This window comes from Streptomyces hazeniae (assembly GCF_031845485.1).
Taxonomy (GTDB): Bacteria; Actinomycetota; Actinomycetes; order Streptomycetales; family Streptomycetaceae; genus Streptomyces; species Streptomyces hazeniae.
In genome coordinates, this window is the sequence record NZ_JAVREQ010000001.1 from 332,523 (window position 1) to 447,865 (window position 115,343).

Annotated in this window: 77 protein-coding genes, 3 tRNA genes and 1 pseudogene (1 of these 81 only partly in view); 19 read left to right on the forward strand and 62 right to left on the reverse strand. The window is 74.1% G+C overall.

From position 1 onward, the window contains the following. The 7 genes and pseudogenes from RM572_RS01755 to RM572_RS01785 form a co-directional block, all read right to left on the reverse strand. A pseudogene (locus tag RM572_RS01755) lies at positions 1–832 on the reverse strand (ComEC/Rec2 family competence protein); its annotated part reaches 1,670 nt to the left of the window's first position; the annotation flags it as partial. Next, complete coding sequence (locus tag RM572_RS01760; protein WP_311671471.1) at positions 829–2,121, reverse strand: ComEA family DNA-binding protein; 1,293 nt, start codon at positions 2,119–2,121, stop codon at positions 829–831. The gene RM572_RS01760 and the pseudogene RM572_RS01755, both read right to left, overlap by 4 nt. A 113-nt stretch (positions 2,122–2,234) precedes the next feature. After that, positions 2,235–3,179, reverse strand: coding sequence for a GNAT family N-acetyltransferase (locus RM572_RS01765; protein WP_311671472.1), 945 nt, complete (start codon positions 3,177–3,179; stop codon positions 2,235–2,237). Positions 3,180–3,266: 87 nt separating this feature from the next. After that, entirely contained in the window at positions 3,267–4,118 is an 852-nt protein-coding gene (locus RM572_RS01770) for a DegV family protein (RefSeq protein WP_311671473.1), read from the reverse strand. Between the two features lie 80 nt (positions 4,119–4,198). After that, positions 4,199–4,981 carry a cation:proton antiporter gene (locus tag RM572_RS01775; RefSeq protein ID WP_311671474.1) on the reverse strand — a complete coding sequence of 261 codons (783 nt, stop codon included), beginning with the start codon at positions 4,979–4,981 and terminating at the stop codon, positions 4,199–4,201. A 187-nt stretch (positions 4,982–5,168) separates the two neighbouring features. Further along, positions 5,169–8,081 carry a leucine--tRNA ligase gene (locus RM572_RS01780; RefSeq protein WP_311671475.1) on the reverse strand — a complete coding sequence of 971 codons (2,913 nt, stop codon included), beginning with the start codon at positions 8,079–8,081 and terminating at the stop codon, positions 5,169–5,171. 323 nt (positions 8,082–8,404) lie between these two features. Further along, positions 8,405–8,477 (reverse strand) — tRNA-Ala (locus tag RM572_RS01785). 158 nt (positions 8,478–8,635) lie between these two features. Here RM572_RS01785 and RM572_RS01790 point away from each other — a divergent pair. Continuing rightward, a complete protein-coding gene (locus tag RM572_RS01790) occupies positions 8,636–9,997 on the forward strand; it encodes a glycosyltransferase 87 family protein (protein WP_311671476.1) in 1,362 nt (453 codons plus the stop codon). Here RM572_RS01790 and RM572_RS01795 read toward each other — a convergent pair. From RM572_RS01795 to RM572_RS01825, 7 genes are all read right to left on the reverse strand, one after another. Then, on the reverse strand, positions 9,976–10,149 hold the full coding sequence (locus RM572_RS01795) for a hypothetical protein (RefSeq protein WP_247597743.1): 174 nt from the start codon (positions 10,147–10,149) through the stop codon (positions 9,976–9,978). The two genes, RM572_RS01790 and RM572_RS01795, sit on opposite strands and share 22 nt — an antisense overlap. A 309-nt stretch (positions 10,150–10,458) precedes the next feature. Then, positions 10,459–10,531: transfer RNA gene (locus RM572_RS01800), tRNA-Ala, on the reverse strand. An 80-nt stretch (positions 10,532–10,611) separates the two neighbouring features. Further along, positions 10,612–11,226, reverse strand: coding sequence for a histidine phosphatase family protein (locus tag RM572_RS01805; RefSeq protein WP_311671813.1), 615 nt, complete (start codon positions 11,224–11,226; stop codon positions 10,612–10,614). 74 nt (positions 11,227–11,300) lie between these two features. Further along, positions 11,301–11,714 carry a ribosome silencing factor gene (rsfS, locus tag RM572_RS01810; protein ID WP_311671477.1) on the reverse strand — a complete coding sequence of 138 codons (414 nt, stop codon included), beginning with the start codon at positions 11,712–11,714 and terminating at the stop codon, positions 11,301–11,303. Positions 11,715–11,850: 136 nt separating this feature from the next. Further along, entirely contained in the window at positions 11,851–13,713 is a 1,863-nt protein-coding gene (locus RM572_RS01815; protein WP_311671478.1) for a LytR C-terminal domain-containing protein, read from the reverse strand. Continuing rightward, on the reverse strand, positions 13,710–14,345 hold the full coding sequence (nadD, locus tag RM572_RS01820; RefSeq protein ID WP_027763718.1) for a nicotinate-nucleotide adenylyltransferase: 636 nt from the start codon (positions 14,343–14,345) through the stop codon (positions 13,710–13,712). Before nadD ends, RM572_RS01815 begins: the two co-directional genes overlap by 4 nt. A 137-nt stretch (positions 14,346–14,482) precedes the next feature. Continuing rightward, positions 14,483–14,659, reverse strand: coding sequence for a hypothetical protein (locus RM572_RS01825; protein ID WP_037789969.1), 177 nt, complete (start codon positions 14,657–14,659; stop codon positions 14,483–14,485). 237 nt (positions 14,660–14,896) lie between these two features. Between RM572_RS01825 and RM572_RS01830 the strand changes: the two genes are divergently transcribed. Then, the gene (locus tag RM572_RS01830; RefSeq protein WP_311671479.1) at positions 14,897–15,973 is read left to right on the forward strand and encodes a M48 family metallopeptidase; all 1,077 of its coding nucleotides are present in this window, start codon (positions 14,897–14,899) and stop codon (positions 15,971–15,973) included. A 43-nt stretch (positions 15,974–16,016) separates the two neighbouring features. Here RM572_RS01830 and RM572_RS01835 read toward each other — a convergent pair whose 3' ends face one another. The 5 genes from RM572_RS01835 to proB form a co-directional block, all read right to left on the reverse strand. Then, positions 16,017–17,111 (reverse strand): SCO2583 family membrane protein, encoded by a 1,095-nt coding sequence (locus RM572_RS01835; protein WP_311671480.1) that lies wholly within the window; start codon positions 17,109–17,111, stop codon positions 16,017–16,019. 128 nt (positions 17,112–17,239) lie between these two features. After that, the gene (locus tag RM572_RS01840; RefSeq protein WP_311671481.1) at positions 17,240–17,854 is read right to left on the reverse strand and encodes an SCO2584 family spore wall biosynthesis protein; all 615 of its coding nucleotides are present in this window, start codon (positions 17,852–17,854) and stop codon (positions 17,240–17,242) included. Positions 17,855–17,945: 91 nt separating this feature from the next. Then, complete coding sequence (locus RM572_RS01845) at positions 17,946–19,238, reverse strand: glutamate-5-semialdehyde dehydrogenase (RefSeq protein ID WP_311671482.1); 1,293 nt, start codon at positions 19,236–19,238, stop codon at positions 17,946–17,948. A 97-nt stretch (positions 19,239–19,335) separates the two neighbouring features. Continuing rightward, complete coding sequence (locus tag RM572_RS01850; RefSeq protein WP_394813509.1) at positions 19,336–19,851, reverse strand: hypothetical protein; 516 nt, start codon at positions 19,849–19,851, stop codon at positions 19,336–19,338. A 127-nt stretch (positions 19,852–19,978) separates the two neighbouring features. Continuing rightward, entirely contained in the window at positions 19,979–21,106 is a 1,128-nt protein-coding gene (gene proB / locus RM572_RS01855) for a glutamate 5-kinase (RefSeq protein ID WP_027763714.1), read from the reverse strand. A 306-nt stretch (positions 21,107–21,412) separates the two neighbouring features. On the opposite strand from proB, the gene RM572_RS01860 reads away from it, so the two are divergent. Further along, complete coding sequence (locus tag RM572_RS01860) at positions 21,413–23,644, forward strand: hypothetical protein (RefSeq protein WP_311671483.1); 2,232 nt, start codon at positions 21,413–21,415, stop codon at positions 23,642–23,644. Between the two features lie 12 nt (positions 23,645–23,656). Here RM572_RS01860 and selB read toward each other — a convergent pair whose 3' ends face one another. Further along, on the reverse strand, positions 23,657–25,546 hold the full coding sequence (selB, locus tag RM572_RS01865; RefSeq protein ID WP_394813490.1) for a selenocysteine-specific translation elongation factor: 1,890 nt from the start codon (positions 25,544–25,546) through the stop codon (positions 23,657–23,659). Positions 25,547–25,548: 2 nt separating this feature from the next. Then, positions 25,549–26,892 (reverse strand): L-seryl-tRNA(Sec) selenium transferase, encoded by a 1,344-nt coding sequence (gene selA, locus RM572_RS01870; protein ID WP_311671485.1) that lies wholly within the window; start codon positions 26,890–26,892, stop codon positions 25,549–25,551. 173 nt (positions 26,893–27,065) lie between these two features. Here selA and htpG point away from each other — a divergent pair, with 173 nt between their 5' ends. Then, positions 27,066–29,006, forward strand: coding sequence for a molecular chaperone HtpG (gene htpG / locus RM572_RS01875; protein ID WP_311671486.1), 1,941 nt, complete (start codon positions 27,066–27,068; stop codon positions 29,004–29,006). Positions 29,007–29,548: 542 nt separating this feature from the next. Then, positions 29,549–30,364 (forward strand): SGNH/GDSL hydrolase family protein, encoded by an 816-nt coding sequence (locus RM572_RS01880; RefSeq protein WP_311671487.1) that lies wholly within the window; start codon positions 29,549–29,551, stop codon positions 30,362–30,364. A gap of 102 nt (positions 30,365–30,466) precedes the next feature. Here the strand turns inward: RM572_RS01880 and RM572_RS01885 are convergent, their stop codons facing one another. The 6 genes from RM572_RS01885 to RM572_RS01910 form a co-directional block, all read right to left on the reverse strand. Further along, on the reverse strand, positions 30,467–32,377 hold the full coding sequence (locus tag RM572_RS01885) for an ABC transporter ATP-binding protein (protein WP_311671488.1): 1,911 nt from the start codon (positions 32,375–32,377) through the stop codon (positions 30,467–30,469). A gap of 38 nt (positions 32,378–32,415) precedes the next feature. Further along, positions 32,416–33,600 (reverse strand): glycosyltransferase, encoded by a 1,185-nt coding sequence (locus RM572_RS01890; RefSeq protein ID WP_311671489.1) that lies wholly within the window; start codon positions 33,598–33,600, stop codon positions 32,416–32,418. Further along, complete coding sequence (locus RM572_RS01895) at positions 33,597–34,409, reverse strand: alpha/beta fold hydrolase (protein ID WP_311671490.1); 813 nt, start codon at positions 34,407–34,409, stop codon at positions 33,597–33,599. Before RM572_RS01895 ends, RM572_RS01890 begins: the two co-directional genes overlap by 4 nt. Positions 34,410–34,412: 3 nt before the next feature. Then, entirely contained in the window at positions 34,413–34,664 is a 252-nt protein-coding gene (locus RM572_RS01900) for a phosphopantetheine-binding protein (protein WP_136185482.1), read from the reverse strand. 85 nt (positions 34,665–34,749) lie between these two features. Further along, on the reverse strand, positions 34,750–39,417 hold the full coding sequence (locus RM572_RS01905; RefSeq protein WP_394813491.1) for a type I polyketide synthase: 4,668 nt from the start codon (positions 39,415–39,417) through the stop codon (positions 34,750–34,752). Continuing rightward, positions 39,411–46,559, reverse strand: a complete 7,149-nt coding sequence (locus RM572_RS01910) for an SDR family NAD(P)-dependent oxidoreductase (RefSeq protein ID WP_311671492.1) — start codon at positions 46,557–46,559, stop codon at positions 39,411–39,413. The genes RM572_RS01905 and RM572_RS01910 overlap by 7 nt, the downstream gene beginning before the upstream one ends. Before the next feature lie 406 nt (positions 46,560–46,965). On the opposite strand from RM572_RS01910, the gene RM572_RS01915 reads away from it, so the two are divergent. Further along, positions 46,966–47,259, forward strand: a complete 294-nt coding sequence (locus RM572_RS01915; RefSeq protein ID WP_311671493.1) for a DUF1905 domain-containing protein — start codon at positions 46,966–46,968, stop codon at positions 47,257–47,259. Positions 47,260–47,306: 47 nt separating this feature from the next. On the opposite strand, the gene RM572_RS01920 is transcribed toward RM572_RS01915, so the two are convergent. From RM572_RS01920 to RM572_RS02015, 20 genes are all read right to left on the reverse strand, one after another. Then, entirely contained in the window at positions 47,307–48,518 is a 1,212-nt protein-coding gene (locus RM572_RS01920) for a cation:proton antiporter (RefSeq protein ID WP_311671494.1), read from the reverse strand. 168 nt (positions 48,519–48,686) lie between these two features. Next, complete coding sequence (locus tag RM572_RS01925) at positions 48,687–58,172, reverse strand: non-ribosomal peptide synthetase (protein ID WP_311671495.1); 9,486 nt, start codon at positions 58,170–58,172, stop codon at positions 48,687–48,689. Beyond that, a complete protein-coding gene (locus tag RM572_RS01930) occupies positions 58,169–65,308 on the reverse strand; it encodes a non-ribosomal peptide synthetase (protein WP_311671496.1) in 7,140 nt (2,379 codons plus the stop codon). Before RM572_RS01930 ends, RM572_RS01925 begins: the two co-directional genes overlap by 4 nt. After that, positions 65,301–66,149, reverse strand: a complete 849-nt coding sequence (locus tag RM572_RS01935; protein ID WP_394813510.1) for a 3-hydroxyacyl-CoA dehydrogenase family protein — start codon at positions 66,147–66,149, stop codon at positions 65,301–65,303. Before RM572_RS01935 ends, RM572_RS01930 begins: the two co-directional genes overlap by 8 nt. Positions 66,150–66,242: 93 nt before the next feature. After that, on the reverse strand, positions 66,243–71,891 hold the full coding sequence (locus tag RM572_RS01940; RefSeq protein ID WP_311671498.1) for a condensation domain-containing protein: 5,649 nt from the start codon (positions 71,889–71,891) through the stop codon (positions 66,243–66,245). Between the two features lie 49 nt (positions 71,892–71,940). Further along, positions 71,941–73,884 carry a non-ribosomal peptide synthetase gene (locus tag RM572_RS01945; protein ID WP_311671499.1) on the reverse strand — a complete coding sequence of 648 codons (1,944 nt, stop codon included), beginning with the start codon at positions 73,882–73,884 and terminating at the stop codon, positions 71,941–71,943. Positions 73,885–73,898: 14 nt separating this feature from the next. Next, positions 73,899–74,987, reverse strand: a complete 1,089-nt coding sequence (locus RM572_RS01950; protein ID WP_311671500.1) for an HAD-IIIC family phosphatase — start codon at positions 74,985–74,987, stop codon at positions 73,899–73,901. Further along, positions 74,984–76,168, reverse strand: a complete 1,185-nt coding sequence (locus tag RM572_RS01955; RefSeq protein WP_311671501.1) for an acyl-CoA dehydrogenase family protein — start codon at positions 76,166–76,168, stop codon at positions 74,984–74,986. Before RM572_RS01955 ends, RM572_RS01950 begins: the two co-directional genes overlap by 4 nt. Further along, the gene (locus RM572_RS01960) at positions 76,165–76,422 is read right to left on the reverse strand and encodes an acyl carrier protein (RefSeq protein WP_136184184.1); all 258 of its coding nucleotides are present in this window, start codon (positions 76,420–76,422) and stop codon (positions 76,165–76,167) included. Before RM572_RS01960 ends, RM572_RS01955 begins: the two co-directional genes overlap by 4 nt. Continuing rightward, positions 76,419–77,399, reverse strand: a complete 981-nt coding sequence (locus tag RM572_RS01965) for a 3-oxoacyl-ACP synthase (RefSeq protein ID WP_394813511.1) — start codon at positions 77,397–77,399, stop codon at positions 76,419–76,421. Before RM572_RS01965 ends, RM572_RS01960 begins: the two co-directional genes overlap by 4 nt. A 166-nt stretch (positions 77,400–77,565) precedes the next feature. Next, complete coding sequence (locus RM572_RS01970; protein WP_136184183.1) at positions 77,566–77,784, reverse strand: MbtH family protein; 219 nt, start codon at positions 77,782–77,784, stop codon at positions 77,566–77,568. Positions 77,785–77,830: 46 nt separating this feature from the next. Further along, complete coding sequence (locus RM572_RS01975; RefSeq protein ID WP_311671503.1) at positions 77,831–78,652, reverse strand: nuclear transport factor 2 family protein; 822 nt, start codon at positions 78,650–78,652, stop codon at positions 77,831–77,833. Next, the gene (locus RM572_RS01980) at positions 78,649–80,130 is read right to left on the reverse strand and encodes a phytoene desaturase family protein (RefSeq protein ID WP_311671504.1); all 1,482 of its coding nucleotides are present in this window, start codon (positions 80,128–80,130) and stop codon (positions 78,649–78,651) included. The genes RM572_RS01975 and RM572_RS01980 overlap by 4 nt, the downstream gene beginning before the upstream one ends. Next, a complete protein-coding gene (locus tag RM572_RS01985; protein ID WP_311671505.1) occupies positions 80,127–81,851 on the reverse strand; it encodes an ABC transporter ATP-binding protein in 1,725 nt (574 codons plus the stop codon). The genes RM572_RS01980 and RM572_RS01985 overlap by 4 nt, the downstream gene beginning before the upstream one ends. Then, entirely contained in the window at positions 81,848–82,606 is a 759-nt protein-coding gene (locus RM572_RS01990) for a class I SAM-dependent methyltransferase (RefSeq protein ID WP_311671506.1), read from the reverse strand. The genes RM572_RS01985 and RM572_RS01990 overlap by 4 nt, the downstream gene beginning before the upstream one ends. A gap of 67 nt (positions 82,607–82,673) precedes the next feature. Beyond that, a complete protein-coding gene (locus tag RM572_RS01995) occupies positions 82,674–83,255 on the reverse strand; it encodes a hypothetical protein (RefSeq protein ID WP_311671507.1) in 582 nt (193 codons plus the stop codon). Continuing rightward, positions 83,252–84,934, reverse strand: coding sequence for an alpha/beta fold hydrolase (locus RM572_RS02000; RefSeq protein ID WP_311671508.1), 1,683 nt, complete (start codon positions 84,932–84,934; stop codon positions 83,252–83,254). The genes RM572_RS01995 and RM572_RS02000 overlap by 4 nt, the downstream gene beginning before the upstream one ends. Before the next feature lie 403 nt (positions 84,935–85,337). Further along, a complete protein-coding gene (locus RM572_RS02005; protein ID WP_027763603.1) occupies positions 85,338–85,529 on the reverse strand; it encodes a hypothetical protein in 192 nt (63 codons plus the stop codon). 71 nt (positions 85,530–85,600) lie between these two features. Beyond that, positions 85,601–85,795, reverse strand: coding sequence for a hypothetical protein (locus tag RM572_RS02010; RefSeq protein ID WP_027763604.1), 195 nt, complete (start codon positions 85,793–85,795; stop codon positions 85,601–85,603). 103 nt (positions 85,796–85,898) lie between these two features. Continuing rightward, on the reverse strand, positions 85,899–86,201 hold the full coding sequence (locus tag RM572_RS02015) for a hypothetical protein (protein WP_311671509.1): 303 nt from the start codon (positions 86,199–86,201) through the stop codon (positions 85,899–85,901). An 87-nt stretch (positions 86,202–86,288) separates the two neighbouring features. Here RM572_RS02015 and RM572_RS02020 point away from each other — a divergent pair, with 87 nt between their 5' ends. From RM572_RS02020 to RM572_RS02035, 4 genes are all read left to right on the forward strand, one after another. Further along, positions 86,289–87,872, forward strand: coding sequence for a hypothetical protein (locus RM572_RS02020; protein WP_311671510.1), 1,584 nt, complete (start codon positions 86,289–86,291; stop codon positions 87,870–87,872). Positions 87,873–87,968: 96 nt separating this feature from the next. Continuing rightward, entirely contained in the window at positions 87,969–88,907 is a 939-nt protein-coding gene (locus tag RM572_RS02025; protein WP_311671511.1) for an ABC transporter ATP-binding protein, read from the forward strand. 315 nt (positions 88,908–89,222) lie between these two features. Continuing rightward, a complete protein-coding gene (locus tag RM572_RS02030) occupies positions 89,223–90,026 on the forward strand; it encodes an ABC transporter permease (RefSeq protein WP_311671512.1) in 804 nt (267 codons plus the stop codon). Between the two features lie 45 nt (positions 90,027–90,071). Beyond that, on the forward strand, positions 90,072–91,367 hold the full coding sequence (locus RM572_RS02035; RefSeq protein ID WP_311671513.1) for a sensor histidine kinase: 1,296 nt from the start codon (positions 90,072–90,074) through the stop codon (positions 91,365–91,367). A 162-nt stretch (positions 91,368–91,529) separates the two neighbouring features. Here the strand turns inward: RM572_RS02035 and RM572_RS02040 are convergent, their stop codons facing one another. The 3 genes from RM572_RS02040 to RM572_RS02050 form a co-directional block, all read right to left on the reverse strand. Further along, positions 91,530–92,030 (reverse strand): NUDIX hydrolase, encoded by a 501-nt coding sequence (locus tag RM572_RS02040; protein WP_311671514.1) that lies wholly within the window; start codon positions 92,028–92,030, stop codon positions 91,530–91,532. Between the two features lie 99 nt (positions 92,031–92,129). Continuing rightward, a complete protein-coding gene (locus RM572_RS02045) occupies positions 92,130–92,792 on the reverse strand; it encodes a potassium channel family protein (protein ID WP_311671515.1) in 663 nt (220 codons plus the stop codon). Continuing rightward, the gene (locus tag RM572_RS02050) at positions 92,785–94,152 is read right to left on the reverse strand and encodes a TrkH family potassium uptake protein (protein WP_311671516.1); all 1,368 of its coding nucleotides are present in this window, start codon (positions 94,150–94,152) and stop codon (positions 92,785–92,787) included. The genes RM572_RS02045 and RM572_RS02050 overlap by 8 nt, the downstream gene beginning before the upstream one ends. 549 nt (positions 94,153–94,701) lie before the next feature. Between RM572_RS02050 and RM572_RS02055 the strand changes: the two genes are divergently transcribed. Further along, positions 94,702–94,890, forward strand: coding sequence for a hypothetical protein (locus RM572_RS02055; RefSeq protein WP_311671517.1), 189 nt, complete (start codon positions 94,702–94,704; stop codon positions 94,888–94,890). A gap of 1,963 nt (positions 94,891–96,853) precedes the next feature. Here the strand turns inward: RM572_RS02055 and RM572_RS02060 are convergent. The 6 genes from RM572_RS02060 to RM572_RS02085 all read right to left on the reverse strand — a co-directional run bounded on the left by RM572_RS02060 (position 96,854) and on the right by RM572_RS02085 (position 100,406). Continuing rightward, the gene (locus RM572_RS02060; RefSeq protein WP_311671518.1) at positions 96,854–97,453 is read right to left on the reverse strand and encodes a class I SAM-dependent methyltransferase; all 600 of its coding nucleotides are present in this window, start codon (positions 97,451–97,453) and stop codon (positions 96,854–96,856) included. 25 nt (positions 97,454–97,478) lie between these two features. Next, complete coding sequence (locus RM572_RS02065; protein WP_311671519.1) at positions 97,479–97,802, reverse strand: DUF6415 family natural product biosynthesis protein; 324 nt, start codon at positions 97,800–97,802, stop codon at positions 97,479–97,481. Continuing rightward, entirely contained in the window at positions 97,799–98,002 is a 204-nt protein-coding gene (locus RM572_RS02070) for a hypothetical protein (protein WP_311671520.1), read from the reverse strand. The genes RM572_RS02065 and RM572_RS02070 overlap by 4 nt, the downstream gene beginning before the upstream one ends. Before the next feature lie 86 nt (positions 98,003–98,088). Beyond that, complete coding sequence (locus RM572_RS02075) at positions 98,089–98,973, reverse strand: hypothetical protein (protein WP_311671521.1); 885 nt, start codon at positions 98,971–98,973, stop codon at positions 98,089–98,091. Between the two features lie 173 nt (positions 98,974–99,146). Continuing rightward, entirely contained in the window at positions 99,147–99,785 is a 639-nt protein-coding gene (locus RM572_RS02080) for an HAD family hydrolase (protein WP_311671522.1), read from the reverse strand. Positions 99,786–100,310: 525 nt separating this feature from the next. After that, positions 100,311–100,406 (reverse strand) — tRNA-Sec (locus RM572_RS02085). 90 nt (positions 100,407–100,496) lie between these two features. Between RM572_RS02085 and selD the strand changes: the two genes are divergently transcribed. From selD to RM572_RS02120, 7 genes are all read left to right on the forward strand, one after another. Further along, positions 100,497–101,495: a selenide, water dikinase SelD gene (gene selD / locus RM572_RS02090; RefSeq protein WP_311671523.1), complete on the forward strand. Its 999-nt coding sequence runs from the start codon at positions 100,497–100,499 to the stop codon at positions 101,493–101,495. A 197-nt stretch (positions 101,496–101,692) separates the two neighbouring features. Then, the gene (locus tag RM572_RS02095) at positions 101,693–102,394 is read left to right on the forward strand and encodes a hypothetical protein (protein ID WP_311671524.1); all 702 of its coding nucleotides are present in this window, start codon (positions 101,693–101,695) and stop codon (positions 102,392–102,394) included. A 13-nt stretch (positions 102,395–102,407) separates the two neighbouring features. Further along, on the forward strand, positions 102,408–103,025 hold the full coding sequence (locus RM572_RS02100; protein WP_311671525.1) for a MauE/DoxX family redox-associated membrane protein: 618 nt from the start codon (positions 102,408–102,410) through the stop codon (positions 103,023–103,025). Further along, positions 103,022–103,579, forward strand: coding sequence for a hypothetical protein (locus RM572_RS02105; RefSeq protein WP_311671815.1), 558 nt, complete (start codon positions 103,022–103,024; stop codon positions 103,577–103,579). The genes RM572_RS02100 and RM572_RS02105 overlap by 4 nt, the downstream gene beginning before the upstream one ends. After that, positions 103,576–104,514 carry a peptidoglycan-binding domain-containing protein gene (locus tag RM572_RS02110; protein WP_311671526.1) on the forward strand — a complete coding sequence of 313 codons (939 nt, stop codon included), beginning with the start codon at positions 103,576–103,578 and terminating at the stop codon, positions 104,512–104,514. The genes RM572_RS02105 and RM572_RS02110 overlap by 4 nt, the downstream gene beginning before the upstream one ends. Further along, positions 104,515–104,697 (forward strand): hypothetical protein, encoded by a 183-nt coding sequence (locus RM572_RS02115; RefSeq protein WP_027763621.1) that lies wholly within the window; start codon positions 104,515–104,517, stop codon positions 104,695–104,697. 102 nt (positions 104,698–104,799) lie between these two features. Beyond that, positions 104,800–105,282 carry a hypothetical protein gene (locus RM572_RS02120; RefSeq protein ID WP_311671527.1) on the forward strand — a complete coding sequence of 161 codons (483 nt, stop codon included), beginning with the start codon at positions 104,800–104,802 and terminating at the stop codon, positions 105,280–105,282. 98 nt (positions 105,283–105,380) lie between these two features. Here the strand turns inward: RM572_RS02120 and RM572_RS02125 are convergent, their stop codons facing one another. Continuing rightward, positions 105,381–106,430: a penicillin-insensitive murein endopeptidase gene (locus tag RM572_RS02125; protein WP_311671528.1), complete on the reverse strand. Its 1,050-nt coding sequence runs from the start codon at positions 106,428–106,430 to the stop codon at positions 105,381–105,383. A gap of 291 nt (positions 106,431–106,721) precedes the next feature. On the opposite strand from RM572_RS02125, the gene RM572_RS02130 reads away from it, so the two are divergent. Further along, the gene (locus tag RM572_RS02130; protein ID WP_311671529.1) at positions 106,722–107,468 is read left to right on the forward strand and encodes a M15 family metallopeptidase; all 747 of its coding nucleotides are present in this window, start codon (positions 106,722–106,724) and stop codon (positions 107,466–107,468) included. 45 nt (positions 107,469–107,513) lie between these two features. Here the strand turns inward: RM572_RS02130 and obgE are convergent, their stop codons facing one another. From obgE to RM572_RS02155, 5 genes are all read right to left on the reverse strand, one after another. Then, the gene (gene obgE, locus RM572_RS02135; RefSeq protein WP_311671530.1) at positions 107,514–108,953 is read right to left on the reverse strand and encodes a GTPase ObgE; all 1,440 of its coding nucleotides are present in this window, start codon (positions 108,951–108,953) and stop codon (positions 107,514–107,516) included. 185 nt (positions 108,954–109,138) lie between these two features. Continuing rightward, the gene (gene rpmA, locus RM572_RS02140; protein WP_027763625.1) at positions 109,139–109,396 is read right to left on the reverse strand and encodes a 50S ribosomal protein L27; all 258 of its coding nucleotides are present in this window, start codon (positions 109,394–109,396) and stop codon (positions 109,139–109,141) included. Positions 109,397–109,410: 14 nt separating this feature from the next. Further along, on the reverse strand, positions 109,411–109,734 hold the full coding sequence (gene rplU, locus RM572_RS02145) for a 50S ribosomal protein L21 (RefSeq protein ID WP_027763626.1): 324 nt from the start codon (positions 109,732–109,734) through the stop codon (positions 109,411–109,413). Positions 109,735–109,996: 262 nt separating this feature from the next. Continuing rightward, positions 109,997–114,187 (reverse strand): Rne/Rng family ribonuclease, encoded by a 4,191-nt coding sequence (locus tag RM572_RS02150; protein ID WP_311671531.1) that lies wholly within the window; start codon positions 114,185–114,187, stop codon positions 109,997–109,999. Between the two features lie 251 nt (positions 114,188–114,438). Beyond that, positions 114,439–115,221 carry a TIGR03936 family radical SAM-associated protein gene (locus RM572_RS02155; protein WP_311671816.1) on the reverse strand — a complete coding sequence of 261 codons (783 nt, stop codon included), beginning with the start codon at positions 115,219–115,221 and terminating at the stop codon, positions 114,439–114,441. Positions 115,222–115,343 lie beyond the last annotated feature (122 nt).

Here is a 115,343-nt window from a genome sequence, read left to right on the forward strand (position 1 = left end):
CGCCGACGACGAGGCCGGGAAGCAGCGCCCGGGGGTCGGGGGCGAGACGGTCCGTGGCGCGGCGGAGACCGGCGCGCAGGTCGCCTGCGAAGCGTTGCAGGGCGGTCGGCGGCCGTACGACGGTGGGTGGTTCGGCGCCTCCCGTGCGGAGGACGGCCGCGATGTCCCGCCCGCCCGCCGAGGCGCGCGGCGGGGCCAGACGCACCTCGGCGCGGAGGCCGGTGGAGGGCAGCAGCCGGCGCCAGCCGGAGGCGGTGCCGTCGTCGCCGTCGACCAGCAGGAGCGCCGGGGTCCGCACGGCGACGGGGTCGGGCGCCGCGGGGGCCGACACCCGGGTGACGTCGACCGGCACGACGAGGACGCCGGGGACGCGCCGGGTGCCGTGGACCCGGGCGTCCGTGCGGTGCGGGTCTCCGGTCACCGTCAACTCGACGGTGGCGTGGGAGTAGTCGGCCGCCAGCTCGGGGAGGGGGCCGCGGCGGGCGTCCGCGGCGTGGAGCGTGGCGGAGGCGGCCCCGGCCGCCGCGCAGACCAGGGTGAGGGCGAGGGCGAGCCGGTTGCCGTGACGCAGGTGCCGGTGCGGGGTGGCCGGGCGGCGGCGCGGACGGAGGAGGACGGTGGCGAGGAGTCCGCAGAGGGCGGCGGCGCCGAGCGCGGTCGCCGTGCCGGGGAGTGCCGGGGCGAGGGCGGCCGCCGCCCATGCGGCGAGGGCGGGTGGCAGGAGCCGGAGGTCGGGTGGGCCCTCCTGGCGGGGGTCTGCGGCACCCAGCGGGTTGCGGGACGCCCGGTGCGCGGGACTGCGAGCGGTACCGGCGGCGGTTCCCCGCGTCACGGCCCGACCCGGGGTCGGAGGTCCGCGAAGCGGGCGGGGCCGATGCCGTCCACCTCGCGGAGCTGGTCGATCGAGGTGAAACCCCCGTGCTCGGTCCGGTAGTCGACGATGTGGCCGGCCAGCACGGGGCCGACCCCGGGCAGCGTCTCCAGTTGTTCGGTGGTGGCGGAGCTCAGGCTGATGCGGGCGGGTGTCGCGCCTGCGCCCGGGGGCACACCGGCCGCGGGAGCGGGCACCGGCCCGCCGACGGCGCGGGCGGCGGGCTCGCCGACCAGGATCTGCTCGCCGTCGACCAGCCGCCGCGCCTGGTTGAGCCCGCCGAGCTGCTTCGGGTCGGTGCCCGGCCGGACTCCCCCGGCCGCTTTCAGGGCGTCCGCGACGCGCGATCCTCGCGGCAGCCGGTGGACCCCGGGCTCCCGGACGTCACCCACGACGTCCACGACGACCGGACCGCCGACGCCGGAGGAGGCCCCGTCCGGTGAGGCGGACGGCGGCGGCAACGGCTCGGCCGCGGCGGCGGCTCGCGGTGCGGCGACGGTCTGGGGACGGCCGGAAAGGAAGTGGTGGACGGCGAAGCCGAGGGCGACGAGGAGCACGAGCCCCAGTGCGGCGAGCGTCTTGGGCTCGACGGCGCAGCGGAGTTGCACCCACAGCGGGAGACGTTCGAGGAGCGCCTCCCGCAACCGCCCCGCGAACGACGGAGATACCGCTGCCGGGACCTCCGGGTCGTCGGCTCCGGAACGGTCGGGCGCGGCACGCCGGGTCGGCGGGTCCGCGTCCGTGGTGTGCGGACCGGCCTCCGGGGTGTGCGGACCGGCGTCCGTGGTGTGCGGACCGGCCTCCGGGGCGCGTTGACCGGCGTCCGGGGCGACGGGTGGAGCGGCGTCGGGCCGGGCAGGCGGTTCCGGGGCACGGCCGCGCTCCCGGGCGGCGGCCACGGCCGCACGGGCGACGGCGATCGCGACGGGCCGGGGCAACGGGGGCGCGAGAGCGGCAGCCCCGTTACCGGGAGGTGTGGAGGTGGCGGTGGTCGCCCGGCGGACGACGCGGGCGCCCCGGCATGCCCGGGAGCGCGCGGGCCACGGCGGTGGCGGGGCGTCGTCCGGGGGTTTCCTCGGCGAGGGCACCTCGGGCAGCGACCTGCCGCCGATCGGCGACAGCAGGGTGTCCGCGCGGCGGCGGACGGACAGGTCGGTGGGGTGCGGTGGTCCGGAGCGGCCGCCGGCACGCGAGCGGTGCCGGCCCCCTCGCCCCGGACCGCGGCTGTCGTGGCGGCTTCGAGTCGTCATGCCACAGGACGCTAGAAGGCGCGGGACGTTCGCGACGGATACGGCCGATTCCGGTGGACGACACCCAAGTTGTGGACAACTTCGTCACCCCAGCGGGGGCGTCCCGCCAGGGGTTACGTTGCTCTGAGGCTCTTTCGGTAGACCGTGGACTGGTGGCGCACCTGCATCCCCATGCGCAGGTACGGCGTGAGCGCGCCGGTCTCGGAGTGCGTCCCGAGGGTGCAGGTCCGTCGACCGTGCCGGTGGAAGGCTCGAAACGCGTGCCGCAGCAGGAGGCGGGCGATCCCTCGGCCTCGGTGATCACGGCGTACGGCGACCTGCTCGATGTAGCCGTCGCCCGTGTCCGTCAGGTCCAATGAGACGACAGCACCCACCAGTTGGTCTCCCGCGAAGGCGAGCGCCGACATGGCAGGAGCGAACGAGGGTCGTTCGACGGTGTGCTGGACCCACTCCTGGTAGGGCATCCGCCGCTGCTGCCATTCGTCGAAAGCGTCCTGGATGAGTTCGTACGCCGCACGCTGGTCGCCGGAGGGGAAGGGTCGGACGCTGACGCCCTCGGGAGGTTCTGGGACCGCAGGCTCATCCGGCATGTCGAACGCGAGGAGCCACTCCGTCACCATCCGTTGATATCCGCGGGAGCGCAGCAGCGCGACAGCCTCCGCATCGTCGTCGGGCACGGTCTGGACGATGTAGTCGCTGCCTGCTTGGACGGCCCGGGCATCGGCCCAGTCCAACAACGCAGCTCCGAGACCGCGTCCGCGGTGCCGGGGGTGCACGTCCACCGCTGAGCGCCGGTTCACCCACGCACGGGCGACCAGTGCTCCTGACGGGTCATGGACGACACGGGTGTCCAGCTCCGGGACGAGGCCCGGCCGTGCGAGCTCGGCGGCGACGAGCCCGGGGTCGCACTGCACCCGGCCCTGGATTTCCCGCTCACACGCCCCCACCAGGTGACAGAGGGCATCGACGTCCTCGGCAGTTGAGGGGCGAGCGCGGTACCCATGCGGCAGCGCCGACGCGAGGTCGAGCGTCGAGGGGCCGTCGGGGGCGGGGCTCATCACGGCTCACGGCCCCCTGAAGCTCTCGACGTCGCCCCGCCGCCGGGTGCAGCGCACGTGGGGCGGCGGGTCCGGGAACAGATCATCTCAGCGGCGGGAGAGTACGACGCCGAGGAGGCCGGGGCCGGTGTGGGCGCCGATCACCGCGCCCACCTCGCTGACGTGCAGGTCGGTCAGGCCCGGGACACGCTCGCGGAGCCGCTGGGCGAGCTGGTCCGCGCGCTCGGGAGCCGCCAGGTGGTGGACGGCCATGTCGACCTGGGCGTCCCCCGAGTGCTCGACGGCGATCTCCTCGAGCCGGGCGATGGCCCGGGACGCGGTGCGCACCTTCTCCAGCATGCCGATGCGGCCGTCCGCCAGCTCCAGCAGCGGCTTGACGGCCAGCGCGGACCCGAACAGCGCCTGCGCGGCGCCGATGCGGCCGCCGCGCCGCAGGTAGTCGAGCGTGTCGACGTAGAAGTACGCCGCCGTCCCCTCGGCGCGTTTCCCGGCCGCCGCCGCCGCGTCGTCCGGTGTCCCGCCCGCCTCGGCGGTCTCGGCCGCGGCCAGGGCGCAGAAGCCCAGCGCCATCGCGACCATGCCGGTGTCGACCACGCGCACCGGCACCGGCGCGTCCCGGGCGGCCAGCACGGCCGCGTCGTAGGTGCCCGACACCTCCGCGGACAGGTGCAGCGACACGATGCCGTCCAGCCCGGGCTGGGATTCGGCGAGGGCGCGGTAGGTGGCGGCGAAGGTTTCCGGGCTGGGCCGGGAGGTGGTGACCGGCCGGTGCTTGCGCAGGGCCTCCGCGAGGGCCGGCGCGGAGATCTCCGTGCCCTCCTCCAGCGCCTCCCCGTCGAGGACGACCGTCAGCGGTACCGCGGTGATGTGGTGCTTCTCCAGCAGCTCCGGGGGCAGGTACGCCGTGGAGTCGGTGACGACAGCGACATGACGGGCCATGCCGGGGAGGCTAGCGCCGGCGCGGGCCGACGTGTGGCACCGGCCCGGTGGTTCGCCCTCCCGCGTACTCACGCCGTCGCTCACCGCGGGTTCTGCGGGCCGTCCCGGTCGACGCCGGGAAGCGTCTGTGCGTCCGACCAGTGCTGCTCGGGCGCGGACTTCTCGGCGTGCTGCGGCTCCGGCCAGTGCGGCTTCTGCGGGGAGTTCTGCTCCTGGGAGTCCGGCTTCTCCAGGCGCGCCGGCTCCGGGGCGGCGGGGGGACCGTGCACTTCGGCGGGCTGCACCCCGGCATCCACGGCTCCGCCCAGGGGCAGGGGTGCGTCACGGAAGCCGCGAAGCGCCCCGGACTCGATCTCGATCTGCTCGCGGAGCGCGTCGAGGCCGTCGTCGTCGTACTGGCGGGCACGGTCCTGGGCAGCGAAGCGGAGCGAGTCGGCGGACTTCTTCAGCGCCGCCGCGCGCTCCCGCGCGTCCGGCAGCCGGGCGGCGATGCGCTCGCGGTCGGGTTCGCGCTCCATGAGAAGGCGCAGCTCGCCGTCGAGCCGCTGGGCGTGACCCTGGAGCTGGTCGAGCAGCGCGGCCGCCTCCCGGAGCGCCGGGTCGTCGGAGGCTCCCGAGGTCAGCGCGGCGCGGGTGCTGTCGAGCGACGTGCGCAGCTCCAGCCGGAGCCGGGCGGCCTCACCGACCGGGCCCGGCTGGGCGGTGCGCGCCTTCAGCGTGGTGTCCTCGACGGTACGGCGGACCTGGGCGCTCGTACGCTCCACGCCGCGGCGGACGGCGCGGGCGGTCTTGAGGGTGACGATCACGCCGAGGGCGGTGAAGAGGACGAAGAGGACGACCAGGGCCCAGATGACGAACTCCACGCCTTGCTCCTTCGGGGTGCGCCGACGGTTGATGGGGGCCGGGTGTGGTGGTGCGGCTCCCCTTCAGCGTAAACGGGCGGGGTGCGGTAGGTGGTTCCTGACGGCGGACGGGACGGTGAGCGCGCCCCGCACCGCCCCCACCCCGTCCGGGACGACGGTGGGGGCGGGCGGCAGGCGCCGCGCCGGATCAGGCCGGGACGATGTTGACCAGCTTCGGGGCCCGGACGATGACCTTCCGGATGCCCGCACCGTCCAGCGCGGAGACGATCGCCGGTTCGGCCAGTGCCGCTGCCTCCAGGTCGGCTTCGGTGACGGAGGGCGAGACCTCCAGGCGGGCCTTGACCTTGCCCTTGACCTGGACGACGCAGGTCACCGTCTCGTCGACCACGTACGCCGGGTCGGCGACGGGGAAGTCCGCGTGGACGACGCTGCCCTCGTGGCCCAGCCGGTGCCACAGCTCCTCGGCGACGTGCGGTGCCAGCGGGGCGACCAGCAGCACCAGGTGCTCGGCGACCGACCGCGGCACCCGCGCCACCTTGGTGACGTGGTTGTTCAGCTCGGTGACCTTGGCGATGGCGGTGTTGAACCGCAGGTCGGACAGGTCCTGGCGGACTCCGTCGATCGCCTTGTGCAGGGCGCGCAGGGTGTCCTCGTCGGGCTCGTCGTCGGTGACGACGACCTCGCCCGTCGTCTCGTCCACGACGTTCCGCCACAGGCGCTGCAGCAGGCGGTACTGGCCGACGACGGCGCGGGTGTCCCACGGCCGGGAGACGTCCAGCGGGCCCATCGCCATCTCGTACAGGCGCAGCGTGTCGGCGCCGTACTCGGCGCAGATCTCGTCCGGGGTCACCGCGTTCTTCAGCGACTTGCCCATCTTGCCCAGCAGCCGGGAGACCTTCTCGCCCTGGTACCAGTAGGCCCCCTCCTGCTCCTCGACCTCGGCGGCAGGCACGGCGATGCCGCGCGCGTCGCGGTAGACGTAGGCCTGGATCATGCCCTGGTTGTACAGCTTGTGGAACGGCTCGGCGGACGAGACGTGGCCCAGGTCGAACAGCACCTTGGACCAGAAACGGGCGTACAGCAGGTGCAGCACGGCGTGTTCGGCGCCGCCCACGTACAGGTCGACGCCGCCGGTGGGCATGCCCTCGCGCGGGCCCATCCAGTACCGCTCGACGGCCGGGTCGACCAGCTTCTGGTCGTTGTGCGGGTCCAGGTAGCGCAGCTCGTACCAGCAGGAACCGGCCCAGTTGGGCATGGTGTTGGTCTCGCGCCGGTAGCGGCGCGGGCCGCGGCCGTCGCCCAGGTCCAGGGTGACGTGCACCCAGTCCTCGTTCCGGGACAGCGGGGTCTCCGGCACGGTGTCGGCGTCGTCCGCGTCGAAGGTGCGCGGCGCGTAGTCCTCGACCTCCGGCAGCTCCAGCGGCAGCATCGACTCGGGCAGCGCGTGCGCGATGCCGTCCTCGTCGTAGACGATCGGGAACGGCTCGCCCCAGTACCGCTGCCGGCTGAACAGCCAGTCGCGCAGTCGGTAGTTGACGGTGCCCTCGCCGATGCCCTGCTCGGCCAGCCACCCGGTGATCTTCGCCTTGGCCTCGGTCACGCCCAGACCGTCCAGGGCCACGCGCGGGCCGGAGGAGTTCACCAGCGCGGCGTCGTAGGAGACGAACGCGTCGTCCCAGGTCGCCGGGTCGGTGCCGCGCCCGTCGGTGGGCTCGACGACGCAGCGCATGGGCAGTTCGAAGGCCCGGGCGAAGGCGAAGTCCCGGCTGTCGTGGGCGGGGACGGCCATGATGGCGCCGGTGCCGTAGCCCATCAGCACGTAGTCGGCGATGAACACCGGCACGCGCTCACCGCTGACCGGGTTCGTCGCGAACGCGCCGGTGAAGACGCCGGTCTTGTCCTTCGCCTCGGCCTGCCGCTCCACGTCGGACTTGCCGGCGGCCTGCGCGCGGTAGGCCTCGACGGCCTCGGCTGGGGTGGCGTGGCCGCCGGTCCACGCCTCACGCGTGCCCTCGGGCCAGGCGTCCGGGACGACGGAGGCGGCGTGGCCCTCGCCCGACACCAGGTCGTGCTCGGGCGCCAGCACCATGTACGTCGCACCGAACAGCGTGTCCTGACGGGTGGTGAAGACGGTGATCGCCGCGTGTTCCTCGCCGTGCGCGGTGTCGACGGGGAAGTCGACGCGGGCGCCCTCGCTGCGGCCGATCCAGTTGCGCTGCTGCAGCTTGATGGCCTCCGGCCAGTCCAGGCCGTCCAGGTCGTCCAGCAGCCGCTCCGCGTAGGCGGTGATGCGCATGTTCCACTGGCGCAGCTTCGCCTTGAAGACGGGGAAGTTGCCGCGCTCGGAACGGCCCTCGGCGGTGACCTCCTCGTTGGCCAGCACGGTGCCCAGACCCGGGCACCAGTTGACCGGGGCGTCGGAGGCGTAGGCCAGCCGGTACGCGCCCAGCAGATCGGCGCGCCCGGCGGCGTCCAGTTCGGCCCAGGGCGCGCGTCCCTCGGGCGTGGGACGCCGGCCGGACGCGAACTCGTCGACCAGGTCGGCGATCGGGCGGGCCCGCTGCGCCTCCGTGTCGTACCAGGAGTTGAAGATCTGCAGGAAGATCCACTGCGTCCACTTGTAGTAGGACGGCTCGATGGTGGCGAACGACCGGCGCTGGTCGTGGCCCAGGCCCAGGCGGCGCAGCTGGGCCTTCATGTTGACGATGTTGGCTTCGGTGGAGACGCGCGGGTGGGTGCCGGTCTGCACGGCGTACTGCTCGGCGGGCAGCCCGAAGGCGTCGAAGCCCAGCGTGTGCAGGACGTTGTGGCCGGTCATCCGCTGGTAGCGGGCGAAGACGTCGGTGGCGATGTAGCCCAGCGGGTGGCCGACGTGCAGACCGGCACCCGACGGGTACGGGAACATGTCCATGATGAACTTCTCGGGCCGGGCGACGGTCTCCTCGTCGCCGCCCAGCGCGCCGCCACCGGGGTTGGGGGCCTCGTACGTCCCCTGCTTGTCCCAGAAGTCCTGCCAGCGTGCCTCGATGTCGGCGGCCAGCGCCGCCGTGTAGCGATGGGGAGCCGTGTTCTGTGCGGCTGCGGTCGTGGTCTCGCTCATCGTCCTCAAAGCTCCATCGGTCGTCTCTGCTCAGGAAACGAAAAATCCCCTCGCACAGGAGGGGACGCCGCGCCGATTCCGACCCTGCCGTTTCCACCACGGCCCTGGGGGTCGGGACTGATCAGCGCGGCCGGCTAAGCAGAAGGCGTACGGCACGCATGCGCACAGGATACCGCACGGCACAAGGGGCTTCCGGTGCGATTCGGGCATCCGGACGAGGCGCGGGAAGCGCCGGTCGACGGACGGGGACGCCGGCGGCGCAGGGGTACGCAGGGGGAACAGCGAAAAGGGCCGCCTCTGCGAGACGGCCCGTCGCCTGTGTGTGGAGCTAAGGAGAATTGAACTCCTGACCTCTTGCATGCCATGCAAGCGCTCTACCAACTGAGCTATAGCCCCGAGTCTGGTCCGACGCGCGAGATGTGAGCAGATCTCCTGCGGTATCCCCGCGACGGCGATGCCTACTGTACACGGCCCACGTGGTGATCCGCCAAATCGGTTCTCGGCCCGCGGGCGTGGCGCCGGGGAGGCTCTGAAGGGCGGTACCGTCGTCCGCCGTGTACCCGCTGCGTCGCCCCCTCCTCGCGAGCGGTCTGCTGTGCCTGGCGTCCTTCGCCCTGTTCTGGACGGCGCAACGGGCGGCGGACGTCTCGCTGATCGACGTGATGGTCTACCGCGCGCAGGGCGAGGCGGTGCTGCGCGGCGAGGACCTGTACGCCCTGCGCACCACTCACGCCGAGCTGCCGGCGACCTACCCGCCGTTCGCCGCCCTGCTGTTCGTGCCGCTGGCCCTGCTGGAGGCCGGCACCCTGCGGACCGTCGCCACGGCGGCGAACCTGGTGCTGCTGGTCCTGGTGGTGCACCTCTCGCTGCGGCTGACGGGCCGCCCGCTGAGCGCGCCGACGACGGCCGCGGCCCTGGCGGTCTCCGCCCTCGCCGTGTGGTGCGAACCGGTGTGGACCACCTTGCGCTACGGGCAGGTCAACCTGCTGCTGGCGGCCCTCGTGCTGTGGGACCTGTCACGGCGCTCCGGGCACCGCTGGGCGGGAATCGGCATCGGCGTGGCGGCGGGGGTGAAGCTCACCCCGGCGCTGTTCGTCGTGCTGCTGGCGCTGGCGGGCGTGGTGGAAGCCTGGCGCCGACAGGGCGGGACGGGGCTGAGCGGGCCCGTCCGCGGGGGAGGACCGGCAGCCGTCCGCACGGCACTCGCGGGGGCGTGGAACGCGCACCTGCGGCAGGCGACGGTCGCCACCGGCACCTTCCTCGGGACGGCCGGACTGGCCGCCACCGTGCTGCCGGGCGACTCGCTCCGCTTCTGGACGGAGATCCTGTTCCGCGCGGACCGCGTGGGAAACGCCGAGGACACCGCGAACCAGTCGCTGCACGGCATGCTGGCCCGCGCCCTGCACACCGGCGATCCGGGTGCGGCGGCGACCGCGCTGTCGGTGGCCGTGGCGGTGGCGGGGCTGGCCGTGGCGGTGGCGGCGCTGCTCGCCGGCTCCCTGCTGCCGCGGTCGCGCGCCTGGGCGGGGACGGCCTGCGCGCTCACGGCGCTGCTGGTCAGCCCGGTCTCCTGGTCGCACCACTGGGTGTGGTGCGTGCCGGTCGCCGTTCTGCTGGGCGCCGAGGCGCTGCACCGCCGCGACGACCGGTGGTGGTGGGGTACGGCGGCCTGCGCGGCGGTGTTCTGCACGTACGCCCTGTGGTGGGTGCCGCACAGCCCCGACCGGGCCGAGCGGCTGGAACTCCGGCAGGGTGCCGGGGAGATGCTGCTCTCGGCCGTCTACCCGCTGACGGGTGCGGCCTTCCTCGCACTCGCGGCGGCGGTGGCCGTGCGCGCAGCCGGGCGGGCAGGCCCCTACCCGGGCGCGCGGGTGGTGCGGGCGCGGAGCGAACTTCAGGCCGTGGCGAAGGAGTAGAAGCGCTTGAGGGTGCAGTGCTCGTCGAGCAGCCGTCCGTAGATGGGCTCGCCGTCCAGCTCGCGGTAGGTCTCGATGGGATCGCCGCGTATGATCAGCGCCCGCGCGCAGTCCTCACACCAGTACTGGTAGCGCTCGTTCGCGGGTTCCATGTCGCGCACCACGGGCGTGCCGCTGCCGCACCAGTCGCATTTCCTGCTGTGCGCGCCCATCCGTCAGCTCCAGGTGTGGCCGCAGGCCGTGCACACGTAGGAAACCCCTCCATTGTCGCCGAGCACCACGGCGACGTCCGATGATCCGCAGGCGGGGCAACTGAGAGACGCGGTCGGCATCGGTCCTGCCTCCCTCGGCGTGCCTCCTTCACCCTGGCGGCGATTCTGCCACGTTACCGGCGCCCGCAGGAGAGGGGACAAAGCAACGATCCCGCCCTGGTGAGGACGGGATCGCGAGGGACCGAACTGTGGAGCTAAGGAGAATCGAACTCCTGACCTCTTGCATGCCATGCAAGCGCTCTACCAACTGAGCTATAGCCCCGTGTCCCCCGGCGCTCGCGCGCCGTGAACGAGTAGAAGCTTAACCGGTGGTCCGCCGGATTGAGAAATCCGCGCCCCGGTTCAGTCGTCGTCGCCGAGGACCGGTTCCGGCAGGGTGCCGGCGTTGTGCTCCTGCAGACGCCAGCCGCGCAGGCTCTCGCCCAGCACCGACCAGCAGCAGTTGGAGAGGCCGCCGAGCGCCTCCCAGGTGCTCGGGTGCAGGCCGAGCAGCCGGCCGATGGTGGTGCGGATGGTGCCGCCGTGACTGACGACGACCAGAGTGCCGCCCTCGGGCAGCTTCTCCGCGTGCCGCTCGACGACGGGTGCGGCCCGGTCGGCGACCTCGGTCTCCAGCTCGCCGCCGCCGCGCCGGACGGGTTCCCCTCGCTTCCAGGCGGCGTACTCCTCGCCGTGGCGCTCGACGATCTCCTCGTGGGTGAGGCCCTGCCAGACGCCCGCGTAGGTCTCCCGCAGGTCGGCGTCGTGGGTGACCTCCAGGCCGGAGAGGCGGGCCAGCTCGGCGGCGGTGGCGCGGGTGCGCTGGAGGTCCGAGGCGATGATCGCCTGCGGCTGGAGGGCGGCGAGCAGCCGCGCGGAACGGCGCGCCTGCGCCACCCCCTCCTCCGTGAGCGCGATGTCGGTGGAGCCCTGGAAGCGGCGCTCGAGGTTCCATGCGGTCTGGCCGTGCCGCCACAGGACGACGCGCCGCCCCGTGGGGGCGAGACGCCCGTTGGAGACCGGGCGCCCGGCCGGGGGCGGGGTGGCGGCGGTCACGGGGCGTCCTCCGCCTCCGCCTGCTCGCCCTTGCCCCGGGTCGCCTTGGCGTCCTCCGGCAGATCCAGCTCCGGGCAGTCCTTCCAGAGGCGTTCCAGCGCGTAGTAGACACGCTCCTCGCTGTGCTGCACGTGCACGACGATGTCGACGTAGTCCAGCAGCACCCAGCGGCCCTCGCGCTCGCCTTCCCGGCGGGCCGGCTTGGCGCCGTGCTCCTTCAGCAGGCGCTCCTCGACGGCGTCGACGACCGCCTTGACCTGGCGGTCGTTGGGGGCCGAGGCGAGGAGGAACGCGTCGGTGAGGGTCAGGACGTCGCTCACGTCGTAGGCGACGACGTCGTGGGCCAGCTTGTCGGCGGCGGCCTGGGCGGCGGCGTTGATCAGCTCGACGGAACGGTCGGTGGCGGTCACAGGCAGTGCTTTCGGTCGCGGGTGGGCGGGATGGTGGTGCCGTCCCTCAGGATCTCACGCCTCGCCGACGGCCCCGCCGAGGCCCGGGCAGGGCCGTCGGCAGGGCGCGCGGCGGAGCGGTGTGCGGTGCCGCGACTCAGCCGTCGTAGTCCTGGCCGAGCACGACGGTGACGTCCGCGTTGCCCGCCGCGTCGCCCTTCCGTACCGCGTCGTCGGGGAGGCCGAGGGTCTTCGCGACCGCCTGGGCCCGCTCCTTCTGCGCGGCGTCCGCGTACAGCACCTTCGAGGTCTTCTCGGTCCCGTCGGCCTCCGAGGCGCCCACGACGCTGAAGCCGCCGTTGACCAGCGTCACACGCGCGGCGTCGTCGGCGCCCTCGTCGCCAGCGGCGTTGCGCAGGGAGACGCGCGGCGCGGCGTCGGGGTCGGAGTTCTGTACGGTGCCGCCGAGCACGTCCTTGACCACGCCGTCGCCGGCCTCGGCGCTGAGCGTGCCGTCCGGCTCGGCGGGCAGCACCCGGGTCTCGTACGCGTCGGCCTGGGCGCGCGCCGCCAGCGAGGCAAGCGACGCGCCGAGGGACGCCTGGGAGAGCGACGGGTCCAGGATCTGACCGAGGGCCTCGACGGTCTTGGTGGCGGAGGCCTTGTCCGTGGACATCTGGTCCAGCACGGCCTCCATCACCTGGCCGAAGCGCTCCAGCTGGGCCGTCCTGGGCTCGGCGTCCTCACGGTGGGTCGCGTAGGCGACGGCGGCGCGGCCGTCCAGCTCGCGGTCCCGTCCCTTCTCGACCAGCGGGTCGTCGCCCTTCTTGTCACCCCGGACGGTGGCGTCGACGTCCAGCGTCACGCCGCCGACGGCGTCCACGAGGGTCTCCAGGAAGGGGGTGTCCAGGCGCCAGGTGCCCTTGATGTCGGCACCGAGGAGCTGGCTGAGGGCGTCCCGGGTGGGGGTGGCGCCCTCGGACTCGACCGACTTGCCGAGGGTGGTGGTCGAACCGTCGGACGTGGTGACGGCGAGGGAGTTCGGGAGGAGCAGGGTGGTGCCCTGCTCGGTGGTGGCGTTGTCGACCAGCAGCGCCGTGGCGTTGGCCTCGCTGTCCGGGTCCCGCAGGTGCACCACCAGCACGTCGCGCTGCTGTCCGGCGGCCGGGCCACCCGCTCCGGGGCCGCCGTCGAGTCCGGGCAGCTTGCCCGCCCACCAGAGGTAGCCGACACCGCCGAGCAGAGCCATCACCAGAAGGATCACCAGCGCGCGCTTCCGGTTGCGGCCGCGCCGTTTGGCCTCCTCCCTGCGCTCGGTGCGGCTCTCGCTGAACTTCAGCCAGTCGATGACGTCCTCGGACTCCTCCGCTTCCTCCTCGACGAACGAGAACTGGTCGGTGTCGTACGCGTCGGCGTCAGGGCCGGTGCCACGGCGTGCGGCGCCCGTACGTTCCGCCGCGGGCGGCGGGGACTGCGCGGGCACGGTACCCGCGCCGGTGTCGGCGGCGGGACCGTACGGGTCATAGCTTTCCGGGGCCGCCGGGGCGCCGTACGGCCGGCCGGCGTACGGATCGGTCACCGGAGGGATCGACCCCGTCTGCGTCCCGTACGGATCCGTCACCGGAGGGACCGACCCCGTCTGCGTCCCGTACGGATCCGTCACCGGAGGGACCGACCCCGTCTGCGTCCCGTACGGATCCGTCACCGGAGGGACCGACCCCGTCTGCGTCCCGTACGGGTCGTAGGCGTAGGCGTCGAAGGTCCCGGTGTCGTACGTCCCGGTGTCGTAGCCGCCGGTGCCGTACGTCCCGGCGCCCTGGCCGGTGCCACCGTAGGCGCCCGCGTCGTACGGCTGCCCGTAGCCGTACTCCTGGGTGCCGGTCTGCTGCCTGCCACCGCCCTGTCCTGCCGGGTCCTGGGCGTAGACGGGGCGGCCGTACTCGTCGTATCCGAGGATCCGCGGCTGCTGCCCGTCGTACGGGTTCCACCCGTGGTCGTCGCTGTCGTGGGGTTGGCTCACGTCCCGGCCGCCTCCTCTCCCCCGTCTCGGTACAGCTGCCGCTTGTTGATGTAGCGCACTACACCGTCGGGCACCAGGTACCAGACGGGGTCGCCGGCCTCGACGCGGGCGCGGCAGTCGGTCGAGGAGATGGCCAGCGCGGGCACCTCGATCAGCGAGACGCCGCCGTCCGGCAGCCCGGGGTCGGCCAGGGCGTGACCGGGCCGGGTGACGCCGATGAAGTGGGCGAGGGAGAACAGCTCCTCGGCGTCACGCCAGGTGAGGATCTGGCCGAGCGCGTCGGCGCCGGTGATGAAGAACAGCTCCGCCTGGGGGCGCCGGGCCCGCAGCTCGCGCAGCGTGTCGATGGTGTACGTGCGGCCGGGCCGGTCGATGTCGATCCGGCTGACGGAGAACTGCGGGTTGGACGCGGTGGCGATGACCGTCATCAGGTACCGGTCCTCGGCCGGGGACACCTGCTGGTGGCTCTTCTGCCACGGCTGTCCGGTGGGCACGAACACCACTTCGTCCAGCTCGAACCGCGCTGCCACCTCGCTGGCGGCGACCAGGTGGCCGTGGTGGATCGGGTCGAAGGTCCCGCCCATCACCCCCAGCCGCCGTGCGCCGGTGCCGGGCACTATGTGCTCTCCCATGCGAGCCGACCCTAGCCTCTCTTCTCCTCGCGGCCCATCCTCCGCCTGGCGGGGTGCGGCGCCGCCGCGGTGGCCGGCCGCGGCCCCCGTCCGGACGAGCGCCGGGCGGGAGGCCCGGCGACCCGGTCGGGGGCGGGTCAGCGGTCGCGGTTGAAGCGGGTGGTGATCCAGAGGAGGAGCAGCAGGGCGAGCAGCGCGCCGCCGCCGGTGACGTACGGGCTGAGGCTGGAGTGCTCGCCACCGTGCTCGGCGCCGGTTCCACCGCCGGAGGCGAGGACGACGAGGGTGCTGTGCGCGGAGCTGATCAGAGTCATGGCTGCTTCGAACCGTCCCGGTGAGAGTGTGCAGGGGGCGTGCGGTCTTCCGCGCCACATCGTATGCGTCCGCCCTCCGGGGGCTCACGCCGACCGGTCCCCCGGACCTCCCGGCGGCCACGGCGGACCCGAGGCCCGGTCATGGCGGGGCGCGTTCGTCGCAACCCGGGAACAGTCCCGGCCGCTCGCGGGCCGTTCGGACTACGCTGGGTGTTCCAGCCGACGAGGGGGAGCACCATGACAGAAGGCAACGACAGCGCCCGGCACCTGCCCGGACGGGAGCGGCGCCGTTTCCCCGGGATCTCGTCCCGGGCCTACGAACACCCCGCTGACCGCTCCGCCCTGGTGGCGCTGCGCAAACTCAGCGGCTTCGACACCGTCTTCAAGGCGCTCAGCGGCCTGCTGCCCGAGCGGAGCCTGCGACTGCTGTTCCTCTCCGACTCGGTGCGGGTGGGGGACGAGCAGTTCGCGCACCTCCATCACATGCTGCGGGACGCCTGCTACATCCTGGACCTGGAGAAGGTCCCTCCGATGTACGTCAACCAGGACCCGAAGCCGAACGCCATGTGCATCGGCATGGACGAGCCGATCATCGTGGTGACGACCGGGCTGGTCGAACTCCTCGACGAGGAGGAGATGCGGGCGGTCGTCGGGCACGAGGTCGGTCACGCGCTGTCCGGTCACTCCGTGTACCGCACCATCCTGCTGTTCCTCACCAACCTGGCACTGAAGGTCGCCTGGATCCCGCTGGGGAACGTGGCGATCATGGCGATCGTGACCGCGCTGCGCGAGTGGTTCCGCAAGTCCGAACTGTCCGCGGACCGGGCCGGTCTGCTGGTGGGCCAGGACATCCAGGCGTCGATGCGCGGCCTGATGAAGCTGGCCGGCGGCAACCACCTGCACGAGATGAACGTCGACGCGTTCCTGAAGCAGGCCGACGAGTACGAGGCGGGCGGCGACCTGCGGGACTCCGTCCTGAAGATCATGAACGTGCTGCCGCGCAGCCACCCGTTCACCACCGTGCGCGCCGCCGAGCTGCGCAAGTGGGCCGCGACCCGCGAGTACCAGCGGATCATGGACGGGCACTACGACCGGCGGGAGGACGACGGCGACACCTCGGTCGCCGACTCCTTCCGGCAGTCCGCGAACCACTACTCCGAGACCGTGCGGAACAGCAAGGACCCGCTGATGGGGCTGGTCCGCGACATCGCCGGGGGCGCCGGTGACCTGGGCGGGAAGCTGCGGGACAGCTTCACCGGCCGCCGGCAGAACGGCTCCGCGGGCGGTCAGGACGAGACCGGCAGCACCTCGTAGCCGACGCCGTCCCCGGCCCGCCGCGGCGGGCCGGGGAGGGACGTCAGCCGGTGCGGGCAGGGTCGGGCATGGCGCTGCGCGCCAGCACTCCGCAGACGGCACCGCGGGAGTCGTCCCTCGCGTACGGGTCGGTGCCGGCCGGGAGGTCGTCGCCGGCCCGCTCCCCCGCCAGCAGCGGGACGAGGGTGTCGGCGTGGCCTGCGGAACAGGCCATCGGCCCGGCCCGTACCGACACGCTCCGCACCTGGAGCTGGTGCTCGGTGAGGTCTTCCCGGTGGAAGTGGAACCGGACCTCGCGGCGCACCGTGAACAGCGAGGCGTCGGAGGCGTCGGCGCTGCCCTGCGGGTGCAGGGCGTACACGAAGACATGGTCGGCGGTGACCTCGAGCGCGTTGCGGTGGATCTCCTCGACCGACAGCGTGCCGTTCACCCGCACCTCCGGGGCGGCGAGGGCCACCCGCCCGGGGTCGAACCGCACCATCCAGCCGGTGAGGGCGTGCCGGCCGTCGCTGCGCGGCCGGTCGACGCTCCGCTCGAACTGGGCACCCTGGCCGGGGTCCAGCATCAGCCGCACGGACCGCACCTCCCCACCGGTGAGCACCGCCGGGTCCAGGGAGCTGGCGACGACGTAGTCCTTGGCCCCGGTGAGCGCGGCCAGCACCTGGTTCTCGGTGAAGTGGTCCGTGCGGTACGTCGAGGGCAGGGTCACGCCGTCCGCTCCGGTGCGGTATGCGGCGGCGGGCGAGTGGGCGAACAGGTCCTCCGGCGTGGAGCCGGGCACTGCGTCGCGCGGCGCGAGCGGCACGGTCGCCATCCGGGCCGGCTGGGCGGGCGACGGGGCGGGGTCCGGCAGTGGGTTGCGCACGCCCATGTACACGGCGGTGCCGAAGGCGAGCACGATGAGCAGGACGAGTACCAGGCCCTGCCGCGAGGCGCTGCGGGCGGGCGGCTCCTCGCTCGGGGGACGGCTGCGGACGGCGGCGTGGTCCTCGTCGTCCATCCGCTCCTGGGCGGAGTACTCCTGCAGCCGCGCGGCATCGACGAACGACTCGTCGAAGACGACGGAGCGGTATTCGTCGTCTCCGCCGCCGGGGACGCCCTCGACCGGTCCCTCCGGAGGCTTGCCACGACCTGCCATATGAAAAGGGTAGGTCGCGGCGGGGCTCGGTAAACGCGCGCCTGTGGGCGACTTCGGCCGGGATCACGGGCTGAGGAGAAGTCGCCCGCCGTTCACCCGTTCGAGTGATTGCCGCCCCGGAGGACCGTTCAGGAACCCGGCCCGGCCTCGCCGACGCGGTCCTCGACGCGGTCCTCGACGGGGAGCCCGACGCCGCGGCTCGGCGGCGGCGGGGCCGGCTCGTCGCGCTCGCCCGCGGCGCCCCGGTAGACCGCCGCGAAGGCGAGGGCGACCATGCCCACGCCCATCACCACGGCCAGCACCCAGGCGACCGGCCGCTGCCAGCGCACGTGCCCCCGGTACGGCCGCGGTCCGGCCGCCGCGTCGTACGGACCGTCCCCGTCCCCGTACCCGTCGCCGTCGTCGTCGCCGTAGGTTCCGGGGTCGTACCCGCGGCGATGACGGCGGCCGTAGCCGAAGCCGTAGCCGTGGGTGGTGTCGTCCGCGTCCGGGTCGTAGTGGAGGTCGTCGTCGTGGGGCGGGCCGTAGACGTAGCCGTCGTCGTACGGGCGGGGCACTTCGGACTCGGCGTGCGACTGGGCCGCGGCGAGCATCCGCTCGGCCGCGCTCGGCTCGTGGATCCCCGCCGCCCGGACGAAGTCCTCGTCGAGGACCACGGCCGCGAACTCCTCGTCCGCGGTTCCGTGGTCGTCCTCGGGTTCCTGGCCATCCGGGAACGGCTGGCCCCCCACATCCTCCGGCACGTCGTCCAGCGTAGTGCGAATCGGGCGATGTGGGCAGGGAGAACGGGAATCCGGCGGGAACCGGACAGTGCGCCGGGACTCCGGCCGGGCCTCAGTCGCGCACGTGGCCGGAACCGGTCACCACGTACTTGGTCGAGGTCAGCTCCGGCAGGCCCATGGGGCCCCGGGCGTGCAGCTTCTGGGTGGAGATGCCGATCTCGGCACCGAAACCGAACTGGCCGCCGTCGGTGAAACGGGTGGAGGCGTTCACCATCACCGCGGTGGAGTCGACCAGTGCGGTGAACCTGCGGGCGGCCTCGGTGTCGCCGGTCACGATGGCCTCGGTGTGTCCGGAGGTCCAGCTGCGGATGTGGGCGACCGCGGCGTCCAGCGAGGGCACGACGGCGGCGGCGATCTCGTAGCCCAGGTACTCGGTGGCCCAGTCCTCGTCGGTGGCGGGGACGACCGCGGTGTCCGCCTTCTGCCAGGCCGCGTCCCCGTGCACGGTCACCCCTGCCTCGCGCAGCGCGGCGAGCGCGCGCGGCAGGAACTCCTCCGCGACGTCGGCGTGGACCAGCACCGTCTCGGCGGCGTTGCACACGCTGGGGCGCTGCGCCTTGCTGTTGACCAGGATGCGCAGCGCCATGTCGAGGTCCGCGCGGGCGTCGACGTAGACGTGGCAGTTGCCGACGCCGGTCTCGATCACCGGGACGGTCGACTCCTCCACGACGGTGCGGATCAGCGAGGCGCCGCCGCGGGGGATCAGCACGTCGACCAGGCCGCGGGCGCGCATCAGCTCCCGTATCGCGTCGCGGCTCTCGCCGGGCACCAGCTGCACCGCGTCGGCGGGGAGCCCGGCGCCCGCCACGGCGTCCCGGAGCACTCCGACCAGCGCCGTGTTGGAGGCGTACGCGGACGAGGAGCCGCGCAGCAGCACGGCGTTGCCGGACTTCAGGCACAGCGCGGCGGCGTCCACGGTGACGTTGGGCCGGGCCTCGTAGACGATGCCGACGACGCCGAGCGGGACGCGTACCTGCCGCAGCTCGAGCCCGTTCGGCAGCGTGGAGCCGCGTACGACCTCGCCCACCGGGTCGGGCAGCGCGACGACGTCCCGCACGTCGGCGGCGATGGCCGCGATGCGCTCGGGGGTGAGGGTGAGGCGGTCGACGATCGCGTCGGCCGTGCCGGCGGCCTGCGCGCGGGACACGTCCTCCGCGTTCGCGGCGACGATCTCCGCGCTGCGGGCGACCAGCGCGTCCGCCACCGCGAGCAGCGCGGCGTCCCGGGGGGTGCGCGGCAGCGGGGCCAGCGCGGCGGCCGCAGCGCGGGCGCGGCGGGCGGTCGCGGTGACGGGCGTGTCCGGAGGGGTCTCCGGGGATGCGGCCCCGGCTGCGCTGGTGCTCATGTGTGCAGCCTAGCGAGCCTGCGGTGGCCTTCCGGGCGTTCGTCCACCGTGCGAGACGGCCCCGGCACGGCGGGTGAGGCCGGGCACCGAACAGGTCCTAGAAGGGATGGACGCCGACCGGGGTGGCGGGGGCGGGCCCGTGACCCTGCGCGACGCGCTGGCGGTAGGTGTCCCGGCCGATGACCTCCAGGCCGACGATCTCCCACGGCGGCAGCTTCGCGGTCGAGCGGTGCTCGCCCCACAGCCGCAGCGCGACTGCCGCGGCGTCGTGCAGGTCCCGCGCCTCCTCCCAGTAGCGGATCTCCGCGTGGTCGCCTGCGTACCGGCTGGTCAGCAGGAACGGGTGGTCGTGCGCGAGCTGCTCCAGCCCCCGCCGCACCTCCCGCAGCGGAGCCTCCACGCCCGCGACGCTGAGGGTCACGTGCCACAGCCGGGAGGTCCCGGGCTGCTCGACCGGCGTGCCGGGCACGGGCCCCGGGAAGGGCCGACGGCCCACCGTCTCGACGCTGGCGAGTCGTCTCACCGGGCCTCCTGTGGGGTGCGCAGTCCTGCGGGCGTCTGCGGGGGGCGACGTCCGGCGGACCGCGTCCTTCGCACGGCCCTCCCTCGGCAGTCGACCAGCCCGCGAGCGACCGCGTGGCCTTTTTACCGAAGCCGACCGGTCGATGACGGGACTTTCGCCGATCCCGCCCGTACGTGGCCGCTCGGCGACGTCCTCGGGGCCGCCCGGAGGGGGCGGTTCACGAACGCAGCAGCACCAGGTCGTCCCTGTGTACGACCTCGCGTTCGTACGCCGGGCCGAGCTCGCGGGCGAGTTCGCGGGTGGAGCGTCCGATCAGCCGGGGGATCTCGCGGGCGTCGAAGTTGACCAGTCCGCGTGCCACGGCGCGCCCCGCGTCGTCCCGCAGCTCCACCGGGTCGCCGGCGGTGAAGTCGCCCTCGACGCGGGAGATGCCCGCCGGGAGCAGCGAGGAGCGGCGGTGCACCACCGCGTCGACCGCGCCGTCGTCCAGCACCAGGGCGCCGCGCGGGGTGCTGGCGTGCGCCAGCCAGAGCAGCCGCCCAGCGGTGCGGCGGCCGGTGGGGTGGAAGTAGGTGCCGGACTCGCGGCCGGCGAGGGCGTCGGCGGCCCGGCTCGCCGAGGTGAGCACAACGGGCACGCCCGCGGCGGCGGCGATGCGGGCGGCTTCGACCTTGGTGACCATGCCGCCGGTGCCGACGCCCGCGCCGCCCGCCGAGCCGATCTCCACCCCGGCGAGCTGCGCCGGGCCGGTGACCTCGGCGATCCGGCGGGTGCCGGGGGTGGCCGGGTCGCCGTCGTAGAGGCCGTCCACGTCGGAGAGCAGCACCAGCAGGTCGGCGCGCACCAGGTGGGCGACGAGGGCGGCGAGCCGGTCGTTGTCCCCGAAGCGGATCTCGTCGGTGGCGACGGTGTCGTTCTCGTTGACCACCGGCACCGCGCCCATCGCCAGCAGCTGGTCCAGGGTGCGGTAGGCGTTGCGGTAGTGGGCGCGGCGGCTGGTGTCGTCCTCGGTGAGCAGCACCTGTCCGACGCGCCGGCCGTGCCGGGCGAACGAGGCGGTGTAGCGGGCGACGAGGAGCCCCTGGCCGACGCTGGCGGCGGCCTGCTGGCGGGCCAGGTCGCGGGGGCGGCGGTCCAGGCCCAGCGGCGCCAGTCCGGCGGCGATCGCCCCGGAGGAGACCAGGACGATCTCCCTGCCGCGGTCCGCACGGCCGCCGTGCGGGGCGTCCAGGTGCCGGGCGAGGACGTCGACGAGGGCGTCCACGCGGTCGGCGTCCAGGCCGCCGGCAGCCGTGGTGAGCGACGAGGAGCCGACCTTGACCACGATCCGGCGGGCGTCCGCCACGTCCTGCCGCCGCCCTGTGTCCCGTACCACCCTCGGCCCTCTCCACCGTTGTCCCGACCTGCCACAATCTACGGCAGGCCGACCGCCGCCGACGCCGCCGTCCAGCCTCCGGACGGCAGCCGCCTCCCGCTCACCGCACAGCGCCGGGACATCCCTTTCAGGTGTTTCGTGCGCATCGGGCGGGAGCGGAAATTGTCACCGTGCCCGTCTCGTCATACGGTCGGTGGTCAGCCCGAACCAGGCCCGGCCGCCCCCGCGACTTCGGACGGGCCTCATCCCAACGCCTCCTGCCAGGAGCTCAGCCCCGTGCCCTCTGCCGGACTCCCCCTACGCCGCGTCGTCCAGTTGGCGGCGCTCTTCACGTTGCTGGTCCTCTTCGCGGCCCAGCTCGCCGGCGCCCTGCTGGCGTACGTGCCCCTCTTCGTGGTCGCCTCCGCCGGCGGCGTCGCGCTGGACCTGTACCTCCAGCAGCGACAGCCCGGGCTGATCGCGGTGCTCGGCAAGGTCCGCTTCGAGGCGGTCAGCCGGCAGCTGCTCCGCGACATGCTGATCGTGGTGGCGCTGGTGCGGCTGCCGAAGGTGAACGCGATGGAGGAGCGCGCGCTCGTCCTGCTGCTGCTCGGCTGCTACGGCCTGCACTTCCTGTGCCAGGCGGTGTCCGTGCTCGTGCGGCGCAACCGCACGCTGCCGATCCTGACGCGGAACATCGACACCTCCGGGCTGCGCCTGTCCCCCGCCCCGCCGCGGGTGCTGGCCCGGCTGCAGAGCCGGCGCCTGCTGACCTTCATGCTCCCGGCCACGGCCGGCCTGCTGACCACCAGCGCCACCGCGCAGAACGTGTGGGCGCTGGCCGGTCTCGCGGCCAGCCTCGCGCTGTTCGTCGGCGGCACCGTCTACCTGGGCACCTGGCTGCTGCCGAAGAAGCGCACGCCCGGCGAGGCGCGGGTGCTGAACTGGCTGAACGCCTGGCTGGCCGACTACCGGCCGACGGTGGGCATGTACTTCTCCGGCGGCGCGACCTCCGCCTACCAGGCCAACATGTGGCTCGGCACGCTCGCGGAGCTGGACGCCAAGCCGATCATCGTGCTGCGCGAGCGGTTCATGGTCCAGAAGATCGACGCCACGGACGTGCCGATCATCTCCATCCCGAAGGTCGCGCACCTGATGCACCTGGAGCAGTCCACGCTGAAGGTGCTGCTGCACCCGGCGAACTCCGGGAAGACCTCGCAGGTGCTGCGCATCCCCACCATCAAGCACGCCTTCACCAACCACGGCGAGAGCGACAAGCTGTCCTCCTGCAACCCGTACGCCAAGGCGTACGACGAGGTGTGGGTGGCCGGCCCGGCCGCCCGCGACCGGTACCAGCTCGCCGACATCGGCATCGACGACCGCGACGTGGTGGAGGTGGGACGGCCGCAGCTCGCGCCCATCACCCCCTACGCGGGTCCCCCCGCGGACGGCACGCGGACGACCGTGCTGTACGCCCCCACCTGGGAGGGCTGGACCGACGACCCGGGCAACACGTCGGTGATCCTGGCGGGGGAGAACATCGTCCGTGAACTGCTGGCCGACCCCGGCGTGCGCCTGCTGTACAAGCCGCACCCGATGACCGGCTCCGTCGACCCGCGGGCGGGCGCCGCGGACCGCCGCATCCGGACGATGATCGCGGAGGCGAACGAGCGGCGCGGCGCCGGCTCCGCGGTCGCGCCGGGCGCCGCCGCGGAGCTGGCGCGGCGCACGGCCGCACTGGACGCGCTGACCACGACCTCGTTCCGCGGCAGCGCCGACGAGGCGGAGCGGATGCTGCTGCAGTCCCGCCCGGAGGAGGGCCGTGCCGAGGCCGTGGCGGCGGCGACCGCCGCCTGGGAGGAGGCGTACTGGGCGTCGTTCCCGGAGGACGAGCACCTGGTCGTCACGGCGGCCCGCCCCGGCATCTACGGCTGCTTCAACCAGGCCGACCTGCTCATCAGCGACGTGTCCAGCGTGGTCTCCGACTACCTGAGCAGTGAGAAGCCGTACGCGGTCGCGAACACCAGCGGCCGTTCCGAGGCGGACTTCCGGGCCAACTTCCCGACGGTGCGGGCCGCGACGATCCTCAGCCCGGAGGCCAAGGAGGTCCCCGGCCTGCTGGCCGCCGTCCGCGACCCGGGCAAGGACGCCTTCGCCGCCGCGCGCGGCGAGTTGAAGCAGCACCTGCTCGGCCCCTCCGACCCGCCGTCCCTCGCCCGCTTCAACCGGGCCGCGCTGGACCTGTGCGACGCCGCCGACGCGCGCAACCGCCGGGCGGCGGCCCGCGCGGCCGCCGAGTTCCCCGGGCAGCGCGCCGTGGAGGAGACGGCCGACCACGAGGTGGTCGTGGACGACGAGGCCGAGGCGACCGCGGAGGCGGCGTCCGACGCGGCGGAGGCCACCGAGCTGGTCGAGGTCTCCGAAGGGCCGGAGGCCGGCGAGGCCCAGCAGCGCACCGCCGACGCGACCGAGACCGCCGACGACGAGGAGGCGGGCGCGGAGACGGGATCCGAGCAGGTCAGGAGCTGACCGAGGACTCGCCTACGACCCTTCGGCGGCCGCCGTCCCGTCCACGACGAGACGGCGGCCGTCGGCGTCGCGGCGGGTGAGGCCCGCGCCGTCGAGGTGCTCGAGCAGGGGGATCGCGACGCGGCGGCTGACGGCCAGGATCCGGCAGCAGTCGCCGACCGTGAACGGCCGCGGCGCGGCGTCGCGCAGTGCGGCGGCGGCGCGGCGGGCGCTGCCGCCGGGCAGATGGACGGCGCCGGTACCGGTGCCGTGGCGCTCCAGGACACCGTGGCGGACCAGCGCCGCGAGCGCCTGCGCGGTGGCGCCGAGGGCGTCCAGTTCGGGCCGTGTGGGGGCGTGGAAGGCGCTTCCGGCGTCGCGGCCGGCCTCCTCCAGACGGCGCGCCACGGCGGCCAGGGCCTCGGGCAGCGTCTCGTCTACCGCCCCGAAGACCCTCCCGTCCCGCACCACCAGGTCCGGTGGAGGCTGCTCGGGTCCGCCGGGTACCGGCGCCGGGGCGGGAGTCGTGACGAGGGCCGGGACGAGGTCCGGCGCGGGCAGGCCGAGACGGTGCGCGGCGGCGGCGAGGGGAAGGCCGGGGTCCGCGGGGCGGGCGCGGCCGTGGGCGTCGACCTCCGCGCGGAGCGCGGCGCGCAGCCGCTCCGCGCGGGCCGGGTCGAGCAGCCACTCCCCGGCCCGTACGGCGCCGGGCGGGTGCGGCAGGCCGGCGGCAGCGAGTTCACCGGCCCGCACCAGGCCGCGCAGGCCGAGGTGGACGGCGGGGTCCCGGCCGTCGGCGGGCAGATCCGCCAGGGCGCGTACGCGGGCTGCGGCTGCTCCCCGGCGGGTGAGGCGGGGCGGTGCCACGTCGAGCACCCGGGCGCCGGTCAGCCGTCGGCTGCCGGGGTCGCGCAGCAGCAGCCGGTCGCCGATGTGCAGGTCGAGCGGGGTGTGCAGGCGCAGGCGGGCGTACGGGCCGCCGAGCGGCCGCACCCGGGCGCCGGTGAGCGCCGTGCCGCAGTGGACCAGCGGTTCGCCCGGCAGTGCGCGCGCGTCCGCCGCGCCGGGGAGGCCGGGCCCGTCGGCCTCGGACGGGTCCGCCGGTTCGGCGAGCCGGATGTCGACGGTGTCCGTGCGCCGCCACCGGCCGGGCGTGACGAGCGCCTGACCGCGGCCCACCGCGTCCGCGGAGACGCGGCGCAGGTTGACCGCCACCCGGGCCGGCGCCCGTACGCCGTCCCGCGCGGCGCCGAAGCACTGCAGGCCGCGTACGGTGACCTGCTGTCCCTCAGGGGCGAGTTCGAGGGTGTCGCCGACCGCGAGGGTGCCCGCCGTGAGGGTGCCGGTGACGACCGTTCCGGCGCCGCGCACGGTGAACGCGCGGTCCAGCCAGAGCCGTACGGGTGCGTGCGGGTCGGGTACCGGCGCGCTGTCGGCCAGGGCTGCCAGGTGCCGGCGCAGGACGTCCAGGCCGGCGCCGGTCAGGGCGCTGACCGGGACGGCGGGTGCGTCGTGCAGGGTGGTGCCGGCGACGCGCGCGCGGGCGTCGGCGGCCACCGGTGCGGGGTCGGCCAGGTCGGCGCGGGTGACCACGACGATCCCGGTGCGGATGCCGAACGCGTCGACGGCCGCGAGGTGTTCGGCGGACTGCGGCTGCCAGCCCCGGTCCGCGGCGACCGTGAACAGCACGGCCGGGGCGGTGGCGATGCCGGCCAGGGTGTTGGCGAGGAAACGCCGGTGGCCCGGTACGTCCACGAAGCCGACGGCACGTCCGTCGGGGAGCCCGGTCGCGGCGAAGCCGAGGTCGACGGTCAGGCCGCGCCGTTTCTCCTCGGCCAGCCGGTCGGGGTCGGTGCCGGTGAGGGCGCGGACCAGGGTGGACTTGCCGTGATCGACGTGCCCGGCGGTCGCCACGACGTACACGGTCAGCCCTGCCCGTCGTCGGTGTCGGGGGCGGTGGCCGTACGCGGGGTCCGCGCCGCGGCGGCGCGTACGGCGCCGGCGAGCCGCTCGTCGTCCCCGGCCGGGACGGTCCGCAGGTCGAGCAGCAGCCGGCCGGCGTGCACCCGTCCGACGACGGCGGGCCGGCCGTTGCGCAGCGGGGCGGCGAGGGCGCGTGCGACGGCGACGGCCGCGCCGGGCAGTTCCACCTCCGGTGCTCCGCCGCCGCCCACCCGGGCCTGGGACGGGACGGCCTCGGCGGGCACGCCGGCTGCGCACAGGCGGGCCGCCAACGCCTCGGCGCGGGCGACGAGCGCGGGCCCGGCCAGGCCGAGCGCGGCCGGCACCGGCGGTTCCGGTCCGCGCAGGGTGGCCTCCAGCGCGGCGAGGGTGAGCTTGTCGACGCGCAGGGCGCGCGCCAGCGGGTGGCGGCGCAGCCGGGCGACCAGGTCGGCGTCGCCGAGCAGCAGCCCGGCCTGCGGTCCGCCGAGCAGCTTGTCGGCGCTGGCGGTGACCAGCGCGGCGCCGTCCGCGAGGGCGCCTGCGGCGTCCGGCTCGCGGGGCAGCGCCGGGTGCGGGCGCAGCAGTCCGGAGCCGATGTCGTACACCACGGGCACGTCGAGCGTGGCGAGTTCGCGTACCGGGGTGTCGGCGACGAAGCCGACGGTGGCGAAGTTGGAGGGATGCACCTTGAGGACGAAGCCGGTGTCGGGGCCGACGGCGGCGGCGTAGTCGGCGCGGTGGGTGCGGTTGGTGGTGCCGACCTCGCGGAGCCGGGCGCCGGTGGAGGCGAGCAGGTCGGGGAGGCGGAAGCCGTCGCCGATCTCCACCATCTCGCCGCGGCTGACGACGATCTCGCGGCCCCGGGCGAGGGCCGTGGCGGCGAGGACGAGGGCCGCGGCGTTGTTGTTGACGACGTGCACGCCGCCGGCGGCGGGTACCGCTTCGGCGAGCGCGGCGAGCGCCCCCGTCCCGCGCGGGCCGCGGCGGCCGGTCGCCAGGTCGAGTTCCACGTCGGTGCACCCGGCGGCGGCGTCCACGGCCGCCCGCGCGGCGGCGGACAGCGGTGCCCGGCCCAGGTTGGTGTGCACGAGGACGCCGGTGGCGTTGAGCACCGCGTGCAGGCTCGCCGCGGTGGGCGGCAGTGCCGCCAGGGCGGCGTCGGCGGCCCGCTCCGGGGGCAGTTCGCCGTCCCGCACCCGCTCCAGCGTACGGGTCACCACGCCGCGGACCAGGTCGCGGCCGAGTTCCCGGGCGGCCGCGGCCAGCCGCGCGTCGCCGAGCACCGCGTCGGTCCGCGGCACCCGGCTCCTGCGGTCCCGGTCCATCGGCTGCTCCCCCAGGCGTACGAAGTTCCCGGCGATTGTCCCACCACCCCCGGCGGCGGGAGCCGGGGGCGCGGACGTGCGGCACCGGCCATGGCGGGTACCGCGGTGCGCGAGCCCGGCGCGGGTCCTTACCATCCATTGCGCACCGTACGTCGCCGCACACAGGGGAGCACGTGAGCACGCAGACCGAAACCCATGAGTTCCAGGCGGAGGCCCGCCAACTGCTGCGCCTGATGGTCCACTCGATCTACTCGAACAAGGACATCTTCCTCCGGGAGCTCGTCTCCAACGCCTCCGACGCCCTGGACAAGATCCGCCGGGCGAAGCTCGTCGACTCCGGCCTGCGGGCCGACGTCGAGGACCTGCACATCCGGATCGAGGCGGACCCCGGGCAGCGCACGCTGACCGTCCGCGACAACGGCATCGGGATGTCCCGGGACGACGTCGTGGACCTGATCGGCACCGTCGCGAAGTCGGGGACGGCCGAACTGCTGGAGCAGCTGAGGTCCGCCGAGGACGCCGAGGGGTCCCGGGAGCTGATCGGCCAGTTCGGCGTCGGCTTCTACGCCACCTTCATGGTGGCCGACCGGGTCACCCTGGTCACGCGCCGGGCGGGCGAGGACACCGGTACCCGGTGGGAGTCCGACGGCGACGGCACGTACACCGTGGAGCCCGTCCAGGACGCTCCGCAGGGGACCGCGGTCACCGTGCATCTGAAGCCGAAGGACGAGGAGGACAGCCTCTTCGACTACACCGCCGAGTGGAAGATCCGGGAGATCGTCAAGCGGTACTCCGACTTCATCGCCTGGCCGATCCGGATGGAGGTCGAGCGGAGGGGCGACGGCGGAGACGGGGACGGCGCAGGGGACGGCGACGGGCCGCAGCGTGAACTCGCCACGCTGAACTCCATGAAGGCGCTGTGGTCCCGGCCGCGCTCGGAGGTCGCGGAGGAGGAGTACAAGGAGTTCTACCGGCACGTCAGCCACGACTGGAACGACCCGCTGGAGACCGTCTCCCTGCGCGCGGAGGGGGCGTTCGAGTACGAGGCGCTGCTGTTCCTCCCCTCCCACGCACCGCTCGACCTGTACACCCGGGACAGCCGGTCCGGGGTGCAGCTGTACGTCAAGCGCGTGTTCATCATGGACGACTGCCAGGAGCTGATGCCCGAGTACCTGCGGTTCGTCAAGGGCGTGGTGGACGCCCAGGACCTGTCGCTGAACATCTCCCGTGAGCTGCTCCAGCAGGACCGGCAGATCCACCTGATGCGCCGTCGCCTGGTGAAGAAGGTGCTCTCGACGGTCAAGGGGATGATGACCTCCGACCCCGACCGGTACCGCACCTTCTGGCGGGAGTTCGGCGCCGCCGTGAAGGAGGGCCTGCTCAGCGACACCGACAACCGGCGCACGCTCCTCGACATCGCCTCCTTCGCCTCGACCCACGACCCGGAGCAGCAGACCACGCTGGCCGCGTACGTGGAGCGGATGAAGGAGGGGCAGGAGGAGATCTACTTCATGACCGGTTCCTCCCGGTCGCAGATCGAGAACTCGCCCCACATGGAGGCGTTCCACGCCAAGGGCTACGAGGTGCTGCTGCTGACCGACGCGGTGGACGAGATGTGGGTCGAGGCGGTCGCGGACTACGACGGGAAGCGCCTGCAGTCCATCGCCAAGGGCCAGGTCGACCTCGACGACGCGGCGGCCGAGGAGAACGAGAAGCAGGAGGACGACCAGCGCCGGGAGGAGTTCGCCCCGCTGCTGTCCTGGCTCGGGGAGTCGCTCGGCGAGCAGGTGAAGGAGGTCCGGCTCTCCACGCGGCTCACCTCGTCGGCGGCGTGCCTGGTCAACGACGCGCACGACATGACGCCGGCGATGGAGCGGATGTACCGGGCCATGGGCCACGCCGCGCCCTCGGCCAAGCGGATCCTCGAGATCAACCCGGACCACCGCCTGGTGACGGGACTGCGGGAGGCTCACCGGAAGGAGCCGTCCGGCGCGGCGCTGACGGAGACCGCCGAGCTGCTGTACGGCACCGCGCTCCTCGCGGAGGGTGGTGCGCTGGACGACCCGGCCCGCTTCGCCCGCCTCGTCTCGGAGCGTCTGGCCGGCACGCTGTAGACCGCCGGTGCGGACGGGCCGGGCCGCCTTCCGGGCGGCCCGGCCCGTCCCGCCGTCCGGCACGGAAATGCGCGGGGGAAAACAGCAGAGAAACCCCTGGAATTTCCGCGCACCATATTGCGCGAATCACCGGAATGTGCCTCTCGGAGCGCCCGGCCGAACCCCCGTTATGCCCGTTTTACGACATCGGCCCCGTGGAATCCCGGAAGCGTTCCGGAATCATCCGGACTAAACCCTTCCGCATGCTCCGGGTGGTACGCGGATCGCGCCACGTTCTCTGCGCATGATCCCGTGGAGTCCGGCTTTCCGCACGCCGCGGAATCGATGCCCACACGAGGGTGACCGTCCCGGCGGAGCCTTGACAGGAGCGGGGATTCGGCCTGACTCGAACACCCCGGGCAGCGCCACGACGGGCCTCCTCGGCGACGCGCCTTTCCGCATGCGCGCGGTGCAGAATTTCCCCCGGCAGGGCTGTCGAATCCGCATTTCTCTGCTATTCCTATAGGGTCCCTCACCCCCACCATTCGGAGACGACACCTTCCATGCGTTTACTCAGAGTACTCGTCGCCGCCGTCATGGCGCTCGCCGCCACGATGACGGTCGCCGGAACGGCTCAGGCGGCAGACGAAACGGCACTCGCCGGCAAGTACGTGGCGCTCGGTGACAGCTATGCGGTCGCTCCCGGCACCTGGACCTACGACGACCCGGACGACCCGTGTCGCCGTGGTCCGCTGACGTACCCCCGGCTCTGGGCCGCCGCCCACCCGTCGGTCGACTTCGTGGAGGCCTCCTGCTCGGGAGCCACCACGGCGGACATCCTCAACACCCAGGTCGGTTCGCTCACCGCGGACACCACCCTGGTCACCCTGCAGGTGGGCGGTAACGACGTCGGCTTCGTCGAGGTGCTGACCAACTGCATCCTCACCATCGACGACCAGGACTGCCTCGACGGGGTCGCCCTCGCGAAGCAGGCCGCCAACGGCGTACTCTCCCCTGCACTCCAGCAGACGTACGCCGCCGTCCGTGCCAAGGCTCCCAACGCCCAGGTGATCGTGGTCGGTTACCCCCGGCTCTACACCATCGGCGGCGACTGCGGCATCCTCGGGCTCAGCGACCGTGAGCGTACGGCGCTGAACTCGGCTGCGGACACCCTCGCCGGGATCATGTCGTCGCGGGCCGCCGAGGCCGGTTTCACCTTCCTCGACGCCCGTCCGATCTTCGACCCGCACACCCTGTGCTCCGGCAACTCGGAGTGGGTCACGAGCCTGGAGTGGGAGAAGCTGAACGAGTCGTACCACCCCAACACCGCGGGCCACCGGGACGGCTACCTGCCGGCCATCACCAACATCACCGGCTGACCACCGGTCGATGAACCCGCCGCGGGGGCGTCCTCCACTGGAGGGCGCCCCCGCTTCGTGCGTCACCCGGCGGCGCGGACGCTCCGCGCCGCCGGGCCGCGTTCACACCTGGACCGGGCCGTACGCGACGCCTTCTTCCTCGTCCGCCGCGTCGTCCGCGCCGCTCTCCTCCTCGCCCACCAAGAGCTGGGAGGCGGCCAGTTCGCGGTACAGCGCGTCGGACTCGACCAGAGCCCCGTGGCCGCCGAGCGCCCGCACCCGGCCGTGCTCCATCACCACGATCTGGTCCGCCTCGGTGACGGTGGACAGCCGGTGGGCGATGAGCAGCACCGTGCACCGCAGGGAGGCCTGGTCGACGGCTTCGCGCAGCGCGTGCTCGTTCCGCGCGTCGAGCTGGGCGGTCGCCTCGTCGAGCAGCAGCACTTCGGGTTTGCGCAACAGGGCCCGGGCGATGGCGAGTCGCTGGCGCTCGCCGCCGGACAGCGTCACCCCGCGGTTGCCGACCGCCGTCCGCAGGCCGTCGGGGAGCCGTTCGACCAGCGTGTCCAGCCGGGTGACGCGCAGCGCCTCCGCGATGTCCTCGGCGGACGCCCCGGTCGCGGCGTACCGCAGGTTGTCCTCCAGGGTGCCCGCCATGACGGGTGCGTCCTGCTCGACGTACGCGATCCGGCGGCGCACCTCGGCCCGGGGCAGGGTGGCGATGTCCACGCCGTCGATGAGGATGCGGCCGGACGACGGCTCGTGGAACCGCTGCAGCAGCGCGAACATCGTCGTCTTGCCCGCTCCGGACAGCCCGACCAGCGCGGTCTGGGTTCCGCCGGTGACGGTGTAGGAGACGTCGCGCAGCGCGGGCCCCCGGCCGGGGTAGGAGAACCCGACGTTCTCGAAGGCGACGGCCGGGGGGACGGCCGGGCGGGGCGGCGCGGAAGCCGGCGGGGCGTCCACGTCCTCCTCGATCGGCATCCGCTTGACCTCCTCGATACGGCCGACGGCGCCGAGTCCCTGCTGCAGCATCCCGAGCCCGGCCACCAACGACCCGATGGGGCTGGCCAGGTAGAAGACGTAGAGCAGGAAGGCGATCAGGGCGGGCGCGCCGAGTTCGCCGGCGGCGACGAGCGCTCCGCCGACGCCCAGCACCGCGAGGAAGGCGGCCTGCAGGGAGACGCCGGAGAGGATCTTCACCCATGCCGCGTAGCGGGCCCCCACCAGACCGGCCTGGTACGCGCCCTCGATCGCCCGCCCGGCGTCCTCGGTCTCGCGTCCCTCGGCTCCGTTGGCCTTCACCGTGCGCGCGGCGCCGAGCGTCCGCTCCAGGGAGGCGCTCACCGCGCCGATCGACTCCTGTGCGCGGGTCACGGCCTGCCGGATGCGGGGCAGCAGGTACGTCATCACCAGGGCGACCGACAGCAGGACGCCCACGGTGACCCCGAGGAGTCCCAGGTGGACCACGCCCATCAGGACGGCCGCGCCGGCGATGGTGAGCACGCCGTTGGCGACCATCACCAGCCCTTCGGTGGCGGCGTTCTGCAGCAGGGTGCTGTCGGAGGTGACCCGGGCGATGAGGTCGCCGGTGGGGCGGCTGTCCAGTTCGGGGACGCGCAGCCGCACCAGCCGGAACACCGTGTCGCGGCGCACCTGGCGCACCACCCGCTCGGAGGTCCGCTGCTGCCACCACGACTGCATGCCGGTCAGCGCGGCGCCGATCACCACCAGCGCACCGAGCAGCAGCACCGCGTTCGTCACGTCGCCGCCGTCGCCCAGCACCTCCAGCACGTGTTGCGCCACCAGCGGCTGCACCAAGCCGGACGCGCTCGCCGCCAGCACCAGCAGCAGTGTGGCGAACAGGACGGCACGGTGTGGGCGGGCGTAGCTCAGCAGGGTGCGCAGAGGCGCCTGTTCCTGGGGAGGCGGTGCCTTCTGCGGAGCCGCTCCCTCGGGACCGGCCCCGTCCGGGGCGGGCGCGTCCGGGGCGGCCGCGGGGGTGGTCGCGGGGGTCTGGGATGTCGTCGTCATGGAGAGGTCCTGGAGTCCGTCGCGGCGCACCGGGCCGGTCAGCCCGCTGCGGTTACGTGGGAGGGCCGCGCGGCGGCCCGTTCGAGGTGGTCCGCGGCGGCCACCGCGCCGCCCGCCGCGCGCAGCCGGGCTCCGATGGCCTCGGCCGCCGCCCGGTGTCCGGCCCCGGGGTCGAGTACGGTGGCGATCGCCGCGCCCAGCCGGTCGGCGCGCACCCGGTTGAAGCGCACCCGGACTCCGGCCCCGGCGTCGACCACCTGCCCCGCGACGATGGGCTGGTCGTCCCGGATGGGGGCGACGACCAGCGGTACCCCGTGCCACAGCGACTCGCAGACGGTGTTGTGCCCGCCGTGGCACACCACGGCGTCCACCTTCCCGAGGAGTTCGAGCTGCGGTACGTGCGCGCGTTTCACCATGCCCGGCGGCACGTCGCCGAGGTGACCGCCCGGGTCGACGACCACCCCCTGCACCCGGTCGCCGAGCGCGTCCAGCGCGGCGACCGCTTCGGTCAGGAAGGGGCCTCCCGCATCCGTGTTGGCGGTGCCGAGGGAGACCAGCACCGTGCTCCGGTCCGGGTCCAGGGCCTCCCAGGGGAAGTCCGACTCCCCGGCGCGCGGGGCGATCGCCGGCCCCACCAGGTGCACCCGGTCGTGCGGGAGCGGCGCGTCGCCCAGCAGGTCCCGGCCGGTGAAGGCGAGGACGCCGTGCGGCGAGAACCGGGGGTCCCCGGTCGCCCGGGGGTCCCCGATCCGCGACCGCAGTTCCGTCAGCAGCCCCTGGAGCCAGGCGCCCACCTTCGGCAGACCGTCCAGCGGTTCGGCCAGTTCGGCGGAGGTGGTGGCCGAGGAGAGATGCACGACTCCGCGCCGTTCGGCGACCAGTGCGCCCGCCACCGCGTGCTGGTCGGTGAGCACCACGTCGGGGCGGAACTCCTCGATCGCCGCATCGACGCCCGGGGCCATCAGGTCGGCCAGCGGCAGGAAGAACTCCTCCCACAGGAACCGGAAGGCGGCCGGCCCGGTCAGCTTCGGCGGCCGCCTCAGCCCTCCGTCCGGCATGGCGCAGTCGAACACCTCGGCGGCGGGCCCGGCGAGCCGGCGGATCTGGTCCCCGTAGCCCGCCCAGGCGACCTCGTGTCCGCGCCGGGCCAGTTCGTCCGCCACCCCGACCAGCGGGTTGACGTGCCCGACGAGCGGCGGCACCACGCAGAGGAACCGGCTCACCGCACCGCCCCGGTCAGTGCGTGGTGTTCGCGCACCCAGTCCAGTACCAGTTTCCGGGTCTCCTCCGTCCGTTCCACCAGTACGGAGTGGCCCTGGTCGGGAAGGACCACGGTGCGGCAGCGTTCCACCAGCGCCTCCAGCCACGGCACCTGGCGGTTGAGTCCGGAGCCGTCGCCGAAGATGGCCAGCAGCGGAGCGGTGAGGGCGCCCAGGTCGTCGTCGATGACGCGGCCGGAGGCCACGTCCTCGGCGAGCGTGGTGCGCTGCAGGATGCGTCCGGCTCCCCGGGAGAGCTTGGCGGTGTGGGCGCCGTACCGGTCGGAGATCCAGCCGATGACCTCGTCGCGGACCAACTGCTCCTTGGCGTCGGCGAGTCCGCCCTTCATGTGTCCGGTCCAGCGCTCGACCGGCGGCTCCGCCTCGATCATGGTGACCGTGGCCACGCGGTCCGGGTGCCAGGCGTCCAGTGCCGAAGCGATCGTGCCGCCGAAGGAGTTGCCCACGACGTGCACCCGCCGCGTCTCGCCCAGCGCGTCCAGCAGGGCGACCAGGTCGTCGACGAAGTCCTCCAGCCGGTATCCGGTCGCGGGCCGGTCGCTGCGGCCGTGACCGCGCAGGTCGTACATGATCACGTCGACCCCGGCCTGGGCGAACGCCGGGCCGAGGGTGAAGTAGTAGCTGGCCAGGCTGTCGGTGAGCAGCCCGTGCACGAACACCACGACGGGCGGTTCGCCGGTGTCGTCCGGGCTCCGCTCGGCGTGCAGCCGCTGCACGTGGGTGGTGATCGTCGAGGTCGCGAGCTTGGTCATGTCTCAGCTCTCCGTGGCCCGGAGCGAGCTGACGATGTAGTCGACGAGCTGGCCCACCCTGAGGGCGATGATCTCGTCCAGCTCGAGGTCGGCGATGAACTCCGCGAAGTTGACCCGGTCCCCGTAGTGCTCGCGCAGCGAGCCGGACAGGGACACCAGGTCGATGCTCTCCATCTCGAGATCGTCGTGGAACGTGGTGTCCCGGGCGATCTCGGCGTCCTCCAGGCCGTACTCCTCGAGCATGACGCGCAGCATTCCGGTGAGGTCCGCCAGCACCGCGTCGGAGTCGGCCGCCAGGGCGGCCCTCCCCCGCTCCTGAGTGGTGGTGGCCCCGCTGGTCTCAGTGGTCAACGTGCTCTCCTGTCCTCTCGTCACTGGTCGTCCACGCGAGCACGTACCTGCGCTCGGGCAGCGTGGACGGGTTGGCGGTCAGCCGGACGGACACGTCGTACGTCGTTCCGTCGACCGCCACGCGGACCTGGTCGGGGTCCGCGGCGACCACCCGGAAGGCGGCGGGCCGGCCGGCCAGGCCCGTGCCGCGTGCCTTCGCGACGGCCTCCTTGGCCGCCCAGAACCGGGTGAACCAGACGGGCTCGTCGTCGCCCCCCGACGACACGAGCGTGTCGAGCAGCTCCCGCTCCTCGGGGCCGCAGGCGGCCTCGACGGTGGCGCGGGGCCGCTCGGTGATCTCCTCCACGTCCACGCCGCAGGGCCCGCGCCGGGCGAGGGCGACAGCCACCTCCGCGCGGTGGGCCAGCGACACGGTCAGCTCGCCCAGCGTGCGGCCGTGGACGCCGGTGGCCAGCGGCCGTCCCGAGGCGTCGTTGTGCAGGGCGATCTCGGCGGGATAGACCTCGCCCTCGCCCTCCCGCCACAGCAGTCCGCGTACCGCGTCCTTGGCCGCGATCCGGCCGAGCAGCCACTGGCGCCGGCGGATCGGGGGCAGCTCCTCGTAGCGGGCCCGCTCCGCGCTGCCCAGCATGTTGTGCATGATCAGTTCCCGGGTCGCCAGATCCGGCCAGCGCTCGTGCACCACCGCCGGGCCGTCCGGCTCCAGCGTGGAGAGCGTGTTCTGGCCGGGGAAGCGGTCCACCGCACGGATGCCGGGGTCGGTGTCGAACCGGCGGTCGGCCCAGCCGGTGAACTCGGCCCAGACCCGGCCGTCCCGGGCCAGCTGCATGTCCGCCACCAGGGCCCGCTCGGTGAGTTCGGTGATCCGCACGTGGCAGGTGAGCCGTTCGCCCCCGCGCGGCTCCGGGCCGTGGAAGCGGATGTGCTCCATCCGCACCGGGAACACGGTGGTGCGCTCGGTGAGGGAGGCCATGATCCAGTAGCCCAGCAGCTGGCCGATGTTGTCCATCAGCGCCCCCGGGGCCGCGGGTGCGGTGAGCACGCCCCGCACGTGCCGCTCCCCGATGGCGGTCAGCTCGCTCACGCCCTGGAACCGGGGGCCGTGGAACATCCAGCGTTCGCTGTAGAGCTGTTCGGCCTCCATCTCCGGTTTCCGCTCCGCCGCCGCGTCGACCGGCCACGGCCGGGGCGGCTGCGGGTAGGCGGGCGCGAGTTCGACCTCGGCCCTGGCCGAGCCGTCCAGGGAGACCTCCACCCGGTCCGGCGCGGGCCGGCGCACCGTCACCGGCACGTCGACGGCGGGGAGGGCCTCGATCCACTTCATCAGCCGCACGTCGTGCACCGCGACCGCGCGCATCCCCGGCACCGCACGCTCGGCGATCTCCATCATGTGGGTGATCACCGTGGTCGCGGGGACGATGGGCCAGCGGTCCACGTCGTCCGGCCAGCCGGGCCGCTGCCGGAAGAAGCAGTGGTCCAGCAGGTACGGCATGGTCCGCACGTCGACGCGCAGCACCTCGGGCACCGGCGCCGTCTGCGCGGGGGCGGGGGCGGCGGGGGCCGTCCGCGCCGGCGGCCGAGGCCGGAGCGCGGCAGCCCGTGGCAGGGCGGGCCGTGGCGTCGCAGCCCCGGGCACCGCGGGCCGGGCGGCGGTCGGACCGCGCCGCGCCCCCTCGGCACCGATCAGCTCCGTCGCGACCGCCGCCGTGTCGTGCAGCAGCGCGGCCAGTTCGGAGGCCGCCGGGAACCGGTCGCTCGCCTGCTCCAGCCGGGCCAGCGCGCCGTTGCGCTCCGCCGGGCCGGCCGACGCCGCGGGGCGCAGCGCCCGGCGCACCTGGGGCGGCAGGGAGACCAGCGCGCCGCCGAGGTCCAGCCGGACTCCGGGCCGCTCCGGCGGTGCACCCGCAGATGCGGACGCCGTGCTCCGGGTGGGCGCGGCAGCCGCTCCGGCGCCGGAGGCCGCCGCCCGGTCGAGCAGCGGCACGGCGTCCGGGGTGCCACCGTCCGCCCAGAGCGCGGTGACGACGCGGCGCAGCTGGGCCAGGCTGTCGCGCGATCCGGCGTGGGCCGAGACCGTGAGGTGGTCGCGTCCGGCCAGGATGTCGTCGATCAGCGAGCCGAGTTGCCCGGCGCCCAGCTGCACGAAGGCACGGAATCCCGCGTCGTGCAGAGCCAGCACGGTCAGCCGGAAGCGCACCGGCTCCAGCAGGTGGCGGACGAACAGCGCGCGCACCGCGTCGGGCTCGGTGGGGAAGGGCGCGGCGGTCGTCGCCGACCAGACCTCGGTGGTCTGCGGGTGCAGGGTGTAGGTCTCCGCGGCGCGCCGGATCGGCTCCAGGTACGGCTCCAGCATCGGAGTGTGGAAACCCGACCGGAACGGCAGCACCTGCCCGATGACGCCCTCCGCCCGCAGCCGCAGCACCAGGGCCTCGACCTCTTCCTCGGGGCCGCAGACCATCGACTGGTTCGGAGTGTTGTCGTGCGACAGCACCACGTCGGTGCGGTCGCCCAGCTCCTCCAGCACCCGCTGCGCGGGCAGCCCCAGCACGGCGAAGACCGCGCCCGGCACCTGGAGGGCGTCCGGGTCGAAGCCCGCGAGGAAACGGTCGACCTCGTCGGCGGCGTGGATGCCGCCGCACGCCATGGCCGTCCACTCGCCGACGCTGTGCCCGGCGACCGCGTCCGGCACGATGTCCAGTCGGCGCAGCGCCGTGTCCAGCATCCGGCCGAGCTGGAACACCGCCGTGCCGTGGCGGCCCACGTCGCCGACGCGGGCGTCCTCGCCCGGCGACCAGGGCAGGGCGAACCACTGGGCCAGCTCGGCGACCCGGGGGGTGAACTCGGCCTCCAGGCCGGGGAAGACGAACGCGGTACGTCCGCCCGCCGGGCCCAGCAGCGGCTGCGGGCTGAACCAGACGTCGCTGCGCCCGCGCCACGCCCGGCCCTTGGCCACGGCCTTGCGGGCCAGGGCGAGCCGCCGCTCGGTGGGGTCGACGATGCCCAACCGGACCGGCTCGGTCACGGGGTCGCGTTCGTCCAGTGAGGCGGCGAGGACGGCGGAGTCGTCGGCGTCGAGCAGCGCCGCGAGCGACGCCGGGTCCGGCGCGGCGAGCCGCAGCACCCGCTCCGGTTCGCTCACCTCGACGCGGGGCGCGTCCCCGCCGGGAACGGTGCGGGCCTGCGCGGCGGACGCCCCCGGGGCCGAGACGGTCGCCGTGGGCGCGGGTGCGGCGGGGGCACCGGCGGGCTGTTCCAGCACCACGTGGGCGTTGATGCCCCCGAAGCCGAAGGCGTTCACCCCGGCACGGCGCGGTGTCCCCGAGCGCGGCGCCTCCCACGGCCGGGCCTGCGCCAGCGGCGCGAACCGGGTCTCGGCGAGTGCCGGATGGGGGTCCTCGCAGTGCAGTGTGGGCGGGAGGACGCCGTGGTGCAGCGCCAGGGCCGCCTTGATCAGTCCGGCGATGCCGGCGGCCGGCATGGTGTGGCCGATCATCGACTTGACCGAGCCGATGGCGGCCGGCGCGTGGTCGCCGGCAGGTCCGAACACCTCGGCGATGGTGGACAGTTCGGCCTTGTCGCCGGCTGGGGTGGCGGTGCCGTGCGCCTCCAGCAGCCCGACGGAGTCAGCCGCCCGCGGGTCCAGTCCCGCGGCGTCCCACGCCTGGCGCACCGCGCGTACCTGGCCGCCGGGGTCGGGGTTGAGGAGGCTCGCCGAACGGCCGTCGCTCGCCACGCCCGTACCGGACACCACCGCGTACACGCGGTCGCCGTCGCGCTCCGCGTCGGCCAGCCGCTTGAGGACGACGATCCCGGTGCCCTCGCCGATGAGCACGCCGTCCGCGCCGCGGTGCAGCGGCCGGATGCGCTGGCTCGGCGACAGCGCGCCCAGCTGGCTGAACACGCTCCACAGCGTGATGTCGTGGCAGTGGTGCACACCGCCGGCCAGCATCACGTCGCACCGGCCGGCGTCGAGCTCGCGCACCGCCTGGTCGACCGCCACCAGCGAGGAGGCGCACGCCGCGTCGACGGTGTAGGCGGGGCCGCGCAGGTCCAGCCGGTTGGCCACCCGGGAGGCCGCAAGGTTGGGCACCAGGCCGATGGCCGACTCCGGTTGCTCGGGGCCGAGTTGCTCGGCGAAGGCGGCGCGGACCTGCTCCACCCGGTCGTCGTCCAGCTCCGGCACGAGTTCGCGGAGGGTGCGCGCCACCTGGTGTGCGGTGCGCACCCGCTGGTCGAGCCGTACCAGGCCCGGCGTCAGGTAGCCGCCGCGGCCGAGCACCACACCGGCCCGCTGCCGGTCCGTGGGCAGCGCCGCCTCGCCCCCCGCGTCCACCAGCGACCGGTGGGCCACCTGGAGGGCGAGCAGCTGGTCCGGCTCGGTGCCCGGCACCGATGCGGGCATGATCCCGAAGCGGGCCGCGTCGAACTCGGCGTCCTGATCGACGAACCCGCCCCGCCGGCAGTACACGCGGTCCGCACGGCGCGGGCCGTCCGGAGCGTAGTACTCCGGATCCCAGCGGGCGGCCGGTACGTCGGTGACGGAATCGACCCCTCCGACGATGTTCCGCCAGTACGCGTCGAGGCCGGAGGCGCCCGGGAAGAGCGCCGACATGCCGACGATCGCGACGGGGGTGCGCGAGGACACCGGCGTCACCATCCGGACGCGGTGTAGACCACCGCGTGCGCCGACGGGGCGCCGTAGGCGAGTTCGCGCAGCAGGCTGAGCGGCCCTTCCTCGGGGTCGATCAGCTTGATGCCGCGGGAGACGTAGGAGCGCATCAGTTCCGGGGTCACCATCCCGCCGTTGGTCTCGGCGGCGGCCCACGGCCCCCAGTGCACGGTCAGTCCCCGCCGGTCCGGGGTGGACCAGCGGCGTCCAAGCTCCTCCAGGGCGTCGTTGGCGGCCGCGTAGTCGCTCTGGCCACGGTTCCCCAGCGCCCCGGCGATCGAGCCGAACAGCACCGCGTACCGCGGGCCGCCGGGCAGCGCGCCGACCGCGTCGAGCAGGACCCGTGCGCCGTCCACCTTGGTGGAGAACACCCGGTGGAACGACTCGGGCGTCTTCTCCGCGATCAGCTTGTCCTCGATGACCCCGGCCGCGTAGACGACGCAGTCGAGGCGGCCGTACTCGGCGTGCACGTCCTTCACGGTGGCCCGGACGGCCTCCTCGTCCAGCACGTCCACCGCGTGGTAGCGCACGGTGCTGCCGAGGGCCCGCAGGTCGGCGACGGTGCCGCGGACCTCGCGCGCCGCCAGTACGGCGCCCGTGGCACGTTCCACCTCGGCGGGCGAGGTCATCCCCGAGGCGATGAACGCGGCCCGCAGCGCGCCCCGGTCGGGTGCCGAGGCGGTCCCGGGCTCCTCCTGCTCCGCGGGCACGGGGGTGCGGCCCATCAGCTCGATGCGGCAGCCCGCGGTGGCGGCCAGCGTCCGGGCGAAGCGGGCCGTGATGCCGCGTGCTCCGCCGACCAGCAGCACGACGGAGTCGCGGTCGAGCCCGGCGGCGGCGGCCTCGGCGGCGCCGTCTCCCGCGGGGCCCGCGCCGGTGGCGCCGAGAGTGCCCAGGTCGGTGAGGGACAGCTGGAGGGTGTGCCGTCCTCCGGCGCGGGAGAGCACCACCGGCTCGCGCTCGGTGGCGGCCAGTTCGACGGCCACCGCGTCGGCCACCGCCGCGGGTGCGTCGTCCGGTCCGGTCTCCAGCAGGGTCGCGGCGAGGTCCGGGTACTCCCGGGCCACCGAGCGGAAGAAGCCCCGGAGCCCGTCGACCGGCCCGGTGGTCCTGCCCGCGACCGCGAGCAGGCGCCGCGGAGTTGCGGCGAGCACCGCCTGGTACAGCCCGAACGCCTCCGGCAGCCTGCCGCCGTCCTCGTCCGTGCCGTGCAGGACGACGACGGTGTCGCCGAGCTGCTCCGGGCGTGCACCGTGCGGGTGCTCGGTGACGTCGGCTCCGGCGTCACGCAGCCGCGCGGCGACGGCTTCGGCCGTCGGTCCGCCGCCGATCAGGGTGACGGAGCCGCCGTCCAGGGACGCGGGCTGCGGCACGGCGAGTTCCACTTCGGTGAACTCCAGGCGCTGCGGGGGCAGCACGCTGTCGGCCGGGGTCGGCGACGCCGGCTCGGCGGCCGGGTCGGAGGCGGCGTCGGCGGGGGCACCGAGGCGGTCCAGCAGCAGGTCCGCGACACCCCGCGCCGTACGCGCCGTACTCAGCTCCTCCACATCCGTCGACGCGTCCGTGGGCAACCCCAGACGCACCGCCAACTCCCCGGCGATCTCCGCCCGCTTGATCGAATCCACACTCAGATCCGCCTCGAGATCCAGCTCAGGATCGATCATGTCCACCGGATAACCCGTACGCTCCCCCACCACAGCCAGCACCGCCTCCAGCACCGCTGCCGGCTCCAAAGCCGCCGAAGCGGCAGGAACGGCAGCCGGTGCGGCAGCGGCCGGAGCGGCGACAGGCGCGGCGGCGCCGAGGCGGTCCAGCAGCAGGTCCGCGACACCCCGCGCCGTACGCGCCGTACTCAGCTCCTCCACATCCGTCGACGCGTCCATGGGCAACCCCAGACGCACCGCCAACTCCCCCGCGATCTCCGCCCGCTTGATCGAATCCACACTCAGATCCGCCTCGAGATCCAGCTCAGGATCGATCATGTCCACCGGATAACCCGTACGCTCCCCCACCACAGCCAGCACCGCCTCCAGCACCGCCGCCGGCTCCAAAGCCGCCGAAGCGGCAGGAACGGCAGCCGGTGCGGCAGCGGCCGGAGCGGCGACAGGCGCGGCGGCGGGCAGCGCCGCCGGAGCCGCCGGGGCGGCGGCGGGCTGCGGCACGGCGGGGGTGAACTCCCCGGCGCCCAGGTAGCCGAGCAGGACGTCGCGCTGGGCGCTGACCATCTCCCGGCTGGTGCGCAGGAACTCGGCGATCAGCGCGTCCGGGCCGGACTGGGGGGCGCCGGTGGTGGCGGGGGTCTCCGACACGATCACTCCCGTGATGGGGCGGGCGGGTTGCAGGGCGTTGGGCGGGAAGGTGCCGTCGGCACGGCGCACGAGGTGGCCGTCGACCGTCCAGCCCACCGGGGGAAGGGCGGTCTCCGTCTCGGGGTCACGGGTGTCGCGCCCCTGGAACAGCCGCCCGGTCCGCACGTCGGTCCCGGCGACGGCCAGCTGGGCCAGCGCGGTGAGGAAGTCGGTCAGCCCCGAGCTCGGGGAGCCCTGGAGGGGGACGGTGCGGTGCGGCCGGTCTCCGAGCACGTCGTCGACCAGGCGGGACAGCACGCGCCCGGGGCCCACTTCGAGGAACGTCCGTGCTCCGGCGGCGTACATGGCCTCGATCTGGTCGGCGAACCGCACCGGTGCGCCGATCTGGGCGGCGAGCCCGGCCCGTACGGCGTCCGCGTCGGCCGGATAGGGCTCGGCGGTGCGGTTGGCGAAGACGTCGAGGCCGGGTGCGCGGACCGTCAGCGCGTCCAGCCGCTCGGCGAAGGCGGCTCCCGCGCCGGCCACGAGCGGGCTGTGGAAGGCGCAGGCCACCTGGAGCTGCTTCACGGAGTAGCCGGCGTCCCGCAGCCGGCCGACCGCGGCGGCCACCGGCTCCGACGGCCCGGAGATCACGGTCTGCCGGGGGGAGTTGCGGTTGGCGGCGACGACGTCCCCGTCCAGCTCCGACAGCCGCAGCACCTCGGTGACCTGCTCCGGGGTGGCGGTGACGGCGGCCATCGACCCCGGATCGCCCTCGCGGACCTCCGCCAGGATGGCCTCCGCCCGCTGGGCGCTGGCCGTCAGCAGATCCTGCGGCGACAGCGCGCCGGAGACGGCGAGTGCGACCAGTTCGCCGTAGCTGTGGCCGGCGGCCATGCCGGGACGCACACCGACGCCCGACAGCAGTTCCGCCGCGGCGAGTTCGACGATGCCGAGCGCGGGCTGGGCGACGGCGGTGTCGGTGATCCGGGCGAGCTGCTCGGCGCGCGCCCGCTCGTCGAAGGCCGCCGGCGGATAGAGCGCCTCCGCCCAGTCAGCACCCAGGTGGAGGTAGCGCTGGAGTTCGGGGAAGGAGACGAACAACTCCGCGAGCATGCCGGGACGCTGGCTGCCCTGCCCGGGGAACAGGAAGGCGAGCGGCCCGGCGTCCGTCGTGCCCCCCTCCGGGGTGGCGTCCGCGGTGAACACGCCCTCTGGCGGTGTCCCGGAGCCGTCGCCCGCCGCGTGGCGCAGCTGCGCGGCCAGCATGTCCAGGTCCTTCGCGACCAGCGCGATCCGCACCTGCTCGCCGCGTGCGGCCGCCAGGTCGCTGCGCCGGGAGGCGCAGCGTGCGTAGTCCCGCAGCCGCCAGGTGCCGCCGCGCTCCGTCAGGGAGAGCAGCGCCTTGGCGGCGCGCCGGGCCCCCGCCGTGTCCTGGCCGCGGAAGGTGAACAGTTCGGCGGGCCATTCGTCGCGGGAGTGCGCGGGCGGCACGTGGTCGTACGCGCGCAGCACGACGTGGAAGTTGGTGCCGCCGAACCCGAAGGCGCTCACGCCCGCGACGCGTTCGGCCGCGTCGGCGGCCCAGGGGCGTGCCGCGTCGTGGAACACGAACGGGCTGCGGTCCGCGTCCCAGGCCGCGTTGGGCTGCCGGATGTGCAGCGTCGGCGGCTTGACCCCGTGGTACAGGGCCAATGTGGTCTTGATCAGGCCCGCCAGTCCGGCGGCGCACTTGGTGTGGCCGATCTGCGACTTCACCGAGCCGACGGCGCAGGTGCCCGGCGCGGCACCGGCTTCGGTGAACACCTCGGTCAGGGTGGTCAGTTCGGTCCGGTCGCCGACGACCGTCCCGGTGCCGTGGGCTTCCAGCAGGCCCACGTCGGCCGGGGAGACCCCGGCGTTGCGGTAGGCGCGGGTGAGCGCGGCCCGCTGGCCTTCGGGGCGGGGCGCGGTCAGCCCGAGGGCGCGGCCGTCGCTCGCGCTGCCGACGCCGTCGATCACGGCGTAGATCCGGTCGCCGTCGCGCTCCGCGTCGGAGAGCCGCTTGAGGACCACGCAGGCCACGCCCTCGCCGAGGGCGATGCCGTCCGCGTCGCCGTCGAAGGTGGCGGAGCGGCCGGACGGGGAGAGGGCGTGCACCGAGGAGAAGAGCAGGTAGTCGTTGATGCCGTTGTGCAGGTCGGCGCCGCCGCAGAGCACCATGTCGCTGGTGCCGGTGATCAGTTCCTTGCACGCCACGTCGACGGCGGTGAGCGAGGACGCGCAGGCGGCGTCGACGGTGTAGTTGGCACCGCCCAGGTTGAGCCGGTTGGCGATCCGGCCCGCGATGACGTTGGCCAGCACGCCGGGGAAGGAGTCCTCGGTGAGCCGGGGCAGCTGGGCGTCCAGTTCGGCGGGCAGCGTGCCGACGTAGGAGGGCAGCACGGTGCGCAGCACGCTCGCGTTGGACAGGTCGCTGCCCGCCTCGGCTCCGAACACCACCGAGGTCCGTGCGTGGTCCATGGGCGCCTCGTAGCCGGCGTCCGCCAGGGCACGGCGGGCCGCCTCCAAAGCGAGCAGCTGCACCGGCTCGACGCTGGTGAGGGAGGCCGGCGGGATGCCGAACCGCAGCGGGTCGAAGGGGATCTCCGGGAGGAAGCCTCCCCACCGGGACGGCGTCTGCTCGCCGTCGCCGTCCGGCGCGTAGTAGAGGTCGGTGTCCCAGCGCTCGCCGGGGACCTCGGTCACGCAGTCGCGGCCGGCCAGCACGTTGGCCCAGAAGGCGGCGGTGTCCGGGGCGCCGGGGAACATCCCGGCCATGCCGACCACGGCGATCCGCAGCGGCTCGGGGGCGGCGTCCTCCACCGGGGCCATGCCCAGTTCCTCGCGCAGCCGTGCGGCCCGGGCGCGCAGCCAGCGCGCGGCGCCGTCCCCGACGCACTCGTGCAGCGCGGCGACGGTGGTGACCTCGCTGCGCAGCACGCAGACCTCGCCGGCCATGAACATGCCTTCGCCGGCCTGCCGGTCCTCGTCGACGGGGCGCAGTTCGGCCCCGACCCGCTCGATGCCCTTGCTGGCCAGCCGCAGCCTTCCGACGTTGAACCGTTCGAGCTGTTCCCACGCCTCCCGGTCGGGGACTCCCCCGGCGCTCAGTTCTTCCTTGAGCCCGGCGAAGTCGGCGGTGAAGCCGCTGTGGGCGCAGCGGGTGGCGTGCCCGGGCGCGGTCTCGAGCAGGTCGGTGCGCTCCGCGGCGAGGATCTGCCGCTGGAACAGGGGCCGGATCGCGCCGGCCGCCACCGCCTCCTCGGTGAAGAGGTAGGCGGTGCCCATCAGCAGCCCGCAGGCGACGCCGGCGCGGGTCAGCGGTGCGGAGAGCGCCGCGACCATCGCCGCGGACCGCTCGTCGTGCACGCCGCCGGCGAACAGTACGGTCAGCCGGGCGGCCTCGTCCGGGCGCGCGGTCTCCAGGTACTCCAGCAGGACGCCGACCTGCGCCTCCCAGAGCGGGAAGCTGTTCCGCGGCCCGACGTGCCCGCCGCACTCCGCTCCCTCGAAGATGAACCGGCGTGCGCCGGCGGCGAGGAACTGGCGCAGCAGGCCGGGGGACGGCACGTGGAGGAACGCGGCGATGCCCTCTTCCTCCAGTGCGGCGGCCTGTGCGGGGCGGCCGCCGGCGATGATCGCGTGGGTCGGGCGCAGTTCTCGCACGATCTCCAGCTGGGCGGAGCGGATCTCCTCGTCGGCGAATCCGAGGATGCCGACGCCCCAGGGCGCGTCGCCCAGCGCGTCGCGGGTGCGTTCCAGCAGGGTGCGGGTCTGCTCGGGGCCGGAGAGGGCCAGCGCGAGGAACGGCAGCGCGCCCTGGCCGGCCACGGCCTCGGCGAACTCGGCCTGGTCACTGACGCGGGTCATGGGGCCCTGGGCGAGGGGCAGCGCGGTGCCGAGGGCGCGCGCCCCCGGTGAGCCGGCGCCCAGCGCTCCGGCCGGTGCGTCGTCCTCCAGCGCCGTGGAGAGCGCCGCGCGCATGCCCCGCGCGACCTCGCCCACGGTGGACCAGCGCGCGGCGAACTCGGAGGCGAGGAAGACGTCCTGTCCGACCGGCAGGAACTGCTCCCGGAGATCGTCGCCGCCGACCCGGGACAGGAACTCCGCCCGGTCGCGGGGCAGTTCCGGGGTGCCGGGGCCGCGGCGGAGCAGGACGCGCGTCCCGTGGTGCAGGGTGGTCTCCGAGCCGTCGCGCCTGCTCACCGCGTCGGTGATCTCGGCCGGCAGCGCGGCGTCGTCGAGCAGTGCGAGCTGGGTGTCGAGGACGACGCCTGCGGCGCCGCCCGCGAGGGCGGCGGCGGCCGTGTGCGGGCCGATGCCGCCCCAGGCCCAGACGGGCAGCGTCGGCTCGGTGTCGGCCAGGACGTGCTGGAGGAGCACGAAGGTGCTCAACTCACCGACGCGACCGCCTGCTTCGGCGCCCCGGACGATCAGGCCGTCGGCTCCCGCCGCTGCGGCCCGGCGTGCCTCGTCCCGGTCGACGACCTCGACGAGCACCCGGCGTCCGGTGAACTCCGACGGGGAGCGTTCCGGGTCGGCGAGCAGCACCGTCTCGGCGGGGCCGGGCAGGTCGTCGGCCGTCACGGTGCAGCCGGGGCGTACCCGCACGCCGAACGGGGAGTGAGCCCATCGGGTCGTGAGGTCGAGCACCTCGCGTGCTGCGCCCGCACCGCCGAGAGGCAGTTCGAGGACGCCGAGGGCACCCGCGCGGGCAGCGGCGGCGGTGAGGCGCGGCGAGGGCCGCTGCACTGGGTTCACGGCGATGAGCACACTCGCTCGCGACGACGCGACGGAGGTGCCTGACTCATGCGTCCGCATGAATGCTCCCGTACTACACGAATCGACGAAACTGACGCTTGCCTGAAGTTCCCCCGGCGAGGCGCAGCCCGGCGCGGACCGGCTGACTACTCGTGGGTACTGACCCTCCGTCATGCACTCCCGGGTGGTCGAACCAGGAGGGCGCACAGCCGGAAAGACCAGGGTCCCCACTAGGACTCTTCTGTCACGCTTCTGACTGGCTGTCAGTGAACAGGTCCGGCACGGATTGTCATGTGCATGGAATCACAGAGTGACGACCGGCGGGTAACTTTGTGGCCAACGTCACAGCAACCTTTTCCGAGATCGTTCGTCCGCGCGCGAGGGCGCGTCTTGCCGTCTCCGCCGTGTGCCGGCCGCAGGAGTACGCTGAGCGAGCCCGGTCACGGCCACGACGAACGGACCCACCATGGACGTCTCCTTCGCCGGCCGTGTCGTCGAATGGCGGGGGCCCGCGCCGTTCTTCTTCGTCCCGGTGCCCGAGGAGCAGTCCGCCGACATCCGGGACGTGGCGGCGGCCGCCACGTACGGCTGGGGCGTCATCCCCGTCGAGGCCCGGCTCGGCACCGTCGACTTCACCACCTCGCTGTTCCCCAAGGACGGCGGCTATCTGCTGCCGCTCAAAAAGGCCGTGCGCGCACCGCAGGGCCTCGCACCGGGGGACGAGGTCTCCGTGGAGATGACGGTCCGCCTGGGACCCTGACCGCGCGGCTCCGGCGTGACCCGCCCGGGGCGTGCGCCCCGGGGGCGTCACCAGGCCTCGGACTCCCCGGGAGCCTGCGACTCGGGCCGGGCTTTCTTCCCGGACCGCAGCCCCATCGCCGACAGGGGGAGCAGGAGCACGGAGAGCATCGCCGCGCCCACCAGCGCGGCCGCCTCCGGCGTGCCGATGACCTCCTGGTCCGTGCCGATGGTCGTGAGGGCGACGACGAGGGGCAGGCAGGTCGAGGCGAACAGCGCGAGGGCGGCCCGGTCGGCCGTGCCGAGGTCGCGCGGCGCGAGGAGGTACACCGGCGCCCCGCGGACCAGCAGGAAGAGCACCAGGAAGACCGGCACCAGCAGCAGGGCGCCCAGGTCGTCGAGCAGCGCCCGGAGGTCGAACTCGATGCCGGTCACCACGTAGAACAGCGGGACGAGGAAGCCGAACCCCATCGCCTCCACCTTGCCGAGCACCTCGGCGCTGCTCGCGGGTGCGGCGTCGTGCATCACGAGGCGGGTGAGGACGCCCGCGGCGAAGGCGCCCAGCAGCACGTCGAGGCCGAAGACCTCGGCGAGGCCCAGCATGCACGCCAGCAGGAGCATGACGAAGCGGACCGCGAACTGGCCGCTGCCGTGCAGGGTGACCTCCGTCAGCCGGGCGAACCAGGCGGGCCGCGGTCGCAGCGCCCAGAGCACGGCGACGGCCGTGATCGCCCCGAACGCGACCAGCAGCAGGGCAGACTCGGCCGGCCGTCGTCCGCTGAGCAGGAGCGCGATGGCGATGACGGGTCCGAACTCGCCCACCGCGCCGAAGCCGGACATCACCGTTCCGAACCGGCCGTGCAGCTGACCCCGGTCCCGGAGGATCGGCAGGACCGTACCGAGCGCCGTGCTGGTCAGCGCGGTGCCGATGACGAAGCTCTCGAACGTCTCGCCGCCGCTCATCAGCAGGGCGATCCCGAGGGCGAGGACGAGGGAGATGAGCCAGGCGCAGGTGGAGCGGCGCAGGGTGTCGCCGCGCACGGCCGTGAAGTCGATCTCGTACCCGGCGAGGAAGATCAGCATCGCCAGTCCGAGATCCGCCAGCGTGTCCAGGACCTGGCCCGTACGCGCCCAGCCGAGCACCTGCGGCCCGACGAGGATGCCGAGGGCGATCTCGAAGATGACCAGCGGCACGGGCACGCGCCGTCCCACGCCGTGCGCGAGAAGCGGCGCCAGCACGGCGACGGCCATGATCAGGATCAGCGTCCCCGGGTGCGTCACGGGCCGCGGCCGTCCCGCCGCGTCGGGGCACGGCCGGATGCCCGTCGGCCGTACCGCGGGCGGTGACCGGGCACAGGGCGTCTCCCTCCAGGGCGGCGTGGCGGGCCGTGGCGCAGCGGCTCCACCCGTGCCACTCTCGCCCCGCGGCGCGTGGAGCGGCCACCGGTCCTAACCCGTCCGGGGGACCGGGACGGGCGCGGCGCCTGCGTCCCCCGGGCCGACGGGATCCGCCCTCAGCACGTCGCGGACCATGCGCTCCGGCGCGGTGGCGAAGGCCCTCAGCACGTCCTCCAGGTCGGCGGCCAGCGTCTCGACGCGGCCCCGGGGGACGACGTCGGGACGGTGGTCGAACCGGAGTGCCAGGCCGCCCTCGCCGGCGAAGGCCACCAGCGTGAGGGGGTAGTGCGCGGCGTCCCGTCCTTCGATCCCCTGGACGCGGAGGCCCGGAGCGCCGTCGTGCAGCCCGGCCTCGTCCAGGGGGTAGTTCTCGAAGACCACATGGGTGTCGAACAGCTCGCGTCCCGCCAGCCGCTGGATGTCGCTCAGCCCCAGATGGTGATGGGGCAGCATGCGGGTCTGCTCCCGCTGGAAGCGCTGGAGCAGACCGGACACCGTCTCCTCCGGATCGAGCGCCACCCGTACCGGGACCGTGTTGATGAACAGCCCGATCATCGCGTCCATGCCCGGCACTTCGGGCCGGCGGCCGGAGACGGTGACGCCGAAGGTCACGTCGCGTGCCCCGGCACGGCGGGCCAGGACCATCGCCCAGGCGGCCAGCAGCAGGTTGCCGAGGGTGAGGCCCTCCCGGGACGCCGCACGTCGCAGGGCGTCCGCCGGCGGATCGGCGAGGACGAGGGGCATCGACTGGGGCGGGAGCGTCCCCACGCCGGCCGCGCCGGAGGTCAGCCCGGCCGACTCCGCGATCCCGGACAGCTCCCCCCGCCAGGCCTCGCGCGCCGCGTCCCGGTCCAGCTCCGCGAGGGCGGCCAGGTGGTACCGGTAGGGCGTGACCGGGGGCAGCGCTCCGGCGTCGCCGCGGTGGGCGTACAGGGTGAACAGTTCGCGCAGCAGCAGCGGCATCGACCAGCCGTCCAGCAGCAGGTGGTGGTTGGTCAGCACGATCCGGTGGTCGTCGGTGCCGCAGGCGAACAGGGTGAACCGGAGCAGCGGCGGCCGGTCCAGGGGGAAGCGGCGGCGCAGGTCGGCGTGCGCCAGACGGGCGAAGACGCGTTCCCGCCGGCCGGGTGCCACGCCGGTGAGGTCGACCTCCCGCCAGGGCGGTTCCACGTCGCCGGAGAGCACCTGCACCGGCCGGCTCGCGCCGTCGTACACGAACGCCGCACCGAGGTGGGGGTGGCGTGCCAGGAGGGCCCGCGAGGCGGCGCGCAGCCGGTCCGGATCGGGTCGCTCTCCGAGCCGGACGACGAACTGTGCCTGGTAGACGTCGGGGCTCTGCGGTGCGAACAGCGCGTGGAAGAGCAGCCCTTCCTGGAGCGGCGTCAGGGGCAGGACGTCGGTCACCTGCGGGTGCGCCGCCTCCAGCCGCTCGATCTCCGGCTGCCGCAGCCGCACGAGGGGCAGGTCGGAGGGCGTGAGTCCGCCGGCGTGCGGGGTGGCGGACAGGGCGACCAGCCCGTCCAGGGCCGCGAACCACAGTTCCGCCAGCTCCCGGATCTCGCTCGTCCGGAACAGTCCGGCCGTCCAGGACCACTCCGCGCTGAGCACCGGCCCGTCGGGGCCGTCGGCCGTCAGCGCGTTGAGGTCGAGGCAGTGGCCGCCGGGCAGCGCGGACGCGTCCGGCTGCGGGTCGTCGCCGGCGGAGGGGGCGAGGGCGCCGCCGGGGGGTGCGGGGGCGCCGCCGGGGGGTGCGGGGGCGCCGCCGGCGGTGGCGGGGGCGTCGCCGGGGGCGGCGGGTGCGTCGTCGCCGGGGCCGAGGGCGTCGCCGGTGACCGACCAGTCCTCCTCGGCGGACGCGGCGAAGCGGCCGAGGTAGTTGAAGCCGAGCTTCGGGGTGGGCAGGCCGGCGAGCCGGGGTCCGGTCCGCGGGTCGAGATAGCGCAGCACGCCGTAGCCGACACCCCGTTCGGGGACGGCCAGCAGCCTCTCCTTCACCTCCTTCAGCGCGCGGCCGAGGGCCGGCCCGGCGCCCAGCACGTCGCTCCAGGCGCATCCCGTCCGCGGCAGGCGTACCGGGTGGACGCTGGTGAACCAGCCGACGGTGCGGGAGAGGTCGACGCCGTCCGTTTCGGGACGGCCGTGGGACTCGCGGTCGAGGAGGACGTCCCCCTCGGCGAGTCCGCGGCGGCGGCGCCACTCCTCCACGGCGAGGGCGAAGCCGGTGAGGAGGACCGGTTCGACACCGCAGCGGAAGGCGGCACCGACCTCGGTCAGCAGGGCGCGGGTCCGCTCGGGTGGCAGGTGTGCGCGCAGCCGGCCCACCCCGCCGCCGCCGTGCGCGGGGGTGTCGGCCCATTCCGCGGCCCCGTCCGCGAGGGCGGCGGTCCACAGGGCCGTCTCACCGGCACGCGAGCCGTTCTCGCCCTGGGAGGCGAGGAGGCGTGCCCACCGGGTGAGGGAGGTGCCGGCCGGGGGTGGTTCGGGGCGCCGCCCGGAGGAGAGGGCGGCGTCGGCCGCGGCCAGATCCGGCAGCAGGATGCGCCACGACACTCCGTCCACGGCGAAGTGGTGGACGGCGAGCACGACGCGCCCGTGCCGGTGCGGACCCCCGTCGACGTACACCGCCCCCACCATGCGCCCTGCCCGCGGGTCGAGCGCCTGCTGCACCTCGTGCGTGGCACGGGCGAGCACGGCCGCGGGCCGTCGTTCGCCGTCGTCCGCACCGGCGGTGAGCGTCGGGGCGACGCAGTCCTCGGCCCGTACGGCGCCTGCCGGCTGGACGTGGAGGCTCCACGGCGCGGTCCGCTCCGCCGGACCCTCGGGGGCGTCGAAGCGCAACCGCAGCGCCGGGTGGTGGTCGATGACCGCCTGGAGGGCGGAGACGAGCCGGTCGCGGTCGAGCCCGAGAGGTGCCCGCAGCGTCATGCACTGGCTGAACCGCACGGTCTCGCCGCCGTGTTCGCGCCACCAGCTCATCACCGGGGTGAGCGGAACCGGCCCGCCGTCCTCGGGGGCGGGCGCCGCCGGCCCGCCGTCCGCACTGCGGGCGTTCCGCCCCCCGGACGCAACGGCCCGTGCGACGGTGGCGAGTTCGGCCACGGTGGGGTGCTTGAAGACGTCCCGGACGGTGAACCGCAGACCTGCGGCGCGCGCCCGGCTGACCAGCTGGATGGCGGTGATGCTGTCGCCGCCGAGGTCGAAGAAACGGTCGGTGACGCCCGGCTGGGGGACGCGCAGCAGGTCGGCGACGAGGTCGCAGAGCACCTTCTCGCGGTCCGTGGCCGGAGCCGTGCCGGTGGGCTGGGGCGCGGCCGGGTCGGGCGCGGGGAGCGCGGCCCGGTCCAGCTTGCCGTTGCGGGTCAGCGGCAGCCGGTCCAGCGTCACGTGGGCAGCGGGCACCATGTAGTCGGGCAGCACCCCTTCGGCGTGGCTCCGCAGGGCGGGCCAGTCCACCGTGTCTCCCTCGGCCGGGACGACGTACGCGACCAGGCGCCGCTCCCCCGGCCGGTCCTCCCGGGCCACGACAGCCACCTGACCGGCGCCGCCGTGGCCGGTCAGCGCGGCGGCCACCTCGTCCGGTTCGATGCGGAACCCGCGCAGCTTCACCTGGTCGTCGGCGCGGCCGAGGAACGCCAGGGCGCCGCTCGGGAGCCATTTGACCAGGTCGCCGGTGCGGTACATCCGCGCCCCGGGCGGCCCGCAGGGGTCGGCGACGAACCGTTCCGCGGTGAGGCCGGGCCGGTGCAGGTAGCCGCGGGCCACCCCGGCGCCCGCCACGTACAGTTCGCCCGCCACACCGGCGGGGACTGGCCGCAGCGTGTCGTCCAGCACGTGGACCCGGGTGCCGTCCAGGGGGCGCCCGACGGGAATCCCGGACCCGCCGTGCGGCTGCTCCACGTCGCCGGCGGCGAGGGTGTGCCGGGTGGCGAACGTGGTGGTCTCCGTGGGGCCGTAGCCGTTGACCAGGCGGGTGGACGGGCAGTGCCGACGCACCGCGCGGACCGCGGGCGGGGAGACCACGTCGCCGCCGGTCCACACCTCCTCGAGGGTGCGCAGCGCGCCGGGCTTCTCCTGGGCGACCAGGTGGAAGAGTCCGGCCGTCAGCCACAGGGTGGTGACCTTCTCCTCGGTGACGACCCGTTCCAGCCGTTCCACGTCCAGGTCGCCCGGTGGGGCCACGACGACGGTGCCGCCGGTCAGCAGCGGTCCCCAGAGTTCGAAGGTGGCGGCGTCGAAGGAGTGCGGGGAGTGCAGCAGGGTACGCCGCGGCGTCCGGTCCGGTGCGGCGCCGTCGAGGGCAAGGGCGACGATGTCGGCGTGGGTGACGGCGACGCCTTTCGGGGTGCCCGTCGAGCCGGAGGTGTACATCACGTAGGCCAGCGCGGCGGGGTCCGCTGCGGGCGCCGGTTCCGGCTCCGTCGTGGCCCCGGCTCCGGCGGGCGCCGGTTCCGCGGCGGCGCTCACGGCGACGACGCGGGGCCCGCCCGGCCACGCCCGGTCGCCGTCGCGCCCCTCGCGGGTGACCAGCAGCGCGGCCGCCGACTCGGCGACGACGCGTTCCCGCCGGGCGCGGGGCGCCCGCGGGTCGAGCGGCACGTAGGCTCCCCCGGCCCCGAGGACGGCCAGCAGGGCGACCACCAGGTCCGTGGAGCGTTCCAGGTCGACGGCCACCGGCGTCTCGGCGGTCACGCCGCAGGCCGTCAGCCGCCTGGTGAACTCCGCCGCGCGCGCGGCCAGTTGCCGGTAGGTCAGGGTCGTGTCGGGGGCGCGTAGCGCGACGGCGTCCGGGGCTGCGCGCACCTGTGCGGCGAAGCGCTCGGGCACGGAGCACCGGGCGGAGCCGGGCAGGGGCGCGCCGGTGCCCCACGCGGCCAGGAGACGGCGCTCGTCGGCGTCCCGCACGTCGAGGCGGTGGACCGGCCCGTCGGGATCGGCCGACGCGTGGTCCAGCAGCAGCCCCAGCCGCCGGCTGATCGCCGCGGCCGTGGCCCGGTCGAACAGGGCGCTGCGGTATTCCAGCCGGCCGTCCAGCCCGCGGCATTGCCCGTCCGGGTCGCGGTGTTCGTGGACGCTGAGGCACAGGTCGAACTTGGCGGTGCCGGTGGCGAGGGCGCTCACGGAGGTGTCCAGCCCGGGCAGGGCCAGGCGATCCGGCAGAGCAGGCGTCAGGGTGAGCATCACCTGGAAGAGCGGCTGTCCCGCCGCGCTGCGTTCCGGGTCGACGGCGTCCACCACCAGGTCGAAGGGCACCTCCTGGTGGGCGAAGGCGGCGAGGTCGGACGCCCGTACGCGGGCGAGGAGTTCGCGGAAGGTGACGGCTCCGGAAGTGTCCGTGCGGAGGACGACGGTGTTGACGAAGCATCCGACGAGGCGGTCGGTGCCGACGTCGCCCCGTCCCTCCACGGCGGTGCCCACGGGGATGTCCGTGCCGGCGCCGAGGCGGGTCAGCAGGGCGGCCAGGCCGGCGTGCACCACCATGAACAGGCTGGCTCCCCCGGCGGCGGCGAGGTCGGCGAGGCGCTGGTGCACCCGGGCGGGCACCTGGAAGGGCACGCCGTCGCCGGCTCCGTCGTCGCCGTCGGGGGACGGGGCGCGGTCGGTGGGCAGCGGGAGCCGCCGCGGCAGGTTCTCGAGTGCGGCGGTCCAGTGGTCCAGTCCGGCGGCGGGCTCCGGTGGGGGGAGCTGCCGCCGTGCGTGGTCGCCGTAGTGCACGGGCAACGGAGGCCAGTCCGGCTGCCGGCCGGCGCGTCGTGCGGTGTAGGCGGTGGCCAGGTCGGTCAGCAGCGGTCCGAGCGAGGCCGCGTCGCAGGCGATGTGGTGGAGCAGCAGAAGCAGGGCGTGTCGCCGAGGGCCGCAGGCGAACAGCTGGGCCCGCAGCGGCGGTTCCTTCTCCAGGTCGAAGGCGTGGCGGGCGGCCGCTGCCAGCGCGTCGTCCAGCTCTTCGGGGCCGGTGACGGCCTCGGGCTGCCACAGGGCCGCGGTCGAGGGGTCGAGCACGTGCTGCTCGGGGTGGTCGCCGCGGGTGGCGACGACGGTGCGCAGCGGTTCGTGGCGGGTGGCCACGTCGAGCACCGCGCGGCGCAGCGCGGCCTCGTCGAGCGGGCCCGATGTGCGCAGCACGAGCGGGATGTTGTAGGCCGGGTCGGGGCCGGTGAGGGACTGCTGGGCCCAGAGGCGGCGCTGCGCCGGGGAAAGGGGGGCGCGGCGCGGCCGGGGGCCTGCGGCGGGCGCCGGCCGCTGCACGGCCGGGGCGGCCGGGCGGAGGCGGAGGCGGGCGGCGAGTGCGGCGACGGTCGGGTGGGCGAACACGTCGCGCACGTCGATGTCGGCGTTCATCTCGGCGCGCACGCGAGCGACCAGGCGGGTCGCGCGGAGGCTGTCGCCGCCGAGATCGAAGAAGCCGTCCTCCGGTCCCGCCCGCTCCACCTCGAGCACCTGCGCGTACAGCGCGGCCAGTTGCCGTTCCCCGGCCGTCGCCGCCCGCTGCGGTGCCGGGTGGGCGGAGGGGCGCACGCCGGGGTCGGGCAGTGCCGCACGGTCCAGCTTGCCGTTGGGGGTCAGCGGCAGTCGCTCCGTCCGGACGAGAACGGTGGGCACGAGGTGGTCGGGGAGCCGGTCGCGGAGATGGGCGCGCAGCCGGGCCTCCCAGCCGCCGGACTCGCCGACGGCGCCGGACTCGGTGACGACCCCGGGCTCGCCGTGGTCCCGCGGCACGACGTAGGCGACCAGCCGGGCCTCCTCCCCCGTGCGGCCGGTCTTCGCGGCGACCGCGGCCTGTGCCACGCCGGGCGCGTCCGCGAGCGCGGCTTCCACCTCGCCGGGTTCGATACGGAAGCCGCGCACCTTGACCTGGGCGTCGGCCCGCCCGGCGTATTCCAGTCCGCCGTCGGCACGCCACCGGGCCAGGTCGCCGGAGCGGTACAGCCGCGTGCCCGGAGGGCCGAACGGGTCGGCGACGAACCGGGCGGCGGTCAGCCCGGGCCGGCCGAGGTAGCCGCGTGCCACGCCGGTGCCCGCCACGTACAACTCGCCCGTCGTGCCGGGTGGTACGGGTCGCAGCCGGTGGTCGAGGAGGTGGAGCCGCAGTCCCGGGAGGGCGGTTCCCATCGGGCTCCCGCGCCCGGCGAGGTGGTGCGGTGCGAGGTCGAGCCGGGTCGCGTGGACGGTGGTCTCGGTGATGCCGTACATATTGGTCATGGCGGGCGCGGCGTCGCCGTGCCGTCGCCGCCAGGACCGCAGGCGTTCGGGGTGCAGGGGCTCGCCGCCGAAGATCACCTGACGCAGCGCCAGGCCACGTTCCGGGCCGGGGTCCTCGGCGTCGGCGCGGTCGAGCGCGTGGAAGGCGGACGGCGTCAGGTTGAGCACGGTCACCCGCTCGCGGGCGAGCAGGTCCAGCAGCGCGCGGGGGGAGCGGGCGTCGTCGTGGTCCACCACGACGAGGCGGCCGCCGTGGGCGAGGGCGCCCCACATCTCCCAGACGGAGAAGTCGAACGCGCAGGAGTGGAACAGCGTCCACACGTCGTCGGGGCCGAAGCGGAAGGAGGCCGCCGCATCCCGGAGGAGGGACACGACGGCGTGGTGCGGGACGACCACGCCCTTCGGGCGTCCGGTGGAGCCGGAGGTGTAGATCACGTACGCGGGGTGCGCGGGGCCCGGCGGGGCTGGGCGGCGGTCCGCGTCCGTGAGCCCTGCCGGGCCCGCCGGGGCCGGTTCGCGGTCCAGTACGGCGAGGTCGTCCGGCGTGAGGGTGTGGACGGGGCGTGCGTCGTGGAGGATCGTGCGGAGGCGTTCGGCGGGCCAGCGGGGGTCGAGCGGCAGGTAGGCGGCACCGGTCTTGGCCACGGCGAGGAGCGCGGTGACCAGGTCGGCGGAGCGCGGCAGCCGGACGGCGACGGTCCGTTCCGGTCCGGCTCCCCGGTCCAGCAGCGACCTGGCGAGCCGGTTGGCGCGGTCGTTGAGCCGACCGTAGGACAGCACGGTCCGCCCCGCGGTGACCGCCGGGGCCTCCGGGGTGCGCGCGGCCCACTGCTCGACGAGCTGAGGGAGTGCGGCGGGAGAGGGCGGGGGCGCGGCGGGAGAGGGCGGGGCGGGGCGCGGCACGAACAGCCGCCGTTCGCCGGGGGTGAGCGGATCGATCCCGTCGGCGGGCAGGTCGGGGGCGCAGGCCAGCCGGCGCAGCAGGTGGGCGAACCGGCGTGCCTCGGCGGCGGCTTCGCCGCCGGTGAAGCCGGCCGGGTCCGCGTCGAGGACGACGCGCAGTCCGCCGCCCGGCCCGTCGCGGTGGACGGTGAGGGACAGGTCCTCGACCGGGCCGATGGCGATGTTGCGCATGACCATGGGCCGTCCGGCGAACGTCCCGCCGTAGTCGAAGGGCAGCACGTTGACCGTCATGGCGAACAGACGCCGTCCGCCGGGCCCTCGGCGCGGTCCGGCACCGGTCAGGCCGAGGTCGCGGCGCAGGTCCTCGATGCGGTACCGCTGGTGTTCGAGGGCCGCGGACAGTTCGGCGTCGGTCGCGCGCACCAGGTCGGGCACGGGCAGGCCGGCCCCGGCCGGCAGGCGCAGCGGCACCACGTTCGAGAGCATGCCGGGGGCCGTGCGGACGGCTTCACCCGCCCGGCAGGTCACGGGCAGACCCACCGTCACCTCGCCGTGGCCGTCGGCGCCGTGCCGGTCGCCGCCGGGGTCGGTGTGCGTGCGGGCGCGCAGGTGGAGGGCTGCGGCGGCGACGACCAGCGCGGGCCAGCGGACGTCGAGCCGCCGGGCCCGCTGCCGCACCTCCCGCCAGGCGGCGGCCGGGAGCACGGCGTCACGGCGCAGCGCGAGACCGGGCGCGTCGCCCTCCCCGTGCCCGGACGGGGTGCTCCAGCGCAGGTCGCCGGCGTCGGGCCGGTCGGCGGTTCGCCGCAGCCAGTACGCGCGGTCGGCGGTGTACGCGGGCGAGTCGCGGTAGGCGGCCTCCGCTTCGAGCAGTGTCGTCAGCGGCGCCAGGTGGCCCGCCGACGGTGGCGGCTGTCCCGCCTCCAGGGCGGCGTAGACCTCGCCGAGCCTGCGGGCGAAGAGGGACGAGCTGAAGCCGTCGAGCACCAGGTGATGCGCGCCCAGATACCAGCAGGAGCGGGTGCCGGAGAGCTTCAGCAGCGCACCGCGGAACAGCGGTCCCCGCTCCAGGTCGAAGGGGCGCGCCAGGTCGGCGCGCATCCACACGCCGGCGGCGCGCCGGGGGTCCGGTTCGCCGCCGACGTCCACGCACGGAACGTCCCAGCCGGGCAACGGGCCGAGGTGCTGACGGGGTTCGCCGTCGGAGGCGACGGCGAACCGGGCACGCAGTCCCTCCGCTTCGGCGATCGTCCACTGGAACGCCGTGTTGAACGTGCCGGCGTCGAGCGGTCCGTCGACCTCGACGCCGATCCCCACGTGGTAGCGGGCGGAGTGCGGCGCGAGCGCCTGGCCCAGCCACACGCCGGACTGTGCCGTGGTGAGGGGCACCCCGGGGTGCCCCTCCCGTGCGGCGCCCGGGGAGGGGAGCACGCTCATGCGCCCGTCCCTCGCAGGCGCGGCAGCAGTGCCCGGCCGATGCCGGCCAGGGCGTCGGCCCGTCCCATCCGACCGTGGGTGTGGTCGACGGGAACGACTTCGGGCTTGCCGCCGTCCAGGTACGGCAGCCACAGGTCGGCCGCGACCTGCGGGTCGGTCTCACTGGCCGTGAAGACCAGCGCGTCACCGGCGAACCGCCCGGGGGTGTGGGAGCGGGCCAGGATGCCGTTGTTGAGGGAGATGCGGCAGATGGCCTCGATGCGCGCCTCGTCGAACAGGGCGAGCTGACCGGTGCGGTCACGGGTGATCTCCATGAACCGCGGGTAGGTCAGCGTCTCGCCCGCCCAGGTCGCCTGGTCGTAGCCGAAGAGATCCAGGACCATGCTCAGCACCGCGCCGACCCCGCCGTCCGCGGGTGCGGCACCGTCCTCGGTCCGGCACGCGTCCCGGTCCTCGTCCCCGCCCTCGCCGGAGCCGGCCGGCGGACCGGCCGGGTAGGCGTCGAGCAGCGACAGCAGGCCGACGCGCTCGCCGTCGCGCTGGAGCTGCACGGCCATCTCATGGGCGACCAGCCCTCCGAAGGACCAGCCCAGGAGGTGGTACGGGCCCTCCGGTTGCACGCGCCGCACCTGGGCCAGGTAGTCGGCGGCCATCTCCGTCAGCGTCGCGGGCAGTACCTCCGGCGCCTCCAGTCCGCGCGCCTGAAGCCCGTAGAGCGGCTGGTCCTCGCCCAGCGAGGTGGTGAGCCCGGCGTACGACCAGGCGATACCGCCCGCAGGGTGCACGCAGAACAGCGGTGCCCTGCTCCCGGACTCGCGCAGCGGCAGCAGCACTCCGGTGCCGCCGGCGTCTCCTCCGGCGGGTTCCGGAGCCGTCAGCGGGGCGTCGCCGCGCCCGGTCCGTGGCGGCTGCCCGCCGCCGGTGCGGGCGGTCTTCGCCCCGGCCTCCTCGTCCCGTACGTCGCCCAGGCTCCGCGCCGGGTCGGTGGCCGCCGTGGTCAACAGCCGGACGAAGCGGTCGGCGAGGTCCTTGACCCGGTCGCGCTCGATCAGGTGCGGGCGGTGGTCGAAGCGGAGGAAGAGGCGCTCGCTCCGCGCCGAGACGATGAGCCCGAGCGGGTAGTGCGGGGCGTCGTCGCCGCTGGCGCCGGTGAGGGTGAGCCCGGGCGCCGGGTCGGCCAGCACGCCTTCGATGGGGTAGTTCTCGAAGGCCATCACGGTGTCGAACATGTCACCCATGTCCGTGATACGCCTGATGTCGCCGAGTCCGATGTGGTGGTACGGCATCAGCCGGGTCTGCTCCTGCTGGAGCCGCACGAAGAGGGTGCCCAGCGAGTCCCGCGCGTTCAGCCGTACGCGGGTCGGCACCGTGTTGATGAAGAGTCCCACCATCGTCTCGACGCCGGGCAGTTCGGCGGGCCGTCCGGAGACCACCGAACCGAACACCACGTCGTCGCCGCCGGTCGTCCCGCCCAGCAGGACGCCCCAGCACGCCTGGAGCACGGTGTTGAGGGTCACGCCGTGCCGGCGGCTCATGTCGACCAGGGCGGTGGTGGTCTCCTCGGTGAGTTCGGCCGTCACGTGGGACGGCGGCAGCGGCCTGGTGCCGCCCTCGTCGGCCGCGAGACGGGTCGGCGTGGTCAGCCCGTCCAGCGCCTCACGCCAACTGGCCTCCGCCTGGGCGGTGTCCACCTGCTGGAGCCAGGCGAGGTACTCGCGGAAGGGGGTGACCGCCGGCAGGCCGGCGGCGGTGTCCCCGGCGGGCTCCAGGGCGTTGCGGTAGAGCGCGAAAAGCTCGCGCACCAGCACCGGCAACGACCAGCCGTCCAGCAGGATGTGGTGGGTGCTGAGCACCAGCGTCCAGCTCCGCTCGCCCGTGGTGACGAGCATCATGCGCAGCATCGGCGGCGTGGCCGGGTCGAACGGGCGGCCCCGCTCGACCCGCATCAGCCGCCGCACCTCGCGCTCCCGCTCGTCCGCGGACAGCGCGCTGACGTCCTCCTCCCGCCAGGGCAGCCGGGTCCCCCCGCAGATCACCTGCACGGGCTGGCGCAGCCCCTCGTGGGCGAAGGCCGCCCGGAGGTTGCCGTGGCGCCGCAGCAGCGCCTGGCCGGCGTCGCGCATGCGTGCCGCGTCCACCGCGCCCTCCAGGTCGAGCGCCAGCTGCACCGTGTACAGGTGGACCCCGTCGTCCCCGGGGCCCTCGTCGTCCGCGAGGTCCGTCCCGTCCCAGCCGTCCGTCTCGTCCCAGCCGTCGGTCTCGTCGGCCATCTCGCCGAGCAGGACGTGGTAGAGCATGCCCGCCTGCAGCGTGGACAGCGGCAGCACCTCCTCCAGGTCGGCGTGCGCCTCCTCCAGCGCGTCGACCTCCCGCTGTTCGAGGTTCACCAGCGGGAAGTCGGACGGCGTGCGCCCGCCCGCGCCGGGCTGCGCCGCGTACGCCGACAGCGCGTCCAGGGCCTCGAACCAGGCGTCGGCGATGCGCCGCACGACCGCTTCCTCGACGACGCCCTCCGGCCACACGAACGAGACGGCCAGTTCGGTGCCGTCGGCGGCGTCCTGGGTGAGGACGTTGATGGACAGCGGGTGGGTGAGCGGCATCTCGGCGTCGGCGCCGGCGCTCATGGTGGTCTCCGGCGCGGGAGCCCAGTCCCGCTCCCCCGCGGCTGCGGGCAGCATGAAGCGCCCGAAGTAGTTGAAGCCGATGTCCCTCGGGGGCGCGGCGGCGAGGCGGCCGGAGGTCCGCTCGTTGAGGTAGCGCAGCATGCCGAAGCCGATCCCCTTGTCCGGGATGGCCCGCAGCTGCTCCTTGATGCGCCGCAGCGCCCGTCCCAGGGCGGGTCCGTCGTCCGGCGCGGCCTCGCCGGGCGCCAGCCGCACGGGGTACATGCTGGTGAACCAGCCGACGGTGCGCGAGAGGTCCGCGCCGGGGACGACCGGTTCCCGGCCGTGGCCCTCCACGTCGATCAGCACGTCGCCCTCGGTGCCCAGGGTGTGGCGCACGGCCAGGCTGAGCGCGGTGAGCAGCACGTCGTTGATCTCGCAGTGGAAGGCCGCCGGGAGGGTGGTGAACAGGTGCCGGGCGCGTTCGGCACCGAAGGTGAGCACGTGGGAACGCGCATGGGCGGTGGTGTCCCGCGCCGGGTCCAGCGGACGCTTCGCGAGCTCGGGCCCGGAGGCCGCCAGCATGTCGGTCCACAGCGGCAGTTCGGCGAGCCGCTCCTCTTCGTTGGCCTGTGCGGAGAGCGCACGGCTCCACTGCCGCAGCGAGGTCTCGACCGGCTGGAGCCGCGGCTCGTCCCCTGCCTCGAACGCCTCATAGGCCGACGACAGGTCCGGGACCAGGATGCGCCACGACACGCCGTCGACGCTGAGGTGGTTGCCCATGAGCATCAGCCGGCCCGGGGTGTCCTGACCGGCGTCCAGCCACAGCAGCCGCACCATCGTGCCCGCGCGGACGTCCAGCTCCCGCTTGGCCCGTGCCGCCTCCCGGCCGATCGTCGCGGCGAAGTCGCCGTCCAGCTCCGACACGTCGATCCGCCGGAGGCAGGCCCTGGCGCGTACCGAGCCGGGCGGCCGGACGACGAGGCGCCAGGCGCCGTCGTCGGACACGTGCAGCCGCATCCGCAGTGCGTCGTGGTGGTCCAGGAGCGTCTGCAGCGCCTTCGTCAGCAGGTCCTCCCGGAGCCCGCCGGGAACCTGGAGCAGGGCGGCCTGGTGGAAGCCGTCGACGGGGCCGCCGAGTTCCCGCAGCCAGTGCACGATCGGGGTGAGCGGCACGTCGCCCGTACCGGACGAACCGCCGCCTCCCGTCGAGCGGGCGGTCTCGCGGGCGACCGCCGCGAGGGCGCGGACGGTCTTGTGCTCGAACACGTCCTGCGGGGTGAGGACCAGACCGGCCTTCCGGAGCTGGCTGACCAGCTGGATGGAGACGATGCTGTCACCGCCGAGGTCGAAGAAGCCGTCGTCGGGACCGACTTCGGCGACGCGCAGCACCGAGGCGAACGCGGCCGCGACCATCTCCTCGCGGGAGGTGGGCCCCGGGGCGGGCTCCTCGGCGGGGGTCACGGCGGGGGTCTCGGTCTGGGTCTCGGTCTCGGTCTGGGCGGATGCCGTCGCCCGCTCCTGCGGGTCGGGCGTCCACCGCAGTTCCGGCTGCTCGGGCTGCTCGGGCTCGGTCCGGCGTTCCTCCGCGGGCGTCGGGAGGGCCGCGGGCGCCTTACCGGCAGCCGCGGCGAAGTCGGGGCCGGGGCCGGGGCCGGGAAGGGCCTGGCGGTCGAGCTTGCCGCTGGGCGTGCGCGGCAGTGCGTCGAGGACCGTGACGTGGGCGGGGACCAGGTGGGCGGGGAGCCGGTCGGCCAGCCAGGCCCGCAGCGCGGCCGGCTCCGCACCGGCCGGCCCGGCGGGTACCGCGTAGGCGACGAGCCGGGCTTCGCCGGCCGCGTCGTCCCGTACCACGCAGACCGCCTCGGCCACGTCGGCGTGCCGGCCCAGCACGGCCTCCACCTCCCCCAGCTCGATGCGGAAGCCGCGGACCTTGACCTGCCCGTCCATCCGGCCGAGGAAGTCGAGCCGGCCGTCCTCCCGCCGGCACACGAGGTCGCCGGTGCGGTACATGCGCTCCCCCGCCGGGCCGAACGGGTCGGCGACGAAGCGGCCGGCCGTCATCCCGGGCCGGTGCAGGTAGCCGCGGGCCAGCCCGGCACCCGCCAGGTACAGCTCCCCGGGCCGTCCGGCCTCGACCGGCTGCAGCGCGGTGTCCAGCACGTAGGCGCGCACGTGGCCCAGCGGACGGCCGACGGGCGGGGTCAGGCCGTCGGGGTCGGGCCCGTCGGTCCACGCGGTGGCGTACACCGTCGCCTCGGTCGGCCCGTACACGTTCATCAGCCGGGTGCCGGGCAGGGCGGCGCGGACCCGGTCGGCCAGCGGGGCGGGCAGCGCCTCGCCCCCCAGCGCGAGCGTCGCGGCGGACAGGTCGAGGTCGCCGCCGTCGAGCAGCTTGGCGAGGACGGACGGGATCGCGCACACCAGCCCGCCCGACCAGCGCGGCGGGTCGCCGTCCATGAGCGACAGCAGGTTCCGGACGACCTCGACCCGGCCGCCGTGCGCCAGGGTGGGGAAGATCTCGGCGACCGACACGTCGAAGCTGAACGACGTGGCCGCGAGGGTGTGTGACAGGCTCCGGGGCCCGAGCTCCGCCAGGCCCCATGCGACCAGGGCGGCGGCGTTGCGGTGGGCGACGACCACGCCCTTGGGCGTGCCGCTGGAGCCGGAGGTGTAGATCACGTACGCGGGGTGCGCGGGCAGCAGCGGGGCGCGGCGGTCGGCGTCGGCGAGCGGCGCCGGGGACGCGTCGCGCAGCTCGGCGGCGGTGTCCGGCGCGTCGAGGGTGAGGGCCGGCGCGCCGGAGAGCGCGTCGTCGTGGCCCGCTGCGGTGTCCGTCACCACGCAGCAGGGCCGCGCGTCGCGGAGCATGAACCGCAGCCGTTCGGCGGGGTAGGACGGATCGAGCGGCAGGTAGGCGGCGCCGGACTTGAGCACGGCGAGCATCGCCACGACGGTCCGGGCCGAACGGGGCAGCAGCAGCCCCACGGTCCGCTCGGGTCCCGCGCCGCGGGCCACGAGCAGCCGGGCCAGCCGGTTGGCCTGCTCGTGCAGTTCGCGGTAGGTGAGGCTGCCGGAGGCGTCACTGACGGCCACGGCGTCCGCGTGCCGGGCGGCCGCGGAGTCGAGGAGCTCGAGCAGGGTGCGGGGGCGCTGCGCGCTGCCGCCACCGTCGCTCAGGGCCAGTGCGGAGCGCCGCTCGTCGGCGCCGAGCAGGTCGAACGCGGCCACGGAGCGCCCGGGTTCGGCGGCGGCCCCGGCCAGCAGCCGTGCGAACCGCTCGCGGTGGGCGTCGGCCTCGGCGGCGGTGTACCGGTCGGCGGCCCCGACGAAGGCGACGGACAGCGTCCTCTCCGCGGTGTCCTCGTCGACGACGATGCGCAGGTCGGGGACGTGCGGGCCGCCGAGACGGCGTACCCGGGCCGCGTGGTCGCCGAAGCGCACCTCCTGGGCGTGCAGGCGGACGTCGACGACGGGCCCGTACAGCGGACCGCCCGTGACGCCGAGTTCGCGGCACAGCTCCGCGTGACGGAACCGCTGGTGCCGCCGGACGTCGGCGATCTCCCGGGCGGCCTGCCGCGCCAGCCGGGTGAACGACGTGCCGGGGCGCACGGTCAGGCGCAGCGGTGCGACGTCGCCCGCGGCGCCGGGGACGCGCCGGGACGCGCGGGTGGTGCGGCCGTCCACGGGCAGGCCGAGGACGACGTCGGTGCTGCCGGTGAGGCGGTGCACGTACGCGGCGACGGCCGCGACCAGCACCGCGACGGCGTCGGTGCCGGTGCTCCGGGTGGCCGCCCGCACCCGGGCGCTCTCCTCGGCGGAGAGGGGCGCGGGGCGGGACGTGACGGGCTCGCCGTCGGCCGCACCGGATCCGGCCGGCCCGGTGGCCGGGGACGCCGGCTCGGGGCGGTCGGCGTACCGCGCCAGCCAGTGGTCGCGGTCCGCGTCCCGCAGGTCGGAGGCGCGGTACTCCCGTTCCTCGTCCCGCAGCAGGGACAGCGGAGGGAGGGCGTGCTCCTGGTGCGGCCATCCCTCGGTCCGGGCGGTGTGGACCTCGGCCACCCGGCGGGTGACCAGGTGGCAGCCGAAGCGGTCCAGCACGGCCGGGTGGTGGCGGTGGAACCAGTGGAAGCGGTCCGGGCCGAGGCGGAGCAGGGCCTGCCGCGACAGCGCCTCCCCTTCTCCCGGGGGCCGGGCCGTCTCGGCGCGCACCCACTCCGCGGCGGCGGACTCCGGGTCGGGGTCGGCGCCGAAGTCGATCACGGGGAGGGGGAGGTCGGCGTCGGGGTCGGGCCGGAGAGCGGTGTGACGTCCGTCGCCGGGGCCGTCGGAGTCGTCGGCTTGCCCGGCCCGGCGCATGCGCAGCGCGTCGCTCTCGCGCACCACGGTGCGTACGGACTCCTCGAAGGCCGCCGTGTCGAGCGGGCCGCGTATCTCCACGACCTCCGCGACGTGGCCGCCGTCGGCGGACGGAGTCCACGCCTCCCGGCCGGCCTCGGACATCGCGGTGCGCGCAGTGTGGTGGTCAGCCATGGCTGGTCTCTCCCCGTGCGACAAGAGGGCTCTGCGGATAGGAGTGGAAGCCGCGGCCGGCCTTGCGGCCGACGCGTCCGTCGGCGACGAGCCCGGCCAGCAGCGGGTAGGGCCGGAAGCGTGCGTCCCCGGTGTGCGTGCGGAGGACGTCGAGCGTGTCGACGACGGTGTCCAGGCCGATGAGGTCGCCGGTGCGCAGCGGCCCCATCGGGTGGCCGAAGCACTCGCGGAAGACGCGGTCGACCGTCTCCGCGTCCGCGGTTCCCTGGTCGAGGACCGCGGCGGCTTCGTTGATGGTCAGCATGAGGACGCGGTTGGTGACGAACCCGGGCCCGTCCCCCACGACGACGGGCTTCTTGCCGATCGCCGCCAGCAGGTCCCGGGTGCGCCGCAGCGTCTCCTCACTCGTGCGGGCCGAACACGCCACCTCGACCGCGTCCTTGACCGGAGCGGGGTTCATGAAGTGGGTGCCGATCACCCGGTCGGGGCGGCCGGTGAAGGACGCCAGCCGGGCGATGGGGATGGCCGAGGTGCAGGACGCGAGGATGGTGTCGGGCCCGCACACCCGGTCCAGTTCGCGCAGGATCTCCTCCTTCAGCGGCTCGCGTTCGCGCGCGCACTCGACGACGAAGGACGCCTGCGCGAGGTCGCCCAGCTCGGCGGAGAACTCGACCGGGGCAGCGTCGGCCGGGGACGTGTCCCCGCCGCCGCCCAGCAGCCGCCGCAGCCGCATCCCGGAGCGCAGCCGGGCCGCTCCGTCGCGGCGGGCCGCCTCGTGGGGGTCGACGACGACCACGGGCCGGCCGGCCTGTGCGAAGCACTGGGCCACGCCGGCGCCCATGGTCCCCGCGCCGACGACGCCGATCGGTGCAGGCGCCTCGATGTCTTGGTGTTCGCCCACGGTCGCGGGCCTCCTTCTGGTCCGTCGGGCAGGTCAGTCGGCGAACGCGGTGTCGTCGGCGAGCCACAGGGCGCTCAGCGGCACCTCCGGCTCGCCGCACCCCCGGCGCAGCAGCGCCGTCAGGTCGGCCGCCGCGGCGACCACCGTCTCCTCGTCGAAGAGTTCGGTGCGGTAGGTGACGGAGACGGTGAGGGCCCCGGGCTCGGGCCCTTCCAGCACCGACCAGGCGAGGTCGTGCCCGGCGGTGGCTGCGGGCAGCAGCAGACGCCCGTCGCCCGCGCCGGGCCGTACCTCCAGGCCGGCCGCCGCGCCGAGGTCCCTCGGCAGCCGGTGGTGGGCGTAGGTGAGGTCGAACAGCGGCGGACGTCCGGGCTCGCGGGGCGGCCGCAGCGCGTGCACGACGTCCTCGAACGGCACGTCGGCGTGCGCGGAGGCTTCCTCGACGACGGCACGTACCCGCCGGCTCAGCGTCTCCAGGCCGGGGTCGTCCGCCGTGCTGATGCGCAGCGCGAGCGGGTTGGCGAACGGGCCGACGGCCTCGCCGGGGCGGGGGCGGTCCGGGTCCTCGGCGGTGGAGTCGGTGTCGGGGGCCGCCTCCGCCAGCCCGACGACCGTCTCGTGGGTGCCGGAGCGCCAGGCGGTGATCGCCGCGATTCCCGCGAGCAGGCGTTCCCGGGTGCCGGCGCGTGCCAGCGCGTGGGCGAGGTCGGAGGGCACCCGGACGGTGTGGGTGGCGCAGGCGTGGGTGCCGGACGTCGGGCGTGGCCGGTCGGTCGGCAGCCCCCCGGAGGGAAGGCCGGCCAGGGCCCCTCGCCAGTGGGCGAGTTGTCCGTCCAGCAGGCCGTCGGCGCGCAGGTCGCGCTGCCACCGGGCGTAGTCGCCGTAGGAGACGGGGGGCGCGGGCGGCGCGGGCTCCCGGCCGCAGCGCGCGGCGTAGAGGGCCAGCAGGTCGCCGAAGAGCAGGCCGGGCTGGGCGCCGTCGTACGCGTCGCGGTGGGTGGTGACCACCAGCAGACGGCTGTCCGGGCCGGTGGTGGCGAGCAGGGCCCGTGCGGGTGCGCCGGTGTCCGGGTCGGTCGCCGTGCTGCCGTGCGTGCGGGCCAGTTCCCGGGCCGCGGCGGCGGGGCGCGGGCGGTGGGAGACGTCGAGCGTGCGGAAGCGGCCCTCGCCGCCCCGCGGTGCTGCGGGCTGCTCCTGCTGCTCCTGCTGCTCCCGCTGCTCCTGCGCCGGGGACGCCGGGAGGCGGGTGCGCAGCACCTCATGGCGTTCGGTGAGGTCGTCGAACGCCGCCCGCAGGGCGTCCTCGTCGACGACGCCGCACAGTTCCAGGCACGAGGTGACGGCGTGGTCGTCGGGGGCGGAGACCGGCCGTGACGCCCGCTCCGGACGGGCCGCCGCGGGGGCGGGCCGGTCGCCGACGGCGGCGGGGCGGCGGTCCGGTGGGCCGGCGGGCAACCGGTCGTAGCCGGTGTCTTCGTTCTCGGCTGCGGCCCACAGCAGGTCCAGCAGCGACTGCGCCATGGCGGCCACCGTGTCGCCGTCGAAGAGCCGCGTGCTGTACTCCACGGCGACCTCCAGCTCCTCGTGGTCGGGCCGCTCCGCCATGACCACGGTGAGGTCGAACTTGGCGGTGCCCGCCGGGAGTCCGGGGAACTGGGGGGTCTCGTCGTCCCCGCCGCCGGGCCGGCCCGGGTTGAACGTGGTCTTCTCCCCCAGGGCGAAGTCCGGCGGGAGCGTCTGGTGCACGTACATCACGTCGAAGATCGGATTGCGGCTCGGGTCGCGGTCCGGGGCGACCTCGCGCACCACCCGGTCGAAGGGGATCTCCTGGTGCTCCATGGCCTCCAGCACCACGGTGCGCACCCGGCGCAGCAGTTCGCGGAAGGTGACGTCGCCGGAGAGGTCGGAGCGCAGGGCGATGGTGTTGTTGAAGAAGCCCAGCAGTCCCCAGAGTTCGGGGCGGCTGCGGCCGATCGTCGGGGTGCCGACGACGACGTCGCGCTGCCCGGACCAGCGGGAGAGCAGCACCTTCAGTCCGGTCAGCAGGACCATGAACAGGGTGGCGGTCTCCCGGCTTCCCACCGCGCGGAGCCGGCGCACCAGCTCGGCGGGGACGGTGAAGCCGTAGGTGGCGCCCGCGTAGTCCATCCGTGCCGGGCGGGGCCGGTCCGTGGCCAGTTCGAGGGCGGGCGGGTCGGCCAGCTTGCGGCGCCAGTAGTCGAGTTCGCCGTCGAGCAGCGCGCCTTCGAGCAGGTCGCGCTGCCAGCGTGCGTAGTCGCGGTACTGCACGGGCAGCGGCTCAGGGCGGTGCTCACGGCCCTGGCAGCGGGCCTCGTAGAACTGGATCAGCTCGCCCATGAGGATCTGCGGGGCCCACCCGTCGTTGACGCCGTGGTGCATCGTCCAGCAGAAGAGGTGGTCGCCGGGGGCGATGCGGACGACGGCGACCCTGACCAGCGGGTCGTGCGCCACGTCGAACACCCAGTCGGTCTCGTCGCGGACGGCGGCCCGGGCCGCGGCTTCCGGATCGGGTTCCGCGGAGACGTCCAGCACGTGGAAGAAGTCGCCCAGTTCGGGGCGGATGGCCAGGCCGGGGCGGCCGTCGGACTCGACGAAGTTGGAGCGGAGCACCTCGTGGCGCCGGGCGAGGTCCTCCCATGCCAGCCGCATGGCTTCCAGGTCGAGTTCGCCGCGCATGCGCGTGGCGCCGGGCAGGTTGTAGAGCCGGGTGTCCGGGTCCAGCTGGTGGTGGAACCACATCCGCTCCTGGCCGTAGGAGAGGGTGGGCTCCTGGCCGGGGCGGATCGGCGGCAGCCGGTGGAGTCCGTCGGCGTCGGTGGCCGGCGAGGCCGTGGTGCGGCCGCCGGGGGCGGCAGGCTCGACGGCGGCGCCGGAGGGCTCGGGAAGGCGTGCGGCGATGGCGTCTGCGAGGTCGGAGACCACGGGGTGGGTGTAGATGTCGACCAGCCTGAGCGCGACGGCGTACCGGCTGATCACCCGCTCGACGAGCTGGAGGGCGATCACCGAGTTGCCGCCGATGGAGAAGTAGTCGGCGTCGGCGGCCACGTCCTCGGCGTACAGCAGCGCGGCCATGGCTTCACGCAGCCACGGCAGCACCGTGGCACCGGTCTCGGCCGCCCGGCCGGGAACGGCGGACCCCGCCTCCGGTTGCGGTTCCGGTTCTGCCTGTGGCTCTGCTTGTGCTTCCGGTGCGGCCGCGGTCCGGGCCGGTTCCGGTACGGTCTCGGCGCTGCGGAGGTCGGCCGGCTCGCGGCCGGGCGAGGCGGAGGCGGGGGCCAGCACGGAGACGGTACGGCCCGCCACGGGCGCGGCAGGCGGGGGCGGCGGGACCGCCTCGGCCGGTGTGGACGCCGCCGGGGTCGGCTCTGCGGGCGGTCCGAAGCGGATGACGTCGCCCTCCTGGCGGGCCCAGCAGCGCACCCCGCGGAAGGGATGGCCCGGAAGCGGGACCAGTCCCGGCCCGGGCCGCTCGTCCGCGGCGTCCGGCCGGAGCGCGGACCAGTCGATGTCGACGCCGCTCTCGTAGAGGTGGCCGAGCACCCCCAGGACGTCCTCGGCGTCCGCACCCAGCCGGACCACTCGTGCGTCCGTACGGCCGGCGAGCTGGTCCCGGAGCAGGTCGCTGATCTCCCCGTGCGCCGCCGGCTCCACGAAGACCACCGGACCTGCGGCGAGTTGCTCCTCGACCGCGGCGCGCAGCCGCTCCGGCCGCACCGGGCCGCCGAAGGCGTCGCCGGACTCGCCGGACCCGTCTCCGGACCCGGTGTCGCGGGCACGCCGCAGCGCGGCGGTGTCCTCGGCCGTCAGCCGGCCCTGGAGGTGGCGCGCCGCGTACCGGGAGACGCCCGAACTCATCAGCCCGGCCGGCCGCACACCGGCCGCGGTCAGCGCGGCGTGAGCGGCGAGCTGGCCGCGCACGCGCTCCGCCGGGCCGGGCGGCAGCGGCAGTCCGTCCGGCAGCGCTCCCCCGGGACCGTCGGGCAGACCGGTGGCGTCGCCGGAGAGGAGCAGCACCACGCGGGGCGGGGCGGAGGATCCGGAACCGTCGGCCCGCCCCCCGGTGCCGCTCCCCGGCTCCCGTCCGTCACCCGGCGCGCCCTCGTCCTCCGTCGCGTCCAGACGCGTCCAGAGGGCGTGCGCGGCGAGCTGCGTCGCCAGTTCGGCGGTCGTGCCCGCCACCACGCTCCGGCGGTGAGGGTGGTGGTCGCGCCCCTCGTTGAGGGTGCGCGCCACGTCGTCCAGCGGCGGGTTCTCGTCGCGCAGCACGAGCGACAGGCGCTCGCAGAGGAGCACGAGGTCGTCGGCGGTGCGGGCGGACACGCCGACGAGTCGCCGTGCGCGGTCCGCCCGCGACGGCCGGGACGGGCCGCCTGCGCCGGTCGCCGCGGGCGGCTGCTCCACGACGCAGTGCGCGTTGATGCCGCCGAGGCTGAAGGAGCTGACACCGGCGCGGCGAACGTCCGCCTGCCAGCTGCGCGTGTCCGTGACCACCTCGAGGCGGGCGGCGCGCAGGTCGACGTCCTCGGCGGGGCGGTCGAAGTGCAGCGACGGATACAGCTCGCCGTGGCGGACGCTCAGGACCGTCTTGACGAGTCCCGCGATGCCGGCCGCGTGGTCGAGGTGCCCGAGGTTGGTCTTGACCGAGCCGACCGGAAGGTCGCCGGCTCCTTCGGGAACGCCGGTACGGGCGAGCGCCAGCCCTTCCACTTCGACGGCGTCGCCGAGGCGGGTCCCGGAACCGTGTGTCTCCAGGTAGCCGGCGGTGCCGATGTCGGCTCCCGCGTGCTGCCAGGCCCGGCGAATCGCCTCCGCCTGGGACCGGGCGGAGGGTGTCGCGATGGTGGCCGAGTGGCGTCCGTTGTGCACGACGGCGGTGCCGCGGATCACCGCGTGGATGAAGGCGCCCTCGCGCAGAGCGCGGTCCACCGTGGTCAGCAGCAGCACGGCGCCGCCCTCGCCGGCGCCGGCGCCGTCGGCCTTTTCGTCGAACGCCCGGCACCTCGCCGTCGGCGAGGCGATGCCGGGGAAGGCGGCGACGGCGGCTTCGGGCGCGATCACGTGGCGCACGCTGACGCCGCCCACGACGGCGTAGTCGGCGTCTCCGTCGCGCAGTTCGCGGGAGGCCTGGTGCACGGCCACCAGCGAGCCGTTGCACCCGGTGTCGACGCCGTAGCAGGGGCCGGTGAAGCCGAACAGGTGCGAGACGCGGGCGGGCAGCCCGCAAGGGATGTTGCCGATCATGCTGAGGGTGCCGACCTCGCGCACCAGCGGCAGGTAGCCGTTGCTGGGCGAGCTGAAGACGACGGCCGTGCGCGAGTCGCGCATGCGGGAGGCGGCGTAGCCGGCGTTCTCCAGGGCTTCGCGGGTCAGTTGCAGCGCGATGCGGTGCTGGGGGTCCGTCACCTCGGCCTCGCGCCGGGACAGGCCGAAGTACGCGTGGTCGAACAGGTCGATCCGGTCCAGGTAGCCCATCTGCGGGTACACCGCGTCGGGGTCCAGGCAGGTCGCCTCCCTGCGCTCCTGCGGCATCGGGCGCACGGAGTCACGGCCGGCGCGCAGGTTGGCCCGGAACCGGGTGATGCCGTCGGCCTGCGGAAACCGGGCGGAGATGCCGATCACCGCGATGCCGGGCCGGCCGCGTGTCGCGCTTGTCCCGCTCATATCGCCTTCCCGTTCGCTCGTCGCCTGGGGTGCCACCGGTGGGTCCGCCTCACAGCTCATAGGCGGTGGGGGTGTCGTCGTCCGGCTCGGGCGTCCCGCCGAGCCGTGCCGTGAGTGCTTCCGCCTGGGCCGTGATGGTGGTGAGGTCGAACAGCTCCCCGACGCGCACCGCGCCGGGCCAGTACTGCTCCAGGCGCTTGTGGAGTTCGAGCACCTTCAGCGAACTGCCGCCGACCGCGAAGAAGTTGTCGCGGGGGCCGGTCTGCTCGTGCTGGAGCACCTCGGCCCAGATCCGTGCCACCTCCCGCACCCGGTCGTCGGAGGCGTCCGCGCCGTCCGCCGCGCCCCCGGTCCGGTCGCCGTCCGGTGCGGGATCGTCGCGGAGCAGCGCCTGGAGTTCCGAACGGTCGGCCTTGCCGCTGGAGTTGAGGGGCATGCGGGCGAGCTCCCGGAAGACGGCGGGGACGGCCTGGGCGACGAGGTACTCGGCGCAGTGCGTGCGCAGGTCCGGCCACGACGGCAGCGGGGCGTCGGCCGACGCGGGGGCCAGGAAGGCGACGAGCCGTGGTTCGTCGGCGCTGGAGGTGTCGTGCAGGACGACGGCCTGACCGACCCGCGGGTGACGTTCGAGAGCGGCCTCGACCTCGCCGAGTTCGATCCGGGTGCCGCGGAGTTTCACCTGGTCGTCCGTCCTGCCGTGGTAGTGGAGGGCCCCGGACGCGTCGGCCTGCGCGACGTCGCCCGTGCGGTACAGGCGCGCGCCGGGGCGGCCGAACGGGTCGGCGACGAACCGCTCCGCGGTCCTGCCCGGTTGCCCGGCGTAGCCGAGCGCCACGAAGGTGCCGCCGATGTACAGCTCGCCGCGTTCCCCGGCGGGCACCGGCCGCAGCCGGTCGTCCAGGACGTGGGCCTCGGCCCCGGCCCAGGGCGTGCCGATCGGGATGCGCGGCCAGGAGGGGTCGGGGTCGGGCTGGACCGTGCAGGAGATGGTGGTCTCGGTGGGGCCGTACTCGTTGACGAGGCGGGTGCCGGGCAGCAACCGGTGGTGGCGGCGCACGAGTTCCGGGGTGCACGCCTCGCCGGCGACCACGACCAGCCGCAACGTCTCCGGCAGCAGCCGGCTCTCCTCCAGCAGCGCGCGGTAGTAGGAGGGGACCACGATGAGGTGGGTGGCCGCGTGCCGGCGGGCCAGCCCGGCGAGTGCGTGGACCTGCCGCAGTTCCTTCTCGTCGGGGAGCACCAGGGTGTGGCCGCCGGTGAACGACCAGAACATGCCGCCGAGCATGCCGTCGAAGGACAGGCGCATCGCCATGACGAACGTGGAGGGCTCGGTGCCGTACACGCGGTACCGCGGGTGGATGGACGCGGCCAGCTGCGCCCGGCTCACCATGACCCCCTTGGGCGCGCCGGTCGACCCGGAGGTGCAGACGACGTACACGGGCGCCGACTCGGGCACCTCGGCGTCCCCGGACTCCCCCGCGTCCACCGGCCCGGCGGACGCGCGGTCGCCCAGGTCGCCCAGGTCGCTCAGGTCGCTCAGGTCGCTCAGGTCGCTCAGGTCGAGGATGCCGAGCGGGTGCGGCAGGCCGGCCGGGAGAGGGTCCGGGCCGGCGGTGACCAGGACGGCGCAGTCGGTGTCCGCGAGGAGCGCGCGCAGCCGGTGGGGCGGCTGGTCCGGCTCGACGACGGCCCAGGCGGCCCCGGCCCGCAGCGCGGCGAGCATGGCGATCACGGCCGTGGCGGTCTGCCGCATCCGTACGCACACCAGCCGGCCCGGGCCGGCGCCCCGTCGGCGCAGGCGCCCGGCCAGGGCCGCCGACGCCCGGTCGAGCGCGCCGTAGGTCAGCCGTGTGCCGCCGACGATCAGCGCGGTCGCGGAAGGGTTCCGCGCCGCCTGCCGCCGGAACCCCTCCAGCACGCCGGTGCCGCCGTGGCCCGCCGGGGCCGGGCCCCGGCCGGGCTCGTTCGTGCTCTGCACGGTCTGCTCGCGCATGGTCGCCGCCCCCCTCAGTCCGTACCGCGGACGACGTGGACGTGGCTCGGCTTCGGCGGCCCCAACTGCTCCGGGTCGACGGCGAGAACGAGCGGACTGCCCTCGGTGGTGACCGGCGTGTAGCCGGCGAAGCGCAGCGTCACCAGCATCGTGCGGTTGACGTCGGTGGGCGCGAAGTGCGCGACGGGACGGCGTCCGGCCGCCACCGCCTCCCGCGTCAGGTGGTCCAGGAGCACGCTGCCGACGCCGCGTGAGGCGACCCGGCAGGACATCAGCAACAGCAGCAGCACGGACTCGTCGGCGGTGCGTTCCGTGACGGCGAGGCCGATGATGCCGTAGTCGCCGTAGTCGTCGCGGAGCCTGGCCACCTGCACGCGGTGGTCGGGCGAGGCCGCGAGCGCACGCAGTTCGGCGGCGTCGTAGGTGACCCCCGAGGTGTTGAGCTGGTGGGTGCGCACCGTCAGTTCGCTGGCGCGGGCCAGGTCCTGCTCGGTCGCGTCCCCGACGGTCATCACCAGGTTCAGCGAGGCGAGGAAGCCCTGCCGGTCGCCGCCGAAGGACTCCTCGGCAGCTTGCCGGCGGTGCTCGGTGCGGTAGAGCAGCCGCCTGCCGCCGGCCTCCTCGGTGACGCACTCCGGCTGGAACTCGGGCAGTCCGGCCAGCTCCTCGACCTGGTCCGCGCGGTAGCAGCGGACGACGGGGAGGGCGGAGGCGACCTCGGCCCGCTCCACCGGGTCGTTGTCGACGAACGCGATCGTGTCCAGGCCGATGTTGAGCCTCTCGGCGATGCGCCGCACCGCCTCCGACTTCGCCCCCCAGCCGACCTGGAGGTCGCAGAACCACTCCTCCAGGTCGTGGTGTTCGAGGTGGCGGCGGCTGACGTCGTACTCGCCGCGGCTGGCCGCGGCGTGCAGGATGCCGCGCTCGTCCAGCGTGCGCAGGGTCTTCAGTGCGGCGGGGAAGGGAACGGGCTCGTCGTTCTCCAGGACGACCCCGTCCCACAGGGTGTCGTCCAGGTCCCAGACCAGGCACTTGACGACGGCCGCGGCGCCCTCGGCGGTGTTCCCGGTGGTGTTCCCGGTGGTGTCCTTCGCCGTGGTCATCGCGCCACCGCCCCGCCGGCGGCGCCGGAGGGTGTGCCGTTCGCCCGGGGCGCCGTGTACCGGCGCATCACGTGCTCGGCGATGTGCTGTTCGGCCACCTGCTGCGCTCCTTCGATGATCTCCATGACCTTGGCGTCCCGGAAGTGGCGGGCGACCCGGCTGTCGGGCTCGCAGCCCGCCGAGCCGAGGATCTGGACGGCGTCCCGGCCGGCGGCTGCTGCGGCGTCGGCGGCCGCGTACTTGGCGAGGACGGTCTCGGGGATGCCGCGCCGGGTGTTCCCGCCGCGGGCCTCCGCCGCGCGGCGGCACAGTGCGCGCGCGCCCGCGGCCCGGACGGCCGCGCGGGCGAGCAGCGCCCGTACGGACTGGTGGTCGGCCAGGACCGCATCCCCCTGTGCGCGGGTGGCGGCGTGGGTGGCGGCGTCCTCCACGCACGCCTCCGCCATGCCGACGCAGCCCCAGGCGACGGTGAAGCGCCCGTGGTCGAGCGCCGTGGCCGCGACGTGGGAGAGCCCCAGACCGGCCGGGGCGACGAGGTTGCCCGGCGGTATCCGGACGGACCGGAAGTCGACGTGGGCGATGCGGGCGGCGCGCATCCCCAGCTGGTCGCGGACCGGTTCCCGGCCGACGCCGTCGCGCCACCCCTCCACGAGCGCCGTGACGGGCCTGCCGCCTTCCTGGCCGAGGACGAGGAACACGTCGGCGACCTGCCCGAAGGTGATCCACTTCTTGCGGCCGGTGACCACCACGTCGGCGCCGTCCCGCTCGATCCGGGTGGTCACGGCCGACAGCGCGCTTCCGGCGGCCTGTTCGGTGGCGGCGAACCCGGCGGTCAGCTCGCCGTCGGCCAGTCGCGGCAGCCACCGGGCCCGCTGCTCCCGGGTGCCCCACCGGTGCAGTGCCGCGGCCACCATGCCCTGCACGGTCACCAGGCCCCGCAGCGCGCTGCACACGCCGCCCAGGTGGGCGCAGAGTTCGCCCAGTTCGGCCGGGGTCGCGCCGGCGCCGCCGTACTCCTCGGGCAGATCGGCCGCCAGCAGGCCGGCGGCGGCGACCGCGTCGCGCACGGTGTCCGGCAGGCCGCCGTCGCGGTCCCAGACGGCGGCCCGGTCGCGTACGTCCGCGGCCAGGCCGGCCGCCGCCGCGACCGGCGAGCTCAGCCGCCCGGTCCGGGTGCTCACGGCCCCTCCGGGTGGGCCGCCGCCCCGGACTTGCGCTGCACGAAGCCGGTGATGCGGTCGGCCGTCCGGAAGCTGTCGAGGTCGAGGTCCTCGACCTCGACGGTGAGCGAGAAGCGCTCCTCGACGAAGGTCACCAGCTCGAGGGCGAAGAGGGAGTCGGCCAGGCCCAGGGCGAAGTAGTCGTCCTCCGGCCCGACCTCGCAGCGGAGCGCGTCGGAGAGGAAGGCGGTGATCTCCGAGGTGATCAGGTTCATGACATCTTCTCCTGCGGTCCCAGTTCGACCAGCAGCACGCTCCACGCGGCCACCGGACTCACGTTGATCAGTACGGCACGGTCGCCCTCCACGAGCTGCCCGCGCTCCTTCGCCGTGTACAGGTTGAGGAACACGTCGTTGGGGCCCAGGTGGCCGAAGCGGCGGAGGTTGTCCCGGCAGACCGGCAGCAGCTCGATCCCGAGCGACTCCTCGGTGAACCGGAAGCCGGCCGCCGACAGGTTCTGGCTGACGTAACCGCGGACGTCCCCGGGCTGGAGGCCGTTGCGCTCCAGGAGGGAGGACAGCAGGGCGGAGAGTCTGCCGCGGGTCTCCATGGCGAGGCGGAACGAGTACGTGGGGAGGTCCCGGCACTCCTCGCGCCACTGGTCGGCGGGCCGGTCCCGGTAGGCGACGTGGAACAGGTCCCAGTGGTCCCCGTTGGTCTCCTGAACGATGTCGAGCAGCCGTACCGGGCCGCGGCGGGACACCAGCAGCGCCTGCCCGCCGTCGCCGTTGACCGTCACCGGGTGCCGGTAGCGGCCCGCACCGGCCGGCTTGCTCCCGTGGACGACGAGCACGTCGCCCAGGCCCGCGTCGGCGCACAGCAGTCCGCGCGCGGCGAGCAGCGCCGGGGTGACCGAGACGCAGCCGAGGCCGCCCACGGTGAAGGTGATCGCCGCGTCGGCGCCGAGCCGTCGCTGCAGCCTGGTCGCCTCCGAGCTGAGCAGCGTCTCCGGCGCCCGCGACTCCACGACGATCAGGCCGCCGAGGTCCCCGGCCGGCAACCCCGCCTGGCCCAGCACCTGCCGCGCGGCTCCTTCGGCCAGCGCGGTGGCGTCCAGGGCGTCGTCCGCGTGGACACGGTCCACGCCGAGCGCCAGGCAGGCCCGGCGCTCGTCCTCGTTCAGCGACGCGAGCTCGGGCAGCTCGGGGACCGGCGTGGCCGCTTCGGGCACATGCCAGGCCGCTCCGCGCACGGCTGCCGGGTATGCCCGTGCCGCGTCGCCGGTGACGTCCAATGCCACGTGTTCCCCCCTTCGAAGGTCGGTGCACTTCCCGCGGTCGGCGCGCGGACGTTCCCGGCCGCGCGCCGACCGCGGACTTCTCCCCCCGCCCGTGGGCCGCCGCAGCGGCGGCACGGCGTCACGCCTGCGGCTGCTCCATCTGCCGGGCGAGGCTCGCCGGCCGCATGTCGGTCCAGTTCTCCTCGACGAACTCCAGGCACCTCGGGCGGCTTTCCGGTCCCAGGGCGACGGTCCACCCCTCGGGCACCTCCGCGAAGGCCGGCCACAGCGAATGCTGCTGCTCGTCGTTGACGAGCACCAAGAACTCGCCGTCCTCGTCGTCGAACGGGTTACTCATCTGTTCCCCTCCGCTGGTGGGTTCGCGGGTGCACGGCACACGCCGCCTACTGCGCGCCGTACGCGGGTTCGCGGAGCAGGCGCACCTCGCACACCCGGCCGTCGGCGGCGAACCGGCCGAAGACGAAGAGCTCCTCGCGCTTGCGCTCCTGCCGCCCGTCGTCGGGCCAGGTGCTGTAGCGGGCGGCGAAGCGGTCGCCGTCGCGCAGCGCCTCGTGGACCTCCACCGGCCAGGTCCGCCCCTTGCGCCGCGCCTTCTCCATGTCCTGCACGATGTCGGCGCGCCCCAGTGAGCGGCGACCGGCGTGGTGGACTGCGTCGGGCGTGTGGAAGCGGTCGTGGACGTCGCCGGCCGGTTCCTCCGAGCGGAAGGCGGCCTCGGCGTAGGCGTTCAGGTAGTCGGCCGGATCGGGGGCGGAGGCGGGCGCGGGTGCCGACGGGCGGGCGTCGCCCTCGGCGGGACGCTCCCCGAGGCCGCTCCAGCCGGGCCGGCTCGCGGAGAACGTCGTGGTCGAGGCGACGCGCCCGTCCTCGGCCAGCTCGGCGAAGAGAGCGGTCTCGGCCGCGGTCTCGAGCTTGCCCAGCATGGTGTGGTGGAGGGTGAACCGGGCTGCGGCGCGGCCGCCTTCGACGAGCACCTCGTGCACGTGCACCGCCGTCGGGGAGTCGGCCTCCCGGCGCTGCCGCACGCTCTTGATGATCTCGTCACGGTCCCAGGGGCGGCCGTTGACCGTGTGGGTTCCCCCGGGCGTGTGGTAGCGGTCCCACACCTCCTCGGGACTGCCGGGGCCGGCGGCGGCCTCGGCGTAGTAGGCCCGCAGGTATCCGGCGAAGTCCTGGGCGGCGTCGGGTCGGTGGGCGGTGCTCATACGGTTTCCCTTCCTGCGTGATCTCTCGCTCCGGCGGGCGGACCCAGCGGCGGAGCGGAACGGACGCCGAACTCCCGGCGCAGGACGTCCAGAGCGGCCAGATGACCGCACATGCCGTGGACGCTCGGCCCCGGAGGAGTGGAGGCTGAGCAGAGGTATACCCCTCGCAGCGGCGTGCGGTACGGATGCCGGCGCGGCACGGGCCGCAGCAGCGACTGGCGCAGCGTGATGGCGCCCGATCCGATGTCTCCGCCGACGTAGTTGGGGTTGTAGTGCTCGTAGGCGGCGGCGGAGACCCCGCGGGCGGCGAGCACGGTGTCGGCGAAGCCCGGCGCGTACCGCTCGATGCGGCGGGTCAGGAGCGGCACCGGGTCGCGCGTGTCGCCGTTGGGCACGTGGGCGTACGCCCACACGGGGCGCCTGCCGTCCGCGGCGGCCCGCGACGGGTCGGTGACGGCCGGGTCGACGACCAGGGCGAAGGGTTCGTCGGTGGCCTCGCCCGCCGCAGCCGCCCGTTCCACCGCGAGGGTGTGGGCGTGGGTGCCGCCGAGGTGGACGGTGCCTGCCCTGCCCACCTCGGGGTTCGCCCACGGGATCGGTCCGGACACCAGGAAGTCGGCCTTGGCCGCCCCCGGTCCGTAGCGGAAGCGCAGGAGCGCGCGGCGGGCGCGCGGCGGCAGGCGGTCGCCGGCCAGATCGGCGAAGGCGCGCGGCGTGGTGTCGAGGAGAACGACGGGGGTGTCGAGTTCGGCGAGGTCGGTGACGTGGTGACCGGTCTGTACGGTGCCGCCGTGCGCCCGCAGGTCGTCCAGCAGGGCGTCGGCGATGCGGCCGCTGCCGCCCTGCGGGAGGGGCCAGCCGGTGGCGTGCGCGAGGTGCCCCAGCAGCACGGCGATCGCCGCCGACGGCAGGCTGGGCAGCGGCCCGACGGCGTGTGCCGCGACGCCGGAGAGCAGCGCGCGGGCGTCCTCGGTGCGCAGCCCGTTGCCGCGCAGCCGGTTGCCCAGGATGCGGGGGGCGAGCAGCGCGGCGATCACCGGGTTCGGTGGGGTCCGCTGCGTGGACAGCAGCAGGTCCGTGACGCCCTGGCTGCGGTGCACCAGCGGCTCCATCAGCCGCCGCCAGCGCGGTCCGTCGGCGCCGAGCCCGTCGCAGGTGCGCGCCAGGTCGCGGTGGGCGAGCGCGGCCCTGCCGTCGTCGAGGGGGTGCGCGTACGTGAGGTCGGGGTGCAGCATGCGCACGCCCCGCGCCGGCAGGTCGAACGCGCGGAAGAAGGCCGAGGCGGCCGCCATCGGGTGGACGGCGGCGCACAGGTCGTGGGTGACGTCGCTGTCGAAGAGCGCGGCGCCGCGCAGTCCGCCGCCGACGGTGCCGGCCCGTTCGTGCACCCGCACGCGCAGGCCCGCCCGGGCGAGGGTGACGGCGGCGGCCAGCCCGTTGGGGCCGGCACCGACCACGGCGGCGTCTGCGGACGTCACGACAGCACGCTCTCCGGGCCGAGCTGACGGGTGGCCAGGCGACGGTAGACCTCGTCGTCGGCCATCAGCGCCTGGTGGTCGCCGGTGGCGCGTACCCGTCCTTCCTCCAGGACGATGATGCGGTCGGCCTGCGCGACGGTGGAGATGCGGTGCGCGATGGCCAGGACGGCGCACTCGCGGGACGCCTCGGTCACGGCGTCGCGCAGGGCCGCCTCGGTGTCGGCGTCCAGGTGGGCGGTGACCTCGTCCAGCAGGATCACGCGGGGCCGTTGCAGCAGGGTCCGCGCGATGGCCAGACGCTGCCGCTGACCGCCGGAGAGCCCGGAGCCGCGTTCCCCCAGCACGGTGTCGAGGCCGTCCGGCAGTCCGGCGACGACGTCCTCCAGACAGGCCATGCGCAGGGCACGGGCGACCTCCGCCTCGTCCGCGTCGGGCTGGGCGTACAGGAGGTTGTCGCGGACGGTGCCGCTGAGCAGCGGGACGTCCTGCTCCACGTAACCGACCAGGGAGCGCAGGTCGTTCAGTCGGGTCGCGGTCACGTCGCGCCCGGCGACGCTCACCGTGCCGGAGTCGGCCTCGCGGAAGCGCTCGATGAGCTGGAAGAGGGTCGTCTTGCCCGCACCGGAGGGCCCGACGATCGCGGTCAGGCCGCGTTCGGGCACCGCCAGCGAGACGTCCCGCAGGACCGGCCCGCCGGCCCCGTAGCCGAAGGTGACGTTGTCGAACCGCACCGCGGACGCGGCCGGCTCGGCCGCCGGGGACGGCTCGGGCAGGCGCCGGTCGTCCTCCTCCTGGGGGATCGCGGCCAGTTCGACCACACGCTGCACGGCGGCGCGGCCCTGCTGGATCTGGCCGACGGCCATGAACAGCATGACCAGCGGCGACACCAGGTAGAAGAGGTACATCACGAACGCGGTGAGATCGGCGGCCGAGAGGGATCCGGTGGCCACCCGTGCCATGCCCCAGGCGATGACGACCGCCAGCGACAGCTGCGTCCCGACGTTCATCACCGGCATCAGCAGCGCGTTCAGGCCGGTGACACGGATGCCGCTGCGCCGCGCCCTGGCCGCCAGCCGGGCCAGTTCACCGGTCTCGCGTTCCTCCGCGCGCGACGCCTTGACGGTGGTCAGCGCGCCGAGCACGCGTTGCAGGCCGGTGCCGAAGGCGCCGACGTTCGCCCGGTTGGCCAGCGCGGCGAGGCGGACCTGACGGGCCACCAGCAGCGACACGACGCTGGCGGCCGCCAGGCAGCCGACCGTGGTCAGCAGCAGCCGCCAGTCCAGCCGCGCCATGAGCACCACGCAGCCCACCACCATGAAGAGCGAGGTGAAGACCTGCGCGAGGGCCTGGGCGATCACCAGGCAGGCGATCGAGGTGTCGGAGACGGTGCGGGAGAAGACGTCGCCCTGCTGCAGCCGCTGGAAGTCCCGGATCCGGCTGCGCAGCAGCCGGGCGCCCAGGATGCGGCGGGCGTCGAAGACGATGTTCTCCCCCGCCCGGCCGATGACATAGGCGTGTCCGGCGCCCAGTGCCGCGTCGAGGAGGAACAGCGCGGCGATGGCGACGATCGTCCCCGCGATCGCCTCGCCCGCGGACACCGAATCGATGAGGCGGCCGATCAGCCAGGGCTGCGCGAGCGTGGCCGCCGTGCCGAACAGGCCCATCAGCACGCCGGTGATCAGCAGCCCGCGGTGGTCCGCCGCGATCCGTCGCAGGTTCATCGCGACGCCTTGGTGTAGGTGGTGACGAACAGCGGGGCGGGCTCCGCGTAGGGCGCGCCGGACCAGCCGGAGTGCCGTCCCTCGGGGGTGAGCCCGGCCGCCTCGGCGTAGGCGTCGACGTCGTCGGGGGTGAGGAGCGCCGCGGTCTCCGTGCCGATGCGGTGGGTGCCGTCCGACTCGAACCAGATCGTCGAGCAGTGCCAGATCCGCCCCTCGTCCAGCAGTGTGCCGTGCAGCTGCAGGCCGGTGTTCGGCTCGGGGTAGGGAGCGAACACGGTGGCGTGCGCGCGGCCCTCGTGCAGGGCGTGGACGCCGGGACGGTTGTGCGTCTCGACGACCAGGCGGCCCCCGGGGGCGAGCGCCTCCGCGGCACGGGCGACGGCTTCGCGCCGGCCGTCGGCGTCCAGGATCTGGGAGAGCGTCGAGCAGACGCAGTAGACCAGGCCGTAGGTGCGCTCGGGCCGGTGTGCGCGGATGTCGGCGTGCTCGGCGGTCACCTCGCCCTGGTCGCTCTTCTTGTCCAGAGCGGCGAGCATCTCGGGAGACGAGTCGAGACCGTGGATCGCCCCGACGCGGTGGGACAGCGGCAGCGCGATCCTCCCGGTGCCGACCCCGAGTTCGAGCGTCCCCGTGGACGGGTCGGGGTGGAGGGAGGTCAGGGCGTCGACGGCCTCCGCCACACCGGCGTCGCCGCGGAAGACGCGGTCGTACCAGCCGTCGAACTGTTTGCCGTAGCCGATGTCGGCGATGCTCATGAGTCCTCCGATGTCGTGGATCCACCCGGTCCGGGGCGCCTGGGGGCGGGCCCCGGACCAGGTGGGTTCAGGCGGCCGCCGGTACGGGCTTCGCGGCGGCCGGGTCCAGCGGCTGGTAGGCGGAGACGTACAGGACCTCGGGCTCCTCGCCCTCGTCGTGGCCGGACGCCCGGACGATCGCGAACTGGTAGCCGCGGACGTGGGAGGCGTTGGGCGCGTCGAGAATCAGCTTGGTGAAGAACGCGGCGAGCACCCGGAACGGCGCGGTGGGGGTCGGGTCCTCACCCTTGCCGATGCCCTTGAGGATGGCGCTGCAGATGTCGAACACCGCCTTCTCCCGCCGCCGGGAGGCGAACCAGAACGCCTGGCTCATGCGCCGGTCCTTGATGAGTTCCAGCTCCACCCACTCCGACGTCTCCCGGTTCTCGTCGAGCGTCCGGTAGAGGTAGTGGAAGTCGTGGGTGGCCGGATTGGGCGCGAAGAACTTCCAGTTGGGGATGAAGGAGAACAGGTCCCTGTCCCGGGCCCGCTCGAAGGCGGGGTGGGGGTGCTGGGACGCCAGCGTCGTCACCAGCAGGGCCGCGCCGGCCAGCCGGGTCACGGTGCCGTGGCCGGTGAAGGCGTCCCTGATCAGAGTGCGCGGGCTCATTCGGTCTCACTCCCCGTCGGCAGCTTCGCGGACTGCAGCTTCTCGTTGGTCCCCTGCGCGCCGCCGGGGACGACGTGGTCCCGGACGAACGCCGCGATGTGGTCGGCCACGGTGCGGGCCTGGCGGGCGTCGGTGAGCATCGTGTCGTGGCCCGCGCCCTCGAGCACGGTCACCTCGCCGCTCTCACCGGCGGCCTGGTGTGTCTTGGCGATGTCGTGGTACATGAGCAGCTGCTCGGGGTCGACGTCCACGGTCATCTGGGCGGCGAGCACCAGGCCGGGGGCCTGCAGCGGCCCGAGGTTCTCCGACCAGCCGTCGAACTCGGCCTGGACGGTGTTCCACTCGCGGGACGCCGCGCTCCACATCCGGGAGTCGGTGTACATCGCGAACACCTTCTCGCGGTAGGGGCGGGGGAGGTCGTCCACCCACTTGGGGCGGGCCATCAGCGCGCCGAAGCCCATCCGCGTCCACCGCGCCAGCTCCTGGATGGAGTCGGTGAAGAGCTCTCCGCCCTTGCGCTGCTTGTCGGACCGCACGAGCTGCGCGGGGTGGGTCGGGTCGAGGTGGACGACGCCGGCCACGCGGTCTCCGAGCTGCGCCACGGCGCGCCGGTTGAACTCCGCGCCCAGGGAGTGGCCGACGAGGACCACGGGACGCCCGTCGGGTACGGCGGCCTCGACGAGGTCGACGATGTCGTCGGCGGACTCCTGCAGCGTGTAGCCGGCGGTCCGGTGCCGGCGGCTGGGGCCGTAACCGGCGCGGGAGTACGTCACCAGCGGCAGGTCGAGGTCGAAGGTCAGGCGCTCGGCCATCCAGGAGAAGTGCTCGGCCGTGGACGCGAGTCCGTGGTTGAAGACGATGACCGGGCCGTGGTCGGCCTTGCTGCCTCCGGCGTCGTAGCTGAGCACGTTGCCGTGCCGGGTGGTGACGGTGCGCGAGTGCGGCCAGCCGCTCACCACGCGGGCGCGGCGCGCGGCCATCAGGGCGGACGCCGCCGTCACACCGCCGGCCAGCAGCACCAGAGCGGTCTTGGCCATGCGGTCGTCGCGGCCGGCCACGGCGGGGTGGCTGCGGGGCGCCGTCGTGTAGGCGAGCACCGGATGCATCGCCGGAAAGGCCGTCATGAACCGGCCCAGGCCCATGACGAAGGCGTTGGCGACGTGGAAACTGCCCGCCGCGGCGACCAGCGGACGAGTGAGTCGCCCGCCGAAGAGATAGATGACGGGGAATCCGCATTCCATGGCCAGCACACCGTGCTGGACCAGCTTGCTCGTGCGGGGGTATTTGCGAAGGAGCTCGTACGCGGTCCCGAATCCGTAAGTGCGGGTGCGCATCACGCCGGGAAGTGCCGAACCGTCACGCCACTTCTCACCGGCCAGCTTCGCCCAGCCGGAGCAGGCGTAGGACATCGTCGCCTGCAGCGCCAGGTACCACATCAGCGCGTCCTTGGTCTCCGGGCGCGACACCAGACGCGCAAGCCCGGTGACCGTCTGCACCTGGGTCGCCACCTGGTCCGAACCGTCGGTGCCGTACCTGTGGCGGGCCTGGAGGAGGGTGGTGCTCGCCGCCAGGAACAGGCTGCCGACCGCCCGCCGGCGATGGTCGCCGGGCAGCAGCATGGCGGTGCTCGCGGCGACACGCGCGGCATGGATGGCCAGGGTCGTCCGACGACCGCTCACTGCGTGGGTGACGCGCTGGATCAACGGAGACTTGCTCTCGGGCCTCCTCCGCATGATCTCCCAGTCATTGAGGCCACCCGGCTCGAGGCTCTTGTACTGGGAGAGGTATTCCAGGGAGGAGGAGAGACTCGAGAGTGCAGCGAGACGTTCCGCGACACCTATTGCCTGGTCTCGACTCACCGGTACCGGCGAGAACACAGAGGAAGCTATCTTCTTGACCAACTTCATACCGATGGTTTCCTTCGCACTGCAGCAGGCCGACGCACGTGGGCGTACGATGACGAATGGGCTGCCGGGCCGCGATTGCGGCGCGGCCCGGCAGCTTTCCTCCGTGTCCGGCCCTCGCAATGTGTTACGAAATACCGACGGAGTTTCTCATTGCTGAACCGTCAAAGAGGACGGGTCAGTCGTTGACGCCGGCCTCGTAGGCCTGCACGCCCAGCCAGGCCACGCCCGCGCCACCGGCGAAGCCGACGCCGAAGGCCACGAAGCCCGGGGTCGCCTGCACCGGCGCCATGGCGCCCAGCTCGGTGGTGGCACCGTCGTCCAGCTTCTCCGGGGTGACGGCGATCACGCTCTCGGTGATACGGCTCATTGCACTCTCCTCTGCTTGATGCGGTTTACGAAGGTGATGCTGCGGGGGTCGAGCCGACCGGCGGGGGCCGGTCAGCCGTTGGCGACGCCCCAGGTGTAGGCGCCGACGACGGCGCCCGCGCCGGCCACGCCGCCGGCGACGTACCAGCAGGTGGCGACGGCGGCCACGGGGGTACCCATGACCGGGGCGGGAGCGGTCTCGTGGAAGCCGTTCTCGAGCGAGCCGAACTCCTGCCCGTTCATGAACGTGGCGATCTTCTGCTCCATGCGGAGCCTCCTGTGTCTCGGTGGAACGCGATCACCGGGACGGCTCGGTGCCGCCTCGGCCACACCCGGCGATTACCGCCGGGCAGCTCTGGGGTTTCGGCCATCAGTTCCGGATGGCGGTGGTCCGCTCTTCGAGAAGGAGCCGGGCGCAAAGTCCGGACCCTTTCCCCCCGCGCAGGGACATGAATCCACGATCGCCGGGCGTCGCCTCGTCGTTGAATGTTGGACAGCCCTTAACCTGCGCGTAAGCCATGAGAAGAATCCCCCAACCAATCGGAGAAAGATCATCACCTTGGGTGTCCTGGTCGAGGGACACCGTGAAGTCGAACTCATTTCTGATGGCGCGCAGTTGACGATAAGCGCAGTTAAAGACCCGGCCAAGGGGGCCCTCTGTGATCTGTATCACACTAGGGAAATTACTAGCTCTTCCTGTGGGCACACAATTGGCGCCGCAAATTAAGATTCTGCTGGCGAATCGGGGAACACTGCGGGCATGTATCTCAGGAAGACACAGCGAAAGAACCGTGACGGCCGCGTCGTGCGCTACCTCCAGATCGCGAGGAATCAGCGCGTGGACGGCACGACGCGAGCCGAGATCCTGCTCAGCTTCGGCCGCGAGGACGCCCTGGATCCGGGGGTGCTGCGGCGCCTGGCCGACTCCATCCACCGCTACCTCGGCGAGACCTCGGAAGCGACGCAGCCGCACTCCGAGAACCTGCCCCAAGTCGAGGCCGCGCGCCCGGTCGGCGCCGCCTGGCTGCTGGACGGTCTGTGGCGGGCCCTGGGCATCGGGCCGGCACTGACCCGCCTGCTGGGCGACCCCGGCACGGAGCGCGTCGTCTTCGCCCTGGTCGCCAACCGCGTCCTCGCCCCGGAGTCCCCGAGACCCCTGGACCGGTGGGCCGCGGAGGAGGTCGTGGTTCCCGGCCTGCCCGAACTGGACGGCAACGGCGCTGCGCTGGCCGCCATGGACCGCCTCCTGGAACGCGAGGCGGACCTCCGCCGCACGGTGCGGGAGGGGATGGCGCGGGCCCCTGGTGCACCGAAGGCGTGGGCGGCCTCGTCCCGGCAGAGGGACCTGGTGTTCTTCGACGTCCCCGGCACCGACGGGCTTCCCCCGCTCCTGGTGGGTCTCGCCGTCACCGACGAGGGACTGCCGGTCGGTTGCTGGTCGTGGCACGCGGAGGACGCGGCCTCCGCCCCGGGCGACTGCCTCGCGGACGACCCGGGCTCCGCAGCGGCGGACTCCCTGCGCACCGTCGTCGTGCGCAGCTCCAGACGCTCCCAGCTCCTCGCGTCCGAACCGGGTTTACGCCCCCTCGTCGTCACCGGCGAGAGCCTGCGGACGAGCCCCGAGGCGGGCGAGACCCTCCCCCATCTGGAGGGTCGCCACCGCCGTGTCGGGACGGACCTGACGATCCGCGACCTGCGCCTGGGCGAGGACGGCCGGCGCCGCCGCGTGCTGTGGCGCAGTGCCCGGGAGGCCGAACACGAGGCTGTGCAGCGCGCCGCGCAGCTGGACTTCGTCGCAGCGGAGCTGGCCAGGACGACGGCTGACGCGTCCCGCCGGGGGGGCCCGGACTCCTCCGCACAGCAGGAGCTCCTCGGACACCCGCTCCTGGGCCGGTGGCTCACCCGGTGTCCCGGCACGGGCTCGCTCGTCGTCGACCCGGACGCGGTCGACGCGGACGCCCGGATGGACGGCGCCCACCTGCTGACGCCCCTGACCTCCGACGTGGGGACGAAGCAGGCGGCAGCGGGCTACGCCGCCCTGCTCCGCACCGAGCGGGCCTTCTCCGCCATGGCCTCTCCCCGCTACTTCCAGCCGGTGTACCACCGCCTGGAGGACCGGGGCCGGGCACACGTCCTGCTGTGCTGGCTCGCTCTGCTCCTGACCAGCGTCGCAGAGCTCCGCACCGCCCGGCCGTGGGCGAGCATCGCCGGCGAGCTGAACCGCGTCCGGAAGCTGACCTTCCGCCATGACGGCGGCCACCGCCATCGCCTCTCGCGCGTGGACGCCGCGCAGGAACGGTTGTTCGCCGCCTGCGGGGTGCCGGTGCCGTCCCGCGCCGGGTAGCCCCGGCTCCCCCCGGGGCCCCGGCATGACATACCTCATGTGACGTCGTGACGACACGCACTGCTCCTCATCCTCCGAGAACGGAAAGCTGGAGACATGAACGCGATCGAAGTGGACGAACTGAAACGCAGTTACGCGGAAGGCTTCGAAGCCGTGCGCGGCATCAGCTTCTCCGTCCGTGCCGGCGAGGTCTTCGCCCTCCTCGGGGTGAACGGGGCGGGCAAGACCTCCACCGTCGAACTGCTCGAAGGGCTGGCCCGGCCGAGCGGTGGAAGCGTGCGCGTGCTGGGGCACGACCCCTACTCGGAGCGGGCGGCCGTCCGCCACCGGACCGGGGTGATGCTCCAGGAAGGCGGGTTCGCGTCGGAACTCACCGTCGCCGAGACCGCCCGCATGTGGGCGGGGTGCACCAGCGGCGCCCGTCCCGTCGAGGAGGTGCTCGGCCTGGTGGGTCTCGCCGGCCGGCGCGCCGACGTCCGCGTCAAGCAGCTCTCCGGCGGCGAACGGCGACGGCTGGACCTCGCGCTCGCCATGCTGGGCCGGCCGGAGGTGCTGTTCCTCGACGAGCCGACGACCGGCCTGGACGCCGAAGGGCGCCGTGACACCTGGGAGTTGGTCCGGGGGCTGCGCGACGAGGGCACCACGGTGCTGCTCACCACGCACTACCTCGAGGAGGCCGAGGAACTCGCCGACCGGCTGGCGATCATGCGGGACGGCCGGATCGTCGCCTCGGGTACGCCCGCCGAGGTGACCGCCGCGCAGCCCGCCCACATCCGCTTCCTGCTGCCCGCGGGCGTCGAGGAGGACCGGCTGCCGCAGGCGCTGCGCGCGACGGTCGAGGGGCGCCGGGTCGAGATCCGCACCACGACGCTGCAGGAGACCCTGAGGGAGCTCCTGCAGTGGGCACACGAGCAGAACGTCACGCTGGAGGCGCTGGACGCCCGCTCCGGATCGCTCGAGGAAGCCTTCCTGGACATCGCGCGCGCCGACGACGGCGAGCCGGGAACGGCGAAGGCGGAGGTCGCGCATGCGTAGGGCGTGCTGCGAAAGTCCCGTCTGCGGGGCGGTGCCAAGCACGCACGCTCGCTGCGTTGTCGGACCTCGGCGCAGCCCGCTGCGCTCTCGGCCCTCCGCCTTGCGCTCGCACGCACCTGACACCGCCCCGCCCGCCCACCGGGCGGACGACGCCGCTTTCGCAGCACGCCCTAGGCCGAGCGCCCCCGTACCGGCACACCCCGAGACGGTGCCGGCGCAGTCCGACGCGGTGCCGGCATCGGACCGGCAGCCGCGCCCCGCCCCGAGCGTGCACAGGAAGCGCCGGCGGGGCCTCCCTGGAGAAGGTGGTATCGCATGAGCACGACGACTTCCCCTGCCCCGGCGGGCGTGGCCCGTACGACCAGCGGCGGCCGGCTGGGCGCCCTGAGCCGCGCCGAACTGACCCTGCTGCTGCGCAACAAGACCGCGCTCGTGGTCGCCCTGCTCCTCCCCGTCGCCCTGACCTTCCTGGTGCGCAGCACCGTCGAGAACGTCGACCTGGGCGGCACCGGGCTCTCCGTGGGCTCGGTGATCCTCGCCGCGTCCATCGGGTTCGTCCTGCTCTTCAGCGTGTACGCGAACCTCGTGGGCTTCTTCGTGGTGCGCCGGGAGGAACTGGTCCTCAAGCGGCTGCGCTGCGGCGAGCCCCGGGATGCGGAGATCCTCACGGCGTGCGCGCTGCCGACCGTCGTCCTCGCGCTGGCGCAGATCACGCTGCTGACGGTGGGCGCGGTGATCGCCTTCGACGTCACCGCGCCGCAGCAGGTGGTGCTGTCCCTGCTGGGCCTGGTGATGGGGCTGGCACTGGCCGTGGCGGCGGCCGCGGTGACGGCCATGTGGAGCCGCTCGGCGGAGGCGGCGCAGATCACGACGCTGCCGCTGATGCTGATCACCTTCATGGGATCCGGAGTGGTCATCCCGCTGGAGGTGCTGCCCGACACGTTCGAGACGGTGTGCGGCTTCCTGCCCTTCTCTCCGATCATGGAGCTCGTCAGGGGAGGCTGGGCCGGCTCCCTGGACGCCGGCGAATGGCTGCGCGCGGTGGCCGTGGGTGCGGCCTGGATCGCGCTGGCCGCGTGGCTGGTGTCGGCCAGGTTCCGCTGGGAGCCGCGCCGCTGAGGCCCCGGCCCCAGAACGGCCCGAGGACAGGACGAGGAGACAGGCGTGTACGGGTGGGCTCAGGAGAGACACCGGCAGTGGCACGACCGCAGCAGGCATGCGCAGGTCGAGGCGTCGACGCGGTGGATGCTCGGCGCGATGCCGTGGCTCGTGTTCCTGGCCGGCGGCCCCCAGCTGCTCGCCCTCGCGGGCCGCTCCCCGCTGGCCGCCTCCCTGGCCTGGGGCGTCCTCGTCCTGGGCCTCGCCCAGTGCACCCTGGCGACCAGGCTCACCGGCCCCGCGCTGGACGTGTACCTGGGTCTCGGCTCCCTGGCGGGGATGCGCCTGTTCCCCCTGCTGGTGGTGCTGGCGGTGAGCGCGATCCTGGCGACCGGCCCCGTGACGGTCGCCGAGACCGGGGACGGAGTCCTGCACGGCCTGGTGTTCCTCAGCATGAGCGCCCCGGTGCTCTGCGTCCTCGCGCTGGTCGTCCGGATGCGCACGTACCTCCTGCTGCACGCCGGCTTCGTCGCCTTCACCATGGCGTCGGCGGCGGCGGGCGGCCGGGCCTGGTCCGACCTGGCGACGACCACCGCCGTCGCCCTCGCGGTCGCGCCCGCGCTGCTGTTCACCCAGCGCTCCACCGGGTGGTACGTCGCCGTGCTGCGGGAACTGGCCGCCGCCCGGGAGGTGCAGACCCGACTCGCCGTGGCGGAGGAGCGCCTGCGCTTCGCACGCGACCTGCACGACGTGCTGGGACGCAACCTGGCCGTCATCGCGCTCAAGAGCGAACTGGCGGCGGAGCTGGCACGCCGCGGCGTGGAGGACAAGGCGACGCGGCAACTGGACGAGGTGCAGCACCTGGCCCGCGACTCGCAGCGCGAAGTGCGCGACGTCGTACGTGCCTACCGCCGCGCCGACCTGTCGGCGGAACTCGCCGGAGCGCGCCGGGTGCTGAGCGCCGCCGGGGTGAAGTGCCGGGTCGCCACCGACGACGTCCCCGACGTCGAATCCCTCACCGAGCCGGTGCAGTCCGCGCTCGGCTGGGTGGTCAGGGAGGGCACGACGAACGTCCTGCGGCACGCGCACGGCTCGGCCGTCTGCACCGTCTCGCTGCGGATCACCGGCCACGAGGCGGTGCTCGTACTGGAGAACGACACGGGCTCCCGCACCGACGCGGTCGGGGACGGCGGGGACGGGACGGGCCTCACCGGCCTCCGCGAGCGCCTGGCGGCACTCGGCGGCACGCTGGCCGTCCAGCGGCCCACCCGCTCCACCTTCCGCGTCACCGCCCGGGTGCCCGTGACCACCGCCCTTCCCTCCCCGTCCCCGGACCCGGGCCTCCACCCCTCCCGCGCCTGACGCCCCGTCTCCTAACGGCCGCCGGGCGACGCATGCCGCGTTCGAGTGGCGGCCCTGCAGGGAATGTCCCGGCTCGCGGCGTCTGCGCTGAGTACGGGCGGTGGCCTCTACCGCCGGCGTCCCCGACGTCGGACGTCGAAGAAACATCCACCCCGGTCGAGTTCACCGTGCACCGCGACGCCGGTAGATCCCCCGGCCCGCGTGTCGTTCGCTGCCTTCCGACGCGGTGGACCACGCGGGGTCGATCTGCCCCAGCCAGGCGTCCTGGCCGTCGGCGAGCGGCAGCTTCAGCGGGAGGGGGACGAAGCGGCAGGCGAAGGTAAGGCCGGCGTCGTCTCCGTCGCCTCGGACGTGATGCTCCCAGGCATCGGCGACGTCCTCCGGCGCGTGGACAAGGAAGAAAGTGGTCCGCCTCGGCCGCCGGGTCCCCGGGTGGGGCTTGTCCTCGACGGCGACCTGCCGGAGCAGCGTGGCACCCGGAAGTCCGGTCTCTTCGGCCACTTCCCGCAGCACCGCTTCTCCGAGTGCTTCCCCTGTCTTCACGCCACCCGCCGGGATCTGGGTACCGGCTTCCGGCATGCCGACATGGTCGAACACCAGGATCTCCGGCGCGGATTCGTTCCGGACGACGTAGGCGGCGACGCGGATTCGAGGTCGGGTCATACCGGCATGGTGCGCGAAGGAGCACCGGAATGGTGTCGGGCCGGCCCCGCAGCGCCGCCCGGCGTCGCCCGCACGCCCCGCTGCCGCGGGTCCGCGCAGTCAGTTGCTCGCGGCGAAGCGTTCGACGTCGTCGATGCGGCCGAGGACGAGGATGACGTCGGAGTAGTTGAGGACGGTGTCGGGCGTGGCGTGGCTGTACTCGCCGTCGGTGGTCTTCACCGACACCACCGTGAGCCCGTAGCGGCTGCGGACACGGCTCTCCCGCAGGGTCACGCCGACCAGGTCGCGTGGCGGTTTGAGTTTGACGATGGCGTGGTTGGGGTCGACTTCGACGTAGTCCAGCATGCGGCCGGAGACCAGATGGGCGACGCGCTCGCCCATGTCGTGCTCGGGAAAGACGACGTGGTGGGCACCGATGCGGCCGAGGATGCGGCCGTGCTGACGGCTGATGGCCTTGGCCCAGATGTCCTCGATCTCCAGCTCCACCAGGAGGGAGGTGGCCAGGATGCTGGATTCGATGTCGGTGCCGATCCCCACCACGGCCTTGGAGAAGTCCGGCACGCCGAGCTGGCGCAGCGCCTCCATGTCGGTGCAGTCGGCCGCCACGGCGTGCGTGAGTTCACCGGACAGGGCCTGCACCACCTTGGGGCGGCTGTCGACGGCCAGCACCTCCGTGCCGCGTTCGGTCAGTTCCAGGGCCAGCGCGCTGCCGAAGCGGCCCAGCCCGATCACGACGACGGGTTCGTCCCTGTGGTCAGCCAACGATGGTTCTCTCCTCGGGAAGTTCGTAGCGGCGCGTGCGGTTCCGCAGCGCCAGGGCGGAAGCGAGCGTGAGCGGGCCGATGCGGCCGATGAACATCAGCGCGATGAGGACGCACTGCCCGGCACGCGGCAGGTCGGCGGTGATTCCGGTGGACAGGCCCACGGTGGCGAACGCCGAGACGGCCTCGAAGAGCAGCCGGTCGAGGCCGTAGTCGCTCACACCGAGCAGGACGAAGGTCGCGCAGACCACGACGCCGACGCTCATCAGCACGAGGGCGAGGGCCTGACGCTGGTTGGTGTCCGGGATGCGACGCCGCCCCACCGTCACCCCGGGCTCGCCCCGCATCTCCGCCCAGATCACGAAGGCCAGCACGCCGAAGGTGGTGACCTTGATTCCCCCGGCCGTGCCGGCGCTGCCTCCGCCGATGAACATCAGGATGTCCGTCGCGAGCAGGCTCTCCGGTCCCTGGGCCGCGACGTCGATGCTGTTGAATCCCGCGGTGCGGGCGTTGACGGAGGCGAAGAACCCCGCCAGCCATTTCTGGGGGGACGACAGCGGCCCCAGCGTGCCCGGGTTGGTGTACTCCGCCAGGGTGATCACCACGGTGCCCGCCACCAGCAGCGCGCCCGTCAGGCCCAGGGTGAGGCGCGTCAGCACCGACCACGTGCGCGGGCTGCGCCAGGACCGGAGCAGCTCGAAGATCACGGGGAAGCCGAGACCGCCGACGACGACCGCGACGCAGATGGTCAGGCTGACCCACGGATCGCCCACGTACCGCATGAGGCTGTCGCTGTTGAGGGAGAACCCGGCGTTGTTGAACGCCGAGACCGCGTGGAACACCCCGTCGTAGAGCGCCCGGCCGGGCGGCTGGTCGTGGCCGGCCACGAACGCCGTGGTCAGGAGGGCGGCGACCACGGCCTCGGTGCCCAGGCTGAACATCACGATGTTGCGGACCACGCGGCGCAGGTCGCGCAGGGTGAGGGACTTGGTCTCCGCCTGCGCCAGCAACCGCGCACGCAGGCCCAGGCGCCGGGAGACCAGCACGGCGAACAGGGTGGCCAGCGTCATGATCCCGAGCCCTCCGGCCTGGATCAGCACCAGGATGACGACCTCCCCGAAGGTCGACCAGTAGGCGGGGGTGTCCACGGTGATCAGACCCGTCACGCACACCGCGGAGGTGGACGTGAACAGCGCGTCGACGTAGTCCGCACGGGTGCCCGACTCCGTCGCCACCGGCAGCGAGAGCAGGACCGAACCGATCAGCACCGCCGCGGCGAAAGCGGTGGCGATCATCTGGGTGGGGTGGCGCAGCCCGGCCATCCCCGGCGCCGGCCGCGCGCGGCCCGCCTTCCGTTTCACCCTCGCTCCTCGTCCTGGCCCGTCACCGCCCCCGTTCACAGCACGGGAGAGGAGGCCAGCACACGCTACTCCCGCTCCGTGAGCCGGGCGCGGCGGAGGCCCCGGAGCGGAACGAACGCAGAACCGCCCACCACATTGATCGCCCAGCCCGGTGACCGCGGGGTTGCCAGGAGTCATCGTCTGTGGGCGAGGCAGGCCACCGCGCTCACGTGGCTGCCGCCGCCCCGCCCGCACTCCTGCGGCCCACGGCGCGCTGCTCACCGCTGCCGTCTCCTCCCACATCGCGGTGGCCATCACCGCATACGCGCGGCGTCCCGCCCAGGACGTCGCCGCGTACGCGGGCACTCTGCCGGCCCAGCCATGCTTCCGGCATGGGCCTCCCAGCGCGCCCGCAGCGCCAGGCCGGCGAGGTGACGGCTGATCTTTTACTCACGCCGCTGCGTCGCGACCTTCCGGGCGACGTGGCGGGCAGGCCCTTCACAAAGAGAGGGCCTGCGGTCGTATCGAGGTTCACCCAGAGGGCTGTTGGGGCCGGCGCGCACACCACGCATGGACAAGACCGAACCCGGCGCCGTCGACGTGCTCAACGGCTTCCGCGGCGTCGTCACCACCGTCAGCCCGGACGGGGAACGGATCCAGTGGCGCCGCAACGGCGACGACGGCCGCCCCCAGGTGTTCTCGGCGGAACTGAGCGCCGCCCGGATCGCCGCCGCGCCCTCTCCCACGGCTACGCCATGACCATCGCCGCCGCCCGGGGCCTCACCACCCAGGTACGCGCTGGCGTACGGCGTGGGCACTGAGGCCAACACCCTGTATCCGGCGCTGTCCGCCTACGCCTCCTCCTGCACCTGCCTCCAGCGACAGCCTCAGCGCGCAGCACCGCGCGGCCATCGCCCGCGCCACGTCCCGTCCCTCGACCGCCCGCAGAACACACCGCCGCACGGCGAGACATCACCACCTCCGGTGGCCACACCGTGAGCCCCTCGACCCGCCCGTGCCGCCCTGGCTGCGGCGCCCGTTCGGCGACCTCGCCACCGGCCAGCTGCTCACCCGGACCCAGGCCACCGACCGCGACGCCGCACACGCCGACAAGCGCGCCGGGGAGTCCGCCGCCCAAGTGACCGCGCTGCACCGCGAGCTCGGTGCTCTCCTGGTGTGCCGAGGCAGTCGGGACGGCGGACTTCATGTTCACGTTCAAGTACGTCGCGCGCTGCAGGGTTCAGAAGCGGCTCTCGTCAGGCCCTTTGTGGAACTTAGCTCCTGAGCGGCTGGATGCTCGTACGAGACAAAGAACACCTCCATGGGCTTGCGTGGTGTGATTTACACAACTCTTGCGTGTGCGCCTGGCACTGAGTCCCCGACAGCCCCATGGGCCCCTCGGCAGGTCAACTGCATGACCTCCTGCCGGTTTAGGTGACGGGGCATCAGCTCCGCGGCACTCGGTGTCACTCTTCGTGCCGACTTCGCTTTGGGCTTCCGCTAGTTGGCGTGCCGAGCCTTCAACGCCCGGGCCGGTACTGTGTTGGGTCATCCACCACCTCCGGTGGGGCCTTCGGCTTCGTGGGTTACTCCATGGGGTCCACGAAGGGGCCCCATGGAAGGAGCTCGTAAGGGCTCCAGAAGGAGGTGACCCGATGGCTGCCAGGCCGGAGGGATGCCGCTGCGACGACAGCACGGCGGACCGTTGGTACAACCGGATCCGTTGGCTGGGCCTGCTGTACACGGCCTACAGGGCCGGGCGGGAGTTTCTGGAGAGGATCTCTAGGGACTAGCAAAAGCCCCGACCAGAGGTCGGGGCCTTGCCTGCAGACGGTATGGGAGAGAGGGCCTCGTCCTCTTGGTTGCTTGGCCGGCACCGAGGGCGGGGCTCTCGCCATGTCTGGGCGCTGAGCAACGGTGCTCCACGGAACGTGTGACGCGAATCACACCAGAACCAATGCGCAAGGCCCATCTTGCACGCACGCAACCCCTCAAGTCGACCTCCCTGCTCGCTCGACCTAGAGAGACTGACAAACCGTCATGTGTATTTTTGCAGGTCAGGAGCAATGAGTGTGACTCACGCCATGACTCCTAATACTTCTTTCAGGGTGACGCATATGACACACGGGGGACCGAAAATGAGCGGTTCTAGTGCTCTTCTGAGGCGTACTGACGGCTTGACCGCGCCGCCTTCCTTGCCTCGTCAGGGCTCCTGACTGTAGAAGCGGGTGCGCGTGCACACGCACGTACGTAGGTGAGGCATCGAATTCGTCCTCGGCCGGGCCGCTCTGCGGCCGGGGCATGCGATCAGGGACGGCTGGGGCTGCCTTCGAGCCGCGGCTTGGCGTACCCGGAGAAGCGGCGACCGCAGCCCGCGCCGCGCTCACACGAGCCGGCCACCGGAAAGTCGATGCCCACGGCAGCGCTCGTAGATCGGGTGCCTGTCCGATCCGAGCCGAACGACCGCGTGGCTCGCGAGCGCCTGAGCATCGGCCGGAACATCGCCACCGCCCGTATTTGGCGAACCTCACGCAGAGGACCCCGCGGCCGGTATCTGTTCCGAGACGGTGTGGCGGATCGAAACCGGCAGCCGGTCCGCACGGCTGGACCACCTCATCCAGATCGCCGACGCACTCCGGACCGACCTGGCGGACTCCGTCGGCCGGTGAGGCCCCGCCCATCCACCACGGGGGAGGCAGACGGACGAGGCCGGTCTCGGGTGTTACGCGACGGCGCGGACGATGAGCGTGCCGATGTGGCCGGCGGTGGGGGCGTCGAGCACCGAGGCGTGGGCAGCACGGAAGCCGGCGCGGGTCAGAAACCGTGCCCAGACCGAGGGACGGTAGCTGTAGCGGTAGGTGAACATCGCCTTCCCGGCGAATCCGCCCTTGTACATGCCTTGCGGGCCGTAGGCGCCGGGGATGGCCGGAGGCTGGGAGAAGACGAACGCGCCCCCTGGGCGCAGCCGTGAGCGGACGAGCGGGAACAGTCGGCTGGGGTCGGTGAACCAGGCGGCGCCGAAGGTGGAGTACACGGCGTCGTAGACCGTCTCGTCGGTCGCGAGATGGGTGAGCACGTCGCCGTGGTGGAAGGTGACGCCCGTGTCGGCCCACCGCTCGGCGGCCTTCTTGACCATGACCGGAGAGAGGTCTACCCCGTGGGCCTCGACGCCGAGTGTCTGGGCGAGGTGGACCAGGGCGCGGCCGGTGCCGCAGCCGATCTCCAGCGCGCGGCGCGGGGCGCCGAGGAGTTCCGGGCCGGGGCCGTGGCCGAGTCGTCGGCGCGGTGCTCGTGCGGCTCCAGAAGCGCCGGCGTCCCGCACACCTGGCAGACGCGGATCGTCGGCGTCACCGCCCGGCCTCCACGTGGCGGAGCAGTGCGCGGGCGTCGTGGGCGAGCTGACGGACGTGGACTCGCGCGGACACCAGGCCCTCGCCCATTCCCTCCTTCAGGTGCACCCGGACGGAGGCGAGCAGGTTCCGCGGCGCGCCGGCCTCCTGCGCCTCGGGCAGGAGCAGTTGCACGTGTCCGCGCAACAAGCCCTCCAGCTCCTCCAGCGTGGCGTAGCGCGGCGCCGGCCCCTCGATCAGGGCGCGGCCGATGGTGGCGCGGATCGTGTCGGGGTCGACCGGCAGAGCGTCGGCCGACTCGGGAAGGGACGCCGACCTCATCGTGTACTCCCCCGGCGGTGCTCGTCGCACGCGACGAGCAGCCACTCGCGGGTGCCGCCCGGGACGGGCGTGGTGTTGCTGCCTGCTGGGCGCAGGCGGCCGAGCGCGGCGCCGCAGTAGAAGCAGGCCTCTCCGTGCAGGCGGACGATGCTGACGTGCTCGTTGCAGAGCTCTGCCGGCGGTGGTGCGGTCAGGCTCATGTCCGTTCCCATCTGCCGTTTCCGGTGTCACGCAGATGGTTACCTCTGAGACTGCCTGTAACTGCTACATCGTGTAGCAGTCTGTGTCACCTGGTCAGATGGCGTTGCACCAGGCGGCGTAGTTCGACAGGTCTTCCCGGTCGGCGCGCTTGAGTCGGCGCAGCGTGGCGATGTCCTCGCGCACCCACCGGTGTTCCGGGCGTGCTTCGGAGCGATCTTCCGGGCGACCTTCGACGACTCGTGCGCGTCATCCGGCAGCCCGGACCAGAGCTGAGCGCGGCCCAGCTCGATGTAGAAGCTGGAGCGCCGCTCGGCGGGCAGCTCCCGCGGCGGCGCCACTCGCGGGCGACATCGAGAGCGCGCTGCAAGTGGTCACCGCCCAGTCCCACCGCGAGGGAGACTTCGTGGATGCGCACCGAGGACGGGCCGAACGCTGTGCCGCCGTACACGTCCTCCGGGACGGTGTCGCCGAGCCTGCGGGCCTCCCCGATGTGCTCGGTGGCCGCGTCCGGGTTGGTCGCGCGGCTGGCGAGGACGGCGGCCCGCATGTGCAGGGCGCCGCGCGCGGCCGTCGTCCGCGGGGTGCTGGGCGCGGGCGCGGCGTCGATCGCGGCCTGCATCGCGCGCAGTCCGGGGGCGTGGGCTCGGGCGGCGAAGAACGTCTCACCGCGCACGTATGCCGCGGCAGCGCCGAGCAAGGTGTCCCCGGAGATGCCTGCGGCCCACCGCATCAGCTCGACCAGGCGGGCGGACAGGTCCCGGGCGCCGGACTTGTAGGCGACGGCGTCGGCTGAGCGGAACGCGGACGCGAGCAGTCCGGCCACCTCCGCCTGCTCGTGCTCCGTCGGGGCGGAGTGGAGGGCACGGGGAAGTTCGGCGAGCAGTTCGGGAAGCGCCTGGGCGATGCGCAGGTACTGGGAAGCGAGTCGCCACGACGCGGCCTCGGAGACGGCGGCGTGCAATTCGTGCATCGGCGAGTTCGACCTGCGTGAGGCGAGCGATGCGGCGGGCGGTCGCGATGCGGTGCCCTACCTCGCGGGGGTCTGCTGCGGGCATGCTCGCCTCCGTTCCGTGCAGCCACATGGAACGGTACCCGTCAGGGTGCGGCTCGGCCTCGCTCGTGCGGGGCCGACTTCGTGTTCGGCTACCTGCTCACGAGTGCCCGGAGTTGGTGCAACGAGTCGAGGCGCCAGTCCGCGGCTGCGGCTTCCGGACGGTCGGCCCACAGGTGCCCCCAGGGGCCGCGGCGCAGGTGCGCGGTGCGAAGCCCGGCTGCGGCAGCCGGGGTGACGTCATTCACCGGGTGGTCGCCGACGTACACGATCTCGTGGGGCTCGGCCCCCGCGACCTCGATGAGGCGGGCGAAGAACGCGGGGTCGGGCTTGGCCACGCCCCACTCGCCAGAGGTGGCGACGTGGTCGGCGGGCAGGTTGAGGACACGGAGCAAGTCGCCGATCTTCGCGGTCTGGTTCCCGGCGATGACGACGCGGGCGCCGGCGTCGCGCATCTCGGCGAGGGCCGGCCGTACGTCCGAGTACAGGTCGGACTCTTCGAGGCGCTCGCCTTGCCCGGCAGCTTCGCGGGCTTCGTACTCGGCGGCGAGGTCTACGCCGGGACGCAGCAGACGGACTGCGTCGGCGTTGTCGCGACCCTGGGCGACGACAGCGCCGACGAGTGCGGAGAGGGTGTGGCGTGGGACGTCGAACCAGTCCGCCCAGGCGGCCCAGTGGCGGTCATCACGGACGAGGGTCTCGCCGATGTCGAGGGCGACGGTGGTGAGCATCCGGCCAGAGTAGGGCGGGCCCCGACGCACCAAAGCGCGCCGCCCGGCCAGAGGGGCCAGACGGGGGCGTGGTGCTCGAGACGGGGCCGGGCTGTGACGGCTGCGCCCCCTCGGGCAGCGATGTGACGCGCTGCGTGCCCGGCCCCGTGAGGAGGCGCCCGCGGCTGCGTGCGAGCGGGCGCCCACTCCCCGGCCGGGACGCTAGTGGCATATGCCGGATTGTGCGGGACGGGCACGGCACGGTCGGCCAGGTTCACCCAGCCGGTCAAGCGTGCGACAGGAGCCCACCGGGGGCGCGCGGCAGGGAAAGGGCGCCCCCGACACGAAACGGCACCGACCGGCTCGAAGGCCAGGCGAGGGAGGGCACGGGCGTGCCATCAGACGGTCGGGCTTGTTGAGTTCGCCCACGGCGGGTGGTTCTTCGCCCGTCTTCCGTTCGGGCTCTTCGGGTCGGCTCTTCGCGCCGTTCTCTCGGCGCGGCAAGGTGGAAGATCGGGCGGTTGCCGCTCGTCAGGGAGAAGAGGCTGGCGGAGGCGTACGGGAATCGAACCCGCCTGGCCGGGATGCCCGACCACATCGGTGTTGAAGACCGTGAGGGCCACCAGGCGCCTGCCCGCCTCCGCGCCGGAGTCTACGTCCGGCATGATCGTCACACCAGGGGTGTGGACAAGCGTGGGCACGACGCCGCTGGTCGCAAGTAGGTTACCGGGCATGGAAGGCTTGAGACTGACGGAGTACGCCGGTGGCGGCGGATGCGCGTGCAAGCTGCCGCCCGGCGAACTGGACGGACTGGTCGGCGGGTTGGCCGAAGGGCCGGCGCGACCGGCGGCGGAGCTGCTGCTGGGGCTGGCCGGCGGCGGGGACGACGCCGCCGTGGTGGCGCTGGACGGCGAACGGGCGCTGGTGACGACGGCGGACTTCTTCACGCCCGTGGTGAACGATCCGTACGACTGGGGCCGGATCGCCGCCGCCAACGCGCTGTCGGACGTGTACGCGATGGGCGGCACGCCGTGGGCGGCCGTCAACCTGCTGGCGTGGCCGCGCGACCTGCTGCCGATGGAGGTCGCGGCCGAGGTGCTGCGCGGCGGGCGGGACGTGGCACACGAGGCGGCGTGCCACGTGTCGGGCGGGCACAGTGTCACCGGGCCGGAGCCGTTGTACGGGATGTCCGTGGTCGGGGTGGTGGACCGTGCGCGGATGATGCGGCTGGACGCAGCGCGCCCGGGCATGCCGCTGACGCTGACGAAACCGCTGGGCACGGGCGTGCTCAACGCCCGGCACAAGTCGACCGGCGAGGTCTTCGAGCAGGCGGTCGCGTCGATGACGGCGCTGAACCGGGACGCCTCCGGGGCGGCCGTTGCGGCGGGCATACGGGCGGGCACGGACGTGACCGGCTTCGGTCTGCTGGGTCACGCGTACAAGCTGGCGCGCGCGTCGGGGGTGACGGTCACGCTGGACGCGGGAGCGGTGCCGTACCTGCCGGGAGCGCGAGAGGCGGTGCGGGACGGGTTCGTCAGCGGCGGCACCCGGCGCAATCTGGAGTGGGTGGCGCCGCACACCGACTTCGCGGGAGTGCCGGAGGAGGCACGGTTGCTGCTGGCCGACGCGCAGACGTCCGGCGGGCTGCTGCTGGCGGGAGAGATACCGGGGCACCCCGTGGTCGGGGAGGTGACGGCCGCCGGGCCGACAGCGGTCGTGGTCCGTGGCTGAGGGGTGGCGATGCCCGGCTTCGGGGGTGCGGCCGAGCTCCGCGGCGACACGGCGGGGAACCGGGCGGAGGTTCTAGGACGATCACCGGAGCGCCGCGGCGTGTATTGACCGTACATGGTCAAGCTGCTGTGATGGGGGATCGTCCGAGTGGTCCAGACCCTTATGGCGACCACACGCCGGTCCTCCTGGAGGTCGCCATGGCTCCGTCCGCCGTCGCCCACCGCGCGCTCGACGGCGTGTCGTATCGCATCGAGGGCACCGACCTCGATCTGAGGTCCACCGCCACCTCCGCGGTCGAACTCGTCGTCGGAGGCCACCTCTTCGAGTTCACGGCCGGCCCGGCCGCGCTGGCCGAAGGGATGGCCGCGTCCCTCGGCATCGACGCGTTCGACACCGAACTCGCCTTCCAGGGTGGCACCCTGCGCACCGCCACCACCCGCGAGTACGACCCGCAGTCCCAGCTTGTCGAGACGCCCACACTGATCGCCTGGCAGGGCAGGAACCACAGCCTCGTCACGCGCCTGTACCGCTCCGGCATCGAGGACGTGCTCGCGCTGCTGCGCACCTTCCGCATCACCGAGCACGAGGACGGCCTCTCCCTCTCCCCCGACGCCGGCTCCGACTGCCGGTTCGCCGGACCGGCCGCCGTCCTCAAGGAGGTCCCCGGCCTCGGCCTGGTGGAGATGTCCCGCCGTACGAAGGAGCGCTCGGCCCAGCTCCCGCCGTGGCAGGGCGGCAAGGTGCCCACCGGCGAGCTGTACCGGGACACGCTCAGCGACGGACGCCCGTTCTTCGTGCTGTCCGGCTCCCGGCTGTGGGCCACCGTGGTCCCGCTCGCCGACACCACGGTGGACGACGTCCCGGGCCTGCTCGCACGCTGCACGCTGCGCGCGGTCTGAGGCGGCCGTTCCCGTGACCACGTTCCTCGCGACGGCCACCGCGGGCGCGGCGCTGCTCGCGCTGCTCGCCGGCTGTGCCGGGCACCTCTCCCGGCCCGCCGGGCTGCCCGACGCCCTGCACGCCCACGGCGTCCTGCCCGCGGGAGCCGTGCGTGCGGCCGCCGCAGCGGTCACCGCGGCCGAAGGGCTGCTCGGCCTCGCGGGCGCCACCGCACTGATCGCCGGCGCCCGCGACGCGCTCGCCCTGGTGCTGGCCGCCGCGGCGCTGCTGTTCACCGGGTACGCGGCCTACACCCGCCACGTCCTCGCCTCCGGCCGCGGCGGGCCGTGCGGCTGCGCCCGCAGCGAGCTGCCCCTCAGCGGCTGGGTGACGGTCCGCGCCGCCGCGCTGGCCGCCCTCGCCGCCACCGGCGCGGTGCTCACCGGCCTCGCCGGTGCGCCGGCACCGCCGGGAAGCACCGCCCAGACCGCCACCGCCGCGCTGGCCGCCGCCGCCTTCGCGCTGCTGCTGTGGACGCTGCCGGCAGCGCTGCACGACCCGGAGGCCCACCCCGCGTCCTCCCCCGCGACCTCGCCCACTTCCGCCCCCGCCCCCCTTCCCGCCTCCGGAGGCCGCCCGTGGACTTCATGACCAGCGCCCTGATCGCCTCCTGGGTGGCCATCCTGCTGCTCGCCCTGGTGGTCTCCGGGCTGGTGCGCCAGGTGCACCAGCTCTCCCGGGGCGCCACCTCGCCCGTACGGACCGCCGCCCCGCTGGGCCCGGCACCCGGGAGCGCCGCACCGGAGGCGGCCGAACTGCTCGGCCCGCATGCGCAGCGGGACGGCGGCGTGCTGCTCTTCCTCAGCGCGAACTGCCGCACCTGCACGGGCGTGCTCGCCGAGGCGCGCAAGGCCGCCGGAAGCGAGGACGGCCCCGCCCTGGCGGCCCTCTACGCCGGCCCGGCGCCCGAGGCCGCCGCACGCGAGGACCACGCCCGCGAGGACGGCAGCGCCCGCGGCACGACCGTGCCCGTACACGCCGGGCGCGACGACCTGTTCGCCACGTACGACGCCGTCGCCACCCCGTTCGCGGTGGCCGTGGACGGTGCCGGACGCGTCCTGCGCGCCGTCCCCCTGGGCTCGGTGGCCGCGCTGTCCGAACTGCTCGACGAAACCTTCCCCCGCCGGCTGAGGAGCGCGCGATGACCACCCTCGAACAGGTACCGATGCTCCGCACCCCCGGCCCGGACGCCCGGCCCGCGCGCCGCCGCCGCGCCGGACGCGACCCGGAGACCGCCGCCTTCGCCGGGCTGGTGCCCACCCGCCGCCGCATCCTCCAGGCGGCCACCGCCGTCGGGTTCGCCGCGCTCGGCATGTTCCCCGCCGCCCGCAAGGCGTACGCCGACGGGTACGACATCTGGACCGGCTCCTGCCCCAGCTACGCCTCGGACCACAACTGCTCGCCCGGCTGCGGCCCGAGCACCGTCTTCGCCGCCGCGTGCGCCACCACCGGCGCGCACGCGGGCTTCCACAAGAACGACGGCGTGACCTGGACGCTGCGCCCCAACCAGTGCTACTCCGGGAGCTACGACGGCTGGCTGTGGCGGTACAGCAAGGAGTGCGGCACGTGCGGCTGCGGCATCGAGCGCCGCTGCCACGACGGCTACCACAACACCGGCTCCGGATGGGTGCGTTCCATCTGCCGGCACACCACCGACTGCGGATGCCCCGGTGCCGTCTCCTGGCCCTCCACCGGCAGCGGCACCACCGGCCCCGACGCCTACACGGTGCAGCACCTGGTCACCCACCACGGCTTCGCGACCGAGGCGGACGGCATCTACGGCCCGAACACCGAGGAGCAGGTCACTCTCTTCCAGGAGCAGGCCGGCCTCGACGCCACCGGCACCGTCGACGAGCAGACCTGGCCCGAACTGGTGCTGACCGTGCGGCGCGGCGACATCGACGACGCCGTGCGCGGCGCCCAGCGCCAGCTGCGCAAGCACGGCCACGACCTCACCGTGGACGGCAACTTCGGGCCGCGCACCGAGCAGGCCGCCCGGGCCTTCCAGACCGCGCACGACCTCACCGTGGACGGCGTGGTCGGCACCGTCACCTGGCGGCATCTGACGGGGACGGTGTAGGTGGACCACTCCCCCACCGCACCCCCGGGGGCGCACGGACGAGGGCGGGCGCGGCTCACCGGGCCGCTGGTGCCCGTGCTGCTGCTGGCGGGCGCCGCGTCCGTCGCGGTGGCCACCGTGCCGCCGCTGACCTGGGCGGTGATCGGCGGCCTCGCGGGCTGGTCGCTCTCCGGCTCCGTTTGAACCCGCAACAGCGCCTACGCGCTGGCCTCGCCAGGTTGGCGAGCGATTCACAGGCAGGCCCTCATCCTGGGCACCCTGACGGCCGGACTGCTGCTGGGCGGCGTGCTGTCGGCGACGGTGCTCTGGCTGGCGTCCGGCCTGCTCTCCCCCGCACCCGAGGTGGTGCGGCACGTCGCCGCGGTGCTCTGCGCGCTGCTGTGCGTCCTGCGCGACACCGGAGCCGTCCGGCTGCCGCTGCCGCAGAACGCGCGGCAGATCCCGCAGGAGGTCCTGCAGCGCCATCTGCTGCGCGGCACCCTGCAGTTCGGCTTCGAGCTGGGCACCGGCGTGCGCACCTACGTGACGGCGAGCGCGCCGTACGCCCTGGCCGCCGGGCTCCTGCTGTGGGGCGGGCTCGGCACGGCCCTGCTCGCCGGCGCCGGCTTCGCTGCCGGACGCGCGCTGACGCCCGTGCTACGGCTGCTCTCCGGCGACGTCACCGACTGGGACGTGCGGCTGGAGGACCGGCGCCGCGCGCTCAAGGTCACCACCTCGGTCACGGTGCTGCTCGCGGTGCTCGCCCTGACGGTGGTCACCTGGCCGTAGGCCCGGGCCCGGCCGTGGGGGGGGGGGGGGGGGGGGCGGGGCGGCGCCGCCCCGGGGGGGGGGCGCAGGACGTCCGGCGCCACCCCGCACGGGTGCGTTCAGCAGTCGTAGAGCGAACTGGGGTGCACCCGCTCGCAGTAGCGGACGTGCAGGTGGTTGTCGTGGTTGGGGTACTCGGTGGTGAGGCCCTCGGCGATCAGCTGCGGGTCGTTGAAGAAGATCAGCTTCACGTGCCCGGGCGCGGTGTTGCGGATCGCCTGCGCCAGCTTGCGTGTGGCGGCCCGGTCGTAGCCGGCGGAACGCCAGGTGATACGGCCGGCGGAGCACTGCGCGGAGTCGGTGCGGATGGGCCACAGGTCGATGTCCATGCCCTGTTCGTGGCTGGCGTGGCCGGGGATGTCGCCGCCGTGCTCGAAGCCGGCGTCGCCCAGCGGGACCTGGCCGTTGCCGCCGCCGAACGCGGAGGCCGCGGCCTCCACCTGGCCGATCGCCGCGGCGGTGCCCCAGTTGGCGTTGCCGTTGCCGTCCGGGTCCTGGTCGCACAGCGGGCCGCCGAAGTCGGCGGCTTCGTAGTGCCAGAGCAGGTTGCGCCAGGTGGTCGGGCCGACGATGCCGTCCGCGCCGATGCCCGCGTGGCTCTGGAAGGTCCGCACCGCGCCGGCCGTACCGCCCCCGAAGATGCCGTCCACCGCGAGCCCGGAACCGCGTTTGGCGTTCAGCAGGTGCTGCACGGCCCTGACCGCCGGACCCCGGTCGCCCTGCCGCACGGTCACCTGGAGCGCGGACCAGGTGTTCGGACCGACGATGCCGTCGTCGGCGAGACCCTTGGAGCGCTGGAAGGACTTCACCGCGGCGTCGGTGCCGGAGCCGAAGACGCCGTCGGCGGACAGGCTCGCACCGTGCGCGTTGAGCAGGTACTGCAGCGCGACGACGTCGGAGCCGCGGTTGCCGCGGTCCTGGGTCGGGTTGAACGCCTGCGGGTACGCCTGGGCGGGCGCGGCGACGCCGAGCAGCAGGGTGAGCACGGCCGCCAGCAGCAGCCAGCCACGGGGGCGGCCGGGGCGCTGCCGGCGGCTGTGACGGTGCGGGGGTCTGGCGGGGTGCGGGGGTCTGCCGCGTTCCGCGGTGGGGGTGCCGGATCGGCGCATGGGGGTCCTCCTCGGGTTCCGCCTCGGGGGCGATCGGGCCGTGCCACCGCTGTCTTGTACCGCGCGGGGCGCCACGCGTACAGAACGTGCGGAATTCTGCGAGGACTTTCAATGGTCGGGCCTTTGAACGGTATTCCGCTTTCCCCCCGAATTTCGTTCTTCTCCAGGGGATTCACCAGGTCACCCGGCGGATGGTCCCGCGCCGTCTTGACACAGGAATGATTCCTCCTAATGTGCATGACAACCTGAAGACGGGTGTGCCGAGAAGCGCCCGTCCCCCTTGGAGGAGACATGACCCGACGCCATCGTGGCCTGCGTGCCGCTCTCGCCGCGGCCATGCTGGTGGCCGGCGGTGTCACGGTGAACGTGGCCACCGCGGAGCCCGCCGTCGCGGACAGCTGCTACACCTGGAACCGGAACCTCAGCAGAGGAGCCAGCGGCAGCGACGTCGCCCAGCTTCAGGAGCGTATCGCCGGCTGGGCGGCGAGCGGCCAGAACATCGCCATCGACGGCGCCTTCGGCCCGGCGACCGAAGCCGCCCTGAAGCGCTTCCAGTCCGCCTACGGCCTTTCGGCCGACGGCGTCGCCGGCCCGAACACCTACAGCAAGATCTACTCGCTGCAGGACGGCGACTGCTCGCCCGTCCACTTCAACTTCAGCGAGTTCGACGACAGCTGCGGCGAGAACGACTTCACCGGCGGACGCGTCTCCGCTGCCGCCGCCAAGCAGAACATCCGCCGCATCATGTGGCAGCTGGAGGCCCTGCGCCACAAGCTCGGCGACCGGCCGATCGTCATCACCTCCGGTTTCCGCAGCGTCTCCTGCAACAGCAGCGTCGGCGGCTCGTCCAGCAGCCTCCACATGTCGGGGCAGGCCGCGGACCTGGGCCTGGGCAGCGGCCCGTCCCAGTGCTCCATGTACAACACGGCCAAGACCTCCGGCTTCGAGGAGATCCTGAGCCAGGGCTACCCGGGACACAACGACCACACCCACGTGGGCAACAAGGGCAGCCGCTTCTGGAGCGCCCCCAACTGCTGACCCCCTGACGGGTCACGCGACGTCCACGGGCGGGCCGCCGGACCCCTACGCGAAGGGGTCGAACTCGTCGTAGGCGGACTGCGCCTCGTCGCGTTCGGCCTGGCGGTCGCGGCGGCGCTGGGCGGCGGGACGGGGCGTGTCCATGCGGTGGTCCTCGCCCCGGCGGCCGAGCATCTCCGCGCCGGAGGCCATCGCCGGCTCGAAGTCGAAGACGACCGCGTCGTCCTCGGGACCGATGGCGACACCGTCGCCCTCCCGGGCGCCCGCCTTGACGAGGGCGTCCTCGACGCCCAGGCGGTTGAGGCGGTCGGCGAGGTAGCCGACGGCCTCGTCGTTGTTGAAGTCGGTCTGCCGCACCCAGCGTTCCGGCTTCTCCCCGCGCACCCGGTACAGCGCGTCCGCCTCGCGGCTGACGGTGAAGCCGGCGTCGTCCACCGGCTTGGGACGGATGACGACGCGTGTCGCCTCCTGCTGCGGCTTGGCCGCACGGGCCTGCTCGACGATGCCGGCCAAGGCGAAGGACAGCTCCTTCAGGCCGCTGCGGGAGACCGCCGACACGTCGAAAACCGAGTAGCCACGCGCCTCCAGGTCGGGGCGGATGATGTCGGCGAGATCCTTGCCGTCGGGGATGTCGGTCTTGTTGAGCGCGACCAGCCGCGGACGGTTCTCGAGGCCGCCGTACTGGGTCAGTTCCCGCTCGATGGCGTCCAGGTCGGAGAGCGGGTCGCGATGCGACTCGAGGGTGGCGCAGTCGAGCACGTGCACCAGCACCTCGCAGCGCTCGACGTGCCGGAGGAACTCCAGCCCGAGGCCGCGGCCCTCGCTGGCGCCCTCGATCAGGCCCGGCACGTCGGCGACCGTGTAGACGGTGCCGCCTGCCGTGACGACGCCGAGGTTCGGCACCAGGGTCGTGAAGGGGTAGTCGGCGATCTTCGGCTTGGCCGCGGAGAGCACCGAGATCAGCGACGACTTGCCCGCCGACGGGTAGCCGACCAGCGCGACGTCCGCGACCGTCTTCAGCTCCAGCACGATGTCGCGGCTCTCGCCGGGCTCACCGAGCAGCGCGAAGCCCGGCGCCTTGCGACGCGCGGACGCCAGCGCGGCGTTGCCCAGGCCGCCGCGGCCGCCCTGGCCGGCGACGAACGTGGTGCCCTGCCCCACCATGTCGGCCAGCACCTCGCCCCTGCCGTCGAGCACGACCGTGCCGTCGGGCACGGGCAGCACCAGGTCCGCGCCGTCCTTGCCCGACCGGTTGTCGCCCTCGCCGGGACGGCCGTTCGCGGCCTTCCGGTGCGGCCCGTGGTGGTACTCGAGCAGCGTGGTGACGTCGGTGTCGACGACGAGGACGACGTCGCCGCCGCGCCCGCCGTTGCCGCCGTTGGGGCCGCCGAGCGGCTTGAACTTCTCCCGATGCACGGAGGCGCAGCCGTGGCCTCCGCTACCCGCGGCGACGTGCAGCTCGACGCGGTCCACGAAGGTGGTCATGACGGGTGCCTCCTGGCGGTGCGGTGCGGTGCGGGTGCTGGGTCAGCGGTGCGGGGACGGGAGCGGCGGGAAGAGAGAGCGGTCAGCGGTCCGTGCGGGGCCGCGAACACGGCGAGGGCGGCCCCGCTCCCCTGCCGGGGAACGGCGGTCCGCCCTCGCGTGTGTGTCGGTGTCGAACCGGGGCCTTACTGGCCGGCCGGAACGATGTTGACGACCTTGCGGCCGCGGTGGGTGCCGAACTGCACGGCACCGGCGTCCAGCGCGAACAGGGTGTCGTCGCCGCCGCGGCCGACGCCCGTGCCCGGGTGGAAGTGGGTGCCGCGCTGGCGGACGATGATCTCACCGGCGTTCACGACCTGACCGCCGAAGCGCTTGACGCCGAGCCGCTGGGCATTGGAGTCGCGACCGTTCCGGGTGGACGATGCGCCCTTCTTGTGTGCCATGTGTTCTCAGTCCCTTACTTCGCGGCTGGGGCGGGGATGTCGGTGATCTTCAGCGCGGTGTGCAGCTGGCGGTGACCGATCCGCTTCTTGTAACCGGTCTTGTTCTTGTACTTCTGGATCCGGATCTTCGAACCCTTGTGGTGGTCCACGACCTCTGCCTGGACCTTCACGCCCGCCAGCACCCAGGGGTCGCTGGTGACGGACTCGCCGTCGACCACGAGCAGGGTCGAGAGCTCGACGCTGTCGCCGACCTTGCCGGTGGAGATGCGGTCAACCTCGATGACGTCGCCGACAGCAACCTTCTGCTGACGGCCGCCGGTGCGCACGATCGCGTACACGGTGAAGCTCTCTTTCGCTCGGTTCGGGGCCCCTGATGCCAGCCGCTCGCGCAGGAGTCCCGCGACTGTCCCACTGAGGAGTGAACGGCCTCTCCCGCTCCGGGTTCCGGTGCACGGCCCCGGCGGGAGGGAGTTGCTCAGAAGCACGGCGCACCCTTGACGACACGCCGACGGTCAAGATTACGGGGCCGCGACCAGGGGGTCAAACCGGCCCCGCCCGCTCCACGACCGGGAACGAACGGGGCCGGCACGGCCGTACGGCTCAGTCCTCGGCCGGAGCGGAGACCGACGGCGGCGTCTGCTGGTCGGCCGCCGCGGTACGGCGCGAGGAGCTCGCGGACGTGGCCTTCTTCTCGCCGGTGGCCGACTTCCGGGCCGTCGACTTCTTCGCCGCCTTCTTCGCGGTGGTGCCGCTCTTCTTGGCCGTCGCCTTCTTGGCAGCGGTCCGGGCCGCCTTCTTCGCCGCCTTGGCGGCCACGGGCGCGTCCGCTCCGTCCGCCTCGGAGCCGTCCGCCTCGGAACCGTCCACGCCGTCGGCGGCCTGCTCGTCGCGCGCGGCGGGCAGCACGATGGCACCCTCGCCGTCGGCGCCTCCGGGCGCACCGGACGGAGCGGAGACCGTGCGCGTGACCCGGCGGCGCGTCCGCGCGGGCGGCGCCGCCTCGGCCGCGGCGGGGGCACCCGTCGGCTCCGGGGCCGGCGTACCGGCGTCCGCCGGACCCCGGTCCACGGTCGGCAGCACGATGGCTCCGGCCTCGTCACCACCGTCACCGCCGGGTGAGCCCGCCGGAGCGGACACCGCGCGGCCGGCGCGGCGCCGGGCGCGGGCGGGCGGGGCGGCCTCCGCCGCCGGGCCGGCATCGGCAGCGGACGCGGCGACGGGCTCGGAGGGAGCAGCGGCGGGCTCACCGGCGGCACCGGTGGAAGCCGTCGCGGGCACCACGATCGACCCTGCGGCCTCCGCCGCCTCCCCGCCCTGCGGGGCACCGGCGGGCGCCGACGCCTTACGGCCGGCCCGGCGCCGGGTACGGGCGGGCGCGGCCTGGTCCGGCTCCCCCGCCTCGTCCTGCGCACCCTCGACGTCCGCGACCCCGGCGTCCGTGACCCCGGCGGCCTTCGGCGAGCCGGCGGGCGCAGACGCCTTGCGGCCGCCCCGGCGGCGCGTACGGCCGCCGCGGCTCGCCGCGGCCTCCGCCTCGGCGGCGCTGCTGTACAGCTCCTCGTCCGGCACGAAGGCGGGCTCCGGCAGCTTCTTCGGCTCGGCGGCCTCCGCGGCAACCTCGGCGGCGGTCTCCGCCTCCTCCGACGCCGTCTCCGCCTGCTCCGCGGCGCTCTCCGCGGCGGACGCCGCGGCCTCGGCCTCCGCTGCGGCCGCCTGCGCCGCCGCGGCCTTCTGCTTCTTGCGGCTCTTCTTGCCGCCACCGCCGCCACCGGCCGCCTGCGCCTGTTCGACGTGCACGATCACGCCGCGCCCGTTGCAGTGCACGCAGGACTCGGAGAACGACTCCAGCAGGCCCTGGCCGACCCGCTTGCGGGTCATCTGCACCAGGCCCAGCGAGGTCACCTCGGCCACCTGGTGCTTCGTGCGGTCCCGGCCCAGGCACTCCAGCAGGCGGCGCAGCACCAGGTCGCGGTTGGACTCCAGCACCATGTCGATGAAGTCGATGACGATGATGCCGCCCAGGTCGCGCAGCCGGAGCTGGCGCACGATCTCCTCGGCCGCCTCGAGGTTGTTCCGGGTGACCGTCTCCTCCAGGTTGCCGCCCTGGCCGGTGAACTTGCCGGTGTTGACGTCGACCACGACCATCGCCTCGGTCCGGTCGATCACCAGCGAACCACCGCTGGGCAGCCACACCTTCCGGTCGAGGGCCTTCGTCAGCTGCTCGTCGATCCGGTGGGTGGCGAAGACGTCCACGTCGGACGTCCACTTCTGGAGCCGTCCCACCAGGTCCGGCGCGACGTGCGAGACGTAGCCGTGCACCGTCTCCCATGCCTGTTCGCCGGAGACGATGACCTTGGAGAAGTCCTCGTTGAAGATGTCGCGCACGACCCGGACGGTCATGTCCGGCTCGCCGTACAGCAGCGTCGGCGCGTTGCCCTTCTGCGCCTTCCGCTGGATGTCCTCCCACTGCGCCTGGAGCCGCTCGACGTCGCGGCGCAGCTCGTCCTCGCTGGCGCCCTCGGCGGCGGTGCGCACGATGACGCCCGCGTTCTCCGGCACGACCTGCTTGAGGATCTGCTTCAGCCGGGCCCGTTCGGTGTCGGGCAGCTTCCGGCTGATACCGGTCATCGAGCCCTCGGGCACGTACACCAGGTAGCGGCCGGGCAGCGACACCTGACTGGTCAGACGGGCGCCCTTGTGGCCGATCGGGTCCTTGGTGACCTGGACCAGCACCGGCTGACCGGACTTCAGCGCGGTCTCGATCCGGCGCGGCCCGTTGGCCATGCCGAGCGCCTCGAAGTTGACCTCGCCGGCGTAGAGCACGGCGTTGCGGCCCTTGCCGATGTCGACGAACGCCGCCTCCATCGAGGGCAGCACGTTCTGGACCTTGCCGAGGTAGACGTTGCCGACGTAGCTCGTCGACTGCTCCTTGTTGACGAAGTGCTCGACGAGCACGTCGTCCTCGAGCACGCCGATCTGCGTCCGGTCGCCGTTCTGGCGCACGACCATGACCCGCTCGACGGCCTCGCGGCGGGCGAGGAACTCGGCCTCGGTGATGATGGGCACGCGCCGACGGCCCTGCTCGCGGCCCTCCCGGCGGCGCTGCTTCTTCGCCTCCAGCCGTGTGGAGCCCTTGATCGCCTGCACCTCGTCGGCGGGCTCGGAGTCCTTCTTCTTCCGGGGCTCGCGGACCTTGACGACCGTGCGCTCCGGGTCGCCGTCGGTGGGCCCGTTGTCGGAGGAGTCCCCGCTGCGGCGGCGACGACGGCGACGACGGCGCGAGCTGCTGGAGCCGCCGCCGTGGCCGCCCCCCTCGTCCTCGTCACGCTCCGCGCCGTTCCTCCCGGACTCGTCCGCGTCCTCGTCCTGGTCACCGTCGGAGTCGTCCGACGCCGAGTCGCCCCGGCCGCCGTCGTCCGCACCCTGTGCATCGGCGGACTCGCCCCGCCTGCGGCGACGCCCGCCACGGCGGCGACGGCGCGCGGGGCGCTCACCGGACTCGTCCGAACCCTCGTCGTCCGAACCCTCGTCGTCCGACTCGTCCGACCGGGCCTCGCCGCCGGTCTCCTCCTCGTCCCCCCGACCGGCGGGACGGGACGCGTCGCCCTCGGACTCTCCGCGCCGACGGCGACGGCGGCTGCGCGAGGCGGGCGCGGTGGTCTCCGCCTCCTCGTCCGCCTCCTCGTCCGTCTCCTCGTCCTGGTCCGCGGCAGCCTGAGCGGCGGCGCTCTGCGGCGTCTGGAACGTCGGCTCGGTGAACACCGGCGCCTGGAACATGGCCACCGGCGGCTGCGCCGCACGCTTGCGCCCGGCCGGCGCGGTGGGGGCCTCGACGGGCAGCGCGGGCTCGTCGGAGGCGGGCGACTGGCCCGCGCCCTCAGCCTCGTCGGCGACGTGCTCGTGTGCCGGCGCGGCGGCCTTGCGGGTGGCACGACGACGGGTACGCGCGGGCGCCGCCTGCTCCTCGTCCGCGGCGGCCGGCGTGTCCGCGGCGGCGGTCCCCTCGGCCGGGGCTGCTTCCTTGCGCGCGGCGCGGCGGCGGCCCCGGGCGGGCGCCGGCTCGGCCTCCTCGCTGACCGCGGCGGCCTCTCCGCCGGTGCCGGTGCCGGCGGCGTCGGAGGCCTGCTCCGGCGCCGATGCGGCGGCCTTGCGGGTGGCACGACGACGGCTGCGCGAAGGCGCCGCCTGCTCCTCGTTCTCCACGGCACCGTCCCCGGCACCGGGGCCCGCCTGCTCTGCGGCCTCGGGGGCGCCGGCCGGGGCGGAGGCCCGCCGGGTCGCCCGGCGACGGGTACGCGCCGGGGCGGGCTCGGCCTGACCCGTCGGCGGCACGTCGGCGACCGGACCCTCGGCGGACGCCGAGGCGTCCGCGGCAGGAGCCTCACCGGCCGCGACCGCGGCGGCACCGGAAGCGGTCGCCCCGGTGGCACCCTCCGTCACAGACGGGGCACCGGCCGGAGCGGACGCGCGGCGCGTGGCACGACGACGGGTACGCGCCGGAGCGGGCTCCGGCTGGTCGGCCGCGGGCGAAGCGGCGGCGTCGTGGGCGGCCGGCGCGGCGGCCGGCAGCGTGTCCGGGGCGGGCGCCTCGGGCGCGGCCGGGGGCGCGCCCGCCGGGGCGGACGCGCGGCGCGGCGCACGGCGGCGCGGCGGCAGGGTGTCGCTGGGGCTTCCGTTGTCGGCGGAGGCCGCGGCCTGCTGGTTCGGTCCGTCCGACGACGCGCTCACGGGCGGCGTCTTCGGGTCCTTCGCGGTGTTCTCCGCGGCTGCGGAGTCCTTGGGCTCGGGCATGCGGGCAGTTCTCCCGTCACGCTCCCGGGCGCCTCGCCCCGCCGGTCGCGGCCGGGCGCGTCGTACGCCTTGCTGCCGCGTCCCGCCGGGCGCGGGCGCCGCTCGGGAGCTGTTCGTTGTCGCTCGCCGGTTCCGTCCCTGCGGGCTCGGCTACGGCGAAAGTCTGCTGTGGCGGTGCGCTCGCCTGCCGGTCGGCGGCCCGGGTGGCTCCCTGGCGCCTGCGTCGGCGGCGGCACGTTTCGGCTCCGTACCTACGCGGTGACGGCCCCGGTCGTGTCCGGGGCGACCGCGCTCGGCCCCGTCGCGGCGGGGGATGCGTCGCGGTCGGGAACCAGCGGGTCGGTCACCGTGCCGGTCTCCTCATCGAGCGGCCCCTGCGCCAGCCTGGTCACCGCTGCCGGGACCGGCGGCGCCAGGTCGGCCGTAGCTCGGAGGCCGGACAGGACGTCGTCGGGTCGTACGGCAGGTGTCAGGTGCCGCACTACCAGCCGCAGTATCGCACAGGGATGCTGCTGGGGCCTATCATCCTCGCTCTGTGTGACGCCCGCGCTCTCCAGCGAAGCGACGGCGGCGCGGGCGTCGAAGGTGCGGACCCCCTTCTTGGTCTGCCGCTGCACCTCGACCGTGTCGGCGGCGAGGAACGCCTCCACGGCCCGGTGCGCGTCCTCGACGGCGACGCCGTCGAGCCGCAGCTCCCAGGCGGACGCCTGGAGGCGGTCGGCGAAGTCGGACGTCCGGGCCTCGACCGCGTCGGTCAGGTCCAGACCGTCCGGCATGCACGCGTCGAGCCCGCGGCGCAGCGCCTCGGGGTCGCGATGCGTGGTGAGGGCGATCTCCAGGTACTCCGCCTCGCTGGCGGTGCCGGTGGGGGCGGCGTTGGCGTAGCTCACCTTCGGGTGCGGGGTGAAGCCGGCCGAGTACGCCATGGGCACCTCGGCGCGGCGCAGCGCCCGCTCGAAGGCGCGCTGGAAGTCGCGGTGACTGGTGAACCGGAGGCGGCCGCGCTTGGTGTAGCGCAGTCGGATGCGCTGCACCGCGGGTGCGGGCGGCGGGCCTTCGGGCTGTCGCTTGCCCAGGGTTCTCTCCTCGGTGCAGGACGGCACGCCCTGGGCGGCCGCCCTTGGGTGTACGGGGTGCAAGGGGGCGGAAGTCCGCG

Excerpts from the sequence above, each read along its gene's own strand:
- RM572_RS01760 (WP_311671471.1), bottom strand. The coding sequence starts at position 2,121 with ATGACGACTCGAAGCCGCCACGACAGCCGCGGTCCGGGGCGAGGGGGC.
- RM572_RS01765 (WP_311671472.1), bottom strand. The coding sequence starts at position 3,179 with ATGAGCCCCGCCCCCGACGGCCCCTCGACGCTCGACCTCGCGTCGGCG.
- RM572_RS01770 (WP_311671473.1), bottom strand. The coding sequence starts at position 4,118 with ATGGCCCGTCATGTCGCTGTCGTCACCGACTCCACGGCGTACCTGCCC.
- RM572_RS01780 (WP_311671475.1), bottom strand. The coding sequence starts at position 8,081 with ATGAGCGAGACCACGACCGCAGCCGCACAGAACACGGCTCCCCATCGC.
- RM572_RS01795 (WP_247597743.1), bottom strand. The coding sequence starts at position 10,149 with ATGGAACCCGCGAACGAGCGCTACCAGTACTGGTGTGAGGACTGCGCG.
- nadD (WP_027763718.1), bottom strand. The coding sequence starts at position 14,345 with ATGGGAGAGCACATAGTGCCCGGCACCGGCGCACGGCGGCTGGGGGTG.
- RM572_RS01825 (WP_037789969.1), bottom strand. The coding sequence starts at position 14,659 with ATGACTCTGATCAGCTCCGCGCACAGCACCCTCGTCGTCCTCGCCTCC.
- RM572_RS01830 (WP_311671479.1), top strand. The coding sequence starts at position 14,897 with ATGACAGAAGGCAACGACAGCGCCCGGCACCTGCCCGGACGGGAGCGG.
- RM572_RS01835 (WP_311671480.1), bottom strand. The coding sequence starts at position 17,111 with ATGGCAGGTCGTGGCAAGCCTCCGGAGGGACCGGTCGAGGGCGTCCCC.
- RM572_RS01845 (WP_311671482.1), bottom strand. The coding sequence starts at position 19,238 with ATGAGCACCAGCGCAGCCGGGGCCGCATCCCCGGAGACCCCTCCGGAC.
- selA (WP_311671485.1), bottom strand. The coding sequence starts at position 26,892 with ATGGACCGGGACCGCAGGAGCCGGGTGCCGCGGACCGACGCGGTGCTC.
- RM572_RS01880 (WP_311671487.1), top strand. The coding sequence starts at position 29,549 with ATGCGTTTACTCAGAGTACTCGTCGCCGCCGTCATGGCGCTCGCCGCC.
- RM572_RS01885 (WP_311671488.1), bottom strand. The coding sequence starts at position 32,377 with ATGACGACGACATCCCAGACCCCCGCGACCACCCCCGCGGCCGCCCCG.
- RM572_RS01895 (WP_311671490.1), bottom strand. The coding sequence starts at position 34,409 with ATGACCAAGCTCGCGACCTCGACGATCACCACCCACGTGCAGCGGCTG.
- RM572_RS01900 (WP_136185482.1), bottom strand. The coding sequence starts at position 34,664 with ATGCTGCGCGTCATGCTCGAGGAGTACGGCCTGGAGGACGCCGAGATC.
- RM572_RS01905 (WP_394813491.1), bottom strand. The coding sequence starts at position 39,417 with ATGGTGACGCCGGTGTCCTCGCGCACCCCCGTCGCGATCGTCGGCATG.
- RM572_RS01910 (WP_311671492.1), bottom strand. The coding sequence starts at position 46,559 with ATGCGGACGCATGAGTCAGGCACCTCCGTCGCGTCGTCGCGAGCGAGT.
- RM572_RS01915 (WP_311671493.1), top strand. The coding sequence starts at position 46,966 with ATGGACGTCTCCTTCGCCGGCCGTGTCGTCGAATGGCGGGGGCCCGCG.
- RM572_RS01925 (WP_311671495.1), bottom strand. The coding sequence starts at position 58,172 with ATGAGCGTGCTCCCCTCCCCGGGCGCCGCACGGGAGGGGCACCCCGGG.
- RM572_RS01930 (WP_311671496.1), bottom strand. The coding sequence starts at position 65,308 with ATGGCTGACCACCACACTGCGCGCACCGCGATGTCCGAGGCCGGCCGG.
- RM572_RS01935 (WP_394813510.1), bottom strand. The coding sequence starts at position 66,149 with ATGGGCGCCGGCGTGGCCCAGTGCTTCGCACAGGCCGGCCGGCCCGTG.
- RM572_RS01940 (WP_311671498.1), bottom strand. The coding sequence starts at position 71,891 with ATGAGCGGGACAAGCGCGACACGCGGCCGGCCCGGCATCGCGGTGATC.
- RM572_RS01945 (WP_311671499.1), bottom strand. The coding sequence starts at position 73,884 with ATGCGCGAGCAGACCGTGCAGAGCACGAACGAGCCCGGCCGGGGCCCG.
- RM572_RS01950 (WP_311671500.1), bottom strand. The coding sequence starts at position 74,987 with ATGACCACGGCGAAGGACACCACCGGGAACACCACCGGGAACACCGCC.
- RM572_RS01960 (WP_136184184.1), bottom strand. The coding sequence starts at position 76,422 with ATGAACCTGATCACCTCGGAGATCACCGCCTTCCTCTCCGACGCGCTC.
- RM572_RS01970 (WP_136184183.1), bottom strand. The coding sequence starts at position 77,784 with ATGAGTAACCCGTTCGACGACGAGGACGGCGAGTTCTTGGTGCTCGTC.
- RM572_RS01975 (WP_311671503.1), bottom strand. The coding sequence starts at position 78,652 with ATGAGCACCGCCCACCGACCCGACGCCGCCCAGGACTTCGCCGGATAC.
- RM572_RS01985 (WP_311671505.1), bottom strand. The coding sequence starts at position 81,851 with ATGAACCTGCGACGGATCGCGGCGGACCACCGCGGGCTGCTGATCACC.
- RM572_RS01990 (WP_311671506.1), bottom strand. The coding sequence starts at position 82,606 with ATGAGCATCGCCGACATCGGCTACGGCAAACAGTTCGACGGCTGGTAC.
- RM572_RS01995 (WP_311671507.1), bottom strand. The coding sequence starts at position 83,255 with ATGAGCCCGCGCACTCTGATCAGGGACGCCTTCACCGGCCACGGCACC.
- RM572_RS02005 (WP_027763603.1), bottom strand. The coding sequence starts at position 85,529 with ATGAGCCGTATCACCGAGAGCGTGATCGCCGTCACCCCGGAGAAGCTG.
- RM572_RS02010 (WP_027763604.1), bottom strand. The coding sequence starts at position 85,795 with ATGGAGCAGAAGATCGCCACGTTCATGAACGGGCAGGAGTTCGGCTCG.
- RM572_RS02020 (WP_311671510.1), top strand. The coding sequence starts at position 86,289 with ATGTATCTCAGGAAGACACAGCGAAAGAACCGTGACGGCCGCGTCGTG.
- RM572_RS02025 (WP_311671511.1), top strand. The coding sequence starts at position 87,969 with ATGAACGCGATCGAAGTGGACGAACTGAAACGCAGTTACGCGGAAGGC.
- RM572_RS02030 (WP_311671512.1), top strand. The coding sequence starts at position 89,223 with ATGAGCACGACGACTTCCCCTGCCCCGGCGGGCGTGGCCCGTACGACC.
- RM572_RS02040 (WP_311671514.1), bottom strand. The coding sequence starts at position 92,030 with ATGACCCGACCTCGAATCCGCGTCGCCGCCTACGTCGTCCGGAACGAA.
- RM572_RS02055 (WP_311671517.1), top strand. The coding sequence starts at position 94,702 with ATGGACAAGACCGAACCCGGCGCCGTCGACGTGCTCAACGGCTTCCGC.
- RM572_RS02065 (WP_311671519.1), bottom strand. The coding sequence starts at position 97,802 with ATGAGGTCGGCGTCCCTTCCCGAGTCGGCCGACGCTCTGCCGGTCGAC.
- RM572_RS02070 (WP_311671520.1), bottom strand. The coding sequence starts at position 98,002 with ATGAGCCTGACCGCACCACCGCCGGCAGAGCTCTGCAACGAGCACGTC.
- RM572_RS02075 (WP_311671521.1), bottom strand. The coding sequence starts at position 98,973 with ATGCACGAATTGCACGCCGCCGTCTCCGAGGCCGCGTCGTGGCGACTC.
- RM572_RS02080 (WP_311671522.1), bottom strand. The coding sequence starts at position 99,785 with ATGCTCACCACCGTCGCCCTCGACATCGGCGAGACCCTCGTCCGTGAT.
- selD (WP_311671523.1), top strand. The coding sequence starts at position 100,497 with ATGGAAGGCTTGAGACTGACGGAGTACGCCGGTGGCGGCGGATGCGCG.
- RM572_RS02095 (WP_311671524.1), top strand. The coding sequence starts at position 101,693 with ATGGCTCCGTCCGCCGTCGCCCACCGCGCGCTCGACGGCGTGTCGTAT.
- RM572_RS02105 (WP_311671815.1), top strand. The coding sequence starts at position 103,022 with ATGACCAGCGCCCTGATCGCCTCCTGGGTGGCCATCCTGCTGCTCGCC.
- RM572_RS02110 (WP_311671526.1), top strand. The coding sequence starts at position 103,576 with ATGACCACCCTCGAACAGGTACCGATGCTCCGCACCCCCGGCCCGGAC.
- RM572_RS02125 (WP_311671528.1), bottom strand. The coding sequence starts at position 106,430 with ATGCGCCGATCCGGCACCCCCACCGCGGAACGCGGCAGACCCCCGCAC.
- RM572_RS02130 (WP_311671529.1), top strand. The coding sequence starts at position 106,722 with ATGACCCGACGCCATCGTGGCCTGCGTGCCGCTCTCGCCGCGGCCATG.
- obgE (WP_311671530.1), bottom strand. The coding sequence starts at position 108,953 with ATGACCACCTTCGTGGACCGCGTCGAGCTGCACGTCGCCGCGGGTAGC.
- rpmA (WP_027763625.1), bottom strand. The coding sequence starts at position 109,396 with ATGGCACACAAGAAGGGCGCATCGTCCACCCGGAACGGTCGCGACTCC.
- RM572_RS02150 (WP_311671531.1), bottom strand. The coding sequence starts at position 114,187 with ATGCCCGAGCCCAAGGACTCCGCAGCCGCGGAGAACACCGCGAAGGAC.